This window comes from Lacrimispora sp., from assembly GCF_031982545.1.
Classification (GTDB): Bacteria; Bacillota; Clostridia; order Lachnospirales; family Lachnospiraceae; genus Lacrimispora.
The window spans coordinates 184,795-300,137 of the sequence record NZ_DALYXB010000003.1; the positions used below are offsets into that span (position 1 = coordinate 184,795).

Below are 115,343 nucleotides of genomic sequence, written 5' to 3' on the forward strand. Positions count from 1 at the left end.
CTGCCCACGCTCTCTGGGCATAAAGGTATACCCGCAGGGTGTTTCCTCTTTCCTGCCCACGCTCTCTGGGCATAAAGGTATACCCGCAGGGTGTTTCCTCTTTCCTGTCCACGCTATACCCCAAGTATCTGTCTTGTTTCCTCCGGTGTGGCAACCTCTTTGCCAAATTCATGAATGATGCGCTTTGCCCGTTCCACAAATTCCACATTGGACTTTGCCAGTTCCCCTTTGCTGTACATAATATTGTCTTCCATTCCAACACGGATATTTCCCCCAAGTGCCAGCGCAGTGTATAGAATGGGAAGGTGGCCTTTTCCGATTCCAAGAGCGCTCCAGGTGGAACCTTCCGGAACCAGATTTTTTAAATAGACCAGGTTTTCTATGGTAGCAGGCATTCCTCCTGCCGCGCCTAATACAAACTGAAAATGGAGCGGGGCTTTTAAGACGCCTTTTTTTAAGTAATAAAGGGCATTGTAGATCATTCCCACATCGAAAATTTCAATTTCAGGCTTTACACCTGCTTCCTGCATGGCGTTGCCGAGTTTCTCCAGAAAAGCAGGGCTGTTTTCAAACACGCAGTTATTCTGCCAGTTCATGGAACCGCAGTCATAAGAAGCCAGCTCCGGTTTTAATTCTTTAAAGGGTCTGATTCTTACTTCATCGTCCAATCCGATCCCTCCGGAGGTTGTTAAATTTAAGACAATATCACAATCTTCTTTGGCTCGGATGAGACGGACAGTCTCTTCGAATTTATTGTAATCCATGGAAGCTTTCGACTGGTCATCTCTTACGTGTATGTGTGCCATGGAAGCCCCGGCTTTATAACAGGCGTAAACCTCCTGCGCGATCTCTTCGGGCTGAATCGGCACATAGGGGGTAATTTCCTTTGTGGGCCAGGCGCCCGTAGTGGCTACGGTCAGAATTACTTTATTGCTCAAATCTCCCATATTAAAATCCTCCATACTGATAGGTTCTTTCCGGAACATCGTTTAAATCGTCCTCATCAATTTCTGCCACGCAACGTGCCATGGAACCGTCACCTAAGTGCCAGCGAAGAGGGAAACAGTAGAAACGGAACCGTTTTCCAGAAACTTTATCTAAGTTGCCGCCTAAGTTCTCTACGCCCACAATTCCGTGTCCCAGCATCTCTTTATGGCACGGCTCCCAGGTCCCCCAGCAGCCGATTGCTTCCAGTTCACCGAATTTCTCGTTATAGGCTTCCTGTCCGTGAAGTCTGATGTATAATTCTTTATCAAATTCCGCATATGCCTCTTCACCGAATTTCTCAATATATTCCTCGGTGATGGGTCTTCCGGAAGCACCTAATAAATTCATTCTTGTCATGCCGTTGTTGCCCATGGCTGTGTGAAGGGGATGGTCTAATGCCTGCATATCCATTGCCACACATTTTACCTTGTGCTCCACAAACCATTTTCCAGCTTCAATGCCTGTGCCGCAGGAATAGTGGTAATATTCCTTGGAATCGTCAAATTTACGGTGCATTCCGGTGTTTAAGCAAACAATCATGCCCTCCAGTTCTTCCGGTTTGATGTTGGCTCTTTCACATGCATCTTCTAAATGCTTTCCTGTGATAAGCCCCCATGTCTCGATTTCAATTTCCAGACAGATGGCATCTCCGGTATAAGCATCTACTGGCATCTCATGGGTATAACGGGCGCGTTTTCCGTCAAATTCTCTCTCCATGACATGTCTTGGCGCATCGCAGTGGGTTCCGGTGTGCATGGTGCAGCCTATGTATTGGGTTAAAACACCGCCCTTTGCAAGGGAGTGCTTATTGTCGATGACTGGCTTGTCAAAATATGGCCAGCGGGGAATATCGGCACTAAATGGATGGGTTAAGTCTACAAATACTTTCTTGCTCATGGATGTTTACCTCCGTCATCTAACTTTATATTTTTGTATGTTCAAATGGTCTTGTTCCAATTAGTTGGCCCAATATCCGCCGTCTGTGGCCACATTGGCCCCCGTCATGAAATCGCTGGCCTTTGATGCCAGAAAAATGCACGGCCCTACGAAATCTTCCGGCTCACCCAGACGTCCGATGGGAAGACGCTTCAAGAAATTCTGGTAAACAGCGCTTTCCGGGTCAAACATCCATTCGGTTAAATCGGAACGGAACACGGTGGGATTGATTGTATTCACATTGATGTGGTATTTTGCGGTCCACTCACAGGCCAGAGACTGGGCCATTAAGTCAATTCCCCCCTTTGCGGTACAGTAGCCTGTGTAATTTGCCATACCCATCTTGGAGCGGGCAGAGGAAACCATAATAACCTTTCCGCCTTTGCCCTGCTTTATCATCTGCTCACCCACGTATTTGCAAAAGAGCCAGGTTCCCTGAACGTCAGAATCCATAATCTGCTTCCATGTGGATAAATCCTGTTCGACTATGGGCTGAGGCTTGTTGTATCCTGCCGCTGTCACCAGCACATTGATTTCCCCAAATGTCCTGATGGTATCATTGACCACCTTAATCACATCTGCTTCCACAGCCGGGTCCCCTGTAGAATATCCGCACTGAATGCCCTGTGCTTCTAACTCCTCACAAAGAGCCCTGCAGGTTTCTTCCTTGCGGCCTGTGACCATGACTTTCATTCCTGCCAGACCGTAACCAATGGAAACTGCCTTTCCAAGAGCTCCTGTAGCTCCCGTCACAAGGGCAACCTTGCCGGACACGTCAAATAAATTTCCCATAAATTCCTTACTTACCATATAGATCTCTTCCTCCTACTCCGGATAATTGATGATGACCAGCATACTTGCCGGACGGTTGGATTCATTAACTAAATAGCGTCCTTCATTGGGCTGAAAGGAAATGCTTTCGTTCTGATGGATGACATACTTGGTTCCGGCTTTGTCCGTCACCGTCATTTCCCCTTCCAGGACGTAATATACCTTCTCTAAGGGATTGTCTTCATAGGCATATTCCGCCCCGCCTCCCGGTAAAAAGGTGGACAGTCCCATCCAGAATTTCCTGGCTCCTGTCTCTTCTTTTCCATGAATTCTCATAGCCGTCATACCGAAATGGCCTGGGGCATTGTAGCTTTTTAATTCTTCCAGTGTTCTCTTTATCATTATTTCCCCTCCGTATTATATGGGTTTGCTTCTTTTAATCGTAATTCTTACTGGCCTTAAGCTGCCGGATTAACCGCTTATGGAACTGGTTCTGAATCTCCTGCTTTTCCTGCTCCGGATACGCAAAGAACCCTTCTCCGGTCTTAAATCCCAGCTTGCCTTCCATGACCTTTTCCCGCAGAAGGGGGCTCGCCTGGGCTGACCGGTCCATAACAGCCAACAGGTTATCTCCCACGGTGCACCAGATGTCCAGCCCGCCGAAGTCGGTTACCTCAAGCTGACCGGTGGTGGCATACCGGAATGCTGGGCCGTATTTTAAAGCAGCATCAATATCTTTCGGATCAGCCGCCCCCATTTCCATGAGAGAAAATACCTCTCTTGCGATTCCCTGCTGGATTCGGTTGGCTAAAAGTCCTGGAATATCCTTTTTTACCTTTGCAGGTCGTTTCTCAATGGATCGGTAAAGATCCTCCACCTCCTTGTAGCGGCTTTCCGGCATATTTCCGAAAAATGACAGCTCCACCAGGGGAATTAAATGGGCCGGATTATACCAGTGGCATACCATGACCCTGGACTTATTCTTTTCATCCAATTTGGCGGTTAAGTCGGAAAAAGCGATGCTTGAAGTGTTGCTGGCAATGATGGCATCTGCCGGAGAGTACTTTATGAGGTCTTCAAAAAGCTGCTGCTTTAAATCCAGTCGTTCCGGAATGGCTTCGATCATATAATCTGCATTGTTTACAGCGGTCTTAAGGTCATCAAAGGTCTGGATTCTGACCAGAGATTTTTCTATATCGTCCGGTTCAATCAGCCCCTCCTCCTGGAGAAGTTTATACTGTCTTCTGATTTTTTCCTTGCAGGTATTGCGTACCTCTTCAAAGCTTTCATAAACGGAAACAGGATATCCATACAGGGCAAAACACCCCGCTATGGCATGTCCCATGGTTCCGGCTCCTATCACAGCGATATTTCGAATCACATGTAACACCTTCCCTCTTTACAAATTGTGACAATAATTGATAATCATTTCATATTGCTTTTGTAATTCCAGTGTATCATTCTTTTGCTTTTTATAATAAATTGATAATTTTTATTACTGTTATAGTAATTTTTCATGCATTATAATTATTGATTTTTTAATTTTTGAGATTTTTGTCGGAATTTATGATATGATAGATGTGTAAAAATGAGTTCTTTTTAGTAAAATGGAGAGTATAGATGAATCTTTTTCAATTAGAATATTTTATTGTCCTGGCTGAGACCCTCAGCTACACGAAGGCTTCCCAACAGCTTCATATCACCCAGCCGACGTTAAGTAAGCTGGTCATCAACTTAGAGCATTCCATCGGCTCCCAGCTTTTCATTCGAAACAAAAGGGAGGTAAAACTGACTCCCACCGGAAAGATTTTTTACCACGAGATTAAAAAGATACTTCACGCTTATGATTCTGCCGTAAAGAAAGTAAAAGACATGGAAAACGGAACAACAGGAGTCATCAGCATAGGGCTTTTAGGAACTGCCCTTGTCCATCATTTTCCCAAGCTGATCAAGCGGTTCCATGAGCTTCACCCAACCATCAAGGTGAACCCCATGGACTACACCTACGATCACATTATGGAAACCTTGACAAGCGGTCAGATTGATGTTGCCATCTTACCGGATATAGAAATCGACTGCCCTCCTCAGTTTATAAAAAAGACCGTTTTCACAGACCATATGTGCGTCGTACTGCCTCAAAGCCATAAATTTTCGGAGCTAAAATCCCTTTCACTCACCATGATAAAGGACGAGCCATTTATACATATGGACCCAAAGTATTCCAGAACTGACCATAATTTAATTGACAATATCTATTCTCAGGAAGGTTATTCTACCAACACGGTTTATGAGGCCAACTCTCTGATTAATATGATGCTTATGGTAGACTGCCAGCTGGGCATCTCCATTCTCGCCAGCCATATGAAGCAGTTCGCGAATGACACTGTGCGGTTTGTTCCTCTGATGGGTTTTGAAGATTATTTTAAAGTGACATGTCTTTATAACAGGGAATCAAATGATTGTATTGAGAAGTTGCTGGAAGTGACTGATGAATATTTTAAAAGTTGCAGCAACTGAGAATAGCCATTGGTTGCTAAACGCTTGATCATGCAATTCATAACTGATTTATGCAGTTAATAGATGAATTTACCTTTGAGGTAAATCAGTATACAAAGACCAGCAGGCACAAATCCTATCACCTGCTGGTCCTTATTTATAAATTACGATTTTTAATTACGGCAATTATGGTTCCCAGAATGATAATGATTCCACTTACCAACAGGACTGTGGAAGTAACTGGACCTGGCCTTCCTGCTATAAATACCGACGTCGGTCCATCGGCTTTGCCAATCACTGCAACTGCCTTATTTCTTGTAAGCAATACACCGGCTATTATAAGAACACTCCCAGCTAAACCTGTAAATCCGCAAATCCATTTCATCATTTCTGCTCGCCCCTTTTGTTTTGATTATTCCAGATACTTTGTAATAAGTATACCAAACTGTTGGAGCTTTGACCAGTTAGTATACAGGGGCTGTTACTGTTTCACTGCGAATCTTTTTTATCAGCTCCGGTACAATCTTTTTCCAGTCCCCCACAATCCCATAATCAGCCACATCAAAAATAGGAGCTGTTTCGTCCTTATTGACAGCAATTATAATATCAGACTCTTCCATACCCGCCACATGCTGAATTGCTCCTGAAATACCAATGGCAAAATATACATTTGGCCTCACAGTCTTGCCGGTCTGACCTACCTGCATATCCTTGGGTTTCCAGCCCGCATCTACAACGGCGCGGGAACAGCTGACCTGACCATTAAGGGCGGAAGCCAGTTCTTCCAGTAAACCAAAATTTTCCGGTCCGCCAATGCCCCTACCGCCAGACACCAGTATTTTGGCATCCATGATGTCAGCGCACTCCGCTACCGATTTTACAATATCCAATATCTCAACATACTTATGGTCTGGCGTAAATCCGGAATCAAATTCTTCCACGATTGCCTTCCGGTCTTTGATGGGTGTGATTGCCTGCATCACACCAGGGCGCACAGTAGCCATCTGGGGACGGTGATTGGGGCACGCTATTGTTGCTATGGTATTGCCGCCGAATGCCGGTCGGGTCATGAGAAGCTGGTTGTGCTTCTGTTCTCTGCCTGCTACCGGGTTAAGCGGAAAATCTCCGATCTCCAGTTTGGTACAGTCTGCAGTGAGCCCTGTGGCAACCCTGGCTGAAACTCTTGGTCCCAGATCACGGCCAATTGCAGTTGCACCCACCAATACAATTTCCGGTTTGTATTTCTCAATCACACTGGAAAGAGCATGGGTATATGGTTCTGTCATGTATTCCTTTAACGCCGGATTATCAACCACAATAACATGATCCGCCCCGTATTCAGCCAGTTCATCTGCCATCTGTTTTACACCGGAGCCTAACAGAACCGCCGTAACATCTGTCCCCAGATTCTCTGCCAGCTCCCTTGCCTTACCCAGCAGTTCCAATGCAATTCGGCTAAGCTGATGATCCACCTGCTGGGCAAATATGTAGACACCCTTATATTCTTCTAAACCCATTTTATTCACCTCTTTTCCTTCCATATCAGATGATATGTCTTTCTCTTAGTTTGTTCATAATATAATCAACTGACTCCAAAACGTCCAGATTCACAACCTCTCCGGCACCCTTTCTCACTTTGTCAGAAGCCTTTGCAATCTGGGTGGGAGAACCTTTCAGACCAATATTGCTGTCATCAACCTCTTTTAAATCCTGTCTTCCCCACACGGTAAGCTCTGCACCATAGGCATCAAATATGCCGCCCGGCGTCATGTACCGGGGAGGGTTAAGCTCAGAAAGAGCGGTAATTAAGCACGGCATCTTTGCCCGGAGCAGATGGTATCGGTCCTCAAACTGACGCTCTGCAACCACATATTCCCCATCGATCCTTAAATTCTGTACATAGGAAATAACCGGGATATCAAGATGCTCGGATAACTGGGGTCCCACCTGGGCTGTGTCGCCGTCAATGGCCTGGCGCCCGGTAATAATCAGATCATAGTCAAGTCTTTTCAGTGCTCCTGCCAATGTGGAGGATGTCGCCCATGTATCTGCGCCTCCCAGTACCCGGTCTGTGACAAGAATTCCGTTGTCTGCCCCCATTGCCAGAGCTTCTCTTAAAACCTCATCTGCTTTGGGAAGACCCATGGTGATCACTGTCACCTTTGCGCCGTACTGGTCTTTTAATTTAAGTGCCGCCTCAAGACCCGCCTTGTCGTCCGGATTCATGATTGCCAGCATGGCACTTCTGTCAAGTGTCCCATCCGGATTAAATTTTACACCGCCTTTTGTATCAGGCACCTGTTTTATGCAAACAACAATATTCACTGTGTATCCTCCTTATTTTAGCACGTCGCTGGAAATCACCATAAGCTGTACCTCGCTTGTTCCCTCGTATATCTCCGTAATTTTCGCATCACGCATCATTCGTTCCACATCATATTCGCGGATATATCCATAACCTCCGTGGAGCTGAACTGCTTTTTCCGTTACTTCCATGGCAGTTTTTGCCGCATATAATTTGGCCTTCGCAGCCTCTACACTGTATGTCTTCTGGGTTTCCTTTGCAAAAGCAGCTTTGTATACCAGCATTTTTGCCGCTTCAATCCTGGTCGCCATTTCCGCCAGCTGAAACTGGGTATTCTGGAACTGTCCCAGCGCACGTCCGAACTGTTTTCTTTCTTTCACATATTTCACGGCGGATTCAAAAGCCCCTTCTGCAAGACCGAGAGCCTGAGCAGCAATGCCGATTCTTCCGCCGTCCAGTGTATGCATGGCAATACCAAACCCCTTCCCCTTCATTCCCAAAAGATTTTCCTTTGGTATTCTGCAATCATCAAATATAAGTTCATAGGTAGCAGACCCCCTGATCCCCATCTTCTTTTCCTTGGTTCCAAATGAGAAGCCGGGTGTTCCTTTTTCCACAATAAAAGCGGATATTTCCTTTGATTTTTTCCCCCGCTTTTCAACGGTTCCTGTCACAGCTATGATAATATAGATATCTGCTTCCTTTCCATTGGTAATAAAGCACTTGGAGCCGTTAAGTACCCATTGTTCCCCATTAAGAACCGCTTTTGTCTGTTGGCCCTGTGCATCGGTTCCAGCCCCCGGTTCAGTCAGTGCAAACGCTCCAAGCTTCCGGCCTGCCGCCAGATCAGGGATATAGTTTTGTTTCTGTTTCTCCGTCCCGTATGTAAGAATGGGATCTATACAAAGGGAAGTATGGGCTGACAAAATTACTGCTGTGGTTCCGCATGCCTTTGCCAGTTCCTCCACGCACATAACGTAAGATAATACATCACAGCCCTGCCCGCCGTACTCCTTTGGAACCGGTATTCCCATGAACCCGCATCTGGCCATCTTTTCTACGGTTTCCCTGGGAAATAGTTCTTTCTCGTCCACCTCATGCGCCATTGGCTTCACCTCATTTTCAGTGAAACTTCTGTACAGCGATTGTGCCAGAAGATGTTTTTTTGATAAAGTAAAATCCATATTCTGCTTCTCCTTTTACACACCGGCATAAATGCCGTTATTTACATTCCATTCTGTTATCAGCTGTTGTTTCCAGTTCCTGATACAGGGTTTTTCCCGATTCATTTTTGGGGATTTTATTCCTATACCTTACAGCTGCTGCCCTGCCGATTTCAGTTACCCGGTATAAGTAATCCAAAATCTCCTTCCCTGCATCTGTTAATGAGCAATCCGTGTAAATTGTAAGATTGTCATCGGTTCCCACACATGCAAAATCAATTCCTTCATATTGTTCCTTTAAAAGACGTTCCACTTCATCCAGATTCACCCTGCTGCCAGACACTTTGATAAAGCGTTTTTTTCTGCCTGTTATAAAGTAATACCCTTCGCTGTCCCGACTGGCTATATCCCCGGTATGCAGAACGCCCCTCCATTCATCCTGTTTGATAAGGTCGTCTTTGCAACAGGCGTAGCCAAGGGTTACATTCTTTCCCCGATATACCAGTTCTCCCGGTATGTCTGGCTCTATGACCTCATTGCCCTGTTCATCCTCCAGCCAGAATCTGCCGCCCGGTATGGCAATCCCCATGCTTCCGCACTTCTCCAGTGATTGATCAGCTGGAAGATACCCCATTCTCGCCGTCGCTTCCGTCTGACCGTACATGACAATGAATTTCCTGTTGGTCCGCTTCGCGTATAATGCAAATTCTTTGTGGAGACTGGGTGGCAGCTTTCCGCCTGCCTGTGTCATGGTTTTTAAATCCGGCAGATCCATTTCCATAAACCCAATCCGTTTTAAAATCTGATATGTGTAGGGTACACCAGCAAGTGATGAAGCCCTGTACTTTCCTGCGAAATCCCAAAATGCCGGCTCCAGCACTCCAGATTTAGTGAGTAAAAGTGTGCAACCCATTAAAACATGGCTGTTAATTATGGACAGACCATATGTATAATTCATAGGCAATGTGGTAATTGGCCGCTCATTGACATCAATCTCCAGATAGGAGGCAATGGATTTTCCATTGGCATCGATATTCCCGCTGCTTTGCCTGACCAGCTTGGGACTGCCTGTACTTCCTGATGTAGTCAGCAGAAGGGAGAGTTCACAATAAAGGGCTGGAAGCAGTTTTTCATTTCTTCTGCAAAGGCAGTAACTGCCAAACTGCCATATGACTTCGCTGCCTTCTGCCTTCTCAGTACAGGTTTCCGGGACGTACAGGAAGGCTGGATGATATTCCCTTATGAGACTATTTAAAAGGCTTGGGTGGATACGGCTTTCCAGCATCAGAGGGACAATGCCAGTTTTCAGACAGCCAAGATACCCAAACAGTGACTCTACTGTATTCTCACAGAGAATAAAAATCAGTTTTTTCCCACCGACTTTACTATACAGTTCTCCCGAAAATGAATCCAACTGATCATATGTAACCTTCCTGTCCTTGTCATCCACTGCCAGAATTCTGTCACCATATATCTTTTCCTTATCAAACAAATGCATCTTGCGCCTCCCTTCCGATCTGTCTGGACAGCACAGCAATAAAATCCTGACCATCCCATACAGGATCCATATCCGCCGCCCGTCCGGCCGGTACGATTCGATGGACTCCAAAGAGATGATTTTTTATTACAAAATCTACTATTTCCTGTTCCTCTATTCCATGATATGTTATGGTCTGAAGACGGCCTGATGCCAGACGGGTGAGCGCCTTTCTCCAGTCTCCCCGGTATTCGAAAAACATACCAAAAGCACCCCGAAGCTGATCCGCGTCTGAGGGCATATCCGGCAGCCCTATTGTATACAGGCGGTTTCCATAACGGCTGATCTTTGTTTCTCCATCCATTGTCATGGCATATCTGCACATCAGTTCATATTTAGCCATTGCTTTATGGGCTGTCAGATCATAAGACCGGGCTTCCTCAGCAACTGCATTCCACCAGCGCACTCTGGCGTTCTCTGCTTCTTTCGATTCTTCCTCCTGATTCCATATGACAAATACAGGGCTGGAACAGGCATTCTGATCCAAAAGATAGGTGTCATTATAAAACCTGTGGGCGAGATTCTTTAATTCCTCCTCTGTCATATATCCCAGCTGCAGGGTGTCCATGATGGAAATGGAATACCGGTCCGGAAAATTCAGCTGCACCGCATCTGGCCGGATGGGCATGGATCTGATTTCCAATATAGTCCGGTCACCGCCCCACACCACACAGCCTGCACAGCCCGAAAGCGCTTCTCTCACTGCCGGGGAATCCCTCTGGCTGGAAAAGACAGAGATCCGTCTCCTCATCTCCTTATATTCAGTGCGCGTCAGAATGCGGTCCATGATGCGGCACAGGATTTGATCCTGCTCCCGGCTTTTAGAAGAGATACGGACAGAACAGCTGTTGCCTGACAGCAATCCCATGACAAGGCTGTAGCCAAACAATATCGGAACATTTGCCGCTGGAATGTGAAAAACAACTCCCCTGCCCAGACGAGAACGCCCGTCTTCATACCGTTTTCTGAATTCCTCTATATGAGATCTGCGGCACCAGAAACCAAAGGCCGCCAGCTGTTCATATTGTTTTCTCTCCCTGCGTATTTCCCTGGACAGCTGTCCCAGAAAATCCAGCACCGGGGCCGCAAAGGGTTCCCACGGCTCTGTTTCCGGCTGCCTTACCCCTGCCAGAATAACCACTTCATCCTTCATAGGTATCACTGCACCCCCTGACCGGGGCATGTTTGATTCTCCCCGTCACCTTGAAATATTTCCCCAGGCGTCCGCACAGGCAGTCATCTTCGCCGATAATAATTCCTTCATCCTCTGTGAGTATGGAATGTCCCGGGTAGGACCGGGGCAGGGGGGATAAAATCTGGATGATACCTTTTTCCCCGTATTCACAGGGAGTAAAATCCACTGCCCTTCTTGTTATAATATCCGAATAAACACTGGCATGAAGATTGCCGCATGGGCATTCCATGTAAATGCAGCCTGTCTGTTCGGCCATTCCATAATAATTATGGATGCGGCTGATCCCTGTCACCGAATAAATCCGCTTTTTAAACTCATCGGAAGAAACAGACTGGCTTATCAGCTTCTTCCAGCCTCCTCCATGGACAAGGACAGCATTTTCCAGTTCCAGCTTCTTCCCCTGTCTGGCAAGGGCTTCGTAGAAGTATTTCCAGATTATATATGTAAATCCAAAGACAAGGATCCGCGTATCTTTATATCGTTTCAGGAACTCTTCAACCGCCTCCGTATCCAACTCCATGTCACTGGTGAGGGCATAGCATATTTGGGAGGAAAAAATAGAAAACCCCAGTATCCCCGCCCCTCTGGCAGAAAACATCTCCCTGTCCTTCAATACATCCGGACTGTCGATCACAAGAAGCGGAAGCCGTTGACCTCCAAAGAAATCTTCCCCTATACCCGCCAGCGCAAGCTGCTGGTATCTGGCAGTGTCTGTATCCAGAAAAACCTTTGATACCTCCTGCCCTTTTGTTCCGGAGGAGGTCATAGTCTTAAAAATATGACCGGGTGGAACGCTCATCAGTTCCATACTCTTAAAAAGACCAATTGGGAGCATGGGGATTTCCTCTTCCTCCATGCTTCTGCCTGAAGGAATTTCCAGAGCATTTAACAGCTTTTCATATGGCAGGCAGTGCTGTCTGTGGTATTCTGTCAGTTCTGTCAGCCATTCCCTGAACAATTCCCTTTTTTCTGCCCTGCAAAGGGAGTATGGTTTCCTTGCCAGAATCATTTCATAATCCATGTCAATTTTCCCCCTTTCTTCAGACATTTTTCCAATCATGATTCTTAAATCACCACACCATATTTTTTCATTATCTCTTTTCCTTTTTCATAGGAAGAAAAGTTCATAACATCTGCTGTATTAAAGTGAATATCAAACACTTCTTCCAGATCTGTAACCAGATCCATATGTCCCATGGAATCCCAGGTGGGAATCCCCCTGTATTTTAAATCTTCTAAATCTTCCTTTTTTACCCTTAAATCCTTTATAAACAACTGATCATATTTTTCCAAATTCGTCATCGTCTGATCCCTTTCCTCTGAGGTGGCATTGAATCTGTCTTCAAACAGGTCCGGTTGCTGTGAATAAGCATTTCATCATCATCTGGCTGCAGCTGGACGTCAACACCCGTTCCCCGTACTGATTTTTGCAGGTTCCCCGAAATAATCCCACATAGCAGTTATCCCGTTCCTCATAAGAGAGGAATTCCACTGTAATTTCAATGGTATCCCCCTGATAAACCGGGCGGATGAATCTGGTGGCATGTTCCATATACAACGTGCCGCTGCCAGGAAGCTCCGTTCCCATGACAGCTGATACCAGAGAATCCAGAAACATGCCGTGAACCGGAGGACGTTTCAATCCAGCCATTTCTGCTAATCCAGAATCCAGATGTAGCAGGCTTTCATCTCCTGTAAGCGTTGCAAAGCTATGTACATCCTCCCCAGTCACCAGCCGCCGCCTCACTGCCTTCTCATGGAGGTGAAGAACTTTCTTTTCCCGGTTGCCAGAGGAGGAACTTCTTTCCTCAGCCCGGATCTCCTGTTCCAGACGTATAAACCTCGTCTCCTCCCACAAAAGCACCACCTTTTTGCAATCCTTTAAGCCGCTCACATCTGCACATCTGCGGCTGCACCCGCAGACCACCATCCAAATGTCGCATTCGGCTGCTGTATCTGAGGTAACATACTCATGTCCGGGGTTGGCTTCCCTGAATTTGCGTACCCTGCTGCATCTGTCATAGACGGGATTACAGCCGCCGCAGAATTTAATTCCTATTCTCACGTCATCCCTCCCCCATCATTCTATTCCCGGGATTCCAGCATACACTGCAGCTTCTTTGCGGCTGCACTCAAAGGCCGTTTGCTGTCACTGACAATGCAGATGTCCCGCTGAGGTATCTGCTCATACAGATTTATCTCCACAATTTCCCCCTTTTCAACCAGAGGCCGCGCAAATTCCTCTGGCACAAACCCGATTCCAAGATTCTTAAGGATAATCGGGAGAATCAGGTCCATGGACGCTACCTCAATGGATGGACGCATGGTCAGACCGCAGGAGCGATAAAATTCCTGAAAAAATTGAAATGTGGTGGTGTTTTCAGACATGGTGATTAGCGGCAGTTTTCCCACCTCTTCCAGATAAACAACCCTTCCCGCATACTCTTTGTATATGGGACCGCCCACCAGTACGCTGTTAAAATCCTTTACCTTTACCACTTTCAGTGACTGTTCCTGGTCAAAGGGCGTAGTGATAATTGCCAGATCAATCTTTCCGGCTTTCAGCTCATTGAGAGTCTGGGGCGTATTATAGTTAAAAATATTTATTTTCACCTGGATATACTGCTCCTGGAACTGCTTTAAGCTGGCTACCAGGTAAGAAAGCATTGCCATCTGTGTTGCCCCCACATTGATGTACTCATGCTGCTCTCCAAGGAGTTCTCTCAGTTTTTCCTCACCCTGTATCAACTGCTGGCATGCAGGTGCAACATAACTGTAAAGCATTTCTCCTTCTGCAGTCAGCGTAACCCCTTTTCTGGAACGGATAAATAACTTGCACCCTAATATATTTTCAAGATTCTGCATGCAGTAGGTTACTGATGGCTGGCTGGTCACCAGGGCATTGGCCGCCCTGGTAAGGTTTTTATATTTTGCTACGTAATAAAAAATCTTGTAATGTTCAAAATTTGCAGTCATACCACTACTTCTTTCTAATCATTTTTTATCTTTATCCATCAAGTTTTCATATCATGGCATCAATTGACAAACCGCCTGCCCGCTGTTAAACTACAAGGCATAGGAGGGTTACCAATGGAGATCACAATTCAACAAATAGAAGCGATTCTTGATACAAAAGTGCGGCCGGCATTAGCTGAGCACAATGGCGATGTGATGATACAAAGCCTGGAAGATCATGTTTTAAAGGTAAGGTTAACCGGAAAATGTTCCGGCTGCCCGGCTGCCCACAGTACCAATGAGGAACTGATCACTGCCGAAGTCCAGTCTGCTTTTCCTTCTATTCAGGACGTCATTCTGGTAGAAGAAATCAATCCGGAATTAATTGATATGGCCCGCAAGATACTGAATCATAAAATCTAGAGGGAAACAAAGCCGGATTATGGCAAAACATCCATATCATTCTGACCCGGGGACACCCCGGGTCCCTGACCCAGTGGAGCATGTCACAATAAGCCAGCAGTTTCTCCCTCTCTAACCTTATCAAGTTTTACATTTCTTCCATAAAGCCACATATCAAATGATATCTCGGCAAAATTCAGCACATAGAAAAACCAGGAAAGAAAGAACAGCCAGTCGTAACTGGATGCATATTGATACTGAAGAAACTTCCTTGCAATACCAAAGATATATCCCAGCCATATAAAAAATTCAAACTGAAGGCTCTTGCCTTTGGCCGTTTTTGATACATAAGATTTGTAAACGGAAAACGGCCAGGACAAGCCAAACCCTACGATCATGAGCGTTTCCAGCAAATCTGAGATCATCGTTACATTCATATAGTACCCCCTCGTACATTGTTATAGTGCTTCCCCAAAACGCTTCTCAAATTCCACTGACAGATCATCCCGAAATGCAGGTGCTGCAATATTGATTAAAGCCCTTGCTCTTGCTCTTAAAGATTTTCCTTTTAGATGAGCGACCCCGTACTCTGTCACAATATAATCCACATCATTTCTGCTTGTGGTAACAGCTGCCCCCTGTGTCAGAAATGGAACTATCTTCGATATGGTTCCCCCCTTGGTGGTGGCTCCGAAGGCAATGATTGACCTTCCGCCTTTGGATGCGGACGCTCCCCTTACAAAGTCCATCTGTCCGCCCACTGCCGAGTACTGCTTTAATCCGATTGTCTCTGCACAGACCTGACCCATTAAATCCGTCTGCAAAGCTGAGTTAATGGATACCACATTGTCATTCTGGCTTATGATGAACGGATCATTGACATAACTCACCGGTTTCATGCAGATGGCAGGATTATCGTTGACAAAGTCATACAACTCCTTTGTGCCCATCATAAAGGTAATGACCATTCTTCCTTTATCAATATTTTTCCTTTTACCGGTAATTGCTCCTGTCTCATACAGATCCATCAACCCATCGGAAATCATCTCGGAATGGATTCCCAAATCCTTTTTATCACCGAGAAATTTAAGCACTGCATCAGGAATTGCACCGATTCCAAGCTGCAGACAGTCCCCATCCTGTACCAGCGAAGCTATATTGGCGCCTATTTTTTCCTCCACCTCTCCAATAACCGGACGGCCATGTTCGTGGATTGGTTCATCACTCTCCACAATAGCTTCCAGATTACTGACGTGAATGAAATTATCACCCATCACCCTTGGCATGTTGGGATTTACCGCACCGATTACCTTTGTCCCCGGCCGCTCTCCTGCTTCCTTGGCGAAATCGCAGGACAGTCCATAGCTGCAATAACCATGCTCATCCGGCTCAGACAATGTCACAAGGAATACTTCTGCCGGGTCCATATTGGTCACATAGTCTGGGATACGGTTGAAAAATACGGGAACAAAATCCCCTTTTCCCTCTGCAACATAATTCCTGCTGCGGGCACCTATGAAGAGGGATGCGTATTTAAAATGCTTCTCCAGCCCAGGCTCAAAAAATTTACAGGTTCCCATATCATGCTGCTGGACAATATGTATTTCTCTCAAATCCTGTTCCACCGCATAATCAACCATTGCGTTTACAAGACAATCCGGCTCCGCAGCTGCATGGCCAATCAGAACGGTATCTCCTGAGTGAATAATCTTTACAGCCTCCTGAGGAGTTTTCAATTTTGAAGCATAGATTTCTCTCCAGTTCATACGGCTACACCTCCTTATATTTTTCAGCAAAACGTCTCTCAAATTCTTCTGCAAGAACGTCCTGAAACTGCGGTGCCGCAATGCGGATCAGCTGCCGGGCCCGTTCTCTGAGCGTATTGCCTTTCATCTTAGCGATTCCATGCTCTGTAACGATATAGTCAACATCATTTCTGGATGTGGTTACGGTTCCTCCCTGAGTCAGATAGGGTACAATCCTGGAAACCGTTCCCTTTTTGGCAGTGGAAGGAAATGCCAGGATGGACCTGCCGCCTTTTGAGAAGGAAGCTCCCCTGATAAAGTCCACCTGTCCGCCGATTCCGGAAAACTGCTTCAGCCCCATAGCCTCGGAGCACGCCTCCCCCATCAGGTTCACTTCAACCGAAGAATTGATGGATACCATATTATCATTCTGTCCGATAATGACCGGGTGATTGACATAATCTACCGGTGCCATATAGACACTGGGGTTATCGTCTGCAAAATCATACAGTTTGCGGCTGCCCATAAGGAATGACACGACTATTTTTCCTCTGTTATAATTCTTGGCTGCACAATTAATGACTCCCTTTTCATATAAATCAATCACACCATCTGATATCATCTCAGAATGAATGCCCAGATCTTTTTTGTTATCTAGGAATTTAAGGACTGCATCCGGAATTGCTCCGATACCAAGCTGCAGACAGTCCCCATCGTTCACCATAGAAGCAATGTGCTCCCCAATTGCCATTTCCACATCCCCAATCTGCGGAAGTCCAAGCTCGGGTATGGGGGTGTCATCTTCCACAATCACATCAATATCGGATACATGGATAAAGCTGTCTCCCAGCGTTCTTGGCATATTGGGATTTACTGCAGCAACCACCTTGGCGCCCTCAACTTCTGCCGCCGGTTTTGTATAGTCACAGGATACACCGAAACTACAGTATCCGTGCTCATCCGGCAGGGATAACGTGACGAAAACCACATCTGGTTTCTTTGTGCTGCGATAAAATTCTGGTGCCTGGTAAAAATAGCATGGGGTAAAATCTCCCCGACCACTGTTCACACAATCTCTGGTCTTTGCTCCAAGAAATAAACTGTTCTCCCGGAAATGTTTCTCCATCCCCGGCTGTGCATAAAGGGAATGCCCCATATCCACCTGCTGGTATATTTCTATGTCTCTTAAATCCGCCTGTACCGCGTACTCAGTCATTGCATCCACCAGTTTAATGGGTTCGCCCACTGCATGGCCAATCACCACTTTGTCGCCGGATTTTACCACCTTAACAGCCTCTTTTATCGGCTTTAATTTTGAAGTATAGATTTCTCTCCAATTCATACCTGCGTCCAACCTCCCTCTTAGGTCTAAAATGGGTTTTTAATCCTTTATTTTTGCAATCGCTTTTGCGAGCTCTTTTTTTCTTCCAATATTACCCTGACGGGAAATCATAATCCTCTGTGCCTGGGGCGATCCAGCTCCATGCAGGGATTCGGTCCTGTATCCCACTGCAGCGGTTCCAAGGGTCAGATTTTCAATTAAACGCAGGATCCTGAGACGGTTTTCGGTGGATACGCCTTCAATTCCCTTTAAATATTTATCCACATAGCCCCCTACAACCGGATCGTTTAAATCCTTCTCAGATGGGGCGGTTACCATAAGACCTCCTGCAATATCCTCTGCCAGACGTGCAATCTCATAGGGATATCTGGTCACATTCTGCTTACATACATTGGCAAGTAACAGGTCGATGATATAATTACCGGAATCGGTGGGCGTCCCTTCCGCGGAACATGCAATGCCGCAGCAGTAAAGTGTTTCATTTAAATGAGTCATCTCAATCAGTTTATCCTTAATATGGGAAACCTTGGGCACGCCGTTATAATCCGCTGCCAGGGCTGCCGCTCCAATTAAAACATCACCTACGCCAACCTTGCATCCGCCGTAGGACTGCCTGTGGTATCCGGCGAACCGTTCTACCAGCATACCGGCATACTCAAATTCACCATTGAGGAAAATGCGGTCATTGGGGACGAATACGCCATCAAATACAACCAGTGCCTCTACGCCTCCAAATTCACTGTTGCCCACATCCATCTGGGACCCTTCCAGCTTTCTGGTATCGCAGGACTGCCTTCCGATAATCATTACGATTCCCTCTGCATCCACTGGAACTGCAAAGGATACTGCATAATCCTTATCATCCGGTCCCATGGCAACGGTAGGCATGACAATCACTTCCTGTGAGTTGATAATACCTGTCTGATGTGCCTTTGCGCCTCTGACTACGATTCCGTCATATCTTCGCTCCACAACTCTTAAATACATATCCGGGTCTGGCTGTGCATGAGGTGCCAGCCCCCTGTCACCCTTTGGATCCGTCATTGCTCCGTCTACGGTCAAATCCTTATCCTGTACCATACGGAGATACTTTTTAAAATTCTCATGATAACTGGTGCCGTATTTCGCATCAATTTCATAGGTAGTTGACCATTCCGCATTAAATGCATCCATTCCCACACACCGCTGGAAGCAGGCAGCTGTTTTCTGTCCGCAGAGCCGTTGCATTTTAACCTTTTTAATTAAATCATCCGTGCTTCTGTGAATGTTGGCAAATCGGTTGATTTTACGTCCATCATCTAAAGTTACTGTCATCAGATCCTCGTATTCCGGAAGCTGAGCCAGATCGTAGGTAGCTTTCACCGAATTAAGGGATGGTCTTAAAATCGGATGGTCAATGGGGTTTTCAATCTTCTCCCCAAACATGTAAATATTAAGTTTTAGTTTCCGCATACTTTCCACATATTCTTCACCAGTCATTAATGCCATAATCTTCTTCTCCTTTTCATGCGCTCCGACCCTGGTCACCCATCTGGGAACGCAGTTTTATTTCCATCATTGACAGCCTGATTAATACAGTTCCTGATAAATTTTAAGCACCCGGCCCGCATCAAGGGGGACAAAGTTGTTTGCCATAAGACGTCCCTGCTGTTCCATGACACTCTTTGTAAATACAGCAAGTTCTTCCTGCTTTACACCATACTGGCGAAGCGTCTTCTTTGGAAGAATTGTTCCAAGCAGTTCATCAAGCCTGTCATAAACCACATCATTATCGCATCCCAGCAATCCTCCAAGAAACTGATTCATCACTGCAATCTCGCCATCCTGCCTGATCTCCATGTAATTTTTAAGCACCCCTGTAAACATGGCATAGTTGCTCTCCCCGTGAGCGACGTGATAGGTTCCTCCCAACGGATAGCTGGTGGCGTGGACAGCCGCACAGCCTGCCGTTCCGAATGCTATTCCTGCATAATTGCCTGCAATCAGAAAATCCTTCATAAGAGGAAGCCTTGCATCGATTCCTTCGGCTGCAATCTTCTGATATCCCCTGATAATCATTTCAATGGCTTTGTAACCAAAGAGCTTTGTAAATGGCGTTGCCTTGGGAGACAGGCTGGACTCCACCGCGTGAACCAGAGCATCAATGGAGCTGGTGGCAAACACCGCAATTGGCAGTCCGTTTAAAAGTTCCGGAACCAGCACCGCCTCATCTGCATACATATGGGGTGACACAAGTCCTACCTTTGTTCCCAGTCTGGTCCGGTTGATAATGGAAATATTGGTGACTTCACTTCCAGTTCCGCAGGTTGTGGGCAGAATCACAAGTTCCCGTTTCTTTTGGATTTTTTCAGGTTCGGCATAGAGGGAATCCAGCGGGTCCCCTGCAGACACTGCCATAACCTTGGCGATATCAATCACCGTGCCGCCGCCTATGGCTATAATCCGTTTGCAGTCCGTCTTTGCAGCTGCTTCAAGGATGGCATCCACCATGATATCTGTGGGCTCTCCCGTCCCATATTTCTCCTGAAAAATGGTATGGACATTCAGCCCAAGTGTTCCGAAATATGGTTTGTATATGTATTCGTTGGTCAGTATGAGATCACCGCTTCCAAGGTGGAACTCTCTGGCAAATTCTTTACAGGTATCGTAGTAGGATATCTGGGATTTTAAAATAATTTCTTTCATTTCAAGCCTCCCTATGCAAAAATCTCTTCATCCGTCGGCTGTTTCCAATCCTTTTTTACAAATGCTATCCGGCTCTTGTTCATCAGGTGGGTATAGAACAGGTTCTCGCTGATTGCATTGTTGCCCCAGCTTCCGCACCCCAGTGTGGTGGTGGGATTTAAGGAGTTTGCAAACGCACCGCCTGCCATGCTGGAACAGGTCTGATTGACTACCACCCGGCTTACGGGAAGCTTTAAACCTGCATATTCAATGTGATTTTTATCGTTGGACTGAATGTCTGCTGAATGGCCCTCACCTTCATATACCAGATTGTCATATGCGATCTGAACCGCCTCTTCCCATGTCTGATAGCTGTATGCAGCCATCATCGGACACATCTTTTCCTTGCTCCATACAACTCCTGCCCCATGTTTCTCAGGTTTTACAATTATGACCTTTGTGCCCTGGGGAACGGAAATCCCGGCAAGGTCTGCGATGGTTTTGACTGACTGGCCAACTACTTTTTTATTGATTACACCATTGGGAAATACCACTTCTGCCAGTTTATCAATTACCGCTTTATCATCAATGTAGAATGCTCCCTGAGACACGAATTCCTTTATCACGGTATCGTAATCCTTCTCGGGGGCTATGATTGTCTGGGTTCCGGAACAGATAATGCCATTATCAAAGATACGGCTGGCTATCATTCTTCCTGCTGCAGCCTTGTAATCGATTCCTTCATCAATCAGTCCCTGTACATTGCCGGGTCCCACACCATAGCTTGGTTTTCCGCTGGAATAAGCGGACTTTACAACACCAGCACCGCCGGTCGCCAGAACAACATCACAGGCAGCCATCAGTTCATTGGTAAGCTCGATAGACGGTTCCTCGATTACCAGGAAAATATCTCTTGGAACTCCCATACGGTCCAGTTCTTTGTAATACAGTTCAGCTACTGCCATGGCACATTTTTTACTGCGCGGGTGAGGTGCAATAATAATCGTATTCTGGCATTTTACGGCATACATGGCATTACACATGGGGGTAACAATGGGGTTGGTGCACGGTGTGGCAGCTGCAATGACGCCCATTGGCTTTGCCACCTCAATCAACCCTGCTTCCTCATCTGTTCCAATGACGCCAATGGACCTTTTACCCTTTAATGCATTCCAGATGATTCTGGATTTTCCTCTATTCTTAGTGACCTTGTCTTCGTAAACGCCCATCCGACTTTCCTCAACAGCAAGCTTTGCAAGCGGTTCAGCATTGTCAAAAATAACTTTTGCAAACATCTTTACAATCGCATCTGTCTTTTCCTGGTCATAGGAACGCAGAACCCGCTGTGCATTTCTGGAACGTTCTACTAATGATTGGATTAATTGGTTCATCTTTGTTATCTCCTTTGATAGTGATTTTTTTAACATTGTTTCTATGGTTCATTCTAATTCCTTTTGCCTGTATTTAAAAATACTAATAACTTATTATAAACAATAGGATTTTTTATGATTAATTTTTAGCACTTTTAACGATATCTTAGTCAAAATGGGCGATAATCGTATGATTCAAGGGATAAAACCGCAAAATTAATCGTTAATTTATTAACTTAGAGACGATAAAAAAACCGTATATAAAGAGATACAATAAACGGATAAGGAAGGTTATTATGGGAAGACGGACTTGATATGTAGATTGTGAACGAAACGATATAAATTCGTATTATTAATAAAAGACCGGGAAACTGTTGGTCTTAAGGTAAAATATGGGGATACACTTTACTTCTTATATCTAGAAGTATATAATAGCTGTTAATATATGTAAAATGTATTTATTGTATGTCAGTTATCTAATATTTATATAGCAGATAAAAGGGGGATCTATGGATATTACATATGACTATTACAGAATTTTTTATTATGTCGCTACATGCAAAAGCTTTTCCAAAGCCGCCGGGCTCCTTTCAGCCAACCAGTCCAATATTTCACGTTTCATAAACAATTTAGAACATCAATTAGGGTGTAAGCTTTTCGTGCGATCCAACCGCGGCATTTCTTTGACACCAGAGGGGGAGAAGCTCTATTCCCATGTAAAAATAGCCCAGGAACAGTTCAGAGCGGCTGAGCTGGAACTGATCAATGACAAAAACTTAAGCGGAGGTACGATCACCATCAGTGTCAGTGATACTGCCCTTCACGGTCATCTTCTCCCTATACTTGGGGCATTTCACAGTACCCATCCCGGTATACATCTTCGTATTCTTACTCACTCCACACCACAGGCAATCCAGGTTCTAAAGAACCGTCTGGTTCACTTTGCAGTTGTGACCACTCCTTCTAATATCAAACCTCCACTGAAAGAAACATGTTTAAAGTCGTTTCAGGAAATATTGATTGGGGGGAGACATTATTCCTTTTTAAAAGACACCCCCCACCATCTGTCGGAGCTGGTTCAGTACCCATTTGTCTGTCTCGGTAAGGATACCGTAACTTATGAGTTTTTTTCAAACCTCCTCTTAAAGTATGATCTGGTTTTTAAGCCGGATATAGAAGTGGCATCCACCAATCAGCTGATGCCTATGATTAAAAATGACCTGGGTATCGGTTTTATCCCGGAACGCTTCGCCAGAGAAGCCCTTGAAAACGGGGATGTTTTCTCCATCCCTCTGGAAGAACCGATTCCCAGACGCAGCATCTGTCTGGTGGAAAATACCAGCCGCTGCCTGAGCATTGCTGCAAATGCATTAAAACAGATGATACTATCCCCAGAGTTCTGACACAGTAAGCAGTGATAATGCCTGGAACCAGGCTGGAAAATCCAAATTTATTAAAAAACAAAATAAAAGCTTACATACTATTAATTTTTATGTTATACTAACTGAGCTAATTTTAAATATGGTACATAATTGGAAACGCACACTCCTCCCGGATGATAACGAACAACACATTCATAATCACTAAGGAGGATTTTTTTATGCCAAAAAACAAATTTCAAGACGTCATTTTTACTGCTATCATGGCAGTTGTAATGGTATATGGAATGATTGTTTACAACGTCGCCCTGAATATGAGAGGGATTACAACCGGGACATTTATTGCAGCACTTCATGAATTGCCTGTCATGGCTCCAATCGCATTTATTTTGGAATTTTTTGTGGTAGGGAAATTAGCAAAGATGCTTGCTTTTAGAGTGATAAGACCGGATGACAGACCTCAATTTATTACATATGCGATATCGATCTGCATTTGTTGCATTATGTGCCCGGTTATGAGTCTGATTGCAACAATACTTTTCAAAGAGCCGGGAATGGGAACCTGGATACAGACGTGGGCCATGAATTTCCCAATGGCAATTTTATATCAGATGTTTTATTGCGGACCAGTTGTCAGACTTATTTTTCGATTTATTTTTAGGGAAACAGAGACTGTATAATTGGGTGTAGCCATTAGCTGAGAAAAAGCAGACAGTAATATCACTGCCTGCTTTTTCTCAATTTTATCTAAATAGAATTCTTACGTTCTCTATTCAAGATTTTCCCCATTGGACTCAATACACTTTTTATACCAATAAAAACTATCCTTAGGAATTCTCTTAAAGTCACCAGTTCCATCATCATAGCGGTCAACATAGACAAGACCATATCGTTTGTACATTTCACCTGTTCCTGCACTGATTAAATCTATGGCAGACCATACGGTGTAGCCCATGACATTAGCCCCCTCACTGATCGCAGCACCAATCGCTTTGATGTGATCGGTAAGGTAGTTGATGCGGTAATCGTCATGTATTTTTCCATCTGGGGATATGACATCCGGCGCGCCAAGGCCATTTTCCACAATCATAAGGGGGATATGATATCTGTCCCAAAGATTATTTAAAGTATACTGAAGGCCGGAAGGATCGATCTGCCACCCCCATTCACTGGCTTTTAAATATGGGTTTTTTGCTCCGCCCATCAGATTTCCATTCACTTGTTCCACATCAGTGCGGACTGTAGAGCAGTTGGTCATATAATAGCTGAACGCGTAGTAATCAACACAGCCATTTTTCAGGATCTCCATATCCTCTGGCTGCTTTTTAATTTCTATTTGATTATCACGCATATAGGTTTCCATGTATTTGGGATAGCTGCCCCAGACCATCACATCACCGCAGAACTTGTTCAGTATTCTGTCCTTTTTCTGAGTTTCAAGAATGTCCTGTGGATCGCAGGTCAGAGGGTATTGGGTGATGTGGCTTATCATACAACCCACTTTATTTTGCGGATCAATCTCATGTGCCAGCCGGGTTACCATGGCACTTGCGATAAACTGGTGATGCAGTGCCTGGAATTGCTGCTGTCTATCCCTTTTCAACCTGCTTTTTGGTATAAAATCATCGGTTTCCAAATCTTCTGGCTGAACGATCCCAAGTGAATTGTAAGCTCCCATTTCCAGTATACCAAAATTAATTTCGTTAAATGTCAGCCAGTAGCGGACCTTTCCTTTATAATAGTTTATTACACACTCTGCATATCGGACAAAATCATTGATTGTATCCCGTGACAGAAAGCCATTCTTTCGGACAGTTAGACTCCATGGCATATCAAAATGACTTAATGTGACCATTGGCTCGATCTTATATTTTCTGCACTCATTAAAAATATCGTCGTAGAACTTAAGACCTTCTTCATTTGGCTGAATGTCATCTCCATTTGGAAAGATTCTCGCCCAGCTTATGCTCATTCGATAGCATCGAAATCCCATTTCACCAAAATATTTTATATCCTCTTTATAATGGTTGTAAAAGTCTACCGCCTGATGACTGGGATAGAACTGATCGGCTTCTATCCTGCTTTCAAACATTCTTGGAGAGTTCCTGCTGCCGCCTTTTACAAGGTCCTGGATGGTAATGCCCTTACCACCCTCCTGGTATCCGCCTTCACACTGGTTTGCTGCAGTTGCTCCGCCCCACAAAAAATCTTCTGGAAAAATCATATTGCTGTCCTCCTATCGTTGAATTCTGTGTCCCAGGAAATCAGCCAGGCGCTCATCGGAATAGATTAAATCAACGGTCTTATATCGATGTTTATATCCTTCGCCCATTGGTGACTGAAACGGCACGTCTTCTTTGTAGTTTTCTTCCAGCTCATGGTCAAAGCATTCTACTAAATCATCCAGATACTCAATCCCAACAGGGGATTTATTATGTGCGGGATAAAGGGCAGTGATCCGGTCCCTGGCTTCTCCCAGACGCTTCAAGCTGTTGAAGGTCTCTGAAAATGCAGCCTGTTCGTCGCTGCTTAAAAAATGCCAGATATTATTTGCGGTCAGCTGATCTCCCGAAAAAAGTCTTCCTGTTTCCTGTTCCAGAAACATAATGTGACCATAGCTGTGACCTGGCGTATGGAAAATCTCCACATGTTTTCCGCCCAGATCGATCACATCATGATTCAGCAGAAAATGAGGGTTCAGTTTCTGGGAAATGGGTGTATTGATATAGATATCTTCCTCTATTGCACCTTTTAGCTGGGGCATCTTATTGAGGCGGTAAGTCAGCATCTTACTCTTTACAGACGGATTGTCGTTCATCAGAAGTTTTCCGTAATCCAGAGGGTGAATCCACAGATCCCCAAAGTGCCCGGCCCCTAATGCGTGATCCGGATCTCCATGGGTTACTGCCAGAATGACGGGCAGCATTGTAATTGACTGAATAATTGGGTGAATGTCCTCATATCCATAACCGCAGTCAATTAACAATGCTTTTTCTTCTCCAATCAGAAGGTAGCAATGAACGCTCTCTGTCTCGGTAATAACATATAAATCATCAGCTATTTTTTCTGTTTTATTAATTCTGGTTGAAATCATTCACTCATCTCCTTTGTTGAAAAATGCCAGTCCTGCAAAGAAACTGGCATTTTCCTTATTATTCATTATGAAGCAGCTGTTTCTTCCCCATATACACTGTCATCAAATCCAAGAATCCATGTTGCCGCAAAGCTCACTGCAATTGTAATAACAACAGCTGCAACAGCAAAATAGAAATTGTTCATACTTCCATCCGGATTCATGAATATCGGCATGGTAAAGAAGGATGGGGCTCCAAAATTAAATACTTTAATGGAAAAGATGGCACAGAATACGGCATTGACAACGCAGGCGATCCAGGTTGCGATCAGCGGTCTCTTCATTCTTACGCAGATACCATATAATGTGGGTTCCGTAACACCTGCCAGAAATGATGTGATTGCACAAGATGAAGCAAGTGTCCTTAAATTCTTATTTTTTGTTTTAAACAGGCAGGCCAGCGCAACGCCAAACTGGGAAAAATTCATTCCAATAAATGCTGTAAATAACATATTGTCATATCCCACTGTTGAAAACATTGTCATGACCAGCGGAATAAGTGCGAGATGCATGCCGGTTAATACAAGAAGTGGTGCGAGACTGCCGATTACAAGTACAGTCGCCCAGGGTGCTGCACTGTTCACTGCTCCCATAACTGAAAGAAGAGCATCTCCTAAATAACTTCCAACAGGTCCTGTGACACACAACATAACAGGCATCATTATGATTACACACAACAGTGGTTTAAAGACAAACTTAATGGCTGCCGGTATTATTTTTTCAACAAATCTCTCCACATACTTAAATACCCAGATTGTGAAAATTACAGGTATTACCGTTGAAGAATAATCTACCGCTTTTACCGGCAGTCCGAAAAGATGTACGGGGCCGCCCAGGCTGGTAAACCCAATCAGAGTGGGGCTGATAAAAATAACACCAAAGAATACACTCATCATGATATCGCAGCCAAATTTCTTCGCTGAAGTGTATGCCAGAAATACTGGGAGAAAATAAAGTGCTGCATTCCCAAACATTTTGATGATGGTATAGGTTGTACCCTCTGTACTGAGTCCCAGTTTTGTCATAATCACAAGGATTGCGGAAATAAGACCGCTGCACATAATCAGAGGAATCGCAGGGCCAATGATTGCCGACAGCACATTTAGAAACATGGATAAAACACCCTGCTTCTCTGTCTTATCCCCTGAAGGTGCACTTAATTTCTCACTCCCTGCAATATTTTCCTTTATATCAAATTTATTGATTATGATATCGTATACCTTTGCTACATCATTTCCGACTACTACCTGTACACCTCCAGCGCTTTCCACCACGCCAAGGATATCCGGATTCCTTTTTAGTGCGTCTAAGTCTGCCTGATCCTTATTTAATAACTGAGTACGAACCCTGGTTGCACAGTGAAAGATTTTGATAATGTTATCCGCTCCGCCAAGGCCTTTCACAATATCATCAGCTAGTGCATTATAGTTTTTTGCCATACTAAACTCCTCCTTTTTCTCGTACATGCGTTTCCCTGATAATGTTATTATAATGTACAAAAAAATAATTCGAAATTCAAACTTTTTCGTCATTAATAGCGAAAAAGAATGTATTATGGCATACTTGCAATCTGTGCAGTGACGAAATCAAAAAATTCCACGATATCACCATCTCCTCCAAAATGGATCAGCCAGATGGTTGTAATCTGTTTGCCGCCAAACTGGAATGGCTGTTCCAGCTCGATTTTGCGAAATAGATTTTCTCCACTTCTGTCATGTGAAATGATATAAAGTACTTTACTCCCAATACTTTCAATGGTTGTAACCTTCTCTTCAAATGGAATATCCAGATTCTCAAGCAGTTCTTTTATGCTGTTACATTCACCAGATACCTTTATTTTATATCCTGGTTTCAAATATTTTTCGATCTGGAGCTTCATTCTGCCTATCTTCCATTCCGCCAGCATCTCCTCCGTCTTTTTCTTTAACTGACTGAGCTGATGATTGTTAATGAACAGATCGAGATAAAAAAATCTCTTATCGACCAGAGCCAGTTCCCTTTCTGTTGTCAGCAAAAGTTGTGTTTCTCCTTTGTACTTGCTTCTCTTATTTTCGAATAAATACATTGGAATTGCAGTGATGGTTCCGATCTGTTCCCCATTGCTCTTCTTTAACTTATTTTCCAGATTATATATACTGCTTGCACTATTGTCACTGACAAGCAGCACATCTATTTTCTTACGCTCTGATTCAACGGCTGTTGCAAGATAGAGTATGAGATATCCCAATTCTGCATCTGGGATGTCAATATTCAGTGACTGGCAAAGGCATGTTTTTAGCAGGTGCAATTCCATGGGATAACGGGATAACAGATCCTTGGTGTAATTGCCCACATTGGTTCTGCCGCTTCGGATTCTCCTGATCATGCGTTCCATGTGATCCGCCATGGCAGCTTTTAAATCTTTACTGACTTTTATTTTATATCCGGTTTCTGCAGCTACCTGGTGTATAAATTCATCTATGTTTCTCCCGATGTCAACATTTGCTATGGGATTTTTGCAGACGATATTAAGCTCCTGAATCCGTCCTTCCATGGACTGCTTTTCCGCTTCACTGAACGAATAGTCGAATTCCGCTTTCACCTGATCAACGATTTCATTGGTAATGTCAGAAAGAGGGAGGCTGTCACATGGCATATCTTCTTCAAAACCCATTCTTGTCCTTGCAATGGAAATGAGAAGATACAAAGCAAAGTCAGAATAGGCCTCTCCGCTTACGATGAAATCAAATTTAGTAAAAATTCTTCCTATCATTGATTCCATCTTTTTCTGATCCTCAAAAATCATTTTCATAACTTCAGTGGTTTGAAAGTAATCACAGCTGCCTGTGATCGTTTTCATGCAAAGAATCCGTTTCGTATTTTCCGGCGCGTCCAGACGGATCCCTTTATTGCTTGATATTTTCAGAACAGCTCCTGCATTTCTTGCAATGATGCGCTTTACCTGCGGGATATCTGCGCTTACGGATGATTTGGAATAAAACAATCGATCTGCTATCGTTCCGATACTGATGTAATCCTTTTCAAACAGCAGCAGCATCAGGATATGCTTGGAATGTATATACTTGTCTTTACTGGCTTTCTTACGTATGGTTTCGTTAAGGATGTATTGCAGCGTGCTCTGATCATCCTTCAGCCGATAGCCAAGTCTGTTATTGGATATAATTCCAGGCTCCCCAGACAGATTGTTTTGAGAAATAACGCTGTTTATATTTTTGATCTCATTTTGTAATGTACGGTTGCTGGCACCTATCATTTCTGCAAGAACCGATCCTTGTACCCAGGAATCTACGCCGGATAAAAAAGCCAGGATCTGACACTGTCGTTCTGTGAACATGGATTTCACCTCTTTTCGGTAAGATACTTGATGGCTATCATTATAAATTGAAAAGCGGAGGCTTTCATACCTCCGTGTTTTTCTTGAAATTGATGTATTGATTATTTTTACACTGATTTAAATACTTCCTATAAAGAAAGAATCTTATACGCAATACTGCATCGTTTTTTGTTATGGGCTATTCAAAAGCTATTCCTTGATTTAACCCCACAGCGCTTTCAAAGTTATATTTCTTCGCCCATAACCCACTTAGAGCGGCCTTATGTTGTATATAATCTGGTATTCAGCCATATTTAAAGTATACTTCTGCTTTTTATCCTCTCCAATACTTCAAGCAACATACACCCAACACCGTAACATGCAATATCCTTTATATCAAACACCGAACCTAATACGATTCGTAAAAACCTGTTATCTCCCACCCCAAGTAGGTGTACTAATTTGAAATATTGCAATACCTCTATTCCTGCTGCAAATAAAAAGACATACAATGGAAGTAATCTGCATTTTTCCGGTATAATGATCCTCATGAAACTATACACTAAAATTACTACCAGCATATCTCCTACATATGGCCGTACAAAAGAATCATGTACATATAATGCAATTATCACTTCTATAAACAGAAGCAATACAAATGCAATCCCATACTTAATTCTTAACTGATTTCTTTTTGTCTTTTGTAAGCTCATAACTCTCTCCAATCATTCTGATAATATCTTTATCTGGAATTGTTCCATCGAGAATTATGGAATTCCAATGTTCTTTATTCTGATGATATGCCGGTATTACAGAAGTAAATGTGCTTCTCCAGAAATCTCTCCACTCTGGGTCACATTTAACGTTTATCCAGATGTTGCCTTCCCTCTCATAGATCCAGGCAAATGCTTTCTTATTGGTTTTATGGCGAATTAAGGTCCAGTTTGCATCGTGAAATGGATAATCCTCATAGACCTCTTTTAATTTCATACATAAAGCTATTACTTCTGAACGTTTTTTCAAAATTATCACCTACTTTAAATAATGATGGAATAAGAATCTATATAGACATACGAATTTTATCTACCAAAGTTATATCCGCTGGTAGCCAGCCCACAGAATTCATCTCTTCCTTCGTCAACCATTTTGCATCCTCATGTTCTTTCAAAACCAGATCCCCGGCAACAATTTCTGACCAGAAACAATCCATAGACAGATGAAATGTAGGATAATCATATTCAATTGTATGGATCAACTCTCCTACTGAAATATCCGTATCTAATTCTTCTTTAATCTCTCTCACTAGTGCCTCTCGAGGAGTCTCACCATTTTCAATTTTTCCACCAGGAAATTCCCAACCACCTTTAAAATCTCCATAACCTCGTTGGGTTGCAAAAATAATTGGTTCTCCCTTTTCATTCAAATCCTTAATCACTGCAGCTACTACTCTAACTATTTTCATCCTGCCTTCACTTCCTCTTTTTTAATATTACTTTGCAAGTAACGCAAAAGATCCTCTCTAACCGCATGATGCATCTTCATTTGGAATTTAGCAATATCACGTTCTTTTCCATAATTATCTTTCTTGCGAGCAGGTTTAGCCTCCAATATTTCAAACTGTCCTACATAATAGAAGTCTGTTTCTGCATCACTTTTCTTAACTAAAAGATGTTTTCTCTGTGCTGTCATTACATCCCCAACATAAGAACTATTAATTCCTCTCCCTATCTGAGAATCCCATCGAAAGATCATATTATCTTCAAAGGCATCTGCATAATCCGGTTTTCCATCAACATAATTTTTATCATCAGAACTTTCCTCTTTATGATATGTTACAAAAATAAACACATCTTCATCTATTCGCTTCATACCATACATGATTGAGGATAAATCCTTACCACAATTCATTAAAAGGCTCACATCACGCCTCGAATATTTTTCATATAAAACAAATGGAGTGCCATTTTCCTGATTAATTAAATACCTTTCCTTATACCTTTTAAGTCCTACTTCAATAATATCATTGACCTGTTTGTAGAATTCCGTATGGTGAAGACGGTCCGTAAAACCCTTAAGCCTTTGTAATGTTCTCATTTCATCGTATTTTACAATATCAATATGACAGTATTTTTTATACTCTTCCTCTTTGCTTACAAATTTTCCTTGCAGAACTTCTATCGCATTATTAAAAGAGGTTAGGTCAAGCTCATACCCGTAAGTATGTTGAAACTCCTGTTTAATCTGATTCAAATAGATTACTTCACGATTTAAAAAGCGCTTTAATATTTCAAGTTCATATGGTCTTGTTCCACTCAGTATCGTTTTCGACAAATACTCTAAGGTAATCATTTCCTGTTCCGTTATCTTCTCCATATAGAGTTCCTTCTCTACAGACACTATGAAACTTTGATAGGTCTTATATTCTCTGATAATTACAAGTGGATCAGTTTCTCCATTTTCGTAGAAATCTAAAAGATATGGAATTCTGCCCAAGCGATTTTTCAAAGAAATATAACTTTCTCTTATAATCGATTTCATTCCTTTAATCTTATCAATTGACGAAAAAATCTTTTCTTTCGCAATTTCGTCAAAATGAATCGTAGAAGCACCCGGTATCGTACTGTTTCCACTAATAATATATTTTCGAATCGTGTCTGGATTATAAGAACGATCTCCTGATAATGCGACTGGAATCATAAAGTTATTATTATAATTACCAATAAAATCTAGAATTACAACATACTCTTTTCCTTCCGCTTTCCTTAGACCTCTTCCCAGCTGCTGAATAAATACAATCGGTGACTGAGTAGGTCGAAGCATAATTACTTGATTAACTTCTATGATATCTACACCTTCGTTTAAAATTTCTACTGAAAATATGTAATCCAAGGGTTGTCTGTTTTCAAAATTATCATCTTCATCCATTGCCAATCTCTCAAATGCTTCTTGCCGTTCCTCTTCAGAGGAATTGCCATTCAAGGCAATTGTTCTATATGATTTTCCAGTTGACGGATTAATAATCTGATTAAATTCAGTTGATAGTTTTTCAGACTCGTCTATTCGGCTACAAAATATTAATCCCTTTACTCTATCGCCACTATATCCGTAATAATTAGCCTGCTCAATAATATGACGTACTCGTTCAGCCCCTGTTAATTGATTAAAATCTCTTTCGGTAATGTTTTTGGCTTTAATTTTCTTCTCATCCATCATTGAAATATCACTGATACCAAAATAATGAAATGGACAAAGCATATTTTCTTCCATAGCCTGCTGAAGACGAATCTCATAAGCTATCTGATAATTAAAAATTTCGTAAATATTTTTCTCTGCAACTTTATCATTTCGCGTATCAGGGGTTGCCGTCATGCCAAGCCAAAGCCTGGGTTTGAAATAATTCATTACTTTTTGATAAGTGTCTGCAGAGATATGATGAGCTTCATCTAATATAATACAATCAAACTCATCATAATTATATTTAAATAAATGTTCATCTTTGTTCAACGTCTGAACTGTTGCAAATACAAAATCACAATCATATTCATGATATCCAGCTCCAACTAAACCCATTGAGACTGACTTAGAAAATACCTTTTGATAAGATTTCCTGGACTGACGCGCAAGCTGCCCTCTATGAACTAAAAATAATACTCTTTTAAACGCAAGCTCACGCATTGCAAATGCTGAAGCATAAGTTTTTCCTGTTCCTGTAGCTGAAATCAGAAGCGCTCTTTCTTTGCCAGTATCTAATATTTTTCTAAGATTTGTAATAAACCCAACCTGCATATTATTTGGCTGTAATCTGTATTTTTCAATAGATGGAATCTCGTCTTGCTTGGCAATCTTACGTTGACGCTTAATGGAATTATATCGTTCTTCATAATTTTCATAAAATTCATCAAACTTAAGTGAATATCTGGAGTCCCAAAGTTCATAGAATTCTCCAATAATTTCCTGCGCCATCTCTCCCTGCTCAGTAGATATAACTTTTGTATTCCATTCTCGATTAATTGTTAAGGCTGCGCTTGTAATATTGGAACTACCGATTATAATTCGATAGATTTCTTCCTTTTTAAATATATATCCCTTTGTGTGAAATCCTTTATCAGCGGCCTCTACATCAAACATTTTAAGAGTAATATTTTTAAGTTTATGTAACTTTTTTAGTGCCTTAGGTTCACTAAAATTCAAATAATTGGTTGTTAGAATCTCCCCAGGAATGTTTTTCTTCTCAAGTTCTTTCAATGTCTGAAGAAGGGGAGTAATTCCGCCCATTGTTATAAACGCAACACTTATTTGAAACTGATCACATGTTAAAAGTTCATTTTCTATAGTCGATAGTACTTTTTTACCTTCTTTATGATTATTTGAAACAAACTGCGGCTTGTAAGCCAGATTAGATGAAAACGTCCCATCAACGTACGCCGTTTCAAAGCCATTTCTAATTTCAGCCAACTTTTCTTTTGTCATGTACCCATACCCCTTTTACCAAATTTGGTACCCTTGTCTTCTTGCCGAATCATAGACCGGCTGCATGTTTTTCTCAAGAATATGATAAAATTTCTCTTTAGAATTTCCCTTTCTATATAGCTCCTGATTAGCCCAAATGGAATGTAAATTATCCCGATAGCAAGACTCGTACTTTTTTCTAATATCTGGCTTTCTTTCATCATGAATTATGCCATACAAAATATACTGGTTACTTGCAAATCGCCTGAAAAAGGGATCCCACTTTGGAAGCTTATTACTTTTCGATGAATTTAACGAGGAATCCATAGGCATTAAATTCCATAATTCATCATTCATTACAAAGGACCAAGGAATGAAATGATCCACATCATAACTTCCTTTTACTATGGGTGAATTCTTAAAGACATCCACGATAGGTTTCTCATCCAAAACTGCTTCCCAAAGTTTCCTAACACTATTAATCCTGCGCATTTTTTCATCCATTGGTGCCAGCTTATATATAAGTCCTGGGACTTCAGGATTATTATTTTGAAGCCACTTTACCTTTTCATACTGAATCCAGCCAAGAATTGATACGGTATTATCCTGAATCATCTTTATCCATGATTCATTAAAATAGACTTCTTTCTTAAGTTTACTTCCTGTTCCAAGTGTATAGGGCAGTAATGATATCTGATTGACTCGTTCAATATAAAAAACCATTCTTTGAGTACTGCCCCAATCTGCTTTTTCCTGACACTTATCGAAAAACCCTGAAAGCGCTCGATACGGAATCATATGAGTTAACTGATCTTTAAAAAGTGCCAATTCTTTATCATACTTTTTTATTTTATTCTTAATTTCTATCTTGGAAGCATTTCCTGGAAGCTGGCTTAACTCCTGTAGAGTAAAAACAGCTCTTTCCAATCCATCTTTTACACTGCCTTCAATCACACCACTTAGATGAATATGAAATTCTAAAACCGTATACCACGCATTTGCAATCATCTCATCAATTAAATCGTTGAAACTGGTCTCTTTTAAGCCTTCTGAAATTAAATGAACGATTGACTCAAGCCAATAGAACTTATAACAGTATGACGGGTTTTTCATCATAAGAGAGAATGCTTCTATATCAAGACTATTATAATACTTACCATCAATATTTAATTGATTTCCGATTTCTTCATAATCAAATTGAGGCATTTATCCTCATCCCCCTTGTCTTACGTGAACTGGTGCTAATCGTTTTTCTGAATCATCTCTGTTTCAGTTGATCATATTTTTCCTTGCTGCCCTTAGCTAATTCTACTGGATACTTTTCAGTATTTCTTTTAATCTTCGCCCGTACAATCTCATCTATATCAAGACCGCACGCATCTGCCATAAGCACACAGTAATTTATTACATCAGCTAATTCTTCTCTTATCTTGTCCATCTTCTCTGTGCATTTCACATCCTCAGCACTCCACCGAAAGACTTCCAATAGTTCAGCCGCTTCCAGAGAAATTGATATCGCTAAATCTTTTGGATTATGAAATTGTCTCCAGTCGCGTTCATCACGAAATTGCAATATCCTATTTATTGTTTCTTGTGTCATTAATATTCCCTCTTAATTCATCCTGCTTTTTAAAAGAACCGGTGCAAAAAGTTCAAAATGTTTTCTTTTCTAACTGGCTCACTGTGGCCCACCACTGCCAACTCAAAGTCAATATTACTTAATTCCTGATATAATTGCTTTGTTTTTTCCAAATCTCTGTAATGATTTTGATAAAAGTCATCATTATAAATATCTCCTAAAAATATCACTCTTTCCTCTGGATTGAAAACAACCACGGAATCGTCACTATGGGCGGAGGGAAGGTGCATACATTCGCACGTAATGCTGCCGCAGTCCAACACGATTTTTTGCTCAAAGGTTATCACTGCTGGAATTACCCTTATTTCTTTCAACTTTGGATACTCTGCCCGAATGTGCTCATCTGCAAACGGAATTTCTTCTCCGGTTATCAACCGTTCCTTCATTTTGGAATCTGTAAATTCCCAGGAAGACATTCTGATCAATTCCTGGTTGGTCTTTGCATGTGCAATTGTTTCCGCATCAACGGCATGCATCCCATAGGTATGATCCCAATGCCAGTGTGTGATAACACAATATTTTGGCTTCTTTAAACCTTGCTGGGTAAGAAAAAAATTATAATCTTTCACATGATTCGCAGAATTGCCTGCATCCACCATTACCGAACAGCGATCCCCATAGATATAACCCAAAACAGGGCGATCGCTATTGGAATCACATTCAGTATAATATATATTTTTTGTTAACTGATTCAATCTCATAAAATGTCTCCTATTCTCCAAAGCCGCTGTCCACAAAATTTGCTATGGATAAAATCGCTTCTTTTTCATCCTCGCCCTGGGCTTCAAACGTCAGCTTGTCTCCCATGATTGCGTTCATATCCATTACGGAAAGTACATTCTTTGCATTATATTTCCTGGTGAGGTCTTCATTTTTATAGACTGTAATTTCACTTATAAATCCCATAGCATGCTTTGACAGCAAGCTGGCTGGCCTTGCATGTAATCCATATAGGTTTGGTACGGTCACGATAACGATTTCCATGGTATTCCTCTCATTCTAATATAACGGCATTTAGATGATCATCAATCTATTTAAATAAAGTATAGTTTGTAATGGTAGTTCTGTAAAGGAAAAAGCAAGCGGAATATGATCATTATCTCTATTTTTAGACTTCAATTTTAGGTGGTTGCATTTTATTCAGTTAAGCATTTTATCAAGTCACGTCCATAAGTTTCATTAAATAGAGCCATGCGTCTGGCACGGCCCTGTTCAAATATCATTTATATCTGCATGATCTTATGCACCATACTGCATCGTTTCTTGTCATGTGCTAAACCAACGCACAGAACCTCTCCTGATAATCCTGTATAATATTGATTATCAATTATCTGTTGTAATGCCATTTGAATTATTTCCTTTTATCCAAAATTCGAATAAATTATTTACACGATAATAATATAACTGATCCGATAGCCAATACCATGGCCAATAGTGTGCCAACATTGCAACCAGAGTATTGATAGGATCTTCATATTTGGTAACTTGTCTCTCATGAAAGGCATAATTCTATATCGTTTCTGTTGGAACAACAGTATTCTATTTATTCCTACCAAACCTCTATCCAGTTAAGACAGCCTCAAAGCAATACTTATTCTTCCAATTCAGGAATACTATCTAAAAGTTCTTCCGATTCTCCTGAAGGAAGTTCAGATACTTCTCTAAGCTTACTATTTATCTTTCTTGTTCGTACACCAATCAGTTTATCCAGTTCCTCTCCCGTTTGCTCTATTCGCTTCTGCGCAGCGGCAAGAACGGTTTCAAACCTAGAAAATTCTGTTTTAACAGCCCCCAATACATTCCAGACTTCACTAGATCGTTTCTGAATAGCAAGCGTTTTAAATCCCATTTGTAAACTATTTAATAATGCTGCAAAGGTTGTCGGCCCCGCTATATTTACACGATATTGCCTCTGTAACGTATCTATTAACCCCTTTCGTACCACCTCAGCATACAAGCCTTCAAATGGCAGGAACATAATTGCAAAGTCAGTAGTATATGGTGGATCTATGTATTTGTCATGAATATCCTTTGCACAACCTTTAATTCTTGTTTCAAGGGCAGCTTGTGCAATTAGAATAGCGTCGTTATCTCCCGATTCATAGGCATCAACTAATTGGCTATATGTATCACCCGGGAATTTAGCATCAATCGGCAAATATACAGACTCACCATCTTCTCCACCTGGTAGTTTGATTGCGTATTCAACACGATTCATTGATCCTTTCTTAGTGACGACGTTTACGTCATATTGTTCTTTTGACAAAATTTCCTCAATGATGGCTCCTAATTGATATTCGCCGACAATTCCTCTTGTCTTAACATTGGATAAAACTTTTTTTAGATCCCCAACCCCAGTAGCAAGCGTTTTCATTTCACCAAGTCCGGTATATACCTCCTGAAGTCTATCATTTACCATTTTAAATGATTGTGTAATCCGCTCATCAAGGGTTTTCTGTAATTTTTCATCTACTGTTGCTCTCATTTTTTCTAGCTGCTGATTATTATCAGTACGCAAAGATTCCAATCGTTCCTGAACAGTATTTCTGATACCATCTATAGATTCTTTGTTTTGAACAGTAAACGTTTTGAATTGTTCATCTACCACTTTCAATCTCTCAGATACAGAATTTTCTAAGTTTTGTTGTGCCTCCTTTAACATCTGAGACATCTCACTCAATCGTTTATCCTGCATCTCAAATTGCCTATTCTGCGCATCTGAAAGCATCGTAGTTGTCTCTTTTACATTATTTTGAAGAGCTAAAATACTTTCCGACTGACTGACTTGAAATGATGATAGCTTTTCAACAATATCCATCTTCATTGCAGTCTGATTTTTTGAAATACTATCAATCAGTTCTCTTAGTCTGATATCCTGCCTATCGGTAGATTGGTTTTGAACCAACGTAAAAGAATCTGTGAAACTCTTCATTGTGTTCTGGAGAGTTGTTCCCATCTCTGTTCTGGAAGAACGTATTTCGTTTAATATTTCTGATTTCATAGATCCGAAAAACAATGTCTGCTGATTGGCAAACTCACTTAATAATTCTCTCCTGATTTTTTCAGTATCTACAGATGTTGATTTTTGCATCGTTAAAATAGTATTGATAATAATTGCAATCAAAATAATAATACAAAGACTCATTAGTAAAACCATACCTTATTCCCCCGTTCAATTTTTTATTATTTAAAAATATAATAGCACATCAACATTATAAAGAAAATATGCACACCAGATATTTCTAGGTAATATGCCTATAAATTTATTTATTAATTTCGATCTTTCAACTAATGTTGATTTATGTACTAAAATTTTATTTATTGAGTTCTATGTTTTTTGACCATCTTCCTGAATATGCAATATTCTCTTCTTTCATTTCTTTTCCACCCAACAATGTAATTCGGAATAATCAGAACATTTGCTTCTTTTATATCAGATATATATTCTGTAGGAACATAATCTTTTCTATATACATCCTCAAAACATAAATCACATCAGTAACTTTAACTTCTTTTTCTAAATCACTTTCAAGCAACATTTGATTTCTCCTTATCCACAATATATTTTTTAAAACCACTTATCAGACATAGTAAAGTCATACCTTTTCTTGTCCTCAAAAGTATGCCTTTATTTTCCACATCTGTCGCTAAAATCATAATGTCAGCATCAACATTTTCACCTCCAAGTTAATTTCTAGCTTTGCAATAAAAAAATCAAATGCTCTAATTCTCATAGTGTAGATAATCAAGCTGCTTTAGACGATGTTGTATTTTGCAGTAATTTGCTATAACATTCTTTAGCATTTTCCATAGAAAAAGCTCCCTTCTGAAATGAATCATTTAACTAATTCACGCCAAAAAGAAGCCATTTCTTACCAGAAAACTCTTGATTATTTATTTCCTTTTGCTCGATTATGCGTTCTGCAAAGCATCTGACAATTACCTATATCAGTCGCACCACCTTTACTCCACGCTGTTACATGGTCTGCATCCATTTCATTATATTTCCAAATTCTTTTCTTATTATTATCATTGCCCAATGCACATAAAGGACAATTTGATATATCATTTTTTTGTGCTTCATCCGTCTGTTGTCTATAAACCACTTTTTTTGTGGATTCTTCAAAGACTCTTATCTCAAGTAATGTAGTATCTTTTTCTCCACCTAGAATATATTCAAATACTCCTTTACGATTTTTTACAGCTGCATCAGCATATAATTTATGTACCTCATCAGATATCTTTTCGGGATCAAATGGTATTTTATTGTAATATTCAAATAATCTTCCCCATTCGAGACCTTTCATTTCAGATTCAACGTCAATAAATGTCCCAGATGCCCAATCTATAACACTCGTGAAATATGTTTTTAATTCATCTATATTTGTATCAAATCTATGATTGCTCATATATCCATCAACAACATCATCATTTTGACTTTTTGCAACCCATTCAAGCGCAGTACGAAGATATTGTTGTCTGCTAACTTTTCCATTAATATAAGCACTCCATTTTTGTATATTTGCGTTATGTGAATTAGAAAACTCTTCCTTAGCTTTTGTCACAAATGGTCCAGAATATACCGCATTCGCTACCTCTTGATGATTAAGTGGTATTCCTGCAATATTTATAGTTTTAAACCATTCTTTTATTTCGCTTTCTTCTCCTTCACAAATATAAATTGTAAGTTTTGCTTCTTTTATTATCTTCCTCTTATCTTCTGGTAATGATGCAAAACTATGTGGCATCCCATTTTCATCTATTAAATCAAACTTTCCAGTAATATATCTTCCTAAACTTGTAATTCTTTGTTGCCCATCTAAAACTTCATACTTATCTTCCCCAACTTTATTAAAATATATAAGTCCTAAAGGATAACCTTTCAAAACAGATTCAATAACCGATGCCTCCATTTTGGCTTCAGAATATAAATAATTTCTCTGATATTCTGGCTGAATTACCAACTTTCCACTCCATCCAAATACTCCTTTACCTTCATATTCATTGTATAGAAACCCTTTACATATTTCTTCTATTGTAATACCATTTACTCCTGCCCTTAATTCAGTTTTCATAATTCTTCTCCTTTATCAAAGTCCTCTGGATGTAATTTAATCCATTCTTCTGTATAACGAATTAATACCTTAGAAAAAGGGACTTTGGCTTCTCCTTCACTATTATAAAAACAGAGCATTTTCATTCCTTTTGTATAATGACCTGTTCCACCTTGTGCCCTATAATCAGCCAAAAATTTCTCTGGCATCTTTTTTATTCCACATATAACATTCTCATCTTCTCTTTCGTACCCTATTATTTCAAATTGTTCTGGACAATACTGTTCCATAAATGACTTTGGTACTCCCATTATTCCTTTGAAATCTTTAGGAATTGCATCCGTAAATTTAACCTCTATTCCATCTAACGTTTCATATCTTGGATATTCATGTCCTTTTATTTCTTTGTGCTTACTAAATTTAATATTATCACTCATTGTCATCAATGGAATCGGTTGATGCCTTCTCCCATGTTCCAAATTAGTATACCATATTACACCAGATACCCTTATCGTTCCCTCTTTATGATTTCCTGCTGTTGCATAATCTTCATACATTTTATTTATAAAATGCCCTGCCATACCTTTAAACCCTTTGCCTAACCACATTTGATTTTTCATAAGCAATGGAAATATTTCTTTATAAGTTACAGAATTAAGATTTCCTACAATAATAAATTTTTTTCCTGCTTCCATGATCCATGGAACAAAAATCTTAAACAAGGAAAAAGGAGGGTTTGTAACAATAATATCTGATTCATCTCTTAATTTTTTAACTTCATCACTTAAAAAATCTCCATCTCCTGCTAAATACGACCATTGTAAATCATCTATATCTATATTATGAGAATTATCAATATCCTTTTCAAGTGTGAATATTTTTCCCTTTTCTTGTTCTTTCACTTCATCGTAATTCTCATCTTTATAATCAAAAAGAGAATATTGGTAAACACTGTCGCCATATATTTTCTTCTTACTATCCAATGCATAGCTTGTAGAAATAAGTTTCTTTAATCCTAGCACTTCAAAATTTTGTGCAAAAAATCTAGTGAAATTACTCCATTCTGGATCATCGCATGGTAACAATACAGTTTTCCCTTTGAACGTATCTGGATTATATTCTAAATATGCATTGATTTCATTCTGTATATCTTCATATTGAGTATAGAACTCATCCTTTTTTGCATCTTTTGCACTTGCCAATTTATCGTTTGTCATATAATCCACTCCTCAATTATGTTATTCTTATTATACCAAAAAAACGGTCAAACTGTAAATAGTTCAACCGTCTTATATATGAGCATATTCTCTTTATTAACTTTGATTATAAACCGGTCGTAATTTTTATCCTAATTACTCTAGATCCCTTTATTTTACCGGGTCTACTTATCCAAACTCTTCATCGTCGGGAACAATAAAACATCCCTGATCGCATAACTATCCGTAAGCAACATTACAAACCGGTCAATACCAATTCCAATACCACCAGTCGGTGGCATACCGATCATCAGCGCATTCACGAAATCATCATCCATCGAGTTCGCTTCATCATCACCTGCTGCCAGAAGTGCTTCCTGAGCCTTAAATCTCTCGATCTGATCCAGTGGATCGTTCAACTCAGAATAAGCATTTGCCATCTCACGTCTGGTTATAAACAGCTCGAAACGCTCTGTATATTCCGGATCGCTTGGTTTCTTCTTTGTAAGAGGTGAAATCTCAACCGGATGATCAATAATAAACGTAGGCTGAATCAAATGCTCCTCTACAAATTCTTCAAACAGAAGGCTTAAGATATCGCCCTTTTTATGTCTTGCTTCGTAAGCTACGTGGTGCTGATCTGCAAGAGCTTTCGCTTCTTCATCTGTATGAATGGCAGTAAAATCAATATCCTTATATTTCTTCAGAGCGTCAACCATGGAAATACGCTCGAATGGTTTAGACAAATCAATCTCTACTCCATCATAGGTTACAACCGCTGTGCCAAGCACCTTTAACGCAACCTCACGGAATAAATTCTCCACCAGATCCATCATGCCGTGGTAATCGGTGTATGCCTGATAGAGCTCCATCAGTGTAAATTCAGGATTATGTCTGGTATCTACGCCTTCGTTACGGAAAACACGTCCAATTTCATAAACCCGCTCTAAACCGCCAACGATCAGTCTCTTTAAATAAAGTTCCAGAGAAATACGCAGCTTTACGTCCTCATCAAGGGCGTTATAATGGGTATCAAAAGGTCTTGCTGCTGCTCCGCCTGCATTGGCCACCAGCATAGGAGTCTCAACCTCCATAAAACCCTGGGCATCTAAATGGTTGCGGATCTCTTTTATAATCTGGGAACGCTTTACAAAAGTATCGCGTACTTCCGGATTCATAATTAAATCAACATATCTCTGTCTGTAACGAAGATCGGTATTAGTAAGGCCATGGAACTTCTCAGGCAGAATCTGCAGACTCTTGGTCAGCAGTTCCACGCTTTCCGCATGGATGGAAACCTCTCCTGTCTTAGTGGTAAATGCGGTTCCCTTGATTCCAACGATATCACCGATATCAAGTTTTTTGAATTCTTTATAGGATTCTTCACCAATGCTGTCTCTTGCTACATAGGACTGAATATTACCCTTTAAATCCTGGACATTACAAAAAGAGGCCTTTCCCATAACCCGCTTGGACATCAGACGTCCTGCGATGGAGACTTCTTTGCCTTCCCAGACTTCATAATTTTCTTTGATCTCACTGCTGTGTACGGTAACATCGTACTTTGTAACTTTAAACGGATCTTTTCCTGATTCCTGAAGCTCAGCCAGCTTTTCACGGCGAACCTTAAGTAAATGGTTTAAGTCCTCTTCTACAACCTGATTCTGGTTTTGATTCTGCTGTTCTGCCACTTGTTTTCACTCCTTTGTGAACTATGTTAAGGAAGTACTCTTAAGACACTCTCTGAATCTCAAGTACTTTATACTGAATGACTCCTGACTGAGTCTCAACGTCAACAACGTCTCCCACTTTTTTACCAATCAGCGCCTGACCTACCGGAGATTCATTGGAAATCTTGTTCTGAAGGCTGTTTGCTTCGGTGGAACCAACAATCTTGAATTCCATCTCTTCGTCTTCATCCACATCGTAGACTTTTACTTTACAGCCAATATTAATCTTATCTAAGTCTATTTCATCTTCTACGACTACTTCTGCATTCTTAAGCAGCTTCTCCAGCTCTTCGATACGCAGCTCGATGTCTCTCTGCTCATCTTTGGCAGCATCATACTCTGCATTCTCGGATAAATCACCCTGTTCTCTGGCTTCTTTTATTTTCTGGGCAACTTCTTTTCTTTTGACTACTTTTAAGTTCTGAAGCTCATCTTCGTATCTCTTAAGACCTTCATAGGTTAAAATATTTTTCTTGTCTACCATGGTTTTTTACTTCCTCCTGGTTACTTACTCGCTAAATCACATTCCAGATATTATAGCTTAAACATCTGTAATTGTCAAGATTCGCGTCCCTTTTTCTGGTTACAATGCTCCAATTCTTTCTCGTACAAAACGCCTTAATTCTTCCATTGTTTCAACCTGATTGATATCATTTCTCAATTTGGCCGAATGAGGAAGTCCGCCGGTATACCACGCCATATGCTTTCTCATCTCCCGCATGGCAACTGTCTCTCCTTTGTGCTCTGCCTGCATGGTTCCGTGACGCAGAATCATCTCGCTGATCTCAGCCGGAGTCGGTGGCTGTAACAGCTCTCCTGTCTCTAAATAATGCAGTGTCCTGGAAAAGATCCAGGGATTTCCTTTTGCACCCCGGGCGATCATGACTCCGTCACAGCCGGTCTGATCGATTAAGGCTTTGGCATCTTCCGGCTCAAAGACATCGCCGTTGCCAATGACAGGAATGGAGACAGCTTCCTTCACCTGCCTGATGATATCCCAGTCCGCAGTTCCGGAATAGTACTGCTCTCTGGTTCTGCCGTGAACTGCAATCGCTGCCACGCCACTGCTTTCTGCCATACGGGCAAATTCCACTGCATTGCAGTCTTCCTCTGTAAAGCCTTTTCTGAATTTTACAGTGACCGGCTTTTTCACTGCCTTTACCATGGCAGTCAGGATCTTCTCCGCCAGCTTTATATCTTTCATCAGTGCGGAGCCTTCGCCGTTATTTACAATCTTTGGTACCGGGCAGCCCATGTTCACATCGATTAAGGCAAATGGCCGTGATTCTATGGCAGCTGCCATATTTGCCATGATGTCCGGGTCGGAACCAAAGAGCTGGACACTCACCGGTCCTTCCTGATCGGATACACTTAACAGCTCATTGGTGTTCTTATTCTTATATAAAATGGCTTTGGCACTGACCATCTCTGTGACCGACAGTCCGCAGCCCTGCTCCCTGCAAAGAAAACGAAATGGCAGGTCCGTAACCCCTGCCATCGGCGCCAGTATCAGATTATTGTCAAACGTTACATTTCCTATTCTAAGTTTCAACTGTCTTTTTCTCCGTCTTCTAATTCTTCTCCCAGATAAAAAACACGGTAGTACATCTCAAGGGACCTCAAAAGCTCCCGTTTTTCCCGCTGGTACTGCTTAATCTTTAATACACTTCCGATTTCATCGAACAAATAGTCCTCTTCCGGTGCGGTTACTTTAAATTCCAACGTTCCATCTTCGTTAAACTCCAGAACCAGAACTCCGCCAATATCTTCGGTATAGAGCACACACATGATCTGAAGCTCCTGCCGGATGCTTTCCGGAAGACTTTTAAACTGTTCATTAAAATAATATTTCTGTTCATAAGAATTGGCGCCGCACAGCACCACTTTATCTTCAGCCTGCTCCATATCTGTCACCGTTCTTTCTGCCCGACCACGCATTCAAGCATGTTTTGTCCCCCTTCGGATACAAAGCATGCTTTCTGGTGTCGTTATGTTTACCGGTTTATAATTGTACCATACAAAAATAGAAAAAACAATAGCCTAAAAATCCGTTGTACAGCGCTTTACCAGTCTGCAGGGTACCTTGCAGTTGCGGCTGATGTCAGGATCTTTCTCCTGAAGAATCTTCATCATGTTACTGATGGTTATATTACACAGTTCCTCTACCCGGTTATCCACGCTGGACAGCTCCGGATCACTGCAGATTGAAAGCGCGGAATTATTAAAGCCTGTAATACAGATATCCTCTGGTATCTTTAACAGCTTGGCATTTGCATACTTAATAGCTCCGACTGCAAGACCGTCGTCTGTACCAATCACACTGTCAAACCGCAGATCCCGTCGTTCCAGCAGAATATCTCGTACGGTGTGGATCCGGTTTTTTACGTACAGCTTTAAGTCTCCCAGCACCGGCAGACCATGGCTTTTTAAGGCTGACTCATAGCCGGCAAGCTTCCTTACGGCACTGTAGGAATGAGAATCGCACAGAAAGAGAATTCTGCGGCGGCCTGATTCGATCATCTGACTGGTCACATCATAGGTGATCTGATAATCATCTCCATAGGCGCAGTAAATATTCTCACCATCTAAATATCCATTAATTAAGAAGACCGGAATCTGTCTGGCTGCATCAAGCACATACTGTACACGGCTTTCTTCCCCCTCAGCACCTGCATAGGTGGAACCCACCATAATTAATGCGTCAATGCGTTTGGCTAAGAGAAGACTTACGTACTTCTCCTTAATAGACTGTTCAAAGCCGCTGCAGCACAGGATACAGTCGTAACCGTGTTCATGCATACGGCTTTCTAAATGGGCAACTGCTGTTGCCATATAGGCATCGGATACATCCGGACATAGGATGCCGATGGTCTTCATGGAGTCAAGACCTAACCCCCTGGCAAATACATTGGGTGTGTAGCCATTCTCCTCCATGATTGCCCTGACTTTTTGTTTTGTTTTTTCACTTACACGGGGGCTGTCGTTTACCACCCTGGAAACGGTAGCAATGGAAACTCCTGCAAGTTCTGCGATATCATATATGTTCATCCTGGTGTCCCTCTAAACGTCTTTATTGTTCACCGCCTGAATGGGATTCAGACAGACGTTTCCCCTTTTACTGTGCCAGCGTTATTCGTCGCTCTGTTAAGCCATATCAGCAGGGAGCGTAAGCGCTTACACTTATCTCGATTCATTATACATAATAATTTTGTATTACGCAACTGTTATTACCAGGTAATCATGAAAAACCGTGTATGTTTTTTCTATATTGTTCCCATAATTAAAAGAAATATGTTTCTTTTATGTTTGCCTATTGACTAAGAGAAAAAAATGGTGTATGTTTTATGTAAGTACTTACATTGCATCTGAATATCGAAACTGGTACTAAGAAAGGAAAGGAAGCTTATGCAGGACTTTATCAAAATTAATTCCGAAGACAACGTGGCAGTCGCATTAAAGCCGCTTGCTTCCGGCAGTGCTATCGAGTCAGACGGCACAGCGGTTATTCTTCTGGAAGACATCCCACAGGGTCATAAATTTGCCCTGACAGATATACCTGCCGGCTCATCCGTCATCAAATACGGCTGTGCCATCGGCATAGCAAAGGAGAATATTGGGACTGGGGCCTGGATTCACACACACAATTTAAAAACAGGATTAGGGGATTTACTGACTTACACGTACAACAAACAGGAGATCGAAGTTACTCCAACAGAAGAACGCTTTTTTAACGGTTACCGCAGACCCGACGGACGTGTGGGCGTGCGTAACGAAATCTGGATTATTCCTACCGTAGGCTGCGTGAATAAAATTGCGACAGCGATTGAACGTGCCTCTTTAAAACATGTAAAAGGAAGCATCGATGCGGTTGCTGCTTTCCCTCACCCATACGGCTGTTCCCAGATGGGCGATGATCAGGAATTTACCAGAACGATTCTGGCAGATTTAATCAATCATCCAAACGCTGGCGGCGTACTGGTACTTGGACTTGGCTGTGAGAACAGTAACATTACCGAATTAAAACGCTATATTGGAGAATATGATGAGCGCAGAGTCAAATTCCTGGTAGCTCAGGAGTCAGAAGACGAGATCTCCGATTCTCTTGAACTCATTGATCAGCTGGCAGAGTATGCAGGAACTTTTCACAGAGAGCCTATCAGCTGCAGCGAGCTGGTAATCGGAATGAAGTGCGGCGGTTCCGACGGATTATCGGGAATTACAGCCAATCCTACTGTTGGAGAATTTTCAGATATGCTGGTTTCAAAGGGAGGAACTACGATCCTTACAGAAGTTCCTGAGATGTTTGGTGCAGAAACTCTTCTTATGAACCGCTGCCAGAACGAAGAAACCTTTGAAAAAACTGTTGATTTAATAAATGACTTTAAGAATTATTTTACAAGCCACAATCAGACCATTTATGAGAATCCTTCTCCAGGCAATAAAAAAGGCGGTATTTCCACACTTGAGGACAAGTCCCTTGGTTGTGTCCAGAAATCCGGCAGAATGCCTGTGGTTGATGTATTAAAATACGGAGAGCCGGTACGCAATAAAGGACTGAACCTTTTAAGCGCACCAGGCAACGATCTGGTGGCATCCACAGCCCTTGCTGCATCAGGCGCCCATATCGTTTTATTTACAACCGGACGTGGTACTCCATTTGCATGCCCCGTACCAACCATGAAGATTTCTACCAACTCTGCTCTCAGCCAGAAGAAGAATAACTGGATTGATTTCAACTGCGGAGTGCTTGTGGAAGGAACCGATATGGAGACTCTTAAAAATCAGTTTTTTGACTTTGTAATTGAAGTTGCCTCCGGCAAGATGGTGAAATCAGAAGAAGCAGGTTTCCACGATATGGCCATCTTCAAGCAGGGCGTAACATTATAAAATATTTTTGACTACCTATAAGGAGACAAACGGAATGGAAAAGTTAAGCTACCAAACACTGGAAAAGCTGGGTTATGATGGATATTTATTAAAAGATGCACCAGAACGTGTACTGCAATTCGGCGAAGGAAATTTCTTAAGAGCTTTTGTTGATTATTTTGTCGATGTTCTCAATGAGAAGACCGGATTTAATTCAAAGGTTGTTTTATGTCAGCCAATCGCTCCTGGTCTGGCTGATATGATCAACGAGCAGGAAGGTCTTTATACTCTCTTCCTCCGCGGCTTTGAAAATGGACAGAAAGTAAATGACAAGCGTGTCATTTCCTGCGTAAGCAGATGTTTAAATCCTTACAGCGAGTACGAAACCGTTCTTGCCTGTGCAGAAAACCCAGATCTCCGGTTTATAGCCTGCAATACGACTGAGGCTGGAATTACTTATGACCCTTCCTGCCAGTTTACCGATGTACCGGCTGACAGCTATCCTGGAAAGCTGACACAGTTCTTATACAGACGTTTTGAGAAGTTCGGCAAGGAAGCTGGAAAAGGATTTGTAATTCTTTCCTGCGAGCTGATCGATAACAACGGAAAAGAGCTGGAAAAATGCGTTTTAAGCTATGCAAAACAGTGGAATTTAGGTGATGAATTCTTAAACTGGATTAAAGCAGAGAATATCTTCTGCTCCACACTGGTTGACCGTATCGTAACCGGTTATCCAAGAAACGAGGCAGCTGAGATCTGTGAAGAATTAGGCTATATTGACAACATCATTGATACTGGTGAAGTATTTGGCTTCTGGGTAATCGAAGGACCTGACAGCTTAAAGAAAGAACTTCCATTTGAAGAGGCAGGTCTTCCTGTAGTTATCTGCGGAGATCATAAGCCATACAAGCAGAGAAAGGTTCGTATCTTAAACGGTGCTCATACCTCTTTTGTTTTAGGCGCTTACCTGGCTGGTCAGGATATCGTGCGCAACTGTATGGATGACGAAGTGATCTGCGGTTTCATGAACAAGACCATTTACGATGAGATCATTCCTACCTTAACTCTTCCGGAGGAAGAATTGAAGAGCTTTGCAGCTTCTGTAACAGAGCGTTTTAAAAACCCATTTATTGACCATGCGCTGTTGGCTATTTCCTTAAACTCCACTTCCAAATGGAAAGCCCGCGTTATGCCCTCTTTAAAGGGATATGTAGAGAAGAATCATGCGCTTCCAAGCTGCATCACTGCTTCCTTTGCATTCTATATTGCATTCTACCATGGAACTACACTGACAGAAGACGGACTGACTGCGGTACGTCCTGCCGGTGATACGTATACAGTAAAAGATGATAAGCAGATTCTCCAGTTCTTCTATGACCACAAAGACGAGGATGCAGCTGCACTTACCCACTCTGTCTGCACAAATACAGAGTTCTGGGGCGAGGATTTAACTGCCATTGAAGGCTTTGAAGCTGCTGTCAGCGGATATTTAAAAGATATCGAAGAAAAAGGCGCTTACGCAGTTATGAAGGAATGTTTATAATCAGGGTATGAAAAAAGAGCTTTGATTGGTGTAAAACCAGTCAAAGCTCTTTTTTTATCAGGAACTACTGCTTAATTACAGCTGTAATTTTCAAGAAACTTTCTTGACCACTCTGCATTATCCGGGGTACTGTCCTCGATTGTCATCTGAATGTATGGTTTGTCCTTCTTTGCAAAATTCAGAACTGTATCATATTTCATCACTCCGGTTCCAGGTGCTCCGGAAACCACTTTATCGCCTTCAATGACGAAATCCTTCATATGAAGAACGTCGGTATACTCTCCCAGATCCTCGATGGCTTCTGTAATCACCTTGTCATATTCACTGCTGTTTTCTACAGACAGTAAATTAACCGGATCAAGAATGATTCTTAAATTCGGGGAATTGATCGCTTTTAACACTTTAAGAGCCTGCTTGGAATTGTATACGATATGGCTCCATACCGGTTCGATTGCCATGATTACACCGAATTTTTCTGCACATTCCACAACCGGACGAAGGTTGGTAATAAATGTCTGAAGAGCTTCTTCTGTATGGGATGCTGGCTCAAAACGGTATTCTGCATTAGGGTTTCCTGTCTCGGTTCCCACTACGCTGCAGCCTAAGATGGAAGCAAAACGAAGATGGGCAAAATAACGTTCCTGAATCTTCTTAATCTCTTCCGGATCGGGATGAGCCAGGTTTAAATAGCAGCCTAAAACAGCAATATCCATATGATACTCCCCGAATTTGTTCCGAAGATAGGAAGCAAATCCCGGTGTTAAGGCAGAATTCTCCACCGAATGATCATTGATTGTCTTTGTCAAAGCCAGGTGTACACAGGAAAATCCCTGTTCGCTGGCTATTTTTAAACGTTCCTCTATGGTACCTGGTGCCACATCGTGTAATCGAATTCCAATCTGCATTGTACTCTTCTCCTTTAGATCGTTTCGTAATGATTGATATTGCTTAATTCAAATGCTTCCCCTTCCTGTCCGGAAATATGAACATTTTCACAGATCAGGGTGTCCACATTGCTGATACAAAAACCTTTTTTGGTGCATTCTCCCACTCCGCTTAACATAGCGGGAGCTCCTGACTTCGCCTCTTTTGCAAAGGAAATGTCAACGTTCTTAAATTCAATGCGTTTAATCTTCTTTTCTGGAAGACCATAGAGAAAGGATGCTGCCACATGACAATTAGCCGCGTTTATATTGGTAAAGCTGAATCTGCCGATCTCAGGCGTTCTGTCATCAACCGGAAGTGGTTCTCTGCACTGAACGTATTCTGATTTTCCATCAGGATCACAGAAGTAGAAGCCATTGACTACAAACGGAGTCATGACATGATCCATATCAATGTGGTCAAAGGTAATATCCGTAAGAACGGAGTCCTTTCCTCTTCCTCTTCTGGTCTTGATCCGCAGGCCTCTGTCTGTATGGCGGAACAGACAGCGTTCTACCAGGATATTTTTCACGCCTGCACCTACTTCACTTCCTATGGTAACGGCTCCGTGACCGTTTTCCATCAGACACTGGCGAATGGTGATGTTCTCAGATGGCTTCTTATATCTGCGTCCCATATAAATCTTGCCTGACTTGATGGCAATGCAGTCATCACCCAGGGAAAAATGAAGTCCCAGTATCTCCACGTCCTTACAGGATTCCGGATCCAGTCCGTCTGTATTGGGGGAATCTGCCGGATTGCTGATGCTTAAATTTAAAAACTTTAAGTCTTCGCTGAAATAAGGATGAAGTACCCAGGTCGGACTGTTTTTTAAAGAGAAGCCCTGAAGAGTAATCTTCCTGCATCGTTCCAAAAATACCATACGGGGGCGGAATGCTCCCTTCATCACTCTTACATTGTCCCACCAGTTGTCAAAGGAAGCCTGACCGCTTATGGTTCCTCTGCCATAGATTACAACATCTTCCACATCAATACCGGTGATAATGCCTGCAAACATGGGAAGGGGGTTGCCCTCCCAGGTTCCCAGATTATAATCATCTTTTTCATCGTAACTCTCGATCATTCCGGGGAACTTTGGATACTGATACCGGTCAGTCTCTGCAAGGAGCTCCGCTCCCTCTGAGAGTTCCATCTTAATATGACTCTTTAAAAACAGGCTGGTAACTTTATATTTTCCTGCGGGAATCAGCACTCTTCCGTCTTTGGGACATGCCATAATCGCAGCCTGAATGAAAGGAGTGTCATTTTGGATTCCATCTCCAAGAGCGCCAACTTCCCTGACATTGATGGTAACAAATTCATAATCCGTATGAAAATTTACCTCTGCCTTTTCTCCATTTCTTTCCAGAGAAATATTATAGTCCATATCCGGCTTTAAGTCAAACAATGTAAACACAACCTGCTTTGTCTCTCCCCGGTTTTCTCCGTTTACCAGAATCTGGCCCGGAGTATCAAATTCATAAATTGTTTCTGTGATTGTCTCTATGGTTACAGAACGCGCTGTCTGAAATACAACTCTTAATTCCATACTGTTAAACCTCACCTGTAAGTTTTCCTGTGTTATTGTTTTTTCTATTGAAAAAGAGCGCAGCAATTACATACCACGCCCTCTTTATGATCTTTAACCTTTTACTCCGCCTGCAGCAATACCATCAATGAAGGAATCCTGCGCACAGAAGAATACAATCAGAGAAGGAATAATGGAGATGAGTGACATCGCCAGAATTCTGTTCCACTGAAATCCTACATCACCGTCCATTGACATACGTAAGTAAATGGAGTTTGTATATTTCGGCATGTCGGAAACGTAGATCAGGGGTCCCATAAAGTCATTGGAAGTCCACATAAACTGGAACAAAGCAACAGATACCAGTGATGGCTTTAACATGGGAACGATAACATACCATAATGTTTTAATTGAATTACAGCCGTCAATCTTAGCTGCCTCTTCCAGCTCTCTCGGCACACCTCTTAAAAACTGAACCAGCATGAATAAGAAGTATGTGTCACCTGCAAATAAAGAAGGGATCACAAGAGGAAGATAGGAATTTGTCCAGCCCCACTTATTAAACATAATGTACTGAGGTGCATTTAAAACTACCTGAGGAAGGAACAGGGTGGAAATCATAAGAGAAAAGAGGATTGCTTTTCCTTTGAATTCAAACCGTCCGAAACCGTAAGCAGTAATGGTAGCTGATATTACAGTGAAAATTACCTTTGGCACTACGATTTTATAAGTGTTTAAAAGTGATTTAATCAGGTTAATTTTACCGCCGTAATCCACGAATGCATTAGCATAACCGTCCGTAACCGGGTTCTTAGGCCAGAACCATGCGCTGGTAAAAATCTCTGAGTTGGTTTTAAAGGTCGCACCTACCATCCAGATCAGGGGATAAACCATAATGAATCCAATTATTACGAGAAGAGTATAACGGATCACTGTACTTAATTTTCTTTTCGTTTCTTTCGTCATGTCATCTACCTCCCGTCTTCATCTGAGTAATATACCCATTTCTTCTGGCTAACAAATGCAACTGCCGTAAATGTCATGACAATCAGGAACAGAATCCATGCCTGGGCACTTGCGATACCCATCTTATGACGAAGGAACGCATTGTTGTAAATAAGAATGGAAATCAGTGTGGTTGCACCGTTTGGTCCACCCTTTGTTACAAGGAATGGTCCGTTGAATTCCTGGAATGCCTGACATAACTGAGTGATCAGGTTGTAGAAAATAACCGGTGTGATTAATGGAACTGTAATTTTAAAGAACTGGGTCCATTTTCCTGCTCCGTCAATGGATGCAGCCTCGTATAAATCTTCCGACACACCTTTTAATGCTGCAAGGAAAATTACCATGGCTGAACCAAACTGCCATACTCGTAACATGATGATAACGAATAAAGCACCGTTGGCAGATGCCATCCAGTTGATTTTTTCTCCGCCAAATGCAACGACTACCGCATTGATCAGACCATCTGTATTAAATACAGCTCTCCACAAGATGGCAATGGCGATGGAACCACCAAGAATAGAGGGAATATAATAAGCCGTTCTGAAAAAATTAACTCCCTTTAATTTAAAGTTCAGAATATAAGCAATAAATAATGCGAAGGTCAGCTTTAAAGGAACGTCAAAAATCGCATATTTAAATGTTACCATAAATGCTCTTGTAATATCAGAATCTGTAAAAATCTTATTATAGTTCATCATACCTGTTTTCGTTACGCCATTAAACAGATCGTAATTTGTAAAGCTATAGTACAATGAAGACGCGAATGGATAAACTTTAAAAAGTATAAATCCAATCAGCCACGGCAGGACAAAGAAGAATCCCGCATTATCAGCCAGGAACTTACGTATACCCTTTGACTTCATACTGCTTATACCTCCTGTTTGTTAAAAATTATATGCTGCGCACAGATCATATCCTTTAAACCTGTACATGTATTATTATCAATCCCCGCAATATTTCTCCATACAAGTTCCCCGAAATTACCGTATTTTTCTTTTTGAAGCACGCCAATGTTGCATGCTTTCAGAATGGAATAACCAATTTCCATAATTTCAGAAGAATTGGGGAGGTCTTTCATCTTCTCCTTGATTATAACCTTAAACAAATCCCTTAATTCCCTATAATATTCATAGATCTCTTCCGACATCTGAGCAATCGTATCGATCAGTGACACCAGATCATATCCCGTAAACTGCTGTTTATCCCGAAACATGGCCACAATCTCATTGTAATGCTCTTTTCTTTTATAACTTGTGTCATACGCTGTTATAAACGGCATAAGCTCCAAAGTCCACTCCGGGGTTTTCATGACATCTTCTATCTTTTGTCTGTAACTCTCATTACCGGTTTGTTCCAAAGCGAAAAAATAAGCGGAATAATCCTGTGCCGGCAGACTTCCTGCCGTCCCTTCCGGGGCTTCCATACAGCTTAACTGATCTATAACAAATTCTTTGAATGCATCTTCTTTCGTTGCTTCAAACATTTGTACTGCTCCTATGAGCTGATATGGTTTTAATGTCTCATTTCTGCATTCCATGACGTTTTGTCTGCCCTTTTCTTTATGGGAGCCGCCATAAATCTATGGCGGCTCGTATGAAATATGAATATCTTATCTTTTTAAAGACAATTAGTTCTCAAGTGTATCAGTAACACCCTTGATCAGATCTTTTGCAGCTGCAGCAGAATCCAGCTCTTTGGAGCTTAATTTGCCGAATACTTTGTAGTAAACGCCGTCTGGGTTAGCCTTTAAGTCATTGTGCTCAAACTTGGCATCCAGAGTGAACTTGCTGTAATTCATAACTTTTGTATTTGCTTCAATGGTAAGAGGATCGCCAAGCTTGTTATCCTGAAGGATCTTTAAGCCAGCTGCAGAACAAGGAATACCTCTTTCTGTAGAACCGATCTTAACGCCTTCCGGATCATTTAACAGGAAGTTGATCAGCATAGCTGCTTCCTTCGGATGCTTGGAGTTTCCAGCAACTGCAAATGCCATGGAGATCTTTGTAAATCCGCCGTTGTTGTCGCCCATCTTAATGAACTCACCAACTACGAATTCCTGACCAGGTTTGTTTACGCTGCCTTCCAGTGCTTTTTTGAACTTGGAAGCTGAGGAATCCCACTCAAAGATACCAGCATACTTTCCATCAATCCATTTTGCATTCTTGTCAAGAGAGTCAGCCATATCTCCGCTGATGGTAGCAAGAGTCGGAATTACATGTTTCTCTTCCAGTCCTGTGATAAAGTCCATACCATCTTTTACTTCTTCTTCTGTGTAGTTAACGGTACCGTCTTCTACCCAGTTTTTGCCATACTTGGATTCCAGATAGTAAACCATAAGGATCATACGGTCATATTCGCCAAGTGCCAGCGGATACATATCAGCATCTTTTGCCTTGAATGCTTCACCAGCTTTGTATAAGGAATCAAGATCAGTAGGAAGTGCAACACCAACCTCATCAAATGCTGACTTGTTCCAGTAGAACAGACGGCCTGTTAAAGAAATCGGAACTGCCATTAATTTATTATCTACCTTGCAAAGATCAAGGCTTTCTGGTGTGAACTGTTTTAAATCAAGAACATCGGAGTAATCCTCCAGGTTTGCGAAAGACTTTCCGCCCTGGCTGTAGGATTCGATCCAGTTCCAGTTGATCTGCATAACATCAGCAGCATTGCCGCCTAAGATGTTTAAAGACTGTTTCTCTTCCCAGCCGTTCCATGCACCGTATTCAGGAGTTACAGTGATGTTCGGATATTTTGCCATGAAAGCTTTGATTGCTTCCTCGGTTGCTGCATGTCTTGTGTCGCCGCCCCACCATGAAAATTTCAGTTCTACTGGTTCTGTAGAAGTTGTAGCTCCAGCAGTTGTTGTTTCAGCTGCTGTAGTAGTTTCTGCAGGTGCAGCAGTGGTTGTTTCAGCAGTTTTGCCAGACCCGCATGCAGATAGAGACATTGCCATAACAGTCGCTAACCCCATTGCTGTCCACTGTTTGATTTTTCTCATCTTTTTCTCTCTCCTTTTTCTCTCCCTCATAAATGAGTTCTTTAAAAGTTTCATGTAAATGTTTTCGCATTTTTTATATGGAAATATGTACTTTTGCGTAAGCGCTTACACAACACTTTTTTATTATTATAACACCTATGTCCTTATAATTCATTTCAAATTCGGCACAAAACATTGCATATTTTGACATCCTATGATATTATTTTAGTAGTATTAGCCAAGGAGAATGCAAATAATGAAAGTACTTACTTCATATTCGGAAGGAATTGACCGGTGTTTTGAAAGCCATTACTTTTCCATTGCACATCTGCACAAGGAAAGCAGTGTTTTAAGCATGCACAGCCACCGGTGTTGTGAGTTCTACTTTTCTATCAGCGGCGGACGTACCTTTTTAATTGAAGATAACAATTACCGCATAGAGCCTGGCGATTTATTTATGATTAATCCCCGGGAAAAGCATCAGATTCTACAGATGGATTCGTCCATCCCCCATGAACGGTATGCTGTTTTTATTGATCCGGAATATTTAAAGGCTATTTCCACTGATTATACCGATTTAACCTACTGTTTCACCCACCGGCCGGATAACTTTTCCCACAGGATCCACTTAAGCCAGGGACAGCAGCGGCGGTTTACCTACTATTTTAATAAACTGGCAGTAGAGGATGGGTTCGGACACGATGTGGAAGAGCGTTCTGCTTTTGCGGAGTTTATGGTGTTTTTAACAAAATGTGCAGCAGATGCAGATCTGGGAGAACGGTCAGAAGAACAGAGACAGTATTTTAACAGCAAGGTGGCAGATATTATTACCTATATCCACCATAACATTGATTCTTCCTTAAGCATTGGGGAGATTGCCGCCCATTTTTATTTAAGCACCTCGTACCTTTGCAGACTCTTTAAGAAAGGGACAGGCACTACCATCAACTCCTATATTACCACCAGAAGAATTGAACTGGCGCAGACGCTTTTAGCAGGCGGATATAGCGTCAATGAAGTATACAGCATGTGCGGCTTTAATGATTATAGCAATTTCTTTAAAGCCTTTACAAAGAAAACAGGAATTTCACCGAAGAAATTCGCACAAAACAGCTTAAGTTAAAAGGGAATGAGGCGGCCTGCCTCATTCCCTTTTCTATTCTATGACTGATATTCCCATCCGCACCGCTTCATCTCTGTATAAGCAAGAAGGAATGGTCCTACACCCTTTGCATCATCTTTTACCACTGGCTCAGACATATAGTACTGGAAGGTTCCGTCTCTTCTGTCTTTTCCGCCCAGGCCTGCCACCAGACAGATTCCGCCTAAGCTCATATTTCCTTCTTCCATATGAAGATATGTTTTGCAGATCCCTTCAAATGCTTTTTTTCCGTATTCTGCATATGACTCAGGCAGATAACCAAGGCGCACGCCTTTTAAGATTGCATAGGAAAAGATTGCACTTCCGCTGGTTTCCAGATAGTTTTTCTCCATTCCTCCCAGATTGACCAACTGATACCACATGCCACTTGGGTCCTGATATTTTAACATGGCATCAATCAGGGATTGGAACGCTTCCTTCATCTGATGCAGTGCGTCCTGCTCCTTGTGATTGTCTTTATCCATGGTATCAAGTAGCGCCATGGAGTACCAGCCCAGTGCTCTCAGCCAGAAATTCTGGGAAAGTCCTGTCACTTTATCACACCAGAACATCTCTCTGGAGGAATCATAGGCATGATAGTAAAGCCCTGTCTCACTGTCCCGCATATGCTTTGTTACATTGGCAAACTGGCTGTAAATATCTTCACATTTTTTTCTGTCATTGAAGCGGGCCTCGTATTCCATATAAAATGGCTGACACATGTAAAGACCGTCCAGCCACACCTGGTTCGGATATATATTTTTATGCCAGAAATTCCCTTCTTTTGTTCTGGGCATTTTCTCAATCTGGCTGTAAACCAGATCAATAGCCTTTCTGTACTTTTCCTTTCCGGTCAGATCGTAAAGTTCAAACAGGGTTTTTCCTGCATTTACATTATCAATGTTCAGCTCTTCTACATCATATCCCTCAATGGATCCGTCTTCCTTTACACGGTAATCAATAAACGTATCTGCAAATTCCAGATATTTCAAATCCTTTGTAATGGAATACATCTCCAGAATCGCCTTAATCATGCAACCGTCAATGTAATTCCAACCGGCTTTTTCTCCCTGAAGAATCTTCTCAATGTTCCACACCGGACGATCCGGAGTACTTTTTTCCATCAGTTCATTGATATACGTTTCAATTACATCCATGTCACTTTTCCTCGCTTTGCTCATTTATCTGCTGTTCTATCAGATTCTATTTTTTTTACGCTGTCTCTTACAATCAGGCGGTTTTCCAGCCATACATCGGCTGGACGCACTCCTTCCTCCATACATGTAAGCAGCATCCTGCTTCCTTCCATGGCAATCTTTGCAGCGCTCCGCTCCACGGTTGTCAGTCTCATATCAGAATAACTGGAAAGATCCAAGTTGTCAAACCCTGTCAGTGAAATATCTTCCGGAACCTTTAATCCCCGTTCCGCTGTGGCACTTCTGGCTCCAAAAGCCATCTCATCATTAAAGCATAACAAAGCAGTTAAATCTTTATGGGCATCAAGCAGTCTTCCTGCTGCAAGCCTTCCGCTGTTAAAGCGGTAATTCCCGTAATCCACCGGAAGCTGGTCCGCATCCAGTCCATGCTCCCTTACCGCCTTCTGCCATCCCTCATGCCTTAACATGGAAGCCTCTAAATAGGAGGTGCCTTCAATCACTCCTATTCTGCGGTGACCATTTTTTAAAAGATAGTTCATCGCCTGTTCCATACCTCCCATTTCGTCTGTAACCACGGCAGGTATGTTAACGGGTACTCTCCTGCTGATGGCCACCATAGGAATATTCTTTTCCCAGGCCTCCTCCAGAAACTCCTGATCCCAGTCTCCCTGAGACATGATGAGCAGCCCGTCAAAATAAGAGGGATTTAAGGTCCCCGGCTGATGCATATCAATTCCCTTTACGACCACCTGATACTTACTCCCCAGTTCCTGATATACTCCAGTAAGAACATCGTGGAGCACGAAAGGTGATGTTGACTTGCTGATTGTTGAAAAGCAAAGACCAATCATACCTGATTTTGACTTTTTCAAGGTAACCGCTGCCTGGTTTGGCATATATCCCATTCTCTGTGCAATTTCAAGGATCTGCTCTTTTTTCTTTTGTTCCACCGCCCCCGTACCGTTTAACGCTCTTGAAACCATTGAGTAAGATACACCGGCACTTGTTGCAATATCTTTTATTGTTACAGCCATATATTCTCCTCCATGTACCTCAATAACCCCATATTTTAAATAATAGCATGCTTTCTCTTCCTTGTCACTGCTAAGATCGTTGGATATATAAGCCATTGATTCCTATACTGCAAAGGTTTGCAATTTAACATTTTGCAATCATACATTTATACCATATATTTTATCAAAAATCCATATTCAATTGTTAATTTTTAATTATTTTACTAGCTATTTCTTTTTAGGGTATAACTATATTTTTTATAATTGTGTATTATTCATAATTTCTATACAAGTTTTTTATTAATTATTAATCTTTTTTCTTTTTAAACTTATGATAAGATAATCTGGTGTGTAAGTGCTTACACATTTAATAACCGGTATTATGCCGTTTTTATCATTTTCCCAACGGGAGAAAAGAAAGAGAGGAAATTATATGAAAAAAAAGATTGCCAAAATTATGGCTGTCGCTTTGTCAGCTGCCATGGGGTTATCACTGACAGCGTGCGGCAGTGCACAAAAAAACAATGCCCCCTCTGATACCGCTTCTGTTTCAGAATCCAAATCAGAAGGTGCTGCCACAGAAAATGCATCAGGAGATCCGGTAAACATTCGTCTTTCCTGGTGGGGCGGCGATGCCAGACATGCTGCTACAGAAAAAGCTGTTGAAGCATTTATGGCAAAATATCCTAACATCAAAGTAGAAACGGAATATGGTGCATGGACAGGCTGGGAAGAAAAGCAGTCTCTCTCAATTTTAAGCGGAGATTGCGCTGATGTGATCCAGGTGGGTTCCAACTGGGTGACTGATTACAGCAAAGGAGGAGAATCCTATCTTGATTTAAACCAGTATTCTGATGTCATTGATTTAACTCAGTTCCCTGAAGATAAATTAAAGGCAAATGAAGTAAATGGAAAACTGATGGCTATTCCTATTTCCCTAACCGGACGTCTGTTCTACTGGAACAAAACAACCTTCAACGAAATCGGATGTACCATTCCTACAGATGAAGCTTCCTTACTGGCCGCCGGTGCGGCATTCAAGGCATATGACAATGACTTCTATCCTCTGGCTCTTGGAGAGTATGACCGCGCTATCTTTATGGTATACTATCTGGAATCAAAGTATGGAAAGGACTGGATTGTGGACGGCAAATTAAACTATACAGAAGCTGAAATCAAAGAAGGCCTGGATTTCATGAACAAGCTGGAAAGTGAGCATGTCATTCCATCCATAGCTACCATCAATGGTGATATGGCTGACTCCCTTGATAAGAATGCAAAATGGATCGATGGAAAATATGCAGGTCTTATGGAATGGGATTCCGGCGTTTCCAAGGTAAAAGCAGCTTTAGAAAGCAGTGTCAATAAACCTGGCCAGGAATTTGGAATTGGTGAATTCTTAAAATTCGGCAACTATCAGGGCGGTTCCACAAAGGTTTCCATGGACTTCGCAATCAAAGCGTCCACCCAGCATCCAAAGGAAGCAGCAATGTTAGTTAACTTCCTGTTAAACGATCCGGAAGGCGTTGAAATCTGCTCGACAGAGCGCGGTGTTCCATGCTCCGCTGCAGCAATTAAGGTGCTAAATGAAAGAAACATCGGTGATGAGATGACAAAAGAAGCCAATGCAAAGGTTCTTGACTATTGCAAATTTACACAGGATCCTCAGTTTGACAACAGCGAATTAAAAGCAAATCCAGACGGTTTATACTATAAGGTATTCGGCAAATTAAGCGCTAAGGAAATCACCTCCGAAGAAGGCGCGAAAACCTTGTTTGATGGGATTACTGAGGTTCTTGATAACTAAAGACACATAGAAATGGAGCGCAGCAGATTATGAAACAGTTCACAGAACCGATCATCATTTCAGAAAAGCAGACTGGCAAAAAGAAGTTAACTGCAGATGCCCATTTAAACGCCTATCTCCTGGATCCTGTTTCCATCGCTTCACAACGCATTCGCCCGGCAGTAATTATCTGTCCGGGCGGCGGGTACGGACATTTATCCGACAGAGAGGGAGAACCGGTCGCCATGCAGTTTTTGTCCATGGGCTGCCATGCATTTGTTCTCCACTACACCCTTGCCCCGGATGAATTTCCTTATCCTCAGATGGAGCTTGCATATGCCGTCTCTTTGGTTCGTGCCCATGCATCTGACTGGCAGGTTGACCCGGACAAAATTATTGTCTGCGGCTTCTCAGCAGGAGGTCATCTTGCCTGCAGCTTAGGGGCATTCTGGAATCAGGAATTTTTATACAGCCCTTTGAATCTGACTCCGGAGAATATCCGACCGAACGGAATGATTCTGGGGTATCCTGTGATTACCTCCGGTTCCTTCTGCCATCCGGGTTCTTTCCTTAATTTATTAGGCTCGGCGGCTGGGGATGAAACCATACGGCGCCTGGTTTCTCTTGAGCATCAGGTGGGTTCACACACGCCTAAAACCTTTTTATGGCATACTTCCACCGACGATGCAGTACCGGTAAAAAACAGTTACTTACTGGCAGATGCTTTGACGGATCATGGGGTGAATTTGGAAATGCACATCTATCCCACTGGCTGTCACGGGCTGTCTCTGGCAACCAGTGAAGTCTCCGGTGATGACGGCCGATACATTGTGCCGCAGTGTGAAAGTTGGATCTCTCTGGTCAAAACATGGCTGGAATATTTTTAAACAGTGAAAAAGGCGAGACAGCCGGAGTATTTCCCCAGCCGGCTGTCCCGCCTTTTCTTTTGATTCCTGTATCCGATTAACGAACCAGCATCTTACTGATCTGATACTGATCTTCCGGAATATCCTTGGTCATAGCCAGTGCTTCCTGAATATCGAAGTCAACGAATTCTCCGTGCTTATAACCTACAACACGGTTACTCTTTCCTTCGCAAAGCAGTTCTACCGCTCTTGCTCCCATGATGGAAGCATACACACGGTCTTTACAGGTAGGTGCTCCGCCTCTTTGCATATGGCCCAGAATAGTTGCTCTTGTTTCTATACCGGTAGCAGCCTCAATTCTCTTAGCCATGGAAGAGGAATGACCGATTCCTTCTGCATTGATGATAATATGATGCTTTTTTCCCCGCTTTCTGTTCTCGATGATGCGGTTAATCAATGCCTGCTCGTCTCCGTCATACCGCTCTGGCAAAAGGATGTCCTCTGCTCCGTTTGCAAAGCCGCACCAAAGTGCAATGTATCCGGCATTTCTTCCCATTACTTCTATAATACTGCAGCGCTCGTGGGAAGTGGATGTATCACGAACCTTATCAATAGCTTCCATCGCAGTGTTCACTGCTGTATCAAAGCCAATGGTATAATCGGTGCATGCGATATCTAAATCAATGGTTCCAGGAAGTCCGATGGTGTTAATTCCAAGAGCAGAAAGCTTACCGGCACCGCGGAACGAACCGTCTCCACCGATGACTACCATTCCGTCAATGTTGTGTTTTTTACAGATCTCAGCACCCTTTTGCTGGCCTGCAGCTGTGGTAAATTCCTGGCATCTGGCTGTATAAAGAATCGTTCCGCCCCTATGAATGATGTCTGATACACTGGTGCTGGTCATATCAACAATCTCTTCCTGCAGAAGGCCCGCGTATCCCCTCATAATTCCCTTTACTACCAATCCTTTATGGATTGCAGTTCTGACAACGGCACGGATCGCAGCATTCATACCTGGTGCGTCGCCGCCGCTGGTTAATACGCCAATGGTTTTCACTTGTTTTGCCATAGTAACTTCCTCCTGATTCACGGATATCTGTTTTTGTAAGTTTTACATTTCATACACGTTGTATTCTAATTCATTTTGCCAATCTTTTCAAGTTTTTTTTCTACAAGTCTGACATTTATTTCACCAAGTTTTTTGGTTAAAATATCAAGAAGTCCATCAGAAGCATTCACATTCCAGTTGGCTGGGAGCACTTTCTTTGCCCGTTCACGCTCCAGATAGATGATTACGGAATCACTGCCTTCGGATTCCCGCAACAGCTCAAGTATCTCCCGCTCCAATTCCACATAGGTATCCTTGTCAGGGAATTTCAGCCACAGTTCTTTGGGAACTGCTGAAAATGGAATGACTCTCTCACAGATCAGCTTTCCAACCGGATCATCTCCAACGGAAGCTCTGCCCTGGATAAACACCTTGGAATCCTCCACAAACAGCTCTCTCTTGCTTTCATAATCCTTTGGAAATACAATGACCTCCACAGATCCCACCAGATCTTCCAGAGTCAGGAATGCCATCATCTTGTTGTTTCTGGTAGTTTTTACGTTTTTGCCTGTAATCATACCACCAATGGTTACGTAAGCACCGTCCTGAACGTTGGTTTTCTGAGTCTCCTCGTCCACAATAAAATCCACAGTTACTGCTGTAATGTGATTTCTCCAGGTCTCCTCATATGCTTCCAGCGGATGGCCGCTTACATAAATGCCAAGGGTCTCCTTTTCAAATGCAAGAAGATCTTCCTTCCCAAACTCACCCACATCAGGAAATGTGATCTGGTAGTTGCTTTTCTCTTCCTCTCCTGCAAGATCAAACAGGGTAATCTGCCCTTCCATGGTATTCTTTCGTTCCTTGCTCCTCTGATCAAGAAGTTCCGGCGCGATTAAAAGCTTCTGCTTTCTGGTACCTGGAAGTGTGTCAAGAGCTCCTGACTTGATGAAATTCTCAAGAGTCCTCTTATTGACCTCTTTGTTGCTCATTCGGTCGATAAAGTCTTCCATATCGTGATAAATTCCGTTTGTCATCCGCTCTGCCACAATCTGCTCCACCACGGATTTGCCAACGCTTTTAATGGCAGAAAGGCCATAGCGAATGGACTTGCCTGAAACGGAAAATCCGCTTTCTCCCTCATTGATATCCGGCGGAAGTATGGAAATCCCCATCTGCCTGCAGCTTAGGATATACTCTGAAACCTTAGACACGTTGTCCATAACAGAGGTTAAAAGTGCTGCCATAAACTCCTGGGGATAATAGTATTTTAAAAATGCAGTCTGATAGGATACGACTGCATAAGCAGCTGCATGAGATTTATTAAATGCATATTTGGCAAAATCAATCATCTCATCATAGATCTGGTTGGCTGTCTTTTCATCCACTCCATTGGAAATACAGCCGGTTACCCCTTCTTCCGTATTGCCATATACGAAATTCTGGCGTTCCTTCTCCATAACATAAGTTTTCTTCTTTGACATGGCACGGCGCACCAGATCGCTTCGGCCCATGGTATATCCGGCAAGGTCGCGGACGATCTGCATAACCTGTTCCTGATATACGATACATCCATGGGTGGGACCCAATATGTGCTCCAGCTGAGGACAGTCATAGGTGATGGAATTCCGGTCATTTTTACCCTTTAAATACTTGGGAATAAAATCCATGGGACCGGGGCGGTAAAGAGAAATTCCGGCAATAATATCTTCCAGACTCTCTGGCTTTAACTCCTTCATGAAACTCTTCATGCCGGAACTTTCCAGCTGGAATACCCCATCGTCCTTTCCGGATCCGATGGAATCAAGCACAGCCTTGTCATTATAATCAATCTGGTCCATATCAAGGACAAGATCCCGGTTCTTCTTTATCGCTCCCACCGCGTTCTGAATCACCGTAAGGGTTCTAAGCCCCAGGAAGTCCATCTTTAAAAGTCCCAGCTCTTCCAGTGTGGTCATGGTAAACTGGGTGGTTATGGTTCCGTCCGCCGCTTTTGATAAAGGAACGTATTCATCCACCGAAGTTCGGCTGATTACCACTCCAGCCGCATGCATGGAGGTATGTCTGGGCAGTCCTTCCAGACGCATGGACATATCAATTAAGTATTTTACTTCGGGGTCATCGTTGTAGGCGCTGCGCAGGTCAGGGCTTTGTTTCAGCGCCTTTTCCAGTGTCATGCCAAGGTCACCCGGTATCATCTTGGCAATGGCGTCACAGCGGGCGTAAGGCATATCCAGCACCCTTCCTACGTCTCTCACCACACCCTTTGCTGCCAGGGTACCGAAGGTAACGATCTGAACCACCTGATCCTTGCCGTACTTCTCCACTACATAGTCAATGACTTCCTGCCGCCGTTCAAAGCAGAAATCCACGTCAATATCAGGCATGGAGACTCGTTCCGGATTTAAGAAACGCTCAAAAAGAAGGTTATACCGAATGGGATCTATGTCCGTGATCCCAAGACAGTAGGAAACGATACTTCCAGCAGCAGATCCTCTTCCCGGACCAACCATGATATCTTTGGATCTGGCATAATGAATGAAATCCCATACAATCAGGAAGTAGTCCACATATCCCATGGTATGAATGACATCCAGCTCATATGTGAGGCGATCCTTTAAAGTCCCGTCATCATCAGGATAATGGCGTAAAAAGCCCTCGGTACAGAGTTTATTTAAATAACTCCAGGAGTCAAACCCTTCCGGCACATCGTACTTTGGAAGCTTGGTAACTCCGAACTCAATCTCAATATTACACCGCTCCGCAATCTTATGGGTATTCTCCACCGCCTGGGTTGCATAAGAGAAAAGCTTCTTCATCTCTTCTTCCGATTTGCAGTAATACTGGCCGCCCTCGTAGCGCATCCGGTTTTCGTCTGTCACCTTCTTACCGGTCTGAATGCACAGCAAAATATCGTGGGGTGTGGCATCCTCTGCATAGGTATAATGAATATCATTGGTAGCCACCAGTTCAATCCCGGTCTCCGCGCTCATACGCACCAGTTCATGATTCACAGTCTTCTGCATGGGAATCCCGTGATCCTGAAGCTCAAGGAAGAAATTACCCTCACCGAAAATCTCCTGATAATGAAGAGCCGCTTCCTTTCCCTTTTCATACTGGCCCCTGCCAATATAGCGCTGCACCTCACCGGCCAGGCAGGCACTGAGAGCAATCACGCCCTCATGATATTCTCTTAATATCTCATAATCCACTCTTGGTTTATAATAAAATCCATCTACAAATCCTTTGGAAACAATCTTCATTAAATTCTGATAGCCCTGATTGTTCTCAGCCAGAAGTACCAGATGGTAGTACCGGTCTTCCCCGCCTGCTAGCTCTCTGTCAAATCTGGAACCGGACGTCACGTACACCTCACAGCCGATTATGGGCTTGATGCCGGCTTCCCTGGCGGCTCTGTAAAAATCAATCACGCCATACATGACGCCATGGTCTGTGATTGCCATACTGTCCATTCCCAGTTCTTTCGCTCTGGCGGTCAGTTCCTTAATTTTGCAGGACCCATCAAGCAGGCTGTATTCTGTATGGACATGCAAATGTGTAAATGCCATCTGTCGTTTCTCCTTCTATCCTCATTTCTTCTATTATAACATAAAAAGACAGCCCCTGAAAATAATTTGCGTGAAATTAAAAAAGGGGATATATAAGAGGCGGAGCTTCCATTGTCAGGCAATGGCAGTCTCCGCCTCAAAAACACGTTATATTCCAGATATTATTCCTGATTGCTTAAGTATTTCTCGATCTCACTGACCGCATGCTCTTCATCTGTACCATCAGCTGTAATTGTAATCTGCTCTCCTGCAGCAAGGCCGAGAGTCATCATACCCATAATACTTTTGGCATTCACTCTTTTTGATTCGATTTCAACATAAATGTTGCTTTCATACTGGCTGGCAACCTGAACCAGCATAGCGACTGGTCTCGCCTCCAAACCTGATGCAAGTTCCACGGTGACTGTTTTTCTTACCATAATTATCCTCCTCATTCCTCTGAACGGGTCTGTTCCGTTCCGCTGCCCACGCCTGTCCCGCGCAGCCGCCCTGCCAAATCACAAAGCTTTCTAAGTCGGTGGTTCACTCCTGATTTACCAACAGGAGGGTCCAGAGCTTCTCCAAGCTCCTTTAATGTTGCGTCCGGCCTCTCCAGTCTCTCTCTGGCAATCTCCATTAAATTGTCAGGAAGATTATCAAGTCCGATTGTATCTCTGATATATTCTATATCTTCTATCTGCTTTACCGCAGCTGATACCGTTTTATTAATATTTGCAGTCTCACAGTTGACCTGTCTGTTCACGCTGTTGCGCATATCCTTTAAGATCCTGATGTTCTCAAGCTCCATTAAAGCAACCGGGGCCTCCATGACATTTAAAATATCAACAATCTGGCTTCCCTCTTTGATATAGACAACAAAATAACGCTTTCTCTTAACTATCTTTGCATCAAGTTCAAACGTTGCAATAATTGATTTCAACTGCTCTGCTTTTTCTTCTGTGGCACATACAATTTCATAATGGTAGAACTTCTCCGGATCACTTAAGGATCCCGACGAGAGAAATGCACCCCGTATAAATGCTCTCCTGCAGCATGACTGCTGGATCACCACATTCTTTACTACACTTAGATTCTCTCCTACTTCTCCGTTCTCGTCAAGGAGTTTGGTTGCATGAAGTACCCGAATGGCATCTTCATGTTCCCGGATCGTCACCGTATAAGTACGGTTTTTATTCAAGTAGGCATTTCTTCTAATAGAGACATCAGTACTTATATTAAATGTTTTTTTCAATAATGTAAAGTACTTTCTTGCAACTGCTACATTTTCTGTATGGATTTTTATCGTATAGCGGTCATCTTCCGATATGATTATCTTGCCGCAAAGGCTGATGATCGCAGCCATTTCCGCGATCTGACAGTGTCTTGCCGGGCTGATCTGCCTGGAAAGCTCTTCTTTTAATTTGGAAGAAAATGACATATCTAGACCACCCTTTTTCCTGTATTATCTTTCTCAATATCCCGGTGTTCGATCTTTATACCGAACTCAGCCCTGGACTTAAACTTTTCGTAAACCGCCTTGGCAACGGTTACGGACCGGTGCTTACCGCCGGTACAGCCAATGGCGATCACCAGCTGATTCTTTCCTTCCAGAACATAGTTTGGAAGCAGGAACTCCAGCATATCATAAAGCTTGTTCAAAAACAGGTCAGCGGTTCCATGCTGCATCACATAGTCCCGCACTTCTTTTTCTTCCCCTGTCCTGTATCGCAGTTCTTCCACATAATAGGGATTGGGCAGAAACCTCACATCAAATACCAGATCTGCATCCGATGGAATTCCATATTTAAATCCGAAGGAGAGGATGGTAATGTATAAATTCCGGTAAGATTCATGTTTCATGAAAATCTTTTCCAGTTCCTGCCTCAGTTCTTTGGTGAGAAGCTTGCTGGTATCGATGATATAATCTGCCTCTTCCTTTAGAAAAGCAAGCTTCCCACGCTCTTTTTCAATTCCGCTGTCGATTCTGCCGCCTGCTGCCAGTGGATGGGCTCTTCTGGTTTCTTTATACCGTTTAATCAGTATTTCATCTCCGGCATCCAGGAAAAGAATCTCAAAAGAAACCCGGTTTCTGGACCATTCATCAAAGATCCTGTCTAAAACCGATAAATCCTCGCCGCTTCTGATATCGATACCCAAAGCAGCGTTCTGGATTCCTTCCGGATTTTTAGAGGTCAGCTCCGCAAACGTCTCAATAAGGGGGATGGGTAGATTATCCACACAGTAGAATCCCATATCCTCCAGCATCTTGAGCGCCTGGGTCTTCCCTGCGCCTGACATGCCTGTCACAATTACAAGCCTCACTGTATACTCCTTTGCACCGTTAAAACTTTCCCAGTGTCTTTACTTCCATCTCAAGCATTACTCCGGTTTTTTCGTATACCCTGTTCTTTATCTCTTCGCATAAGGCTATAATGTCCGCCGCAGTTGCCTGATTCTTATTAATCACGAATCCACAGTGCTTTTCTGAAACCTGGGCACCTCCTACGGAAAATCCCCGAAGTCCTGCATCTTCGATCAGCTTCCCGGCAAAATGTCCTTCCGGGCGTTTAAAGGTGCTTCCTGCACTTGGAAATTCCAAGGGCTGTTTTTCTTTTCTTCTGCGTGCCAGCTCATCCATTCGTTCTTTAATCGAAACCGGATCGCCTTCTTTTAAGCGGATGTTTGCTTCCACCACCACATACTGCTTTGGAATAATGCAACTGGTCCGGTATCCCAAAGAAAGCTCGCAGGCGGGGATCTCTTTGATATCGCCATCCCCTGTTACTACTTTTACACTGCGAAGCACCTCTTTCATCTCCGAACCATATGCACCGGCATTCATGACTACAGCTCCTCCCAGTGTTCCCGGTATTCCGGCAGCGAACTCGAAGCCTGTCATTGACGCCTTATATGCTTCCTGTGCAATTCTCGCCAGAGAAAGTCCTGCTCCGGCTTTTATCATCCCTGTCTCCTGATTCACATGACAGCTGTTAAAGCTGTCCATAGAGATAACCACCCCGTCAAAACCCTGATCCCCCACCAGGAGATTACTTCCATTGCCTAAAATGAAGTACGTCTCATTCTCCTGCTTACAAGTCTTAATGACTGCAGCAAGTTCCTTTTCATCTCCCGGAGTTACAAAGCAGGCTGCCGGTCCCCCAACCCGGAAGGATGTATGTCTTCGCATCTCTTCCCCTGCTTTTATATGGTTTTTATCGGCTGCACCAAGAAGTTTTTCATAAATTCCAGTCATCAGACACCTCAATCATCCTGTTTTCTTGATAAGTTTGCCTGGACGCGGTTGTATAATTCCTGTGCCGCGTTGTACCCCATCTTCTTCTGTCTGTAATTGACGGCAGCTGATTCAACGATAATGGCCAGATTACGGCCCGGACGAACGGGAATGGAATGGCATACTACCTGATTGCCTAAGAACTCCGTGTAATTGTCCTCGATCCCCAGTCTGTCGTACTCTTTATCCTTATCCCAGTCTTCCAGCTTAATCACCATATCAATGGCCTGTGTGTCCTTTACACTCTCTACACCGAACAATGTCTTCACATCGATAATTCCGATTCCTCGTAATTCAATAAAATGTCTTGTGATTTCCGGTGCACTTCCAATTATGGTATCATCACTCACCTTGCGGATCTCCACAACGTCATCGGTTACAAGACGGTGTCCTCTCTTGATCAGTTCCAGAGCTGCCTCGCTTTTACCGATGCCGCTCTCTCCCATAATCAGCACACCCTCACCAAATACGTCAACCAAAACGCCGTGAATGCTGATACATGGCGCAAGCTTCACCTTCAGCCAGCGGATTACCTCAGCCATTAAATCAGATGTGGTCTTATCTGAAACAAGGCATGGGATTCCGTAATGATTGCAAAGTGCCAGCATATCCTCATCAGGATTCTGGCTGCGGCTGTATACCAGACACGGAATCTGATAGGAGAGAAGCTTATCATACATCTCCATCTTTCTTTCATGACTCATCTGGTTTATATATTCCTGCTCTACATATCCGATAATCTGAACCCGTTCACTGTCAAAGTGATCAAAAAAACCGGTCAGCTGAAGAGCCGGACGGTTTACATCCGGATGGCTGAGCACAATTTTCTCCGCATCGATCTCCGGCGTCATATTCCGGAGATTCATTTTTTCAATCAGATCTGTGATTGCTACTCCATGCATGGTGAAATGCTCCTTTTCATCTGTTTTTTTCATACTAACACAGATTTCGTGTTTTGAAAAGCTGTGGGTACTAATTATGAAAGAATTCATACACGCTTTTAGCAGAACGGGAATTCATGCCTTCCGTGGCTTCCAGCTCTTCCAGTGTTGCTTCTTTCACGGCTTCCAGCCCCTTAAACCGGCGCATCAAAGCCTTTCTCCGCCCCGGGCCGATATTAGGAATATCATCAAGAATTGATTTTACCTGCCCTTTGCTTCTTAAACTTCTGTGATACTCAATGGCAAACCGGTGGGCTTCATCCTGAATTCTTGTAATCAGTTTAAACCCTTCCGAATGCCGGTCAATGGGGATTTCCACATTGTTATAGTACAGCCCCCTGGTCCGGTGATTGTCATCTTTCACCATTCCGCATACAGGAATGGCAAGCCCCAGCTGCTCCATAACCTCCAGAGCGATGTTCACCTGGCCTTTTCCTCCATCCATCATGATTAAATCAGGGAAACGGGTAAAACTTCCAAGCTCTTCCTCTACGCCCTTCTCCCTTAAACTTTCCGCTTCCTGTAACCCATGGGAAAATCTTCTGGTCAGAACCTCATTCATGGAAGCATAGTCATTGGCTCCCTTTACCCATTTAATCTTAAATTTCCTGTAATCATTCCGCTTGGGTCTGCCGTTTTCGTAAACGATCATGGACCCTACCGACTCAAAACCGCTTATATTGGAAATATCAAATGCCTCAATCCGTTTTACACCAGTAAGACCCAGCAGACTTCCTACCTCATTCATGGCACCGACGGTACGAAGCTCCTCCCGCTTGATCTTTTCTTTATCCTGAGAAAGCACCAGAGCCGCATTTCTCTCCGCCAGCTCCACAAGACGTTCCTTCTGCCCCTTTTTCGGTATAATGAGTTTTACTTTCTGTCCCCGTTTGGCAGACAGCCACTCTCCAATTACCGCTTCCTCCTCAAGCTGGGTCTGAACCCATATCTCTCTTGGAATAAAGGGCGTTCCGGAATAGAACTGTTTTACAAAGCTGGTTAAAATCTGGCCGTTGTCTTCTGCCGTCGCCACATTCACATGGAAATGCTCTCTTCCGATCAGCTTTCCCTCACGCACAAAAAAGACCTGGACCACAGCATCTTTTTCATCTTTTGCCATGGCGATAATATCCCGGTCTTCCATACCGCTGTCTGTGATCTTCTGTTTTTGGGCAATCTGTTTTACACTGGTTAATAAATCTCTGTATTCAATGGCTTTTTCAAAATCCATCTCATCGGATGCCGCCTGCATCTTTTCTTCCAGCATGGCAATGACAGGCGCGTATTTGCCTCCAAGAAAATCAAGCACTAAACCGATGGATTTCCCATAGTCTTCCTGGCTGATATATCCCTGGCAGGGCGCCTGACACTGTTTGATATGATAGTTTAAGCAGGGTCTTTCTTTCCCGATATCTCTGGGCAGATTCCGGTTGCAGGTTCTGATCTGATACAGCTTGTGAATCAGTTCAATGGTGTCTTTTACTGCTCCTGCACTGGTATAGGGACCAAAATATCTGCTTTTATCCTTTTTCATATCTCTGGAAAACAGGACTCTTGGAAATTCCTCGTACATGGTAACCTTAATGTAAGGATAAGTTTTATCATCCTTTAACATGGTGTTATAACGGGGGCGGTGCTCCTTGATTAAATTGCATTCCAATACAAGTGCTTCCAGTTCCGAGTCTGTTATAATGTATTCAAAACGGGCGATTCTCGATACCATCTGTTCGATCTTTGCCGTTTTATTTCTGCTGCTTTGAAAATACTGCCTGACCCTGTTTTTTAAGCTGATGGCTTTTCCAACATAGATAATTTCGTCCCGCCTGTCGTGCATGATATACACACCAGGCTGGGACGGCAGTTTTTTTAATTCTTCTTCTATATTAAATTCGATGTGGTCCACCTGGTCCGAATCACCTCAATCTTGTTCCGTCGTATTTGATCTGCAGTTCCAGATATCGCTCTACAGCGTAGTACTTCTCTTCCGGCTCCGAATCCGCTCTTCCAATCTCCATGATTTCACAGATTGCAAGCAGTTCTTCCGCCGTAAATTTGTCTTTGTAGGTTCTTAAAACCTCCAGCTTCTCATGATACGTCTCTGCGTCAAGAAATGCAAGCAGATTTTTATTGGGACCGTGGTGTTCTTCTTTCGTTCCCTCTTCTTTTTGTTCTGCCTCCGGCTGGTCCTTCGGATCGGAATCCTTTAAATCCACGTGCTCAAACCGGTACGTTTGAAGAACATCCGGATATTTTTCATGATCCACCTCGCTGATAAACATGGAGAGAGGACGTACATAAACATCAAAGGTTCCGTACAGAGCCTGATAAACTACCATCTTTTCTCTGGTCTCGGAATGAATCGCAACTGCTACCACCTGATACATCTTATCCTTAAAATGTCTGTAAAATTCTCCTGGTTTTGGTGTTCTCTCCATCGCTTTCCTCACTTTTCATTTCTTAAACCGCCTGTGGTCACGATCACAACAGGTGGCTTATTCCTTTTTTCTTTTTTTTCTGAAGCTTCCCCAGACTTCTGCTGCTGCCTGGTTGTCTCTTCTTCCACCGCGCCTTCCAGACTCTTCTCTGCCTCACTCTGGACTTTGACAGGCGCCTGTGTGGTTTCTGCAGCCGAAGGTTTTGATTCTTCCTTCTTCGTGGCTCTTTGCTGGGCAATCCTGGCCGATTCCTTTTTCGCCTCTTCCTCAGATAACAGGGCATCCCAGGTATAACGGTTGGAGGCACTCCAAAGAATCCATTCGTCGTACCCTGCATCGTAAACCGCCTGGATCTGTTCTCTGACTTCTTTCTTTCCATATGGAATATGGTGATCCAGATAAGAAGCAGTAAAGTCCTGAAGCCAGGGACGTACCTCCGCCTGTTTTACTGCCTCTCCACGGGTCTTTTCCAAATCTGATTTAGAAAGCTTTAAGGCTGCACGAATGGTCTTATAAGGTTCTGTATCCGGATGATCGATTCCGAAATTACCATCTCCGTAGTGGGACGGATAGATCATCGGGCAGATATAGTCCAGATAGTTTGCCATATCACTATAAACCTGTCCCACTGCCTGGGCATCCACATTGCTGCCGATAATGGTCCCGAACACATCGGCTGAAACCATGATATTCCTGGCAGAGAGTTTCCCATAGGCGTACTGAATGAATTCTGTTATAATATCGGTTTTCGAACGTCCCTGGGTCTCATCTGCATCAAAAACCACCTGCTTCATGGAGCTGTCCGTAGCAAACCGGATGTAGTCAAACTGAACTTCGTCAAAGCCTGCTCTGGAAGCGGCTTCTCCCACTTCCACAAGATAATCCCAGACTTCCGTGCGGTACGGATTCACCCACGCAAGTCCCTTATTATCTCTGTGCAGACTTCCATCCTTGTTTTTTAAGCTCCATTCCGGTTTCTGCTCCGCCAGATAGGGATCACGAAATGCGACCACCCTTGCAATGGTATAGATTCCCTTTGCTTTTAACTGTGCCATCATGGCAGGCATATCCTGAATATACTTTTTCTCCGCTCCGATTTCCTTCACTGTGGGAGCACCGTCCATTGCAAACGTAATTCTGCCGTCATCATTCTTAACATCGATTACGACTGCATTGATTTCTGTACCCTCAATCTTGTCAAGAATAGCCTGAAAGCCCTCAGATCCAGCCATATATCCGGAGATATAAATTCCCTTCACTTTCACTGGGGATTTCTTTGGAAGCGCTGACACTGGAAGAGTCTCCTCCTGCTTGTCCGCCTCACTGCTCATGCTGGAATCGTCAGTTGCCTCGTCACTGGAAGGACTGTTCTTCTGAGTCTCAGGGATACCTTTATATCTGCTGCATCCGGACGCTACTAATGAGCATACAATTACTGCTAAAAGCCATCGTTTCATCATTTCACTTTCACTTTCTTTATGGTCTTCAGTGTTTTATTGTAATAATTATTTAACATTTTACCACATTTTGTAAAATTTTCCAAATAAATTTAATATTCCGGATGCAGCCCATTGCTGCATGATTTAAAAACCAGTGATTTTATAAACCGGATACTCCCGGTCAAAATGATATCCAAAGTCCTCTTTTTAAGCATTCCAGGATCAGCTTTGCCTGGCAGGCCTGGTTTCTCCTCGTCTTATGAATGCTGTCTGCAGACACACCCAAGTTCGTGGTCGTTGACAACCCCTACTGCCTGGAGATAGGAATAAATGGTTACAGATCCCACAAAGGACATCCCTCTTTTTTTCAGATCTTTGGATAGCTGATCGGACAGGTCTGTTTTTACCTGGAAATTGTCATCCTGATTTACAATGATCGTTCCGCCTGTAAATCCCCACAGATAGTTTGAAAAGGAACCGAATTCCTTTTGTATCTCCATGAATATGCGGGTATTTTTTACTGCAGCGTCGACTTTTCTTCTGTTTCTGATAATGCCGGGGTTGTTCATAAGCTCATTTAACTTTTCTTCCTTATATGCCACAACCTTCTCTGGATCAAAACCGTCAAATGCTTCCCGAAACGCTTCCCGCTTATTTAGCACGGTAATCCAGGAAAGCCCTGCCTGAAAGGTCTCTAACAGAAACATCTCATATAATTTCTCATCGTCATAAACAGGGACTCCCCACTCCTCATCATGATATTTTACGTAAATGGGCAGTGATTCATTTACCCAAAAGCAGCGTTTTTTATCCATTATCTGGCAAGCACCTCCGGTCCATCTTCTGTAATTAATACGGTATACTCCCATTGGGCAGACAGGCTTCCATCCTTTGTGTAAATGGTCCAGCCATCTGAATCATCCTGTACTACATCAGCCTTTCCTGCATTGACCATAGGCTCAATGGTAAATATCATTCCGGGGACTAAAAGCATATCCATTCCCCTGGTTCCAATATGGCTGACCCATGGTTCTTCATGAAATTCCACACCAACTCCATGTCCGCCGATTTCTCTTACCACGGTAAACCCATTGGCATAAATGTATTCCGAGATTACGGCTCCGATATCCCCTAAATGTCCCCAGGCTCTGGCTTCTTTTAATGCCAGATCCACACTTTCCTTTGTTACACGGACCAGCTTTTCGGCTTCCGGAGACACCTTTCCCATGCAGTACATTCTGGAAGCATCTGCATAATAGCCACCCACAATGGTGGTCACATCTACATTAATGATGTCTCCTTCTTTTAAAATTCTTTTGGAATCAGGAATTCCATGGCAGACTACCTCGTTGATTGAGGTACAGACACTTTTGGGATATCCTTCAAAATTAAGAGGTGCCGGGATTCCGCCCAGACGGAGGGTGGTCTCGTGAACCAGGGTATTTAGATCCTCTGTACTGATTCCAGGACGGATCTTCTCACCAACCAGATCAAGAATCTGATTGTTAATAACACCAGCGTGGCGTATGCCTTCTATCTGGGCAGGTGTCTTTATCATGGAGTGATCCGGCACTTCATCTCCCATGATTTCATAATTCTCAAGCTTTCTGTCAAATTCCAGATGACAGGCTTTATATTTCTTTCCGCTGCCGCACCAGCAGGGGTCGTTTCTTCCTATTTTAAGCATATTTCTCCTCCTTCTTACTACAACGTTTTAACACGTTTAGAGCCTGTTGTAAAGTGTTTCAGCCAAATATGGACAGATAAAAGCCATGGCATTTTACGTTCTTCTATGTTACAATCTTAAGTATTGTAAAAATGAACGCGTTACGGAGGGACAAATGAAACCAGGATTTGATAACAACAAGTATTTAACCATGCAGTCAGAGCACATTAAAGAGCGGATCAGCCAGTTCGGGGACAAGCTCTATCTGGAATTCGGGGGAAAGTTATTTGATGACTACCACGCTTCCAGAGTGCTTCCAGGCTTTGAGCCGGACAGCAAGCTTCGTATGCTGATGCAGCTCTCTGATCAGGCAGAAATTGTAATTGCCATCAGCGCTGCTGACATTGAAAAGAACAAGATCCGCCACGATCTTGGCATTACATATGATGTGGATGTATTCCGTCTCATTCAGTCCTTTACGGACAAGGGACTTTATGTGGGAAGTGTTGTTATTACCCAGTACTCCGGTCAGAAAGCTGCAGACGTATTTAAGGGAAAGCTGGAATCAATGGGAATTAAGGTGTACCGCCATTATATCATTGACGGCTATCCTGCCAACATTTCCTTAATTGTCAGTGATGAAGGTTATGGAAGAAATGATTACATTGAAACCTCCAAGCCCTTAGTGATCATCACTGCACCGGGACCTGGCAGCGGAAAGATGGCCACCTGCTTATCCCAGCTTTATCACGAAAACACGAGAGGCGTAAAGGCTGGTTATGCCAAGTTTGAGACCTTCCCTATCTGGAATATTCCGTTAAAGCATCCGGTGAATCTTGCTTATGAAGCTGCTACTGCTGATTTAAATGATGTAAATATGATTGATCCCTTCCATTTGGAAGCTTATGGGTTAACTACAGTAAATTATAACCGGGATGTGGAAATTTTTCCGGTATTAAGTGCAATCTTTGAGGGAATTTATGGAGAATGTCCTTACAAATCCCCTACGGACATGGGTGTGAATATGGCCGGACATTGTATCGTAGATGATGAAATCTGCAAGGAAGCATCACGCCAGGAAATTATCAGACGTTATTATCAGGCATTATCCCGTCTTGCAAAGGACATGGGCTCCAGGGATGAGGTATATAAAATCGAACTGTTGATGAAGCAGGCAAAGATTAATACGGAGATGCGAAAAACCGTAGGCGCTTCCAATGAGCTGGCTCAGAAAAACGGTTCTCCTGCTGCTGCACTTTTGCTGGGTGACGAAACGATAGTAACTGGAAAAACCACCAATTTGCTGGGAGCCTCTGCTGCTCTTTTACTGAATGCAGTTAAGGTTCTGGGCAATATCCCTCATGATGTCCATTTAATATCTCCTTCCGCCATTGAACCGATTCAGAAATTAAAGGTAAAATATCTGGGAAGCAAAAACCCCAGACTTCATACCGATGAAGTGCTGATCGCCCTGTCCGCTTCTGCCGCCACAGATGTGAACGCGCAGATTGCCTTAGAGCAGCTTCCCCGGTTAAAAGGGACTGATGCCCACACATCTGTCCTGCTCTCTGATGTTGATGTGAAAACCTTTAAAAGATTAGGGATCCACCTTACCTGCGAACCGATCTATGAGCAGAAGAAAATATATCATTAAAAACCTGGATATAAACAAACTATTTATTGATAAAAACAATCACTGCCGCTGTACAGATAGAGAAACACGATTGGAAGTTCTAAGTATTCAATGTTAATATTAATATATTAAATTTTACAAAGGGGTGTTTCATAATGGAAATGAAAAAAGAAGTCAGTGTACAGAAAATCAAAAAAGATGCAGAGGAATTATTCCGGGGTGGATTCTTCTGTTCGGAAGCCGTCGTATCTTCCATCCGGGACAACTTTGAACTTGATGTTCCAGATATGGTAATAGCCATGGCCTCCGGGTTTCCCGTAGGAATCGGACGCTCCAAGTGCGTATGCGGAGCCGTGTCCGGCGGCGTTATGTCTCTTGGCCTTTTCTTTGGACGTACCAGACAGGGGGATCCAAAGGTGGAAAAGAACCTTTTACTGGCCAATGAGCTTCACGACTATTTTAAAACAGCCAATGGAAAGAATTCTCTATGCTGCCGTGTCCTCACGAAAGAATTCGATATGGCAAGTGGGGAACACAAGGAGCAATGCATTGCGTTTACCGGACTGGTTGCAGAAAAGGTGGCACAGATTATTGTCCGGGAATTTGAGCTTGTGAATATTGATGAACTTGTAACAGCGGGGTGATGGGCATGAGGGACTTAATAAAACGTGTGCCAGTACCTATGTCTGGGGTTATGCTTGGGTGTGCTGCTCTGGGTAATTTACTTCAGAGTTATTCCGAGAGTATCCGCTATGTGTTTGGAGCCATATCCTTTTTACTTTTTATCCTTCTTCTGTTTAAAGCAGTATTGTACCCGAATGCGGTTAAGGAGGATTTGAAGAATCCAATCATGATGAGTGTATCTGCCACATTTCCCATGGGTACTATGTTGTTATCTGTTTACATAAAACCTTTTTCCAATACAGTGGCTTTTACTATCTGGATTTTGGCGATCGCTCTTCATCTTCTGCTGATTCTTATGTTTACTTATCGGTTTATGAGAAATGTGAATATGAAGAATGTATTTGCCAGTTATTTTATTGTGTATGTGGGCATAGCCGCTGCAGGAATCACCGCTCCTGCTTATCAGATGAATTTTATTGGAACAGCCGCTTTCTGGTTTGGGTTTATCAGTTTCATTGCTTTACTTGTGCTGGTTGGGTACCGGCATATCAAATACTCTGAAATACCAGAACCGGCACAGGCACTGTTTTGTATTTTCACAGCGCCTGGGAGCCTGTGTCTGGCAGCCTATCTGCAATCGGCGGAGGAGAAAAGCCTGGTACTTGTGTTAGGGCTGGCTGTAATATCCTTTGCATTGTATGTATTGGTACTGGCTGGGTTAATTCCGCTTTTGCAATTGCCATTTTATCCAAGTTATTCTGCTTTTACGTTTCCATTTGTCATTAGCGCCATTGCATCGAAGCAGACTGCTGGCTTTCTTATGAAAAATGGAATCCAGCCATTATACCTGCAGCCAATTATATGGATCCAGACGATCCTCGCTGTGCTGCTTGTCTGCTACACGCTTTTGCGATACGGTATGTTTTTATTGCAGATTAAGGTTTCACCCGTAAAAGCGAATGCAGCTGATTAATATAAAGTTTTGACCTTAGAACGGGAGCTGTTGCTTTTACGCAACAGCCCCGTTTATTCTTATTTCACTTCAGTTTCAATTCCTATCTTTCGTCTTTGCGCCTATGGCTGATTGCCAGATAGGCTGCCAATAAGATGCCCGATACAATCGCTGCAACCCCCTGAACAGGCGCCCTGTCACCAGTCTTTGGAAGTCCGGCTAAGGGAATGTTGCCATCGTCAATGGTTACAAGGTTTGTATTCTCCGGCAGGTTCGCCAGAGGAACTGGTACAGGCTCAATGGTAACAGTTGTGTCACCAGGGCCTCCTGCCTGGCGGGTTCCGGTTGCTCTTGGACCGCCGCCGGAGCTTCCACCGCTGCTTCCCCCACTGCTTCCTCCGCCGTTGTAACTCCATAATGCGGTATAAACTACATTTTCTGATACGGTCTTTGCGATTTCTTTATTCCAGCCTATAAAACTGTAGTTACCGTTTGCTGTAGTCTGCCCTTCAAATGCAGGAACTGCATCGCCATAGCTGAGACCTGTGTTCGTTTGTTCATTAAAGGAACCATGCTCTCCTGGATTATAGGTTATTGCAAACTGCTGCTTAAAGTAAACCCTGAGCACCATACCGCCATCGCCTGCGACTGCTGCCTCAAATACATTGGCTGCATTGGAATCAAGTATATATCCGCTCAATGCTGCCTTATCAGAATCGGTTACAGCTGCCGTCGCATCCGTTGTTCCTGCTCTCAATGAAGAATTATTAGCCTTCTCCGGATATTTTCCTTTACTCTCGTAATAGAATTCCACCGTATATTTTGTACTGGTTGAAGAAATCCATTGTGCTACATAAGTGTTGTCTGTTGTAACAACCGGCTCAGGTTTGGGACTCCAGCCCGCAAATACATATCCTGACTTACCGATGGGCGTCCCGTCATATTCCGGAGTTACTGTGTTGTAATCCAGACCTTCCGCTTTCTGAATCGCAAAGGTTCCCTGGGTACCTGGCGCATAAGTTACTGTAAACTGCTGTTTGAAGTAAACCTTAAGAACCAGACTTCCATCTCCGGCAATTGCTCCACCCAATACATTTTCTTTGGCTTCGTCAAACACGTAACCTGGTTTCTTTATTTGCCTGTCATCAGCAGTCACCTCAGCCGTAGACTCCGTATAACCATTTCTGGTATACGAATACGTTGGCTGCTCTGCATATTCTCCATTTACCTGATAATACAGGTCTACCATATAATTAACCTGCACCGGATCATAATAAACATTTATTACATTGTTTTCTCCGGTTATAACCGTAGGCAGTTCTGGATTGTATGGCTTATCTGATAATCTGTATCCGGCCTTTTCCTTTAAAGTTACCTTATTAACAGTTGGCTCAGCTACCAATACCTTTTGGTTTTCTTCTGCCCCTGGATCCTCACTGTTATTATAGAAATATTTGATTTTATAATTCAGAGTCTGATCCTCATCTATTTCATAATATACAGTTTTTTCGTTAGGGCCTGCTGAGGTGACTGTCATGCTTTCCGGCTGCTCTGCCATCAGCTTATACCCGGTTGTGGTTTTTGGCGGATTGATCCAGGTTACTTCTCCTACGGGTGCACTTGCTGTCAGAGACTCAAGACCGGGCACCGCAGTTGTAGTATCTTTGATATAGTAATTCACACTATAGTCAAACTTCTGGGTTTCATCAATCTCATAATACACCGTCTTCTCGTTGGAGCCTGCTGAGGTGATTGTCATGCTGGTCGGCTGGTCAGCCATCAGCTTGTAGCCGGTTGCGGTCTTTGACACATTAGTCCAGATAAATTCCCCTACTGGTTCACTTCCTGTCCGGACATCAAGACCTGGTACCGCAGTTGTGGTATCTTTGATATAGTAATTAACTCTATAATCAAATTTCTGCGTTTCATCAACCTCATAATACACCGTCTTTTCGTTGGGGCCTGCTGCTGTAATCGTCATGCTGACTGGCTGGTCGGCCACCAGCTTGTAGCCGGTTGTGGTCTTTGGCGTATTGATCCAGGTGATTTCCCCTACCGGTTCACTTCCTGTCAGAGCAATAAGACCTGGTACCGCAGTTGTGGTATCTTTGATATAGTAATTGACACTATAATCAAACTTCTGCGATTCATCAATCTCATAATACACCGACTTCTGATTGGGGCCTGCCGCTGTGATTGTCATGCTTTCCGGCTGTTCTGCCATCAGCTTATAGCCAGTTGCGGTCTTTGGATCATTACTCCAGGTTATATCCCCTACTGATACACTTCCTGTCAGTGGATTAAGACCTGGTACTGCTGTTGTGGTATCTTTAATAAAGAAATTCACCGTATAGCCAAACTTCTGGGTTTCATCAATCTCATAATATACCGTCTTTTCGTTGGGACCTTCTGAGTTGATTGTCATGCTGGTCGGCTGGTCGGCCATCAGCTTATACCCGGTTGGGGTCTTTGACATATTAGTCCAGGTAAATTCCCCTACCGGTTTCTTTCCTGTCAGAGATTCAAGACCGGGTACCACGGTTGTGGTATCTTTGATATAGTAATTCACACTATAATCAAAACTCTGGGTTTCATCAATCTCATAATAAACCGTCTTCTCGTTGGGGCCTTCTGCTGTAATCGTCATGCCAGTTGGCTGACCGGCTACCAGTTTATACCCAGTTACAGTCTTCGGTTCATTTTTCCAGGTGAATGTTCCTACTGGTTCGTTTCCTGTCAGTGGCGTAAGACCTGGTACCCCAATTGTGGTATCTTTGATATAGTAGTTTACCTTATAACCAAACTTCTGCGCTTCATCAATCTCATAGTATACTGTTTTTTCGTTAGGACCAGCGGACGTGATTGTCATGCTTTCCGGCTGATCGTCCACCAGCTTATAGCCAGTTGGGGTCTTAGATTCATTTTTCCAGGTGAATGTTCCTATCGGTTCACTTCCTGTCAATGGCGTAAGACCTGGTACACCAGTTGTAGTATCTTTGATATAGTAGTTTACCGTATAACCGAACTTTTGGGTCTCATCGATTTCATAGTATACCGTTTTTACGTTGGGACCAGCGGCCGTGATTGTCATGCTTGCCGGCTGCTCAGCTACCAGCTTGTAACCAGTTGCGGTCTTTGGCTCATTTTTCCAGGTAAATGTTCCTACCGGTTCACTTCCTGTCAGTGGCGTAAGGCCTGGTACTCCAGTTTCAGTATCCTTGATATAGTAGTTTACTGTATAGCCAAATTTCTGCATCTCATCAATTTCATAGTATACCGTCTTCTCGTTAGGACCAGCGTCTGTGATTGTCATGCTTTCCGGTTGTTCCGCCACCAGCTTATAGCCGGTCTTGGTCTTCGGCTCATTTTTCCAGGTGAATTCACCTACCGGCGCTTTTCCTGCCAGAGTCGTAAGACCTGGGACTGCAGCTGTTGTTCCTTTAATAAAATAATTCACTGTATAGTCGAACTTCTGGGTTTCATCAATTTCATAATATACAGCTTTCACGTTGGGACCGGCTGACGTGATTGTCATGCTATTTGGCTGTCCGGCCATTAGCTTGTAGCCGGTTTCTGTTTTTGGTACATTCGTCCAGCTGAGTTCCCCTACCGATGCTCTTTCTGTCAGAGCCTTAAGACCGGGTACTGCTGTTGTGGTATTTTTGATATAGAAGTTCACTGTATAGTCGAATTTCTGAGTATCATCAATCTCATAATATACCGTTTTCACATTGGGTCCGGCTGACGTGATTGTCATGGTTTCCGGCTGTCCGATCATCAGCCTGTAGCCAGTTTCTGTCTTTGGCTCATTCCTCCAGCTGAATTCCCCTGCCGGTGCTTTTCCTGACATCGTTGTAAGACCCGGTACTACTGTTGTGGTTCCCTTAATATAGTAATTCACCGTGTAGTCAAACTTCTGGGTTTCATCAATCTCATAATACACTGTCTTTACGTTAGAACCAGCTGCCGTGATTATCATGCTTGCCGGCTGTCCGGCCATCAGCTTATAGCCAGTATCTGTCTTTGAAGGATTCGCCCAGCTGTATACCCCTACCGGTGCTTTTCCTGACAGAGCTGTAAGACCTGGTACCGGGACTGTAGACCCCTTAATAAAGTAATTCACTGTATAGCCAAACTTCTGGGTTTCATCGATCTCATAGTATACTGTCCTGACATTAGGACCATCTGCCGTTATTGTCATGCTATTCGGCTGTCCGGCCATCAGCTTGTAGCCGGTTTCTGTCTTCGGCTCATTTCTCCAGCTGAATTCCCCTATGGGTGCTCTTCCTGTCATCACCGTAATACCTGGTACTGCTGTTGTAGTATCTTTGATATAGTAGTTTACTGTATAGCCAAAGGTTTGGGCTTTATCAACCTCATAGTACACCACTTTTTCATTTGGTCCAGCTGCAGTAATTGTCATGCTTTCCGGCTGTCTGGCCATCAGCTTGTAGCCAGTTTCTGTCTTCGGCTCATTTCTCCAGCTGAATTCCCCTACTTGTGCACTTCCTGTCAGTGGCGTAAGCCCTGGTACTGCTGTTGTGGTTCCCTTGATATAGTAATTTACCGTGTAATCGAACTTCTGAGTTTCATCAATCTCGTAGTACACCGTCTTCTCGTTTAAACCATCTGCCGTAATTGTCATGCTCGTTGGCTGTTGTGAGCTGGTCACCAGCTTATAGCCAGTTGCAGTCTTAGTTACATTACTCCAGGTGAACGTTCCTACCGGCGCACTTCCTGACAGTGGTGCTAACCCTGGTACTGCTGTTGCGGTTCCCTTGATATAGTAATTTACCGTATAACTAAACTTTTGGGTTTCATCAGTCTCATAGTACACCGTTTGCACGTTGGGACCAGCTGACGTGATTGCCATGCTTATGGGCTGTTCGGCCATCAGCTTGTAGCCGGTTGCTGTCTTCGGCTCATTTTTCCATGTGAATGTTCCTACCGGTGCACTTCCTGTCAGGGCTTTAAGACCTGGCACCACAGCCGTGGTTCCCTTGATATAGTAATTCACCGTGTAGTCAAACTTTTGGGTGGCATCAACCTCATAGTACACCGTTTGCTGGTTGGGGCCAGCTGCTGTGATTGTCATGCTGGTTGGCTGGGGCGTACTGGTCACCAGCTTGTAGCCGGTTGCTGTCTTAGTAACATTGCTCCAGGTAAATGTTCCTATTGGTGATTTTCCATTGAGAGACACCAGCCCTGGTACTGCTGTTGTGGTTCCCTTAATATAGTAATTCACTGTATAGTCAAACTTTTGAGTTTCATCAATTTCATAGTACACCGTCTGCACGTTGGAACCAGTTGCTGTGATTGTCATACTCGTCGGCTGTTGTGAACTGGTTATCAGCTTGTAACCGGTTGTGGTTACTGGATCATTCTTCCAGGTAAATGTTCCTACCGGTGCACTTCCTGTCAGGGCAAAAAGCCCTGGTACTGGTGTTGTGGTTCCCTTGACAAAGTAATTCACCGTATAACCAAACTTCTGCGTTTCATCAATCTCATAATACACGGTTTGCTCGTTGGAACCATCCGCTGTGATTATCATGCTCGTCGGCTGTGACGGACTGGTCACCAGCTTGTAGCCGGTTGCCGTCTTTGGTTCATTTTTCCAGGTAAATGTTCCTACCGGTGCACTTCCAGTCAGAGCTACAAGACCGGGCACTGCTGCCGTGGTACCCTTGATATAATAATTTACCGTATAACCAAACTTCTGGGTGTCATCTACGACAAACCTGGCATAGAAAGTAGTGCCGTCTCCCCAGCCGGAGGCCGGACGATCCGGTGTGTACTTAGCTGAAGCGGATACCGGAACCGTACACGCTGCATCACTATACCAACCGCTAAATTTATACCCCTTATCCGGGGTTGCCGCAGCACCTTTGGAAACTCCAATGTCCGGATTTAAATATTCACTAGCTGGAGAAACATTCCCTTCTCCCACTGCCTGATACTTAATCTGAACACTGTTTTTTAACCTCCATTGTGCATATAAAGTTACTGTGTTGTCCGCTTTCGAATGATTTTCAGTAATAAAATCCTTTGTAAGGCTGAACGAGTCTCCTTCATTGAAGGCTTCTCCCTTTCCATCAGACCGTGTATTCCAACCATTAAATACATATCCATCTTTCTTTAATGGAAGCCAGGTTCCGCCTTCATACCCGCCTGCTTTTGCTACAGTAACGTTGGCGTTCAGATCATATCCCTGACCATCTGGAGTTAAGCCGCCAGTATTACCATTTCCAGCATAGTCAACATAATAGCTCTCTTTATTTCTTATGATACCATCTACATGCCAGCCTTCCGTTCCACAAGCCGCTGACTCATATTTTATAACATACCATTCAATATACTCATTCTTTTCAAGATTTTTATCTTCCCAACCAGCAGTAACCTCATAAAACTTGTCGTTTAAATTCGCCTGTACATTGTCTTTTCCTGTTACTGTTATTAAGGGGTTGATATAATTTAATAGATTATCACCTGACCCTATGGTTTTAAAATATTGACCGTAATCCTTATAAATAAATTCATAGCTGCGACTGGTCTGGTTTCTTGGCTCTGCCGGCAAATCTCCGCCATCATTTAAAACCGCTACCCACAACCGGCCTGACGCGCTGCCCCCGGTTTGTGCCCAAACCGCATATAAGATTTTTGCTTTAGCGGTTTCATTGGCATCTAATGTGAAGGTGTCTGTATAAACTTCATTATATCCTGCATTCCCCTTAGAAGTTATTTTACCTCCGTCCGGAGAATCGCTCCAACCCATAAATTTGTAATTGGCTCTGGTTAAGCTGCTGCCATCTGGTAATTCAATTGAATCCCCCGGTTTTGCGTTTTTTGAGGATACGGATCCCTGACCACCATTGGCATCAAACTGGACTGTTATACCATTCTGCGAATACCATAAATAAATGCTGTTCTTTTCCAGATCCGTCCATTTAGATGATGAAGTTTTATAATAAATAGTATAATCCCATAAACCATTATCACATTGGAGGGATTGAATCACAGATCCGCTTAGGAAATTGCTTCCGACAGTGGCCTTATCAAAGGTATATCCACTTACATCAGGTGCAATATCTTTCATTGATATAGCTTTTCCAAAGGATAGACTATCAGAACGTATCGCATCTGTTCCAATAGGAATAGCCGCTCCATTGTCGTATTTTACTAAATTTAATGGAAGAGATTTTCTCCCCCAAAAATTACTGAACACGATTGTATAAGTTGAAAAATGTTCCGCCTCAAACGTAATTTCATTAATACCTTTATTTTCCTGTACATTCAGTTCTTCTGAAACGGGCTCCACAGAAGCCACATCTGCCGCTGTCACCTTTGCCTGTGGTTCATCTTCCTTAGTCGTGGCAACATAAACTACCTCAACCGTATTCGCTTCCCTGCTGTGATTCTCCATTGGAGTTCCGGAAAACGTCACCTGTACAGAACCATTCCAGATCTGGTTATCCAGTTTGTTGCCGCTGCGGTCAAGAAGATCAATGTTATAAGATAAAGAACTGATTACCTTTTTTGCCTCTCCATCCTCTTTTGCCTGAGCCTCAACTTTTTCTTTCACTGCATCCCCAATACCGGTAACAACCACTGCTGATGCTTTTACGCCTGCGGGTAATACCCCTTCCGGTGCATGCAAACGTATTATGGTGCCATCTTCCATAACAAGCTGGGAAGAAAATTCCGGATGTTCTCCAGTTTCCGACATATGAACTTCTATTTCCTGATCCTCATAAATCTCTGGAACGGAATACCAGGCGGTCTGTGAACCATCTGTATTATCTGTTGCAGAATCAGATTTCAATGTTTGTCCATTCGCCGTTACACTCTCAATCCCATATCCAATCTGATTTTTAACACCAAAGGTCAGCTCCTGACCTTCCTCAACTCCCCTTGGCCCTTCAATAATACGGGCACTGGCTTCCGGATTAATTGTATATGAAATCTTATATCCATCATAGTCTTCTAACGCTTTTAACTGATTGATTGTAACCATATAAGCCTTGGCAGTGGAACAATATCCAATACCAACCAAATCGGCTGATCCGGCTGGAGAAGCCTTTGTTTCTGAGTTTGGCGTCTCTGGTACTGGCTTGCTTTCCGAAGGGGAAGCCGTTCCGGTAGTTGTATTGGTCGTACCCCCTGCGGTGTTCTTGCCGGCAGACGAAGACTGGCTTTCTGCAGGAACCTGGGTGGTTTCAGGCTGAGTGGTTTCGATCTGGGACGTTTCCGCCTGCGTTGATTCAGACTTTGGGGTCTCCGCCTGTGTTGACTCAACCTGTGTGGTCTCGGCCTGTGTGGTTTCGGCCTGTGTGGTTTCGGCCTGTGTGGTTTCGGCCTTGGTTGACGCCTCTGTCTCCTTTGATTCTCTCACATTCTCGGGATCAACAGCAGCTGTCTCTTCACTGACTTCTGCGGCTTCCGTTACCTCACCATTTTCTTTGGCAGCAACTACCGGTGCATTGTGGCGAATAATAGAAGCTACTGGCTCAGAGACTTTGCTCTCAGAAACCGGAATCTCTTCCGGCTCGGTTGCTTCTTTGACTGATTCCTCTGCCGGAGCCTCAGTCTGGCTTTCTGTTGGAGCAGCTATCGTCTCCTCTGGCAGTTTTGCAGGGGTTTCCTCTGGTGCTGATGTGGTCTCCTCTGGTGCTGTAGTTTCCTTCACAGGTGCAGTCTCAACTGCTTTTTCAGCCTCTGCAGGAGTTGCTGTTTCCGGTACCTTTGTTTCTCCGGTTACAGTTGGTTGTTCTGGCTTAGTAACAACATTTACTTCCTCTTTACCAAATGCTGATTCATAACTCCTTACCGTAATGCGGTTGGTCTTTTTCACCTTTTCTACGCCGTTATCCATCCTGGTAATTTCTGTAGAACAGCTAATGGTATTTTCTCCGTTATTTACGTACAAGAAAACAATTTCTTCATCGCCGGTTACCATATACATGTCATCAGCATTTTCCGGTATTCGGACAAACACACGCAGCTGTGCATCCACACCTTCCCCCTGAAGTTCAGGAAAGGCTTCGTAAATCTTACCTTTCCCAAAAAATAGTTCCTTAAATTCCGCAATTTTACCATTGGTGAAATCCAGATCCTCTGCTGTCACCTCATCCCCATTGACAATCGCATCTTCAATGGCTTTGATAAGCTGCGATCCCCCCACTGAGAAAGTAACGGACTCCGATGAACTGGCTGCATACACCTGATTTGTGTCTGCACCTACATTGGCCAGTATCATGGCCGCAGCAAGTAAAAATGCCAGTAATCGTTTTTGAAAACAGTAAAATGTCCGCGACGGTATCCTAGATCTTTTTCTTTTTTTCATACATACACATTTCTCCTCTCATAATATTTTTTCCATAATAAGGATAAAATGCCGAATTACTGCATAAGTATATGAAACAGCATTTTTCCAATCTGGTATGTTCTAAAAAACATATTTTGTAATATTATATGATAGGAATGTCAAATTTAATCCAACTTTGTACAAGGAATGCTAAATAATGTTATATTTTCCAGGTACTTTTTATTTGTCTGCATTGTTAAGTGAATAGATTCATAAAGAAGGACACCCCAAATACCCAACCCCTCCCCTGGAATCTTTCAGATTTAACAATCGCCGCCATGTTTTTTATAATAAAAAATACCCTGATGGCAAGACACAAACTCATATTTGTGCTTTTCCATCAGGGTATAAAACAATACCAGGAATAACAAATTAAAGAACGTCCTCCCAGCGATACGGGAGGACGTTCTTTAATTTGTTACATCTGAAAAGACACGGCTCATTACCATATCTTTTATTCCATCTTTATCCACTTCCAAAGCTGCTGCCAGCTCACCATATAACAGATCCTCTGCCTTATTAAAATAGAAATCATCCTTTGCAGTATTCTTTTTGCCTTCTGCAAGTCTCTTTCTTTTTTTCAAATACAGTGTCTTTACAATCTGCATCCAGCCGGCACATTCACATTTTAACATAATGGCCTTAAAAATGCATTCCCGTTCTCTTTCATCCAACACCCAGATTGCTTCGATGCTGGGGATCTGATCGATGAGATCCATTGCTTCCTCCCTGGTAGCAGCGGCTCTGATAGCTGTTTTTCGGTTATCAACAGGTGTGTAAACGGCACTTTGGTGCTCCTCGTAAAGAGGCTTTAAGGTATAGTAGGTCCTCTCCTCATCTGCCTCATACATACGCAGATTCCCGATTTCCTTTACCTCACAGATCCCATGGCTGCCGAATACTACTAAATCATTTACCTGAAACATCATTCATTCCTCCTGTCAGAATACCAACACACTGTTACAATAAAAATTCAAACGCTATACTATTAGTGTAACACTTTTTTGGGTATTTTGTCAGTGTTTTTTGGTTTTCTCCCTATTTTTGTGAAATATAACCAAGGGTACCCCCTGCGTTATTTGTGCATTTCACTAATTTATCAGAAAATAAGAGCCCAAAACTGTCTGTATTTTTTTACTGTCAGATAGTTTTGGGTGTTCCTCTTATTCACTATTCTTTATTTCTTCTGAGCTGCCAGCTTTACAGCTGCACTTGCTCCCACGCGATGGCATCCTGCCTCAATAAAGGCTCTTAAATCTTCCAGCGTCCGCACGCCGCCGGCTGCTTTAATCTTTACATCTGGTCCGATGTGCTTTTTAAACAACTCGATATCTTCCAAAGTCGCTCCGCCAGTTCCAAATCCGGTGGAGGTCTTGATATAGTCGGCTCCAGCTGCAGTTACAGCCTTGCACATGGCAATCTTTTCTTCCTCTGTTAAATAACACGCTTCAATAATCACCTTTAAAACCTGATCGCCTGCGGCTTTTTTCAGTTCTGCTATCTCTTCTTCTACCTTCTTATATTCACCATTTTTCACATCACTGATATTGACTACCATGTCAACTTCCACAGCTCCGTCTTCAATGGCCTTTTTCGTCTCCAAAACCTTGGATTCTGTCACGGAATATCCAAGAGGAAATCCGACTACGGTACAAATGGCCAGAGTAGGGAATTCCTTGTGTACGCGGCTGATATAGCAGGGGGGAATGCAGACAGTAGCTGTTTTATATTCCACCGCCTCCTTGCACAGTTCTTCAATATCTTCCCATGTGGCAAACGCCTTTAACTGGGTATGGTCTACATAACTTAACATTTCTAAATCGGTCATTGTTTTATCCTTTCTATCCTATCAGGTTCTTCACGCCTTCTCTGGTAACTCTGGCATAAATCAGAGGCTCCTCATCCGGTTTTCCATCGGCAATGGTAACTGCTTTTAAGAATTCCTCTTCTGCGGCATCAAACAGTTCCTGCCTTGAAGTGTAGAGCACGGCAATGGTTTCACCTTCCTCCACTTCCTGACCTACCTTTTTCTTCAGAGCAATACCAGCTGTATAATCGATGAGGCTTTCCTTGGTAACTCTTCCTGCTCCCAGCATGGAAGACGCAATTCCGCACTGCTCCGTGTTCATATGAACCAGATATCCCTTCTTCACAGCCTTAATTTCTCTTTCATAAGGCGCTTTTGCAAAGAGAGAGGGATCGAAGATCACAGATGGATCTCCGCCCTGTGCCTTTACCATAGCCGCCAGGCGGTTTAAGGCACTGCCATCCGCTATGGTTTTCTCTGCCATGGCAAAACACTCCTCGGAGGTTCCCTTACCGGCCAGCCAGAGCATTCCGGAAGCCAGATTTAAGCATACTTCCGTCAAATCCTTTGGCCCTCTGCCCTTTAAGGTCTCTACTGCTTCTATTACCTCCAGGCTGTTGCCAATTAAATTGCCCAGGGGAATATCCATATTGGTAATAAGAGCCATGGTCTTCTTTCCCGCATGCTCTCCGATTGCCACCATCTTCTCTGCCAGAGTGACAGAGTCAGAAAGCGTCTTCATAAATGCACCGCTTCCGGTTTTCACATCAAGAAGAATACAGTCGCTTCCTGCTGCCAGCTTCTTGCTCATAATGGATGCCGCAATCAGCGGAATACTTTCCACCGTAGCAGTCACATCTCTGAGGGCATACAGCTTTTTATCTCCAGGTGCCAGATTACCGGACTGCCCGATGACTGACAAACCTGTGGTATTGACAATTTCAAAGAATTCTTCCTCAGTCAGTGTTGTTCTCATGCCTGGAATGGATTCCAGCTTATCCACAGTCCCGCCTGTATGGCCAAGTCCTCTGCCGGACATCTTTGCCACCTTAACGCCGCAGGCCGCTACAATGGGAGCCACCACCAGCGTGGTTTTATCACCAACACCTCCAGTGGAGTGCTTATCCACCTTAATTCCCTGAATGGGAGTTAAGTCCACCATATCACCAGAATGAGCCACTGCATCCGTAAGGATTGCTGTTTCCGTATCGCTCATCCCTTTAAAATAGATTGCCATCAGCATGGCGGACATCTGATAGTCCGGGATTTCTCCCATTACATAGCCATCTATCATGGAACGGATCTCTTCCTCTGTCAGAGTTTCTCCATTACGCTTTTTTGCAATTAAATCATACATCCTCATATTACTTAAAACCTCCCTCATTTTTTCAGTCGGAATTTAAATCCTTCTTTGTAAATCCCAGGGGAAGCAGTTCTTTTAATGTATAAATAGCTGTCTCATCTTCTGCTGCCAGGATTACCTGAAATTCATCCGGGTCACAGAATTCTGCCATAACCTGACGGCAGACTCCGCAGGGAGCGCAGATGCCTCCCTTTGCCCCCTTTTTATTTCCTACAATGGCAATGGCATCAAATTCCGTCACGCCCTCGGATACTGCTTTAAAAAATGCAGTGCGTTCTGCACAGTTGGTAGGTGAAAAAGATGCATTCTCAATGTTGCATCCAAGGTACACAGTTCCGTTCTTTCCAAGAAGTGCAGCACCTACCATAAAACCGGAGTAAGGAACATAAGCCCTTTTCTGTGCACGAAAGGCTTCCTCTTTCAGCAGCCTGATCGTCGTCTCATTCAGCTTCAATCAAACACCTCCTGTTATTTTGCTACTTCACCTAAAAAGCTGGTTCCGGCAATTTCTCCCTTTAATCCGAACAAATCCAGTACCGTCGCTGCGATATCAGCAAAAGTATCTCTTGTTCCAATGGAAACTCCGGCTTTCATTCCCTGTCCGTAAATCAGCATGGGGGTATATTCCCTGGAATGATCGGTGCTTGGAGTTCCAGGATCACAGCCATGATCCGCTGTAATGATTAAAACGTCATCCGGTCTCATGGCTTCCATAAACTGACCAAGCTGAACGTCAAATTCAGTGGCTGCTCTTGCATAGCCCTTAACGTCGTTGCGATGGCCGTAAACCATATCAAAATCCACCAGATTAACAAAGCAAAGACCATGGAAATCATCCTGCTGTGCTTTTAAGGTCTGAATCATACCATCGTTATTGTTAACGATGGATGTGGTTTTCTGAATACTTTTTCCCGCAAAAATATCGTAGATTTTTCCCACTCCGATGGTATCAAGGCCTGCTTCTTCCAGACAGTCAAGCATGGTTTTTGCTGGCGGAAGAAGGGAAAAGTCATGGCGGTGGGGCGTTCTTTTATAATCAGGGTATTCGCCGGCAAAAGGTCTGGCAATAACTCTGCCTACGCTGTGTTTGCCTGTTAAAATTTCTCTGGCGATCCTGCAGTAACGGTACAGTTCTTCCAACGGCACCACTTCCTCATGGGCAGCGATCTGAAATACACTGTCTGCAGAAGTGTAAACAATTAAATCTCCTGTCTCCACATGCTGTTTTCCAAAATCCCGGATTACATCTGTGCCGGAATAAGGTTTATTACAGAGAATTCCTCTTCCTGTCTGCTTCTTGAATTCATCAAGAATCTCATCAGGGAAGCCTTCCGGATAGGTTGGAAGAGGCTCCTCGGAGATAATTCCTGCAATCTCCCAGTGGCCGATGGTGGTATCCTTACCCTGGGACCGCTCGGTCATTCTGCCATAGGAGCCCGCTGGTTCTTTTTCTTTCTCACCGGCTGTTACACCGTCAATATTAAACATACCAAGTTTTTTTAAGTTCGGCGTATCAAATTCCTCTGCTTTTGCGATTGATCCAAGGGTGTTGCTTCCCTCATCGTGGAACTTCGCTGCATCTGGAGCTTCGCCGATTCCAAAACTGTCCAGTACAATGATAAATACTCGTTTGGTTTCTGACATATTCATTCCTCCTGTTACGAAAAGGGATTGCTGTGCAATCCCTTTGTCACTACATCAAATTTTCTCAAAACGCTCTACATCTGTAACAAATATGGTAGCCCCGCCAAGTTCGACTGTCATGGGCATCATCATATATCCCGCCGAAACTGACGCGATATTCGGTGCAGGAACGTTGCATGTAATTTTCTGGCGCTTTCCGCAGGTATCCTTGATCAGTGTGATGACTTCTTCTACCTGTCCGTCTTCAGTACCGATCATTAATGTTGAGTTGCCTTTTTTTAAGAAACCGCCTGTTGTGGCAAGTTTTGTGACACTGAACTGGTGCTCATTCAGAACGTCGGTCACCCGGTTTCCATCATCGGAACTGACGATTGCATAAACAATTTTCATATCTAACACCTCGCTGTCTTATTTGGCAAAACTTCATCCATTCAGATACCATTATTATAAATCATAATCTCCAAAATAGAAACAGCTAATCATAAAATAAATGCCAATTTTCTGTTAAATTTTCAGATTTTCCATCTTTTCTATCAGCTTTTTGTAAATTCGTTCTTTCATCCAGGGTTCGTTTACCACTTCCAGACAATCTTTTAATGAAAACCAGCCCACTTTACTGTTCTCATCTTCTTTATTTCTAATCTCCTCCCTGTCATCTCCTTTCAGTAAATAAGTCACGTTCAGATGCAAATGGGAAGGAACGTATAACCCCTTCTTTTCGTGGCCATCTACAGTTAAGACTTCAAGAGAAAATATCTGATTCATTACTGGTGTTACTGTTTTAATTCCGGTTTCTTCCCTGGCTTCTCTCATGGCAACAGACAAAAGATCCTTTTCCCCGTCTGCGTGGCCACCGGTCCACGCCCAGGAATGATAAATATTATGATATGCCATTAAAACACGGTCCATGGCCTGGTTTACCACCCAGCCGGAAGCAGAGATATGAGCTTCCTCATTTTCCCGGAAGAAAATATGATCGCCTTCAGACAGGCATTTAAGAATCAGCTTTTTGTCCGCTTCCTCCTGTTTGTTTAAGGGCACAAATTCTTCCAGTTCTTTTTGAAACGTTCTTTCGTCCTTCATCCAATTACAGCCTCTCTTTTTCCTTTGATTATTTCAGTCATACTCCCTCTGTCTGTTGATATATTTAAATAGAACGACTCTATGGGAGGTAAGAAATGGATCTTTCCGCACTTGTTTTTTCTGACAAATCCCCCTGGCCTGATGTTGAAATCGTAACGGTCAATGAACTTTATGCCACAGCCATGCTTTCCAACATCGGTGCCTGTAATTCGGAAATGTCCGCAATCAGCTTATACGTTTACAACAGCATGATCACGAAACGGTATTTTTACGATATTGCAGAATGTTTTCACAGAATCAGTGTAGTAGAAATGCACCATCTCAATGTTTTCGGTGAGCTTTGTATCATGCTGGGAGCAGACCCACGGCTCTGGAGCTGGCAAAACGGCCGTATGAAATACTGGACTCCTGCCTGCAACCGTTATCCCACCAATATCAGCGCTCTTGTAGCCAATTCCTTAAATGGAGAACTGGAAGCAATCAGAAAATACCAGCAGCAATGCCTGTGGATTAACGACTTCCGCATCAAAGCCATCTTAAACCGGATTATAGCAGATGAATTATGCCATGTACAGATTTTCCGCCTGATTCTTGCCGAACTAAACGATGATCCATTTGAACTGCCATACGAATACAGAGCCTGTGAGGATGACCGCAAAAAACCCTGTGATCACTCAAAACTATGCTGAAATCATAACTTAGGGAAGGTCTCATCCCCAGCTTTTCGGATCTCCAGACCTTCCTGATATCCCTTTTCCATCTTGTGTCTTGCCTTCCTGTTTTCCACGGTATCAAACAGAATGGAAAAATCATAATCTTCCGGATACAGCTGTTCAGCCGAAACCAGAAGTTTCAGCCGTTTATTGTTAATCCAGATTTTTTTATCCGGCATCTGAACCCGTACTACGCCTTTCTCATTGACCGTGGTGCAGACAATTCCTATTTTCTTGTCTGGCAGAATCATTACACTGTCTCCAAGGGTAAATTTTGTCTGCATTGCGATCTGATTTTCTGTTGTTTTCTTTATTTTTTCAATTCTGGGACCGTCCGGTTTTTTCTCTACATCCCTGTATTTGCCGGACTCCGGTTCTGTCTCCGATAACCCGTAGGCATACTGCTCAGCCCGTTTGATCATTCGCTCCGGCATTCCCAGTCTGCCTGCAATATAAAGTGCACAGCTTTCTCCTGCTTCTCCGATTTCCAGTCTGTACAACGGTTTTAAGGATTCCCGGTCAAATGCCATGCGTGCATTGGTGATTCCCTCCGCTTCTTTAGCGTAGGTTTTCACTTCCGGATAATGGGTAGTGGCTAAAAACAGGCAGCCACATCTTCTTAATTCTTCCAGTATGGAGATGGCGATTCCCATACCTTCTGCAGGATCTGTTCCGGAGCCCAGTTCATCCAGTATGACAAGGCTTTCTCTGTCTGCCTTACTAAGAATATCCAGTACATTTACAATGTGGGAGGAAAATGTGGATAAGTTCTCTGTAATATTCTGCCCGTCTCCGATGTCACAGAGCACCTGGTTAAACAGACTGATCTGACCTTCTTTGCACGGGATATGAAGTCCGCACTGAGCCATGAGGGAGAACAGACCTACGGTCTTAATGGAGACGGTTTTGCCTCCTGTATTTGGTCCTGTTATAACAATTCCTCTTCCGTTTTTCCCCAGTTCAAAGTTTAAAGGAACTACCTGCTCCGGGTTCATAAACGGGTGGCGCCCCTCAGTGATCCGTATGATCCGGTCTGTGAAAATCTCCGGCTCCACTCCCTTCATATCTGCACTGAGCTTTCCCTTGGCAAAAAGGAAATCAAGTTTTTCTAAGACCTTCCTATTCTCTGTGAGGACCGGCAGCTGCTCTTCTACCTGAGCGGTAAGGGTATATAGAATTCTCCTGGTTTCATTCTCCTCTTCAATTCTCAGGCTCTCCAGCTCCCCATTTAACGCCGCGATGGCAGAAGGCTCTATAAATAGTGTGGAACCGGTGGAGGACTGGTCGATCACACTGCCAGGTACTGCCAGCTTATACTCCTTTTTCACCGGGAGACATACTTTGCCGTTTCTGATGGTGATATACGAATCTGAAAAGAACTTTTTATTGGTTCTAAGCATGGATTCCGCCTTTGTTCTCAGCTTCTCTTCCATTCGTACGATCTCCTGGCGGACGTTTCTTAAATATTTGCTGGCTGAATCATCCACCCGTTTGTTTCTGATGCTTTCAAACAGTTCCTTTGCCAGACTCTCCAGGGGATTTAAATTTTCTTCATAATAGGCAAGGCTCAGTTCTAAATATTTGCATCGGTTTAAGAAATCTTTATACCGTTTTACGCCTGTGAGCATAGTTCCCACTGATTCCAGATCCTCTGGCATCAGAATACCTTCCTGCATCACCGATTTAAAAATAGCCGTCATTCCATTCATGGCTACTGCGGGAGGCTGACCCATTCGGTCCAGGATCATTCTTGCCTGGGTGGTATCCCGTAGATTTTTCCTTACTTCTGCTTCTTTTAACTCAGGAGTTAAATTCCTGATCCGCTCTTTCGCACCTTCTGTAAGTGCCAGTTCTTCCAGTTTCTCTATAATCCGGTTAAATTCTAATATTTGAAATGTGTGATTCATGTTATTCTCCTGTCTTATCTTTTTTCAAACAATAAAAGATTCATGGAGCGATCAGTCAGGCCTGTTTTGATATACAAAAAAGACCTGCAAGACTACAAATCCCAGTCTTACAGGTCTAAAATCCTGTCAGTCAGTTTTGTATCTTCATGGGCTAAACAGGTACACAAAACAAAGGAATGTAAAGACTGCCTTCCTGTCCGGGTTTCCTGTTCACATTATGATTCTGATTTACGCTCCATGATTTGACACAATTAACATAAACACACTTCCTACTTTCTTTAATACTTTTACTATATCATAAATGCTGTTGTCCGGTCAATCCCTTTTTATGGTACCAGCGGGCAAGCATATGAAGTTCCTTTTTATTTAAACAGTTGACTAAAGTTCCATCTTTCATCCGATTCAGACATTCCTCATAATCCATCCAGAGTACTGATTCCACCTCTTCCTTCTGAAGTACAAGCTGACGTTCATCCACCGTTTTTTCATAAACATAGACATGACTGATTTCATGATTACGGAACGGCCGTCCGTAAAATACAGCGTCTTCCTGTTCCTCATGAAGCCCTACATAGGTAAGTTCTTCTGGAGCAGCGTCAATTCCAAGTTCTTCTGACAGTTCTCTGACCGCCGATAAAAGAAAATCATCACCTGCCGGAATATGTCCTGCAGAAGAAATATCATAACAGCCCGGATAGGCATCCTTACCTGCGCTGCGTTTTTGTAAAAGCAGGTCAAACCCGCTTTTCTCATTGGGTCTTACGACCCATACGTGGGAGGTTCCATGAAGCATACCATCACGGTGCATCATAAAGCGGGCACGAACTTTCCCGGTAGTACAGCCATTCAAATCCCGTTCTTCTAAAAGCTCTAACGGTGATCCGTTTAATACAGCAGCCTCTAAACTATCTTTGCAATACTGCAGTTTCAGGGAAAAAAATGGAATCTCATCCTTTAGCAGTTCAAAAAAGATCCGGTCTCCCTCCCATATGGGGAGGCTGTCAATTTTTTCAACTGGCACCCATTCAAGAACTCCCTCCTGACAATCAGTAAGTGAACCGTCATAACCGTCAGCTGTATATAAAAACATATATTCATCCGGATACTGATCTGATACAAAGGTGATAAACCCTCTGAGTCGATAAGACAGTAACGTCAGGCCGGTTTCTTCCTTTACTTCCCTTAAGAGACAGTCTTCCGGGCTTTCCCCTTTCTCCAGATGACCTCCGACTCCCAGCCATTTATCCTGATTGATATCATTCTTCTTTTTAATGCGGTGAAGCATGAGATATTGTCCCTCTTTTTCAATGTAGCAAAGGGTAGTTAAGCTATGACGCTCCATTTGGGTCTTCTCCTTACTTCTTCTCTGTTAAAACTGCATTCTCATTGATGGAAGCAGCTGTCTCCGGTATCTCTACCCCGGAATTGCGTACCTCCACCTGCACCACACAGTTGGTTTTCTTTCCATCGTAGATGACCGGAACCCGGTATGTACCTGCTTTATTCCAGTCACACTGGCTGACGTCAAAGGTGAAGCCGGAAAGTTCGTAGTTATCCTTATTAAAATACCGTTCTGCCTGCAAATCCGGCGCTGTTCCAAGAACGGTTTTTGCGTAATATGTAGTCATGGTATTGTCATCGAAGATCGGCTCCGCTCTACCCTTTAAGGTCTGGAACAATAAGACAAGAACCAGTACTAAAACGATAGTCCCGAACAATGTTAAGTGTAAGTGAAATTTCCTTTGCTTCATCTAGGCCTCCATACTCATATCCATTTTTTACCTGCGACAGCCTTCAGGAAACCTTTGTTTCATGAAAAAAGCTGCGTTTAAGGCAGCGCAGTCCTATATTATCTTACCATATAATTTCCATCCTGACATCTACTGAATTATTACAATTTCATAAATTTATCGTAAAGAAGTTCTTTTCATGTCACTGCGTTATGGTAAAGTAAAAAACTCCCCGCCGTTGTACCGGTGAGGAGTGATTGGGGTTCTAATACAATAAGTATATATTATTTAGTTTTCATTCACATATAAACGGTTGATAGTACTGTATTGTTTACTATCTGTAAGTAATGTATTTACGGTATTTCCGGTTGATATAGCAGTAAGGGCTGTAGCAAGCATTTCTTTTTTTTGGGACTCCACAGCAACAAACCAAGCATTAAATGGCGGATTAGCATTAATTGATCTAAGTCCAATATAAACCGTACCGTCTTCTGCCGGGCCAGTGCTGGTAACTTTGCAATTAACCCACAAACTCATAATAATATTCCCCCTTCCGTTTTTGTTAATTACTATTTTAATAGCAAATAATTTGCAGCTACATTATTATTCTGCTCTTTATTTATGTGTATATTAATATTGTACAGGTTATCCGGAGCACCACTCAAAGCATCCAAAGCAAAAATTACGGGGTTATTTCTAGAAGTACTTCTTATACGAAAGCCTAACGGTTCACTATTCCAATTTGCTTGAGCCAAATAAGCCTTTGGATCTTCTAAACCATTATTAGCTGCTTGTTTGTTATTTGTAAAACGGGGACAGGAAAATGCCCACATAAACCCTTCTGTATCATTTTTTTGCACTTGAATAGCCATGTCACACCCCTGCAAGAAAGTATTATCATTTTCCCATACAACAATTGCATAGTAGCATACAGTATCAAGTACCTCAACCGGATCAAATCCTGGGGGTGTAACCGCTTCACCAGGTTTTAGCATCTTAGGTAACTCAAAATTCAGTTCCTGATTATCACCACAAATCTTGGCATTGGAGAGATATTGTCCATTAACCTTCCATGAGTTTTTGTCATCCCAATTAAAAATCTGTAACCGGATCGTGTATTTTCGATTTAGCCAATTCCATAAATATTGCAATCCAATAAACACGATAGCAAATACTAAATTTGATGATATAGCAGACACTACAGAACTGCGAATAGCAAAACTGAATCCAGTTAAGCCAACTTTAGATGCAGCTTGAGCCAGAAGCAATGAAAACGTTGCTATTGCAAAACCTAAACCTTCAGCAATAATACCAGAAACCGCTCTTGCCACAATATATGCGATTGCCGATTCAGCAATTACAGCAGGAATTGATAAAGTATAAGTATGTATTCCTAGAATTGAATTTGATTTGGAATAGGTTCCTATTTGTACTTGAGCATTCAGAGTTGCATTGTTAAGGACGGTCATATTTTCAGTATAAGCCCATATACTTCCATTATTTGACCAGCTCATGTAAAACTCCTTGCCATTTTTTTTAACTTTTGTCCATGCTTTGTCACCATTATTTGAGATATTAGTATATACACTTCTAAGATCATCATTTGCATTTTTTTCTATATTTTTAATAGTAGCAAAATCATTATTTTTATAGATTTCCCGCACGCTTTTAGTCATCAATAGAAAGGGGCTGCTTTTGGCACTAATTTCAGCTGTTTTAGGGGAAGCACCAAAATTTAATCTGGCATGAGCCAAACGGTATTTGGGCAATTCAAGATCTGCGGGCCCAATAATTTCCACATCACGGAAGAAACTTGGTAAAGCTTCTGAATTAAAAGTCATATCTATATCTGGATTTATCTCCGCCATAAATTTTATTTACCTTCTCTTTTATTGGAATATCTTATATTTATATATTCATGTCGAATCCGAATATGCTTATTGCAAAAAACTCAACCAAAAAAAACAGAACCACCCTGTCCCATAATTAAATTAGGTTGGACGGTTCTATATTTTTTGTGCCTTAGCTGTTCTTCTGGCTGTCAGCATAATATCCCATGGCTTTCCTTAAAAATGCCGATAATCCCTCAGCATACTGATCTATATTCTGAGTAAAGCGTGAGTCTGATATATAAAGCTGACCCAGGCCTGCAAATGCTTCCAGGGTATAGGTAACACCAAAGTTCTCATTGAAAAAACGGTACATGCTATTAATTGCATTTTGTACCACTTCTGATTCAGGCGCTTTCCTGCAAAGCTTTGCCAGCTCACGGAACATCTGATCCATATTTACAAAGACCTGATTCTGTTCCTCTTCGGTCATGGAATCCATCTTTTCATTGCTCTGGTCCACGGTCTCATTTCCCCAAAGACGTCTGGCTTCTTCTTCATAAGGGTTGTGATTTTTCCCAAACCCATAAAATTTTTCTGGCTGCGTCATAGTTTTATCTCCCTTCCATGATTTCATTGTCTTATCAAGAGTTTTCAGCATGGCATTAATACGCTTTTGTTCCTGCAGCAGACAATCCTTTTGCAGTACAAATGCTTTTTCCCGGTCGAAATTTGGATTGGCAAGAAATCTCTTGATTTCAGTAAGAGAAAATCCGCATTCCTTGAAAAATAAAATCTGCTGCAGCAGATCCAGATCTTCATCGGAATAGTTCCTGTAATCATTATCCGGATTACGGTCTGGACACAGCAGACCAATCTTATCGTAGTGATGCAAAGTACGCACACTGATACCGGTAATACCGGCTACTTCCCTGGTGTTCATAGAAAATACCTCCTGACATTTACAATCATAGAGTATGACGCAGCGTTGTAGTCAATCCTTTTTTTATATTATCTTTCTAACAAACTATTATACACAAAAAAAACGAACCTCCCACAGTGTTTTGTCAAGAGATCCTGTAACTCCATCAAGATACTCCTGTGAAACCTTTGCACGGAATTCAGGAGTGTGTGGTGATTTTGCCATAAAATAATCCTCCATAAGTAGATTTTGGTTATTTACCATGTCTACTTATGGAGGATCATATCATAAATCACTTGTGTTTTCTGCGTTTTTAATTTTTATTCTGACTGCATTTAACGGCATCAATGGCAAGAACCACCATCAGTGCCAGAAGAGCATCCCGTTCTTCTTCTACATCAATAATATAAGTATCCGTAAAACGGAACAGCTGCTTTTCTATCTGTGCCACAACGCCACCTTCTCTGGAATATATGGAATAATCCCATTGAAAAAAATCACCTTTTACCTCCCAGCCATTACAGTCGATGTTGAATGAGGGGGTGAAAAAAGTAAATTCTTTTGTTATTGTTCCAACGGTTTCCCCGTTTATTATAATATAAAACCGGGGAAGAAATGTGAATATCTGCTCTTTCAAAGTAGCCAGATGACTGCCGTTTCTATTATAGATTTCCAACTTGTGCCCCCAGGCAGGTTTCCCGCTGACGGTGAAAACACAGCTTCCTTCCTCATCATAAATATCATAACTGTCAAACCAGGAAAAAAAGCGTTGCTGAAACATTAACTTCATTGTCTGTTCTCCTTTTATACTTTTTCAATCCCTACTATATCCAATCAACCATATTCTCTTTTATAAACGTTATCTCATGAATATAAAACTGTTGATGTCCTGATTCTTTCATATTAATAAACGGTTCACTTCCCTTTTTGCATTCCTCATCAAAAAGGATTACAAGATCCTGCAGCCGTAGAATCAGAGTCTGCAAAACCTCTGCAGCATTCCTCATGCCATAGCTGTCAAGAAATTCATGAAGCAGCAGTTTCCTCTCCAGACTGTCTGTTGATTTGCTGTATCTGCGATATTGTCTGGTATTTATATCATATACTTCTTCACTGAGAGGCACAAAACGGTAAGCTGCATAAGCAACATCCCATATCCTTGGTGCGGGGCATGCCGTATCAAAATCAATTAACCCTACGGGCTTTAAATCTTGAAATGTAACATTATACGGTGCAAAATCGTTATGGCAGATCACTTCTTTCTGTAATTCGCCTTTATATTCTAAAAACCAGATATCATCCGGATTCTGTATAAAATCAACAGTTCCATCGTGGAATTTTCTAAGCATTTCCGCTGCCATCCGAACTGTTGTAATTTTCTTACTGACCTCGTTTTGTATGGGATAATCATCAATTGTTTCACCCTCAACAAAGCTTACCATCTCCATATTATCCCCATTCATTCCAAGAAAGCGAGGTGTAAACCCGATCCCTTTTTCCTCCAGATACAACAACAGTCTGTGTACGGATTTACTTTGAGGCTTTAAGTCTCTGTATACCACCTTGCCATCACTGAATACTTCTGAAATATTCCCTTTTTTCAAAGCGATCTTTTCATTATTAAATTCTTCTCTCACACCACTCCCCCAAAATACATTCTTCGCACCTGGCCTTTCTGGCTGTGCAGACCTCTCTTCCATGATAAATCAGCTGAAAATTAATCCGGTTCCAGTGTTCCTCCGGTAATACCTTTTGAAGTTCCAGCTCCACTTTTACCGGATTCTTCCCCTCTGCCCAGCCCAGCCGTCTGGATATGCGGAAAACATGGGTATCTACCGTAACTCCCGGAATTTCATACGCATCGGCAAGAAACAAAGTGGCTGTTTTTCGTCCCACTCCCGCCAGCTTTAACAGTTCCTCTATTTCTGACGGAACCTCACCATCATATTCGTTTTCAATCTGAGTGCAGCATTTCTTTAAATTCTTCGCTTTATTCTTATAAAGGCCAATGGAACGGATGGAAGCCTCAATCTCTTCCAGAGGTGCATCTGCCAGCTGGGCAGCAGTCTGAAACCGTTTACAAAAATCAGGAAGTACCTCTTCTACCTGCTTATCTGTACTCTGTGCACTAAGCTAATCGCTGCAAGCAGCTGCCAGTGCTGATCATGATAAAACCCTTCCTTTGTAACTCCGTATACGTCATCCAGCTTTTTAAGAATTGCACCAATGTTATCTTCTGTCATCTGCTTTAGTCCTTTCCTCTCTTTTTTCCGGTGGAAATTTCATCAGAATCAAACAGCTTTATGATACCGTATTCCCCGTCATAGCCAGGTATTCGTTCCACTTTTCCATCCCGCAGCCGGCTCACTCCTTCTGCAATCATGGGATCTGATCTCTTTCTGATGTCTTCCAGGGGAATCTCTCTTAATATATCAAATTCTGATCCCAGCCCACGCAGCAGTTCATAGTACTGATTTTGAACCTTTTTACTCGTTGCAGAATACCCCAGGCAGGCAGCGATCACCTCCGGCAGCGGAACCAGACTCTCAAACGGCTTTCCCTGGGGTAATACAAAGCCCTCACCCCGGTCAGACAGCTGTTTAATCCGGTTGGATACTCCCATGGTCAGTTTTCCACCGCACACCGGGCACCTGCCGGAATGCTGTTCTGCCTCAGAAGGTGAAAAGCAGATCCCGCATTTTCTGTGACCGTCGTGGTGGTATTTTCCTTCTTCAGGGAAGAATTCAATGGTTCCCATTAATCCACTGCCACTGGTTAACGCATGAGAAAGTCCGCCAAAGGACAGTTCGATGTCCAAAAGGCTGGCTTCCCTGCCAAGCTTTGCAGGAGAATGGGCATCGGAGTTGGAGATCAGCTGAAAACGGTCCAGCGCCGATATGCTCCAGATCATGGAGGGATCAGAAGAAAGTCCGGTTTCCAATGTATGGATATGAGGAGTCAGATCTTCGAAACACTCTTCTATGGTATCAAAGCCGGAACATGCTCCGAACAGGGAGAAATGTGGCGTCCAGATATGAGCGGGGATATAAACCGCCCTGGGATCTGTTTCCAGCATCATTTCCAGAAGATCGTGGCAGTCAAGTCCTAAGATGGGCCTGCCGTCCGATCGGATATTGCCCACAGCCTCAAGTTTCATGGAAAGCTGCTCTGCCGCATGAAGTCCTGGCAGGAGAAGAAGGCTGTGTACCTTTCTGGTCTTTCCGTTCTTTTTATAAATGGAACTGATTTCTCCGGAAATAACAAAGCGGGGGATCAGGGAACCGAAGGAGTTTTCTCCCTCCAGACGGTACTCCTCCTTTAACACATAAAGCCCTTCTTCCGCCGGAATCAGTTTCTCTTTTAACTCTGCTCTCCATGCCGGATGAGTAAAATCACCGGTTCCGAGAATCCCGATTCCTTTTCGTCTGGCCCAAAGATCCAGCTGCTCCGGTGTGCAGTCCCTGCTGGTTGCCATGGAATACCTGGAGTGGATATGTAAATCTGCTATGTACATTCATTCACCTGCTTTTGTCAATATAGAATCGATTATACCCTGCTTCCCACCCTCACGCAATAAGTAATCTCTTCCTGTTTTTTTCCATAGAGAAAGGGGCATTATCTGCCCCTGTGCTTCTCCTTTTTCTTTTGCTGTTTCTGATCAAACTTTTGCTGTGCTTTTGCCTCCCTCGCTTTCCGGGATAAAAGCTTCCGCGCCAGTTTTCCCTCTTCCTGCTGCAATTTCAGCGCCTGCTGGGATTTCGTACTGATTCCTGTGTTTTGGATCTGCCTGCGGACTTCCCGCAAAATCCGTTTGGGATTCTTACTACTTTCTTTTACAGCAGCTTCAACAGCCGGACTAAACCTCAGCCTGTAGTAATTCTTAAGAAGGAACTCATTTACCTCATAATCCCTGGGCTCTGGCCCGAATGTAATTTTGCTTACAAACAGTTTTCCATCCACTTCCCGCTCCAGAATGCCTACCCAAAAGGGCTCCTCAAAAAATACTGAAAATCCAACCGAAACCTTGTCCATAACAATTCCTCCTATTCTTGTTTCGACAAAGAACGGACGACCAGGAGGAGGGTTACTTAGAAACGGAGGGAAACCGTTTCCGTCCGGACTACCAACCGGATCTCCATGACAGATGCCATGGGCTGTGTTTTTATCTTTGCTTTCTAAATTATATCATTTCTGTGAAGATATTAAAAGATTTTCATTTCCAATAATGGCCAGCATTTCATCCAGCAGAAGAAGACAGCCGTCATAAATTGCCTTGATCCCATCGCCACTTAGCCCGTCCACATGAATTCCGCAGATACAGACTGTGGTATGATTGAATCTGACCGCAATTTTTTCCGCAAAAATCCTTGCCAGCTCATCGTCTTTATGACCCAGACAGTTTAGAACGGAAGAAGTCGCGCTTAATCCTTCTCCCGTCAGACTGGCTCTTGGAATTGACAGAACAGTACTGCCAATATGAGGGCGATCTCCGCCGTACAGCAATACAGTCAGATCCTCTCCCATTGGTATGACGTCACATTGGATGTTGATTTGATCCATTACTTTTTTAAGCGTTATCATTGGATTCCCACCTCTTGAATCCGGGAATAAAAATCCCAGCAGCATCTAGAATTTTACATGCAAGATGAAAGTTTACGTCCTCCAGTGACCTGGGTCTGCTGTAGTAAGAAATAACCGGAGGCAGTATGGTAACATTCTGCACACCGGATAAATACTCCATATTTCTTAAATGAATCTGGCTGAGCGGGGTTTCTCTTGTCACTAATATAAGACGGCGTTTTTCTTTTATTGTCACATCTGCAGCCCGAAGCAGCAGATTATCAGAGTAACCATTTGCAATTCCTGCCACTGTCTTCATACTGCAGGGAACCACGATCATACCTTCCGTCCGAAAGGTACCACTGGCTATGGAAGCACCAATATCTTTGCAGTCGTAACACACATCTGCCAGTCCTGTAAATTCTTCCAGCGACAGATCCGTCTCATGTAAAACCGTCTCCTCGCCACCTCTGCTGATCACCAGATGAGTTTCATATTCCGGAATTTTTTTAAGCTCCTTTAAGCATACCTCTGCCAGGGGGGCACCACTGGCCCCACTGACAGCAAGTATGATCCGTTTCTTCTCCATAGGCTTATAACAGGCTCAAAATTACATGAGACCAGAAATAAGAAAACGGCATGACAAGTACCATGGCAGGCAGCATATTCGCTATGGGAAATGATTTGATCCCAGAAATACGAAGACCAGTAGCCAGCATTAATATGCCACCACAAGCGGTAAAATCGTTTAGCATTTCCTTTGTTGTCATCGGCATGATAAAAGAAGCGCTGAGAAACAACGTCAAAAGGACAATAAACTGGGGAACGCATACGGTGCACGTAATAAATCCAAGGCTTGCTGCAAAAATGCCAGCTGTAAAAAAATCAAGGATCGACTTGGAGAACAGAATCGTATGATCCCCAGTCATTCCCGCCTGCAATGCACCAAATATTCCGGTTCCGCTTGCGCAAAACAGGACGACGATGCTGACAAGCCTCTGCATGAACTCCTCCTGACTTAACCCAGTCCCTTTTCCGGAAAACATCTTTGAAATAGGGGTCTGCACCTTCTGGGCTGCAGCTGTGATCCCCCATTCCAGATGAATCAGTTCACCGATTGCAGTTCCAATGATTACCGCAAACACAACTGCAGGAAGATACGTCAGTTTTACGATGGAAGCGATTCCCATGGACATGGAAGCGACTCCGAATATCAACGTGAGGTTATCACGAAGATGACCAGGTATTTTATTTCCTAATAAAGCTCCGGCAGCGCCGCCTGTCAGCACTGCCAGACTGTTAACAATTACTCCGATTGGCATATGTATCCCTCTTATGTATTTAGTGAAAATCCAGTAACAATCTAGTTAATATCCGGCACCCAGTGGGAAGGATCTACATCCATAAATTTCGCTCGTTTAAAACGGCTTTTCTGATCAAATGGAACAGTACAGTCAAAAATGGTTTTGCAGGCGATTCCATGATCTCGTATGGAAGGTGAGATAGAGGGATCGTTGGAGGGATCCAGTGGATGACAGCGTACTCCCGGAATGCATACAATACCGGAATCTCCCTGCATACGGGTATTCATCGCCCAGATAACATCATTGATATCAAAGGGATCCACATCCTCATCAACAAGAAATACATGCTTTAATTCACTGAATGCTGAGAACGCAAGCAGTGCCGCCTGTCGTTGTCTTCCCTCATCACTGGGTATCTTTTTACAGAACTGAAGAACAGCCATATATTTTCCGCCGCCGCTTGACGCACAGTATACATTCAACAGCTTCCCAGGCATGGCCTTTTCCACCATCTGAATAATGCTGGCTTCTGTAGGAATCCCTGCCATGCTTACATGCTCCTCGCTTGGTCCGATACAGGTCTGCATGATGGGATTGATTCTGTGGGTCACTGCCTTTACCTTAATAACGGGCAGTTCCGGATTGGCAGGGCCTGTATAACCTGGAAATTCCGGCATGGCTTTCCCTGTATTGGTATTCTGATCCTCTCTTACCCGAACCCCTGGAAGCAGTTCCCCTTCTATTACATACTCTGCATTGGCAATGCAGTTTTCCTCTATGGTAATACATGGTGTCAGTTCCACCGGCTCTTTGCGGATCGCACCGGCAATCTCCAGCTCATTAAATCCCAGAGGCGTTGTAGGCGGTTCAAAACAGGAAGCGATTTCAATGGCAGGATCCACGCCGATGCTGATCGAGATGGGAAGGGGCTTACCTGCTGCCTCTGCCTTCTCACGGAAAACGCTTAAATGTCTGGCACCCGGTACAAAGTACATGGAAATCTCGTCCTTACTCTGAATACACAGGCGGTGAATGGTAACATCTGAAATCTTTGATTCCGGATCGGAAGCGTAGCACATTCCCAATGTAATATAAGGTCCTGCGTCTTCTTCTGTATTGGTTGGAGCTGGAACCAATTTACGTAAATCAAAATCAGGATCGGTGGCATAATGAACTACTTCCTGGCATTTTGCTTCTTTCTGATCAATAACCACTGGTTTTATGGGATGATTCACCGCATCGTTTAACATATGACCCAGGCGCTCCGGCGCCTCATTAAGCAGATATCCCACTCGCTTCCGGCTTGCCAGTAAACCAATTGCCACTCTTGCTCCCTCATGACCCGTTACCTGATTAAATACCATAGCAGGGCCTTCTTTTGTGGGGCGCATAACTGTTCCGCCGGCACCCACATGGCGGTAAACGCCGGAAAGTTCGGCATGAGGATGAACTTCAACATCCGTTTCAATGAGCTGACCCGGAATTGATGCTAAAAGTTCTAATGCTGAACGTAAATCATTTACTTTTATCTCTGACATAATAAATCCTCCTTTTTTTAATTATTGCCTGTTACATTAACTATGCACTATATTGCGACTATACAGTCAAGCGGATTTATACTATAATCAGACATATAAAAATAAATGATTATGACAGCGTGAGGATATATGATGAAAACTATGAGTAAGAAGCAACGGATCCTGATTGGGAGTGCCCCGTTTCTTTGCATTTCCATGTTATTACTGATCCCTTATTTAACTGTTAAAATGGGAAAAACAGCCGGATATGTCACAGGGTTTTGTATCTACTGGTTTCTCTTCTGCCTGCCTGTTTCTGCATATTGTTCTGGTGGTTTCACCCGGTTGAAAGAGATTTACCGCCAAAGATCTAATATAACAGCAAGAATGAAAACAATTTATTATTTCTTAGCATTAATACCTTGTATTGCCACCTTTTTCGCTGTATTTAAAAATATCGCTCCAAATGCTGGTTTTCAGGTTTTGATCCTTGCTCTGGTATTCGGAATGATAAACGGTACATTGGAAGAGATGTTCTGGAGGGGAATTTTTAATAAGATTTTTGATGATCAGATGATTTGGGCTTATCTTTACCCATCGTTATTTTTTGGAATCTGGCATATTGCATTATACTTAGCAAAGGGTATCGTATACCAGGGCGGAGGTGGTTCCCTGGTTGGAGGTTCTCTTTTCATGGGACTCTTATGGGGGCTTGCTGCCTATAAAACAAAATCTGTTAAAATTGTGACAGCAGCCCATATCATAACTAATTTTTTTGCTTTTACAGGTCTCATATATCAGAACTGGTTTATGTAAGGGGTCCTGTTTTCTTTACGGGAATCTGCAGACAGCAGTAATCCACCTCATGTTCCGAATTATAAAATGTGGTATCCAACAGGCATAGATCCAGAGCATCACCAATGATTTCGTATCCCTGAGACTCTACCCAGCTTTTGAGAGTAAAAAAATCATCTTTATAATATGGAAAGGCGTATTTGTACATACAGGCAAATATTCCTCCCGAAATCTCCTCAATCCCCGAACGGTCATATTTCTGTTCCGGGACTACAACAAAAATTCCCGCTCCCCGGTATAGATCCCCGGATTCAAACTGACTGCACCTGATCAGAGTTCCAAACCCGCTGGACGGTACCATACCCCAGTCAAAAATCTGATTCCACGCTCTCATCAAGGTAAGATGAAGAACATTTTTACACGGCTCCCCGGGAAAGGGCACAAAAAGAACCTTTCTGGGGCCAATCTCCTTTATATGGGGAGTATTAATGGGATGTTCTTCATGAAGCGCTTCATAAAACCGGATTCTGTGCTCCAGATGATTCTTCGTTTTATTCAGTTCCTGAATTTGCTTTTCAACTGATTCTTTCTGCAATTCCAGAAGGTTAATTACTGCATCTGGATTGCGGTTTTCAAAGCTTTTCTTAATATCTTCCAGCTTCACCCCAAGCTTTTTTAACAGACAGATTTCCCTTAGAACAGGGATCTGGAAAACGCTGTAAAACCGGTAACCATGTTCGTTGATGGAAACAGGTTTTAAAAGCCCGATATGATCATAATAAATAAGCGTCTGGCGGGTAAGGTGATGCAGTTTCGCCATCTCACTGATTGTTACAATTTCATCTCCCATAATGCGCTCCCCCTCTATTACAATGAATCAATTATTAAAGAATCCAGCTTGTCCACCCCATCCTTCCATGCCATGGAAATATCCTTATGTAAGGATAACGAAGGGCCTGACTTGGAGTAAAAATTCAGGGTACAGGTAAAATGTGTTCTGCAATTATGCATAACCCATCTGCATTTATGGCTGTTTCCCAGCACTCTGCCATAAAACGCGGATAATTCCAGAATTGTATTCCGGCAATGTTCAAAGGACTCTCCCTGCTTTTCCAGAATAATTTTCTTTATTATCTGGATCGCATCTTCTGCATTCATTTGAGATAGATCCAGTTGATGCTCTGTTAAAAATTTTTGAGCCAGCAAATCGTGTTCTTTAAACAGCCTGAAATCATCTTCTTCCCTGAAATATTCATTATCCAATGGTGGTTTGGAAATTTTCTTAAAGAAATCCCGTCCATATTGTTTCAATATATCCGCATATGCTTCCATGGCAAGCTTATATTCTTTTAAAGTGACACATGGAAAGCCATTCTCACTGCCGTCCGGCACAATATCCTGAATTCCATAACTGCTGCATCTGCCTGAATAAGAGTTAATCACCATAAACAGCCTCTTATCCCATCCCCTGGTGTAAAACTCAACCACCAGCCTTGCAGTCTCTCCCTTACTGTTTTTAAATTTTTTTATGAACCAGCAGCTATTTATATTTTCACCAGAGACAAATCCCATGGGTATTAAAACATTTCCAATAATCTCTCTTGTTATTTCCTTTTTAGTCATAAATATATTCTCCTTTGAAATAAGCAAAACAGCGCAAGTATACGTTTAGAGAATGTTACTTTGGCTTTTATTATATAATACTTATCATGGCAAACACAAGGGAATGCCGTTGAAAAAGTTACAATTATTAATAATTATATCCTTTAAGCTTATACCATGTTTCCTGCAAATACTCAACCAATTGGACGAAATTATACAAGTTAAGTTCCAAAATTAGCATGCTGGTACGAAAAAAGGAGCCAGAGGGCAGGAAAAAGATCCATACCGTCTGGCTCCAAAATAAGACAATTTCAATTTTATATATCGTCCACTCCCTGCATGGCATCATAACCAGTCTCACCAGTTCGCACCTTTACTGCATCCCGTACATCGTAGATAAATATCTTCCCATCTCCAATATGTCCGGTATAAAGTACCTTTCTGGCAGTCTTTACCACTTCCTCCACAGGAACCTTGGCAACAACAATTTCAACCTGTACTTTGGGCAGAAGCATCATATCCACAGGAATTCCTCTGTAATACTCTGCCGCACCTTTTTGCATCCCGCAGCCAAGAACCTGGGTCACTGTCATACCAGTCACTCCGATTTCATTCATGGCAGATTTCAGTTCTTCAAACTTAGACTGCTTCGCCAGAATTTCAACCTTGGTCAGTACGGACTTTGAAGTGCCTGCCGGGAAAAAATCTGCAGATTTCACAGGAATGGCTTCTTCCACAGGGACATCCTGTCTGACCGTGTTAATACCAGCCACACTCTCAACCCGGCTCCCCAGATCTTCCATAGGAACAACAGGAAGAAAGTCTGCATAGGCATTTGCAAGTCCATGCTCTGTACTGTCCAGACCTTCAATTTCCTCTCTGGATGTAACCCGCAGGCCGATGGTCTGGTCAATTATTTTAAATACGGCAAACATTACAATTCCAACCCATACCGCTACGGAAATAACTCCAAGAAGCTGAATTCCCAGAAGCTTTACGCCTCCTCCATACAAAAGACCGCCCTCTTTTGCAAAAAAGCCCACCAGAATGGTTCCCAGCGCTCCGCATACGCCATGCACGCCGATCGCACCTACCGGGTCATCAATCTTTAATCTGGAATCAATGAACTCAATTGACAGCACCACAGTCAGTCCTGTACAGATTCCAATGATAGCCGCCCCTCCCGGAGTCACGGCATCACACCCGGCTGTTATGCCCACAAGACCTGCAAGGGTGCCGTTTAAAGTCATGGAAACATCCGGCTTTTTATAACGGATCCAGGTAAATATCATGGTGGTGCAGGTAGATACTGCAGCTGCCAGATTGGTTGTCATAAAAATTCTTCCAGCTGCTTCAATGCTGTCTCCTTCCATGGATACGGTGGAAGCGCCGTTAAACCCGAACCAGCAGAACCATAAAATGAAGACGCCAAGAGCTCCCAGTGTAATGCTGTGTCCCAGTATGGCCTTTGGCTTCCCATCCTTTGTATATTTACCGATTCTCGGCCCAAGAAGATAAGCCCCCAGAAATGCCGCTACGCCGCCCACCATATGAACCGCCGTAGAACCTGCAAAATCGTGGAATCCTAAAGATGACAGCCAGCCTCCTCCCCAGATCCAGTGACCCGATACCGGATAAACCACACAGGATATAACCGCACTGTAAACACAGTAGGCGGAGAATTTCGTCCTCTCTGCCATGGCTCCCGACACAATTGTAGCTGCCGTGGCACAAAATACGGTCTGGAATATTACAAAGGACCAGAGAGAAACACCAGAGGGAAGGATCTCACTGTAATCGCCGTGTATGAAAAAATCAATTCCTCCTCCGAACATAATTCCAAATCCAATAAACCAGTAAATGGGGGTTCCGATGCAGAAATCCATCAGATTTTTCATGATAATATTTCCGGAATTCTTCGCTCTGGTAAATCCTGCCTCTACCATGGCAAAACCTGCCTGCATAAAAAATACCAGCGCAGCTCCAAACAGAACCCAGATTGTATTGACCGCTGACATATGACTACCTCCGTTCCTTATATCGATTTACCGCCTCCAAAAGCCGTTCCATTGCCTCTTTTAAAACCCAGAAAGGACAGGCAATATTAATCCGTTCAAATCCTCTTCCACCCTCTCCGAAGATATATCCCTCGTCTAAGAACAGCTGCGCTTCCATCTGCATGAATTTTTCCAGTTCCTGATAATCCATACCCAGTTTACTAAAATCCAGCCACTGCAGATAGGTTCCCTGGAGATCATAAACCTTTACCTCCGGCAGATTGTCTGCAATAAATTTCTCAACGAACTTCTTATTTTCGTCCAGGTGCAAAAGCAGTTCCTCAAGCCATGCCTCACACTGGGTATAGGCGATCTCACATGCTTTATAGCCCATTAAATTTAAAGAATGATAACCTCTTGCAGCAGTTACCTTTTCCCGCATTTCCTCATTGGCAATAAAATGATTGGAGGTCTGAAACCCTGCCAGATTAAAGGTTTTGCTGGGAGCGGTGGAAATGACACAGTTATTTACATATTTCTCTTCCAACGTTCCCATGGAGATATGGTGGTAACCTGGAAGAATCAGATCAAAATGAATCTCATCGGAAATGATAAAAACTCCGTTTCTTAAACAGATATCCCCAATCTCTGTCAGTTCCTCCTCTGTCCATATCCGGCCTATTGGATTATGGGGACTGCATAATATAAGAAGCGTTACATCTTTTCTCGCCGCTTTTTCCTCGAAATCGGCAAAATTGATCTCATAGGAATCCCCGGAATTAATTAGTTCTGTCGTTACCAGCGTCCGTTTATTGTTCTCTACTGACATGCGGAATGGATAATAGACAGGAGTCATAATCAGAACTGCGTCTTCCGGCTTTGTAAATGCTGCCACCATCTGGCCCAGGCCAGGCACCACTCCTGCCGTCTCCACAATCCATTCCCGTTTAGGCGAAAAACCATGGCGTTTTTCCATCCAGCTGATCACGCTGTCATAATAGGCGTCAGTAGCTCCGGTATACCCCAATATGGACTGGTCTAAATATTCCTTTAAT

General features: G+C 42.9%; 101 protein-coding genes and 3 pseudogenes (1 of these 104 running past the window's edge). 14 read left to right on the forward strand and 90 right to left on the reverse strand.

The annotated features are described in order from the left end of the window. Positions 1-113: 113 nt before the first annotated feature. Genes ABS301_RS06775 through ABS301_RS06795 form a run of 5 tightly spaced genes read right to left on the reverse strand, consistent with a single transcriptional unit; the run spans position 114 to position 4,075 of the window. Positions 114-947 (reverse strand): beta-keto acid cleavage family enzyme, encoded by an 834-nt coding sequence (locus ABS301_RS06775; protein WP_349671494.1) that lies wholly within the window; start codon positions 945-947, stop codon positions 114-116. A gap of 1 nt (position 948) precedes the next feature. After that, positions 949-1,884: a cyclase family protein gene (locus ABS301_RS06780; protein ID WP_349671495.1), complete on the reverse strand. Its 936-nt coding sequence runs from the start codon at positions 1,882-1,884 to the stop codon at positions 949-951. Between the two features lie 60 nt (positions 1,885-1,944). Continuing rightward, the gene (locus ABS301_RS06785) at positions 1,945-2,733 is read right to left on the reverse strand and encodes an SDR family NAD(P)-dependent oxidoreductase (protein WP_349671496.1); all 789 of its coding nucleotides are present in this window, start codon (positions 2,731-2,733) and stop codon (positions 1,945-1,947) included. A gap of 15 nt (positions 2,734-2,748) precedes the next feature. Continuing rightward, entirely contained in the window at positions 2,749-3,096 is a 348-nt protein-coding gene (locus ABS301_RS06790; protein ID WP_349671497.1) for a cupin domain-containing protein, read from the reverse strand. A gap of 34 nt (positions 3,097-3,130) precedes the next feature. Next, the gene (locus ABS301_RS06795; RefSeq protein ID WP_349671498.1) at positions 3,131-4,075 is read right to left on the reverse strand and encodes a 3-hydroxyacyl-CoA dehydrogenase family protein; all 945 of its coding nucleotides are present in this window, start codon (positions 4,073-4,075) and stop codon (positions 3,131-3,133) included. Positions 4,076-4,314: 239 nt separating this feature from the next. On the opposite strand from ABS301_RS06795, the gene ABS301_RS06800 reads away from it, so the two are divergent. Beyond that, positions 4,315-5,211: a LysR family transcriptional regulator gene (locus ABS301_RS06800; RefSeq protein ID WP_349671499.1), complete on the forward strand. Its 897-nt coding sequence runs from the start codon at positions 4,315-4,317 to the stop codon at positions 5,209-5,211. Positions 5,212-5,347: 136 nt separating this feature from the next. On the opposite strand, the gene ABS301_RS06805 is transcribed toward ABS301_RS06800, so the two are convergent. The 10 genes from ABS301_RS06805 to ABS301_RS06850 form a co-directional block, all read right to left on the reverse strand. After that, positions 5,348-5,578 carry an oxaloacetate decarboxylase gene (locus ABS301_RS06805; protein WP_349671500.1) on the reverse strand — a complete coding sequence of 77 codons (231 nt, stop codon included), beginning with the start codon at positions 5,576-5,578 and terminating at the stop codon, positions 5,348-5,350. 76 nt (positions 5,579-5,654) lie between these two features. Beyond that, the gene (locus ABS301_RS06810; protein ID WP_349671501.1) at positions 5,655-6,707 is read right to left on the reverse strand and encodes an electron transfer flavoprotein subunit alpha/FixB family protein; all 1,053 of its coding nucleotides are present in this window, start codon (positions 6,705-6,707) and stop codon (positions 5,655-5,657) included. Between the two features lie 25 nt (positions 6,708-6,732). Beyond that, the gene (locus ABS301_RS06815) at positions 6,733-7,515 is read right to left on the reverse strand and encodes an electron transfer flavoprotein subunit beta/FixA family protein (RefSeq protein WP_349671502.1); all 783 of its coding nucleotides are present in this window, start codon (positions 7,513-7,515) and stop codon (positions 6,733-6,735) included. Between the two features lie 12 nt (positions 7,516-7,527). Beyond that, a complete protein-coding gene (locus ABS301_RS06820; protein ID WP_349671503.1) occupies positions 7,528-8,679 on the reverse strand; it encodes an acyl-CoA dehydrogenase family protein in 1,152 nt (383 codons plus the stop codon). 37 nt (positions 8,680-8,716) lie between these two features. After that, the gene (locus tag ABS301_RS06825; RefSeq protein ID WP_349671504.1) at positions 8,717-10,156 is read right to left on the reverse strand and encodes an AMP-binding protein; all 1,440 of its coding nucleotides are present in this window, start codon (positions 10,154-10,156) and stop codon (positions 8,717-8,719) included. Then, complete coding sequence (locus ABS301_RS06830) at positions 10,143-11,378, reverse strand: acyl-CoA reductase (protein ID WP_349671505.1); 1,236 nt, start codon at positions 11,376-11,378, stop codon at positions 10,143-10,145. Before ABS301_RS06830 ends, ABS301_RS06825 begins: the two co-directional genes overlap by 14 nt. Then, positions 11,338-12,411, reverse strand: a complete 1,074-nt coding sequence (locus ABS301_RS06835; protein WP_349671506.1) for a LuxE/PaaK family acyltransferase — start codon at positions 12,409-12,411, stop codon at positions 11,338-11,340. The genes ABS301_RS06830 and ABS301_RS06835 overlap by 41 nt, the downstream gene beginning before the upstream one ends. 44 nt (positions 12,412-12,455) lie before the next feature. After that, positions 12,456-12,692, reverse strand: coding sequence for an acyl carrier protein (locus ABS301_RS06840; protein WP_349671507.1), 237 nt, complete (start codon positions 12,690-12,692; stop codon positions 12,456-12,458). Positions 12,693-12,732: 40 nt separating this feature from the next. Further along, positions 12,733-13,455, reverse strand: a complete 723-nt coding sequence (locus ABS301_RS06845; protein ID WP_349671508.1) for a MaoC/PaaZ C-terminal domain-containing protein — start codon at positions 13,453-13,455, stop codon at positions 12,733-12,735. Between the two features lie 20 nt (positions 13,456-13,475). Further along, complete coding sequence (locus ABS301_RS06850; protein ID WP_349671509.1) at positions 13,476-14,366, reverse strand: LysR family transcriptional regulator; 891 nt, start codon at positions 14,364-14,366, stop codon at positions 13,476-13,478. Between the two features lie 114 nt (positions 14,367-14,480). Between ABS301_RS06850 and ABS301_RS06855 the strand changes: the two genes are divergently transcribed. Beyond that, a complete protein-coding gene (locus tag ABS301_RS06855; RefSeq protein ID WP_349671510.1) occupies positions 14,481-14,768 on the forward strand; it encodes a NifU family protein in 288 nt (95 codons plus the stop codon). Positions 14,769-14,851: 83 nt separating this feature from the next. Here the strand turns inward: ABS301_RS06855 and ABS301_RS06860 are convergent, their stop codons facing one another. From ABS301_RS06860 to ABS301_RS06885, 6 genes are all read right to left on the reverse strand, one after another. Further along, positions 14,852-15,184 (reverse strand): hypothetical protein, encoded by a 333-nt coding sequence (locus ABS301_RS06860; protein ID WP_349671511.1) that lies wholly within the window; start codon positions 15,182-15,184, stop codon positions 14,852-14,854. A gap of 21 nt (positions 15,185-15,205) precedes the next feature. After that, entirely contained in the window at positions 15,206-16,513 is a 1,308-nt protein-coding gene (locus ABS301_RS06865) for an acetyl-CoA hydrolase/transferase family protein (protein ID WP_349671512.1), read from the reverse strand. Positions 16,514-16,517: 4 nt separating this feature from the next. After that, positions 16,518-17,834 (reverse strand): acetyl-CoA hydrolase/transferase family protein, encoded by a 1,317-nt coding sequence (locus ABS301_RS06870; protein ID WP_104436964.1) that lies wholly within the window; start codon positions 17,832-17,834, stop codon positions 16,518-16,520. Between the two features lie 39 nt (positions 17,835-17,873). Then, on the reverse strand, positions 17,874-19,322 hold the full coding sequence (locus ABS301_RS06875) for a 4-hydroxyphenylacetate 3-hydroxylase family protein (protein WP_349671513.1): 1,449 nt from the start codon (positions 19,320-19,322) through the stop codon (positions 17,874-17,876). Positions 19,323-19,403: 81 nt separating this feature from the next. Continuing rightward, positions 19,404-20,519: a 4-hydroxybutyrate dehydrogenase gene (locus ABS301_RS06880; protein WP_349671514.1), complete on the reverse strand. Its 1,116-nt coding sequence runs from the start codon at positions 20,517-20,519 to the stop codon at positions 19,404-19,406. 11 nt (positions 20,520-20,530) lie between these two features. Continuing rightward, positions 20,531-21,889 (reverse strand): aldehyde dehydrogenase family protein, encoded by a 1,359-nt coding sequence (locus tag ABS301_RS06885; protein WP_349671515.1) that lies wholly within the window; start codon positions 21,887-21,889, stop codon positions 20,531-20,533. A gap of 488 nt (positions 21,890-22,377) precedes the next feature. Between ABS301_RS06885 and ABS301_RS06890 the strand changes: the two genes are divergently transcribed. Beyond that, positions 22,378-23,271 (forward strand): LysR family transcriptional regulator, encoded by an 894-nt coding sequence (locus ABS301_RS06890; RefSeq protein WP_349671516.1) that lies wholly within the window; start codon positions 22,378-22,380, stop codon positions 23,269-23,271. Positions 23,272-23,468: 197 nt separating this feature from the next. Next, entirely contained in the window at positions 23,469-23,927 is a 459-nt protein-coding gene (locus ABS301_RS06895; RefSeq protein ID WP_349671517.1) for a DUF2798 domain-containing protein, read from the forward strand. Positions 23,928-24,016: 89 nt separating this feature from the next. Here ABS301_RS06895 and ABS301_RS06900 read toward each other — a convergent pair whose 3' ends face one another. The 21 genes and pseudogenes from ABS301_RS06900 to ABS301_RS07000 form a co-directional block, all read right to left on the reverse strand. Beyond that, positions 24,017-25,471, reverse strand: coding sequence for a glycoside hydrolase family 1 protein (locus ABS301_RS06900; protein ID WP_349671518.1), 1,455 nt, complete (start codon positions 25,469-25,471; stop codon positions 24,017-24,019). A gap of 12 nt (positions 25,472-25,483) precedes the next feature. After that, positions 25,484-26,341 (reverse strand): MBL fold metallo-hydrolase, encoded by an 858-nt coding sequence (locus ABS301_RS06905; RefSeq protein ID WP_349671519.1) that lies wholly within the window; start codon positions 26,339-26,341, stop codon positions 25,484-25,486. A 65-nt stretch (positions 26,342-26,406) separates the two neighbouring features. Further along, on the reverse strand, positions 26,407-27,819 hold the full coding sequence (locus ABS301_RS06910) for a PTS transporter subunit EIIC (RefSeq protein WP_349671520.1): 1,413 nt from the start codon (positions 27,817-27,819) through the stop codon (positions 26,407-26,409). Positions 27,820-27,932: 113 nt separating this feature from the next. Continuing rightward, the gene (locus ABS301_RS06915) at positions 27,933-29,714 is read right to left on the reverse strand and encodes a BglG family transcription antiterminator (RefSeq protein WP_349671521.1); all 1,782 of its coding nucleotides are present in this window, start codon (positions 29,712-29,714) and stop codon (positions 27,933-27,935) included. Between the two features lie 293 nt (positions 29,715-30,007). Beyond that, positions 30,008-30,406 carry a ribosomal maturation YjgA family protein gene (locus ABS301_RS06920; RefSeq protein WP_349671522.1) on the reverse strand — a complete coding sequence of 133 codons (399 nt, stop codon included), beginning with the start codon at positions 30,404-30,406 and terminating at the stop codon, positions 30,008-30,010. Beyond that, positions 30,366-30,716, reverse strand: a complete 351-nt coding sequence (locus tag ABS301_RS06925; RefSeq protein WP_349671523.1) for an MmcQ/YjbR family DNA-binding protein — start codon at positions 30,714-30,716, stop codon at positions 30,366-30,368. Before ABS301_RS06925 ends, ABS301_RS06920 begins: the two co-directional genes overlap by 41 nt. Before the next feature lie 37 nt (positions 30,717-30,753). Further along, positions 30,754-31,155 carry a (deoxy)nucleoside triphosphate pyrophosphohydrolase gene (locus ABS301_RS06930; RefSeq protein ID WP_349671524.1) on the reverse strand — a complete coding sequence of 134 codons (402 nt, stop codon included), beginning with the start codon at positions 31,153-31,155 and terminating at the stop codon, positions 30,754-30,756. After that, on the reverse strand, positions 31,152-34,163 hold the full coding sequence (locus tag ABS301_RS06935) for a DEAD/DEAH box helicase (protein WP_349671525.1): 3,012 nt from the start codon (positions 34,161-34,163) through the stop codon (positions 31,152-31,154). The genes ABS301_RS06930 and ABS301_RS06935 overlap by 4 nt, the downstream gene beginning before the upstream one ends. A gap of 15 nt (positions 34,164-34,178) precedes the next feature. After that, positions 34,179-35,348, reverse strand: a complete 1,170-nt coding sequence (locus tag ABS301_RS06940) for an HNH endonuclease domain-containing protein (RefSeq protein WP_349671526.1) — start codon at positions 35,346-35,348, stop codon at positions 34,179-34,181. A gap of 52 nt (positions 35,349-35,400) precedes the next feature. Then, the gene (locus ABS301_RS06945) at positions 35,401-35,742 is read right to left on the reverse strand and encodes a nucleotide pyrophosphohydrolase (RefSeq protein WP_349671527.1); all 342 of its coding nucleotides are present in this window, start codon (positions 35,740-35,742) and stop codon (positions 35,401-35,403) included. Between the two features lie 29 nt (positions 35,743-35,771). Then, a complete protein-coding gene (locus ABS301_RS06950; RefSeq protein ID WP_349671528.1) occupies positions 35,772-36,482 on the reverse strand; it encodes an MBL fold metallo-hydrolase in 711 nt (236 codons plus the stop codon). A gap of 10 nt (positions 36,483-36,492) precedes the next feature. Beyond that, positions 36,493-36,765, reverse strand: coding sequence for an HPr family phosphocarrier protein (locus tag ABS301_RS06955; RefSeq protein ID WP_349671529.1), 273 nt, complete (start codon positions 36,763-36,765; stop codon positions 36,493-36,495). A gap of 239 nt (positions 36,766-37,004) precedes the next feature. Next, positions 37,005-37,127 carry a hypothetical protein gene (locus ABS301_RS06960; protein ID WP_349671530.1) on the reverse strand — a complete coding sequence of 41 codons (123 nt, stop codon included), beginning with the start codon at positions 37,125-37,127 and terminating at the stop codon, positions 37,005-37,007. Between the two features lie 245 nt (positions 37,128-37,372). Beyond that, positions 37,373-38,938, reverse strand: a complete 1,566-nt coding sequence (locus ABS301_RS06965) for a DNA recombination protein RmuC (protein WP_349671531.1) — start codon at positions 38,936-38,938, stop codon at positions 37,373-37,375. Positions 38,939-39,671: 733 nt separating this feature from the next. Further along, the gene (locus ABS301_RS06970; RefSeq protein WP_349671532.1) at positions 39,672-40,856 is read right to left on the reverse strand and encodes an HNH endonuclease family protein; all 1,185 of its coding nucleotides are present in this window, start codon (positions 40,854-40,856) and stop codon (positions 39,672-39,674) included. Then, positions 40,853-42,052, reverse strand: a complete 1,200-nt coding sequence (locus ABS301_RS06975) for an adenine-specific methyltransferase EcoRI family protein (protein ID WP_349671533.1) — start codon at positions 42,050-42,052, stop codon at positions 40,853-40,855. The genes ABS301_RS06970 and ABS301_RS06975 overlap by 4 nt, the downstream gene beginning before the upstream one ends. A gap of 173 nt (positions 42,053-42,225) precedes the next feature. Then, positions 42,226-43,722, reverse strand: a pseudogene (lysS, locus tag ABS301_RS06980) (lysine--tRNA ligase); the annotation flags it as partial. A gap of 40 nt (positions 43,723-43,762) precedes the next feature. After that, complete coding sequence (greA, locus tag ABS301_RS06985; RefSeq protein WP_104436990.1) at positions 43,763-44,245, reverse strand: transcription elongation factor GreA; 483 nt, start codon at positions 44,243-44,245, stop codon at positions 43,763-43,765. A 99-nt stretch (positions 44,246-44,344) separates the two neighbouring features. After that, on the reverse strand, positions 44,345-45,313 hold the full coding sequence (gene dusB, locus ABS301_RS06990) for a tRNA dihydrouridine synthase DusB (protein WP_349668174.1): 969 nt from the start codon (positions 45,311-45,313) through the stop codon (positions 44,345-44,347). Further along, positions 45,310-45,699, reverse strand: a complete 390-nt coding sequence (locus tag ABS301_RS06995) for a DUF6145 family protein (protein ID WP_349671534.1) — start codon at positions 45,697-45,699, stop codon at positions 45,310-45,312. The genes dusB and ABS301_RS06995 overlap by 4 nt, the downstream gene beginning before the upstream one ends. A 102-nt stretch (positions 45,700-45,801) precedes the next feature. Further along, the gene (locus tag ABS301_RS07000; protein ID WP_349671535.1) at positions 45,802-46,809 is read right to left on the reverse strand and encodes a LacI family DNA-binding transcriptional regulator; all 1,008 of its coding nucleotides are present in this window, start codon (positions 46,807-46,809) and stop codon (positions 45,802-45,804) included. A 357-nt stretch (positions 46,810-47,166) separates the two neighbouring features. Between ABS301_RS07000 and ABS301_RS07005 the strand changes: the two genes are divergently transcribed. Further along, positions 47,167-48,648 carry a UxaA family hydrolase gene (locus ABS301_RS07005; protein WP_349671536.1) on the forward strand — a complete coding sequence of 494 codons (1,482 nt, stop codon included), beginning with the start codon at positions 47,167-47,169 and terminating at the stop codon, positions 48,646-48,648. Positions 48,649-48,682: 34 nt separating this feature from the next. After that, positions 48,683-50,170 (forward strand): tagaturonate reductase, encoded by a 1,488-nt coding sequence (locus ABS301_RS07010; protein ID WP_349671537.1) that lies wholly within the window; start codon positions 48,683-48,685, stop codon positions 50,168-50,170. A gap of 71 nt (positions 50,171-50,241) precedes the next feature. Here ABS301_RS07010 and ABS301_RS07015 read toward each other — a convergent pair whose 3' ends face one another. From ABS301_RS07015 to ABS301_RS07040, 6 genes are all read right to left on the reverse strand, one after another. Beyond that, positions 50,242-51,075, reverse strand: a complete 834-nt coding sequence (locus tag ABS301_RS07015) for a sugar phosphate isomerase/epimerase family protein (RefSeq protein ID WP_349671538.1) — start codon at positions 51,073-51,075, stop codon at positions 50,242-50,244. A gap of 14 nt (positions 51,076-51,089) precedes the next feature. Further along, positions 51,090-52,643: a glycoside hydrolase family 28 protein gene (locus ABS301_RS07020; RefSeq protein WP_349671539.1), complete on the reverse strand. Its 1,554-nt coding sequence runs from the start codon at positions 52,641-52,643 to the stop codon at positions 51,090-51,092. A gap of 93 nt (positions 52,644-52,736) precedes the next feature. Next, on the reverse strand, positions 52,737-53,588 hold the full coding sequence (locus ABS301_RS07025) for a carbohydrate ABC transporter permease (protein WP_349671540.1): 852 nt from the start codon (positions 53,586-53,588) through the stop codon (positions 52,737-52,739). A gap of 5 nt (positions 53,589-53,593) precedes the next feature. Beyond that, the gene (locus tag ABS301_RS07030; RefSeq protein WP_104436998.1) at positions 53,594-54,493 is read right to left on the reverse strand and encodes a carbohydrate ABC transporter permease; all 900 of its coding nucleotides are present in this window, start codon (positions 54,491-54,493) and stop codon (positions 53,594-53,596) included. A 5-nt stretch (positions 54,494-54,498) separates the two neighbouring features. Further along, on the reverse strand, positions 54,499-55,167 hold the full coding sequence (locus ABS301_RS07035; RefSeq protein WP_349671541.1) for a hypothetical protein: 669 nt from the start codon (positions 55,165-55,167) through the stop codon (positions 54,499-54,501). A gap of 90 nt (positions 55,168-55,257) precedes the next feature. Further along, complete coding sequence (locus ABS301_RS07040; RefSeq protein ID WP_349671542.1) at positions 55,258-56,631, reverse strand: ABC transporter substrate-binding protein; 1,374 nt, start codon at positions 56,629-56,631, stop codon at positions 55,258-55,260. Between the two features lie 235 nt (positions 56,632-56,866). Between ABS301_RS07040 and ABS301_RS07045 the strand changes: the two genes are divergently transcribed. Continuing rightward, a complete protein-coding gene (locus ABS301_RS07045; protein WP_349671543.1) occupies positions 56,867-57,733 on the forward strand; it encodes a helix-turn-helix domain-containing protein in 867 nt (288 codons plus the stop codon). A gap of 38 nt (positions 57,734-57,771) precedes the next feature. Here the strand turns inward: ABS301_RS07045 and ABS301_RS07050 are convergent, their stop codons facing one another. Next, positions 57,772-58,908, reverse strand: a complete 1,137-nt coding sequence (locus ABS301_RS07050; RefSeq protein ID WP_349671544.1) for a glycoside hydrolase family 88/105 protein — start codon at positions 58,906-58,908, stop codon at positions 57,772-57,774. A 20-nt stretch (positions 58,909-58,928) separates the two neighbouring features. Further along, positions 58,929-59,942, reverse strand: coding sequence for a LacI family DNA-binding transcriptional regulator (locus tag ABS301_RS07055; protein WP_349671545.1), 1,014 nt, complete (start codon positions 59,940-59,942; stop codon positions 58,929-58,931). Between the two features lie 412 nt (positions 59,943-60,354). Here ABS301_RS07055 and ABS301_RS07060 point away from each other — a divergent pair, with 412 nt between their 5' ends. Next, complete coding sequence (locus ABS301_RS07060; protein ID WP_349671546.1) at positions 60,355-61,728, forward strand: ABC transporter substrate-binding protein; 1,374 nt, start codon at positions 60,355-60,357, stop codon at positions 61,726-61,728. A 29-nt stretch (positions 61,729-61,757) separates the two neighbouring features. Continuing rightward, the gene (locus tag ABS301_RS07065) at positions 61,758-62,594 is read left to right on the forward strand and encodes an alpha/beta hydrolase (protein ID WP_349671547.1); all 837 of its coding nucleotides are present in this window, start codon (positions 61,758-61,760) and stop codon (positions 62,592-62,594) included. A gap of 76 nt (positions 62,595-62,670) precedes the next feature. On the opposite strand, the gene pfkA is transcribed toward ABS301_RS07065, so the two are convergent. The 12 genes from pfkA to ABS301_RS07125 form a co-directional block, all read right to left on the reverse strand. Beyond that, positions 62,671-63,645 carry a 6-phosphofructokinase gene (gene pfkA, locus ABS301_RS07070; protein ID WP_170823280.1) on the reverse strand — a complete coding sequence of 325 codons (975 nt, stop codon included), beginning with the start codon at positions 63,643-63,645 and terminating at the stop codon, positions 62,671-62,673. A gap of 65 nt (positions 63,646-63,710) precedes the next feature. Beyond that, positions 63,711-67,193, reverse strand: a complete 3,483-nt coding sequence (locus ABS301_RS07075) for a DNA polymerase III subunit alpha (protein WP_349671548.1) — start codon at positions 67,191-67,193, stop codon at positions 63,711-63,713. Positions 67,194-67,354: 161 nt separating this feature from the next. Further along, positions 67,355-67,612, reverse strand: a complete 258-nt coding sequence (locus ABS301_RS07080) for an HPr family phosphocarrier protein (protein WP_104437007.1) — start codon at positions 67,610-67,612, stop codon at positions 67,355-67,357. An 11-nt stretch (positions 67,613-67,623) separates the two neighbouring features. Continuing rightward, entirely contained in the window at positions 67,624-68,610 is a 987-nt protein-coding gene (whiA, locus tag ABS301_RS07085) for a DNA-binding protein WhiA (RefSeq protein ID WP_170823282.1), read from the reverse strand. A 2-nt stretch (positions 68,611-68,612) separates the two neighbouring features. Continuing rightward, entirely contained in the window at positions 68,613-69,494 is an 882-nt protein-coding gene (rapZ, locus tag ABS301_RS07090; protein WP_349671549.1) for an RNase adapter RapZ, read from the reverse strand. A 19-nt stretch (positions 69,495-69,513) separates the two neighbouring features. After that, complete coding sequence (gene murB / locus ABS301_RS07095) at positions 69,514-70,425, reverse strand: UDP-N-acetylmuramate dehydrogenase (protein ID WP_349671550.1); 912 nt, start codon at positions 70,423-70,425, stop codon at positions 69,514-69,516. 8 nt (positions 70,426-70,433) lie between these two features. Further along, positions 70,434-71,366 (reverse strand): HPr(Ser) kinase/phosphatase, encoded by a 933-nt coding sequence (gene hprK, locus ABS301_RS07100; RefSeq protein WP_277409969.1) that lies wholly within the window; start codon positions 71,364-71,366, stop codon positions 70,434-70,436. A gap of 70 nt (positions 71,367-71,436) precedes the next feature. Further along, positions 71,437-73,308 carry an excinuclease ABC subunit UvrC gene (uvrC, locus tag ABS301_RS07105; RefSeq protein WP_349671551.1) on the reverse strand — a complete coding sequence of 624 codons (1,872 nt, stop codon included), beginning with the start codon at positions 73,306-73,308 and terminating at the stop codon, positions 71,437-71,439. A 10-nt stretch (positions 73,309-73,318) separates the two neighbouring features. Then, positions 73,319-73,840: a DUF1653 domain-containing protein gene (locus ABS301_RS07110; protein ID WP_349671552.1), complete on the reverse strand. Its 522-nt coding sequence runs from the start codon at positions 73,838-73,840 to the stop codon at positions 73,319-73,321. An 8-nt stretch (positions 73,841-73,848) separates the two neighbouring features. Further along, positions 73,849-75,297: a putative glycoside hydrolase gene (locus ABS301_RS07115; RefSeq protein WP_502877955.1), complete on the reverse strand. Its 1,449-nt coding sequence runs from the start codon at positions 75,295-75,297 to the stop codon at positions 73,849-73,851. 239 nt (positions 75,298-75,536) lie between these two features. Then, the gene (locus ABS301_RS07120; RefSeq protein ID WP_349671554.1) at positions 75,537-76,094 is read right to left on the reverse strand and encodes a DNA-3-methyladenine glycosylase I; all 558 of its coding nucleotides are present in this window, start codon (positions 76,092-76,094) and stop codon (positions 75,537-75,539) included. Next, entirely contained in the window at positions 76,094-76,966 is an 873-nt protein-coding gene (locus ABS301_RS07125; RefSeq protein ID WP_349671555.1) for a methionyl aminopeptidase, read from the reverse strand. The genes ABS301_RS07120 and ABS301_RS07125 overlap by 1 nt, the downstream gene beginning before the upstream one ends. A gap of 154 nt (positions 76,967-77,120) precedes the next feature. Here ABS301_RS07125 and ABS301_RS07130 point away from each other — a divergent pair, with 154 nt between their 5' ends. The 3 genes from ABS301_RS07130 (at position 77,121) to ABS301_RS07140 (ending at position 80,175) form a co-directional block, all read left to right on the forward strand. Continuing rightward, complete coding sequence (locus tag ABS301_RS07130; protein WP_349671556.1) at positions 77,121-78,599, forward strand: DUF1846 domain-containing protein; 1,479 nt, start codon at positions 77,121-77,123, stop codon at positions 78,597-78,599. A gap of 134 nt (positions 78,600-78,733) precedes the next feature. After that, positions 78,734-79,222: a C-GCAxxG-C-C family protein gene (locus tag ABS301_RS07135; protein ID WP_104437018.1), complete on the forward strand. Its 489-nt coding sequence runs from the start codon at positions 78,734-78,736 to the stop codon at positions 79,220-79,222. Between the two features lie 5 nt (positions 79,223-79,227). Next, positions 79,228-80,175 carry a TDT family transporter gene (locus ABS301_RS07140; RefSeq protein ID WP_349671557.1) on the forward strand — a complete coding sequence of 316 codons (948 nt, stop codon included), beginning with the start codon at positions 79,228-79,230 and terminating at the stop codon, positions 80,173-80,175. Between the two features lie 82 nt (positions 80,176-80,257). Here the strand turns inward: ABS301_RS07140 and ABS301_RS07145 are convergent, their stop codons facing one another. The 8 genes from ABS301_RS07145 to ABS301_RS07180 form a co-directional block, all read right to left on the reverse strand. Next, positions 80,258-89,494, reverse strand: coding sequence for a doubled motif LPXTG anchor domain-containing protein (locus ABS301_RS07145; RefSeq protein WP_349671558.1), 9,237 nt, complete (start codon positions 89,492-89,494; stop codon positions 80,258-80,260). Between the two features lie 431 nt (positions 89,495-89,925). After that, positions 89,926-90,444: a CarD family transcriptional regulator gene (locus ABS301_RS07150; protein ID WP_349671559.1), complete on the reverse strand. Its 519-nt coding sequence runs from the start codon at positions 90,442-90,444 to the stop codon at positions 89,926-89,928. Between the two features lie 248 nt (positions 90,445-90,692). After that, on the reverse strand, positions 90,693-91,343 hold the full coding sequence (gene deoC / locus ABS301_RS07155) for a deoxyribose-phosphate aldolase (protein WP_349671560.1): 651 nt from the start codon (positions 91,341-91,343) through the stop codon (positions 90,693-90,695). A gap of 13 nt (positions 91,344-91,356) precedes the next feature. Continuing rightward, complete coding sequence (locus ABS301_RS07160; RefSeq protein ID WP_349671561.1) at positions 91,357-92,685, reverse strand: pyrimidine-nucleoside phosphorylase; 1,329 nt, start codon at positions 92,683-92,685, stop codon at positions 91,357-91,359. A gap of 25 nt (positions 92,686-92,710) precedes the next feature. Continuing rightward, complete coding sequence (locus ABS301_RS07165) at positions 92,711-93,139, reverse strand: cytidine deaminase (protein WP_502877951.1); 429 nt, start codon at positions 93,137-93,139, stop codon at positions 92,711-92,713. 14 nt (positions 93,140-93,153) lie between these two features. After that, positions 93,154-94,329: a phosphopentomutase gene (locus ABS301_RS07170; RefSeq protein WP_349671562.1), complete on the reverse strand. Its 1,176-nt coding sequence runs from the start codon at positions 94,327-94,329 to the stop codon at positions 93,154-93,156. A gap of 54 nt (positions 94,330-94,383) precedes the next feature. Further along, positions 94,384-94,719 (reverse strand): cyclic-di-AMP receptor, encoded by a 336-nt coding sequence (locus ABS301_RS07175; protein ID WP_104437025.1) that lies wholly within the window; start codon positions 94,717-94,719, stop codon positions 94,384-94,386. Between the two features lie 114 nt (positions 94,720-94,833). Further along, positions 94,834-95,412 (reverse strand): NUDIX hydrolase, encoded by a 579-nt coding sequence (locus ABS301_RS07180; RefSeq protein WP_349671563.1) that lies wholly within the window; start codon positions 95,410-95,412, stop codon positions 94,834-94,836. A gap of 95 nt (positions 95,413-95,507) precedes the next feature. On the opposite strand from ABS301_RS07180, the gene ABS301_RS07185 reads away from it, so the two are divergent. Next, the gene (locus tag ABS301_RS07185; RefSeq protein ID WP_349671564.1) at positions 95,508-96,101 is read left to right on the forward strand and encodes a ferritin-like domain-containing protein; all 594 of its coding nucleotides are present in this window, start codon (positions 95,508-95,510) and stop codon (positions 96,099-96,101) included. A 2-nt stretch (positions 96,102-96,103) separates the two neighbouring features. Here the strand turns inward: ABS301_RS07185 and ABS301_RS07190 are convergent, their stop codons facing one another. From ABS301_RS07190 to ABS301_RS07265, 16 genes and pseudogenes are all read right to left on the reverse strand, one after another. Next, positions 96,104-98,032 (reverse strand): endonuclease MutS2, encoded by a 1,929-nt coding sequence (locus ABS301_RS07190; RefSeq protein WP_349671565.1) that lies wholly within the window; start codon positions 98,030-98,032, stop codon positions 96,104-96,106. Positions 98,033-98,327: 295 nt separating this feature from the next. After that, on the reverse strand, positions 98,328-99,374 hold the full coding sequence (locus ABS301_RS07195; protein ID WP_349671566.1) for an NUDIX domain-containing protein: 1,047 nt from the start codon (positions 99,372-99,374) through the stop codon (positions 98,328-98,330). Positions 99,375-99,387: 13 nt separating this feature from the next. Continuing rightward, positions 99,388-99,783 (reverse strand): hypothetical protein, encoded by a 396-nt coding sequence (locus ABS301_RS07200; RefSeq protein ID WP_349671567.1) that lies wholly within the window; start codon positions 99,781-99,783, stop codon positions 99,388-99,390. Between the two features lie 267 nt (positions 99,784-100,050). Next, positions 100,051-100,299, reverse strand: coding sequence for a hypothetical protein (locus tag ABS301_RS07205; protein WP_349671568.1), 249 nt, complete (start codon positions 100,297-100,299; stop codon positions 100,051-100,053). Between the two features lie 32 nt (positions 100,300-100,331). Continuing rightward, positions 100,332-101,630: a hypothetical protein gene (locus ABS301_RS07210; RefSeq protein WP_349671569.1), complete on the reverse strand. Its 1,299-nt coding sequence runs from the start codon at positions 101,628-101,630 to the stop codon at positions 100,332-100,334. A gap of 154 nt (positions 101,631-101,784) precedes the next feature. Continuing rightward, on the reverse strand, positions 101,785-102,534 hold the full coding sequence (locus ABS301_RS07215) for a MerR family transcriptional regulator (RefSeq protein ID WP_349671570.1): 750 nt from the start codon (positions 102,532-102,534) through the stop codon (positions 101,785-101,787). A 292-nt stretch (positions 102,535-102,826) separates the two neighbouring features. Next, positions 102,827-103,303: an LURP-one-related/scramblase family protein gene (locus tag ABS301_RS07220; protein WP_349671571.1), complete on the reverse strand. Its 477-nt coding sequence runs from the start codon at positions 103,301-103,303 to the stop codon at positions 102,827-102,829. Positions 103,304-103,337: 34 nt separating this feature from the next. After that, a complete protein-coding gene (locus ABS301_RS07225; protein ID WP_349671572.1) occupies positions 103,338-104,150 on the reverse strand; it encodes an aminoglycoside phosphotransferase family protein in 813 nt (270 codons plus the stop codon). Continuing rightward, a pseudogene (locus ABS301_RS07230) lies at positions 104,134-104,586 on the reverse strand (endonuclease III domain-containing protein); the annotation flags it as partial. The pseudogene ABS301_RS07230 and the gene ABS301_RS07225, both read right to left, overlap by 17 nt. 29 nt (positions 104,587-104,615) lie before the next feature. Beyond that, on the reverse strand, positions 104,616-104,756 hold the full coding sequence (locus tag ABS301_RS07235; protein WP_349671573.1) for a hypothetical protein: 141 nt from the start codon (positions 104,754-104,756) through the stop codon (positions 104,616-104,618). A gap of 35 nt (positions 104,757-104,791) precedes the next feature. After that, a pseudogene (locus ABS301_RS07240) lies at positions 104,792-106,027 on the reverse strand (endonuclease Q family protein); the annotation flags it as partial. A gap of 101 nt (positions 106,028-106,128) precedes the next feature. Then, positions 106,129-106,545, reverse strand: coding sequence for a YjdF family protein (locus ABS301_RS07245; RefSeq protein WP_349671574.1), 417 nt, complete (start codon positions 106,543-106,545; stop codon positions 106,129-106,131). A gap of 153 nt (positions 106,546-106,698) precedes the next feature. Then, the gene (gene lpdD, locus ABS301_RS07250; RefSeq protein WP_349671575.1) at positions 106,699-107,094 is read right to left on the reverse strand and encodes a prenylated flavin chaperone LpdD; all 396 of its coding nucleotides are present in this window, start codon (positions 107,092-107,094) and stop codon (positions 106,699-106,701) included. Further along, a complete protein-coding gene (locus tag ABS301_RS07255; protein WP_349671576.1) occupies positions 107,081-107,662 on the reverse strand; it encodes a UbiX family flavin prenyltransferase in 582 nt (193 codons plus the stop codon). The genes lpdD and ABS301_RS07255 overlap by 14 nt, the downstream gene beginning before the upstream one ends. Positions 107,663-107,666: 4 nt before the next feature. Continuing rightward, positions 107,667-108,395 carry a DUF554 domain-containing protein gene (locus ABS301_RS07260; protein WP_349671577.1) on the reverse strand — a complete coding sequence of 243 codons (729 nt, stop codon included), beginning with the start codon at positions 108,393-108,395 and terminating at the stop codon, positions 107,667-107,669. 41 nt (positions 108,396-108,436) lie between these two features. After that, complete coding sequence (locus ABS301_RS07265; RefSeq protein WP_349671578.1) at positions 108,437-109,915, reverse strand: UbiD family decarboxylase; 1,479 nt, start codon at positions 109,913-109,915, stop codon at positions 108,437-108,439. 141 nt (positions 109,916-110,056) lie between these two features. On the opposite strand from ABS301_RS07265, the gene ABS301_RS07270 reads away from it, so the two are divergent. Beyond that, positions 110,057-110,710: a CPBP family intramembrane glutamic endopeptidase gene (locus ABS301_RS07270; protein ID WP_349671579.1), complete on the forward strand. Its 654-nt coding sequence runs from the start codon at positions 110,057-110,059 to the stop codon at positions 110,708-110,710. Here the strand turns inward: ABS301_RS07270 and ABS301_RS07275 are convergent. The 4 genes from ABS301_RS07275 to ABS301_RS07290 form a co-directional block, all read right to left on the reverse strand. Then, positions 110,703-111,539 (reverse strand): MerR family transcriptional regulator, encoded by an 837-nt coding sequence (locus tag ABS301_RS07275; RefSeq protein ID WP_349671580.1) that lies wholly within the window; start codon positions 111,537-111,539, stop codon positions 110,703-110,705. The genes ABS301_RS07270 and ABS301_RS07275 overlap by 8 nt on opposite strands. A 17-nt stretch (positions 111,540-111,556) precedes the next feature. Next, complete coding sequence (locus ABS301_RS07280; protein ID WP_349671581.1) at positions 111,557-112,312, reverse strand: hypothetical protein; 756 nt, start codon at positions 112,310-112,312, stop codon at positions 111,557-111,559. 296 nt (positions 112,313-112,608) lie between these two features. Further along, positions 112,609-114,309 carry an ammonium transporter gene (locus ABS301_RS07285; protein ID WP_349671582.1) on the reverse strand — a complete coding sequence of 567 codons (1,701 nt, stop codon included), beginning with the start codon at positions 114,307-114,309 and terminating at the stop codon, positions 112,609-112,611. A gap of 4 nt (positions 114,310-114,313) precedes the next feature. Continuing rightward, a protein-coding gene (locus ABS301_RS07290) for a MalY/PatB family protein (RefSeq protein WP_349671583.1) crosses the window boundary here: on the reverse strand, positions 114,314-115,343 show its 3' portion. The gene runs 155 nt beyond the window's last position; 1,030 of the gene's 1,185 nt are visible here — the last part of the coding sequence; the start codon falls outside the window, past its right edge; it ends in the stop codon at positions 114,314-114,316.

What these genes read in the sequence shown, in the direction of transcription:
- ABS301_RS06775 (WP_349671494.1), bottom strand. Translation starts at nt 947, where the DNA reads ATGGGAGATTTGAGCAATAAAGTAATTCTGACCGTAGCCACTACGGGC.
- ABS301_RS06780 (WP_349671495.1), bottom strand. Translation starts at nt 1,884, where the DNA reads ATGAGCAAGAAAGTATTTGTAGACTTAACCCATCCATTTAGTGCCGAT.
- ABS301_RS06785 (WP_349671496.1), bottom strand. Translation starts at nt 2,733, where the DNA reads ATGGTAAGTAAGGAATTTATGGGAAATTTATTTGACGTGTCCGGCAAG.
- ABS301_RS06790 (WP_349671497.1), bottom strand. Translation starts at nt 3,096, where the DNA reads ATGATAAAGAGAACACTGGAAGAATTAAAAAGCTACAATGCCCCAGGC.
- ABS301_RS06800 (WP_349671499.1), top strand. Translation starts at nt 4,315, where the DNA reads ATGAATCTTTTTCAATTAGAATATTTTATTGTCCTGGCTGAGACCCTC.
- ABS301_RS06805 (WP_349671500.1), bottom strand. Translation starts at nt 5,578, where the DNA reads ATGATGAAATGGATTTGCGGATTTACAGGTTTAGCTGGGAGTGTTCTT.
- ABS301_RS06810 (WP_349671501.1), bottom strand. Translation starts at nt 6,707, where the DNA reads ATGGGTTTAGAAGAATATAAGGGTGTCTACATATTTGCCCAGCAGGTG.
- ABS301_RS06820 (WP_349671503.1), bottom strand. Translation starts at nt 8,679, where the DNA reads ATGGATTTTACTTTATCAAAAAAACATCTTCTGGCACAATCGCTGTAC.
- ABS301_RS06825 (WP_349671504.1), bottom strand. Translation starts at nt 10,156, where the DNA reads ATGCATTTGTTTGATAAGGAAAAGATATATGGTGACAGAATTCTGGCA.
- ABS301_RS06830 (WP_349671505.1), bottom strand. Translation starts at nt 11,378, where the DNA reads ATGCCCCGGTCAGGGGGTGCAGTGATACCTATGAAGGATGAAGTGGTT.
- ABS301_RS06835 (WP_349671506.1), bottom strand. Translation starts at nt 12,411, where the DNA reads ATGGATTATGAAATGATTCTGGCAAGGAAACCATACTCCCTTTGCAGG.
- ABS301_RS06840 (WP_349671507.1), bottom strand. Translation starts at nt 12,692, where the DNA reads ATGACGAATTTGGAAAAATATGATCAGTTGTTTATAAAGGATTTAAGG.
- ABS301_RS06850 (WP_349671509.1), bottom strand. Translation starts at nt 14,366, where the DNA reads ATGACTGCAAATTTTGAACATTACAAGATTTTTTATTACGTAGCAAAA.
- ABS301_RS06855 (WP_349671510.1), top strand. Translation starts at nt 14,481, where the DNA reads ATGGAGATCACAATTCAACAAATAGAAGCGATTCTTGATACAAAAGTG.
- ABS301_RS06860 (WP_349671511.1), bottom strand. Translation starts at nt 15,184, where the DNA reads ATGAATGTAACGATGATCTCAGATTTGCTGGAAACGCTCATGATCGTA.
- ABS301_RS06865 (WP_349671512.1), bottom strand. Translation starts at nt 16,513, where the DNA reads ATGAACTGGAGAGAAATCTATGCTTCAAAATTGAAAACTCCTCAGGAG.
- ABS301_RS06870 (WP_104436964.1), bottom strand. Translation starts at nt 17,834, where the DNA reads ATGAATTGGAGAGAAATCTATACTTCAAAATTAAAGCCGATAAAAGAG.
- ABS301_RS06875 (WP_349671513.1), bottom strand. Translation starts at nt 19,322, where the DNA reads ATGGCATTAATGACTGGTGAAGAATATGTGGAAAGTATGCGGAAACTA.
- ABS301_RS06880 (WP_349671514.1), bottom strand. Translation starts at nt 20,519, where the DNA reads ATGAAAGAAATTATTTTAAAATCCCAGATATCCTACTACGATACCTGT.
- ABS301_RS06885 (WP_349671515.1), bottom strand. Translation starts at nt 21,889, where the DNA reads ATGAACCAATTAATCCAATCATTAGTAGAACGTTCCAGAAATGCACAG.
- ABS301_RS06890 (WP_349671516.1), top strand. Translation starts at nt 22,378, where the DNA reads ATGGATATTACATATGACTATTACAGAATTTTTTATTATGTCGCTACA.
- ABS301_RS06895 (WP_349671517.1), top strand. Translation starts at nt 23,469, where the DNA reads ATGCCAAAAAACAAATTTCAAGACGTCATTTTTACTGCTATCATGGCA.
- ABS301_RS06900 (WP_349671518.1), bottom strand. Translation starts at nt 25,471, where the DNA reads ATGATTTTTCCAGAAGATTTTTTGTGGGGCGGAGCAACTGCAGCAAAC.
- ABS301_RS06905 (WP_349671519.1), bottom strand. Translation starts at nt 26,341, where the DNA reads ATGATTTCAACCAGAATTAATAAAACAGAAAAAATAGCTGATGATTTA.
- ABS301_RS06910 (WP_349671520.1), bottom strand. Translation starts at nt 27,819, where the DNA reads ATGGCAAAAAACTATAATGCACTAGCTGATGATATTGTGAAAGGCCTT.
- ABS301_RS06915 (WP_349671521.1), bottom strand. Translation starts at nt 29,714, where the DNA reads ATGTTCACAGAACGACAGTGTCAGATCCTGGCTTTTTTATCCGGCGTA.
- ABS301_RS06920 (WP_349671522.1), bottom strand. Translation starts at nt 30,406, where the DNA reads ATGAGCTTACAAAAGACAAAAAGAAATCAGTTAAGAATTAAGTATGGG.
- ABS301_RS06930 (WP_349671524.1), bottom strand. Translation starts at nt 31,155, where the DNA reads ATGAAAATAGTTAGAGTAGTAGCTGCAGTGATTAAGGATTTGAATGAA.
- ABS301_RS06935 (WP_349671525.1), bottom strand. Translation starts at nt 34,163, where the DNA reads ATGACAAAAGAAAAGTTGGCTGAAATTAGAAATGGCTTTGAAACGGCG.
- ABS301_RS06940 (WP_349671526.1), bottom strand. Translation starts at nt 35,348, where the DNA reads ATGCCTCAATTTGATTATGAAGAAATCGGAAATCAATTAAATATTGAT.
- ABS301_RS06945 (WP_349671527.1), bottom strand. Translation starts at nt 35,742, where the DNA reads ATGACACAAGAAACAATAAATAGGATATTGCAATTTCGTGATGAACGC.
- ABS301_RS06950 (WP_349671528.1), bottom strand. Translation starts at nt 36,482, where the DNA reads ATGAGATTGAATCAGTTAACAAAAAATATATATTATACTGAATGTGAT.
- ABS301_RS06955 (WP_349671529.1), bottom strand. Translation starts at nt 36,765, where the DNA reads ATGGAAATCGTTATCGTGACCGTACCAAACCTATATGGATTACATGCA.
- ABS301_RS06960 (WP_349671530.1), bottom strand. Translation starts at nt 37,127, where the DNA reads ATGGCATTACAACAGATAATTGATAATCAATATTATACAGGATTATCA.
- ABS301_RS06965 (WP_349671531.1), bottom strand. Translation starts at nt 38,938, where the DNA reads ATGGTTTTACTAATGAGTCTTTGTATTATTATTTTGATTGCAATTATT.
- ABS301_RS06970 (WP_349671532.1), bottom strand. Translation starts at nt 40,856, where the DNA reads ATGAAAACTGAATTAAGGGCAGGAGTAAATGGTATTACAATAGAAGAA.
- ABS301_RS06975 (WP_349671533.1), bottom strand. Translation starts at nt 42,052, where the DNA reads ATGACAAACGATAAATTGGCAAGTGCAAAAGATGCAAAAAAGGATGAG.
- greA (WP_104436990.1), bottom strand. Translation starts at nt 44,245, where the DNA reads ATGGTAGACAAGAAAAATATTTTAACCTATGAAGGTCTTAAGAGATAC.
- ABS301_RS06995 (WP_349671534.1), bottom strand. Translation starts at nt 45,699, where the DNA reads ATGCGTGGTCGGGCAGAAAGAACGGTGACAGATATGGAGCAGGCTGAA.
- ABS301_RS07000 (WP_349671535.1), bottom strand. Translation starts at nt 46,809, where the DNA reads ATGAACATATATGATATCGCAGAACTTGCAGGAGTTTCCATTGCTACC.
- ABS301_RS07005 (WP_349671536.1), top strand. Translation starts at nt 47,167, where the DNA reads ATGCAGGACTTTATCAAAATTAATTCCGAAGACAACGTGGCAGTCGCA.
- ABS301_RS07010 (WP_349671537.1), top strand. Translation starts at nt 48,683, where the DNA reads ATGGAAAAGTTAAGCTACCAAACACTGGAAAAGCTGGGTTATGATGGA.
- ABS301_RS07015 (WP_349671538.1), bottom strand. Translation starts at nt 51,075, where the DNA reads ATGCAGATTGGAATTCGATTACACGATGTGGCACCAGGTACCATAGAG.
- ABS301_RS07020 (WP_349671539.1), bottom strand. Translation starts at nt 52,643, where the DNA reads ATGGAATTAAGAGTTGTATTTCAGACAGCGCGTTCTGTAACCATAGAG.
- ABS301_RS07025 (WP_349671540.1), bottom strand. Translation starts at nt 53,588, where the DNA reads ATGACGAAAGAAACGAAAAGAAAATTAAGTACAGTGATCCGTTATACT.
- ABS301_RS07030 (WP_104436998.1), bottom strand. Translation starts at nt 54,493, where the DNA reads ATGAAGTCAAAGGGTATACGTAAGTTCCTGGCTGATAATGCGGGATTC.
- ABS301_RS07035 (WP_349671541.1), bottom strand. Translation starts at nt 55,167, where the DNA reads ATGGAATGCAGAAATGAGACATTAAAACCATATCAGCTCATAGGAGCA.
- ABS301_RS07040 (WP_349671542.1), bottom strand. Translation starts at nt 56,631, where the DNA reads ATGAGAAAAATCAAACAGTGGACAGCAATGGGGTTAGCGACTGTTATG.
- ABS301_RS07045 (WP_349671543.1), top strand. Translation starts at nt 56,867, where the DNA reads ATGAAAGTACTTACTTCATATTCGGAAGGAATTGACCGGTGTTTTGAA.
- ABS301_RS07050 (WP_349671544.1), bottom strand. Translation starts at nt 58,908, where the DNA reads ATGGATGTAATTGAAACGTATATCAATGAACTGATGGAAAAAAGTACT.
- ABS301_RS07055 (WP_349671545.1), bottom strand. Translation starts at nt 59,942, where the DNA reads ATGGCTGTAACAATAAAAGATATTGCAACAAGTGCCGGTGTATCTTAC.
- ABS301_RS07060 (WP_349671546.1), top strand. Translation starts at nt 60,355, where the DNA reads ATGAAAAAAAAGATTGCCAAAATTATGGCTGTCGCTTTGTCAGCTGCC.
- ABS301_RS07065 (WP_349671547.1), top strand. Translation starts at nt 61,758, where the DNA reads ATGAAACAGTTCACAGAACCGATCATCATTTCAGAAAAGCAGACTGGC.
- pfkA (WP_170823280.1), bottom strand. Translation starts at nt 63,645, where the DNA reads ATGGCAAAACAAGTGAAAACCATTGGCGTATTAACCAGCGGCGGCGAC.
- ABS301_RS07075 (WP_349671548.1), bottom strand. Translation starts at nt 67,193, where the DNA reads ATGGCATTTACACATTTGCATGTCCATACAGAATACAGCCTGCTTGAT.
- ABS301_RS07080 (WP_104437007.1), bottom strand. Translation starts at nt 67,612, where the DNA reads ATGGTAAGAAAAACAGTCACCGTGGAACTTGCATCAGGTTTGGAGGCG.
- whiA (WP_170823282.1), bottom strand. Translation starts at nt 68,610, where the DNA reads ATGTCATTTTCTTCCAAATTAAAAGAAGAGCTTTCCAGGCAGATCAGC.
- murB (WP_349671550.1), bottom strand. Translation starts at nt 70,425, where the DNA reads ATGACTGGAATTTATGAAAAACTTCTTGGTGCAGCCGATAAAAACCAT.
- hprK (WP_277409969.1), bottom strand. Translation starts at nt 71,366, where the DNA reads ATGCATGGAGTAGCAATCACAGATCTGATTGAAAAAATGAATCTCCGG.
- ABS301_RS07110 (WP_349671552.1), bottom strand. Translation starts at nt 73,840, where the DNA reads ATGGAGAGAACACCAAAACCAGGAGAATTTTACAGACATTTTAAGGAT.
- ABS301_RS07115 (WP_502877955.1), bottom strand. Translation starts at nt 75,297, where the DNA reads ATGAAACGATGGCTTTTAGCAGTAATTGTATGCTCATTAGTAGCGTCC.
- ABS301_RS07120 (WP_349671554.1), bottom strand. Translation starts at nt 76,094, where the DNA reads ATGGATAAAAAACGCTGCTTTTGGGTAAATGAATCACTGCCCATTTAC.
- ABS301_RS07125 (WP_349671555.1), bottom strand. Translation starts at nt 76,966, where the DNA reads ATGCTTAAAATAGGAAGAAACGACCCCTGCTGGTGCGGCAGCGGAAAG.
- ABS301_RS07130 (WP_349671556.1), top strand. Translation starts at nt 77,121, where the DNA reads ATGAAACCAGGATTTGATAACAACAAGTATTTAACCATGCAGTCAGAG.
- ABS301_RS07135 (WP_104437018.1), top strand. Translation starts at nt 78,734, where the DNA reads ATGGAAATGAAAAAAGAAGTCAGTGTACAGAAAATCAAAAAAGATGCA.
- ABS301_RS07140 (WP_349671557.1), top strand. Translation starts at nt 79,228, where the DNA reads ATGAGGGACTTAATAAAACGTGTGCCAGTACCTATGTCTGGGGTTATG.
- ABS301_RS07145 (WP_349671558.1), bottom strand. Translation starts at nt 89,494, where the DNA reads ATGAAAAAAAGAAAAAGATCTAGGATACCGTCGCGGACATTTTACTGT.
- ABS301_RS07150 (WP_349671559.1), bottom strand. Translation starts at nt 90,444, where the DNA reads ATGATGTTTCAGGTAAATGATTTAGTAGTATTCGGCAGCCATGGGATC.
- deoC (WP_349671560.1), bottom strand. Translation starts at nt 91,343, where the DNA reads ATGACCGATTTAGAAATGTTAAGTTATGTAGACCATACCCAGTTAAAG.
- ABS301_RS07160 (WP_349671561.1), bottom strand. Translation starts at nt 92,685, where the DNA reads ATGAGGATGTATGATTTAATTGCAAAAAAGCGTAATGGAGAAACTCTG.
- ABS301_RS07170 (WP_349671562.1), bottom strand. Translation starts at nt 94,329, where the DNA reads ATGTCAGAAACCAAACGAGTATTTATCATTGTACTGGACAGTTTTGGA.
- ABS301_RS07175 (WP_104437025.1), bottom strand. Translation starts at nt 94,719, where the DNA reads ATGAAAATTGTTTATGCAATCGTCAGTTCCGATGATGGAAACCGGGTG.
- ABS301_RS07180 (WP_349671563.1), bottom strand. Translation starts at nt 95,412, where the DNA reads ATGAAGGACGAAAGAACGTTTCAAAAAGAACTGGAAGAATTTGTGCCC.
- ABS301_RS07185 (WP_349671564.1), top strand. Translation starts at nt 95,508, where the DNA reads ATGGATCTTTCCGCACTTGTTTTTTCTGACAAATCCCCCTGGCCTGAT.
- ABS301_RS07190 (WP_349671565.1), bottom strand. Translation starts at nt 98,032, where the DNA reads ATGAATCACACATTTCAAATATTAGAATTTAACCGGATTATAGAGAAA.
- ABS301_RS07195 (WP_349671566.1), bottom strand. Translation starts at nt 99,374, where the DNA reads ATGGAGCGTCATAGCTTAACTACCCTTTGCTACATTGAAAAAGAGGGA.
- ABS301_RS07200 (WP_349671567.1), bottom strand. Translation starts at nt 99,783, where the DNA reads ATGAAGCAAAGGAAATTTCACTTACACTTAACATTGTTCGGGACTATC.
- ABS301_RS07205 (WP_349671568.1), bottom strand. Translation starts at nt 100,299, where the DNA reads ATGAGTTTGTGGGTTAATTGCAAAGTTACCAGCACTGGCCCGGCAGAA.
- ABS301_RS07210 (WP_349671569.1), bottom strand. Translation starts at nt 101,630, where the DNA reads ATGGCGGAGATAAATCCAGATATAGATATGACTTTTAATTCAGAAGCT.
- ABS301_RS07215 (WP_349671570.1), bottom strand. Translation starts at nt 102,534, where the DNA reads ATGAACACCAGGGAAGTAGCCGGTATTACCGGTATCAGTGTGCGTACT.
- ABS301_RS07220 (WP_349671571.1), bottom strand. Translation starts at nt 103,303, where the DNA reads ATGAAGTTAATGTTTCAGCAACGCTTTTTTTCCTGGTTTGACAGTTAT.
- ABS301_RS07235 (WP_349671573.1), bottom strand. Translation starts at nt 104,756, where the DNA reads ATGACAGAAGATAACATTGGTGCAATTCTTAAAAAGCTGGATGACGTA.
- ABS301_RS07245 (WP_349671574.1), bottom strand. Translation starts at nt 106,545, where the DNA reads ATGGACAAGGTTTCGGTTGGATTTTCAGTATTTTTTGAGGAGCCCTTT.
- lpdD (WP_349671575.1), bottom strand. Translation starts at nt 107,094, where the DNA reads ATGATAACGCTTAAAAAAGTAATGGATCAAATCAACATCCAATGTGAC.
- ABS301_RS07255 (WP_349671576.1), bottom strand. Translation starts at nt 107,662, where the DNA reads ATGGAGAAGAAACGGATCATACTTGCTGTCAGTGGGGCCAGTGGTGCC.
- ABS301_RS07260 (WP_349671577.1), bottom strand. Translation starts at nt 108,395, where the DNA reads ATGCCAATCGGAGTAATTGTTAACAGTCTGGCAGTGCTGACAGGCGGC.
- ABS301_RS07265 (WP_349671578.1), bottom strand. Translation starts at nt 109,915, where the DNA reads ATGTCAGAGATAAAAGTAAATGATTTACGTTCAGCATTAGAACTTTTA.
- ABS301_RS07270 (WP_349671579.1), top strand. Translation starts at nt 110,057, where the DNA reads ATGAGTAAGAAGCAACGGATCCTGATTGGGAGTGCCCCGTTTCTTTGC.
- ABS301_RS07275 (WP_349671580.1), bottom strand. Translation starts at nt 111,539, where the DNA reads ATGGGAGATGAAATTGTAACAATCAGTGAGATGGCGAAACTGCATCAC.
- ABS301_RS07280 (WP_349671581.1), bottom strand. Translation starts at nt 112,312, where the DNA reads ATGACTAAAAAGGAAATAACAAGAGAGATTATTGGAAATGTTTTAATA.
- ABS301_RS07285 (WP_349671582.1), bottom strand. Translation starts at nt 114,309, where the DNA reads ATGTCAGCGGTCAATACAATCTGGGTTCTGTTTGGAGCTGCGCTGGTA.